This window comes from Microbacterium azadirachtae (assembly GCF_000956505.1).
GTDB lineage: Bacteria > Actinomycetota > Actinomycetes > Actinomycetales > Microbacteriaceae > Microbacterium > Microbacterium azadirachtae_A.
In genome coordinates this window covers 1-113616 of the sequence record NZ_JYIX01000032.1, presented here as the reverse complement: position 1 = coordinate 113616, position 113616 = coordinate 1, and the positions used below count along the sequence as shown (strand labels likewise).

Below are 113616 nucleotides of genomic sequence, written 5' to 3'. Positions count from 1 at the left end.
ACGAGATCACCGCCCGCTGGCTGGACTACGAGCTCGATGTCGCCAAGATGATCGCGTTCCCCGCAATGAGCGACGGGCGCCAGCCGCTGACCGCCGCCTTCCTGCGCGCGAAGAAGATCGCCGACGCGCTGCGTCCGAGCTCCTCCGACGCGAAGATCACAGAGCAGCAGGTCACCGAGTACCTCGATGCCGTCGGCAACTACGCCGTCGCGTTCGAGATCGCGGAGAAGGACGCCCGCCGCCTGCGCGACTCGACGTTCACCGACGACGAGCGCAAACGCCTCGAGCGCGCGCAGCACATGCTCAAGGTCGCCGTCGACCAGTCCGCCACGCCCGCCGAACGCCAGACCGCCTACCGCCGCGTACGCGAGGAGCTGGACGGCCTCATCGACCTCTCTGACGCCGCCGTCGAGAATCTCGAGAAGAAGGTCGCGCTGCAGCTCGAGCAGGGTCGCGCACAAGAGCCCGTGACGACGGATCCGATCGCCGCTGCGGATCCGCTCGCTTCGGTCCCCATGCCGGAGCCGGTCGCGGATCCGATCCCGGTGCGGGATCCTCTCGCGAAGGCCGATCCGCTGCGACAGACCGCGCCGTTGCGCAACCCGGAGCACTGACCGGTCGGTCTCAGACCGGCGCCCAGCCGTCCTCGGCGATGGTGCTGTCGACAAGACAGGAATAGACCGCTTCCTCGCGAAAAGGGAACTCCCGCTCGATCTCGGCCGTGAGTTCGATCCCGAGTCCGGGCTTCTCGCCGAGCGAGACCAGGCCGTCCTCCACGGTCACGACGCCGCGCAGCAGTTCCGCCCGCAGCCCGAAGCGCGGCAGCGGCCACTCGACGACCTGGCCTCCGCCGGCGGATGCCGCGTGGTAGTTGGCCAGGACCCCGACTCCCGCACCCCAGCAGTGCACATAGACCTCGGTCGCCATCTCGCGAGCAGCAGCGAAGACGTCGAGGACAGGGCCGACGCCGCCGATCACGGTGGCATCCGGCTGGACGATGTCGTACGCCCCCGCACGCACCCTGCCGCAGAGCTCGGCTTCCGTCGTGACGACCTCGCCGCCGGCGATCGGGATGTCCGTGCGCGCTCTGAGCTCTGGCAGGCGGTGGATCTGGTCGGGGCCCAGCACCTCCTCCAGGAACACGGGCGCCGCCTCGCTCTCCGTGCCCACCTGTCTCACGAAGCGGAGCACGTCCTCCACGGTCTGCGAGGGCACGACGAGATTCTGGGTCATGTCGATCGCGATGCCGACCCCCTTCTCGGCGGCGGCGACCTGCGTCCATCGCACCTTGTCCGTCTGGGTCCCGCGGGCGCGGATCTTGAACACGTCGATCCCCAGCTGCGAGACCTGCTCGATCTCCGCCAGCATGGCCTGCGGAGTCCGCGAGTCGCCGCCGCTGGCATACGCGCGGAGAGGCCGATCGTTCGCCCCGCCGAGGAACCGCCAGAGCGGCACACCCGCCGATCGGGCCGCGCAGTCCTGCAGGGCGATCTCGATCGCGCTGATGACGTGCCGCGCCGCTCCCTGAAGGCTCCAATAGCCCGTCGCGGTGACGAGATCCCGGATGCGGGATCCGAGCGGCTCGGACTCCGCGCCGACGAGGATCGGCTCGAGGAGCTCGACGATGCTGCGGAAGACCTGGGGGGCGAAGACGGCGAGGTATCCTTCGCCGATTCCGACGGTGCCGTCGCTCAGCGTGATCTCGACGAATCCCGCGGTCCGCACACCACCAGGAAGATGCAGGATGTTCTCCATGCTGCTCCCTGGTTCCCCGTACGGGGCGCTCAGCAGGATCGGTCGGACTCTTCGGATGATGGCCATCGGTCCTTCTTCGTGGTCGTAGCGGACGTTCGGATGTCTTCCGGGCGCACTCGTCAGTATCCGAGCCGCACATCGACCTGGCCGTCGAGCGGCTCGCCCGTCTTCCACCGCGCCAGGTTCGCCAAGAAATACGCAGCCTTGTCGGCGAGCTCGTCGCGATGCCCTCCCCCGGTGTGCTGGGTCAGGACGGCGCCCGGCGCGGCCCACAGTCGACTCGTCGGGGGCAGAGGCTCCTCCTGCGTCACATCGAGCACGCATCCTCCGATCTCACCGGCTTCGAGAGCGTCGGCAAGGGCCTCCTCGTCGATCAGGTCTCCGCGACCGATGTTCACGATGACCGCCGATCGGGAGAGCCTCGCGAGCCGCTCACGATCGAACAGCAGCCGCGTGCCCGGCGTGCTCGGCAGGCAGCTGATGACCAGATCGGCGCCGGGCAGCGCGGCGTCGAGCGATGTCAGATCGTGCAGCTCGGCCCGCGGTGAGCTGCGGGCGAAGCTCTGCACGCGGGCGCCGAACGCCTCGAGCAGATGCCGGACGTGCCCTCCGATCGCGCCCGCGCCGAGCACGAGTGCGTTGCTCCGTGCGAGGAGGGTCGTGCCGGGTCTCACCTCCAGGCTCTGCCAGCGTCGCTCCTGCCGGCCTCGGGAGAGGACGCTCACCCCGCGCATCAGACTCAACGCGCCGGCGAGAGCCGTCTCCGCGGCAGGCTCGGCGAACTGTCCCCGGAGGTTGGTGACGAGGATCCCGCGCCGTGAGATCTCGGCGGCGCTGTCCCGGTAGTACTCGAAGCCGGTCGATTCCAGCTGCAGCCAACGCAGAGCGTTCAGGCGCGGGATCCAGGAAGCAGGAATCGTGCCGAAGACGATCTCGCAATCCCGATAGACGTCGCGCCACTCCGGCGCCTCTGCATCGGAGACTCGCCACTGGACCACGTCGTCGATCAGCCCCTCACGGCAGAGTGAGCGCGCACGATCGTCGAGATGGGCGAGCACAGCGACATTCATGGAGCTCCTCGAGGAAAGATCAGATATCTGACAACTAAGCTAGACACAGAGGCCATTCGAGTCAAGCGTGATCCGTTCGCGCACGCTCACACATTTGACGAGTTATCAGATATCTGATCTACTGCTGCTCGCATCGAGCGAAAGGAAGGCGCATGAGCCGATTCGAATTCTGGGCGGCGGCCCTCGCGCCGTACGACGGCGCGGGGCGGGTGGACGTCTCACGAGTGCCCGACCAGGCCGAGCACCTGCGCGCGATCGGCGTCAGCGGCGTGTTCGTCAACGGCACGACGGGCGAGTTCCCGCTTCTCACGATCGAGGAGCGGGTGGAGATCCTCGAGGCCTGGACCGAAGCACGCCCGGACGGATTCTCGATCGGCGTGCAGGTGGGCGGCCTGCCGATCGAACCGACGAGGGAACTGGCAGCCCACGCCGCGGGTCTCGGCGTCGACCTGATCTCGAGCGTCGCGCCGTACTACGGGCAGGCGCCGACGGTCTCGCACACGATCCGCTGGCTTGCCGAGGTGGCGGACGCCGCAGGGGCGACACCGTTCTGCTACTACCAGATCCCTTCGATGACCGGGTCTACGCAGCGTCCGAGCGAGATCCTGGCGGCGGCGAAGGCGGAGATCCCGACGCTCGATGCCGTGAAGTACACCGATGAGGACCTCATGGAGCTGGATGCGATCCAGCGGGCTCGTCCGGATGTGCGCATCTTCTTCGGACGCGACGAGCTGCTCCCCGCGGCGCTCGCCACGGGGGCGGAGTCGGCGATCGGAAGCCTGTACAACGGGCTGGCCCCTCTCGCGCACGCGGCCGTGGACGCGTTCGACAGCGGGGACGTGCAGCGCGCGCACGCGCTGCACAAGCCCTTCCGCGACATCGCGCGCGTCGCCACCGGCCCCGGCTTCGTGAAGGAGCTCATGAACGAGCTCGGCCCGGACGTCGGCCCTGCTCGGGGAGTCTGGGGCCCGGTGAACGCCGACGATCGTGCAGTCATCGATCGACTCGTCCCCTCGCTGCGCGCCATGATCGCGGAGGCATCCGCGTCCCGGGGCACGGCGGACGCCGCGTGAGCAGTACCGTCGGAGCATGAGACCAGACGGCCCGATCTATCTCGTCGCACAGCGCAGGCTGCGCGACTACATCCGCGAGCACGATCTCGCTCCGGGAGACCGGCTTCCGAGCGAGGCCGACCTCGCCGCGGAGCTGGGCGTCAGCAGGCTCACGCTGCGGGAGGCGACTCGCAGCCTGCAGACGCTCGGCGTCATCGAAGCGCAGCACGGGAACGGCCTCTTCGTCTCCGAGTTCTCGTTCCGTCCCATCATCGAACAGCTCCCCTATGGGCTGGCGGGTCTGGGGTCGGCCATCCAAGAAGTGCTCGTCGCTCGCGAGTCGATGGAGGTCGGTCTGATGTCGGCCGTCGTGCGCGCCGGCCTCGGGGAAGAACTCGAACGCTGCGCGCTCATCGCGAAGGAGATGGTGGAGCGCGAGGAACGGGGCGAGGACTTCCGCGACCTGGACGAGGAGTTCCATCGCACGCTGTACTCAGGGCTGAAGAACTCCCTCGTGGACAATCTCATCGACATGTTCTGGCATCTCTTCGGCGAACTCCGGCGCGAGATGGGGGACCGGATGCCCGCACCGTCCCCGGGGCGAGGCGCGGTGCACGCCCGCATCGTCGAGGCGCTGATCGCAGGAGACGAGGCGCTTGCGGTTCGGCGGATGAGCGAGCATTTCGAGGACCTGCGCCGACGAGTCGGCGAGTTCGACGCCGTCTGAGGCACCGCCGAAGCTCGCGTCGCCTGCGACGTCAGTCCAGCTGCAGCACCGCAGCACCGCGTCGCCGCACACCACCGTCGCCGTCGAACTCGACATGGTTGAACACGACGGCCGTCCCGTCGGGGACGAAGGACGGATGCGGGTGGTAGGGGTGCGCGATGAATCCCGTCTCGGCCAGCAGCCGACGCTGACCCGTGAGCGCGTCGATCAGCACGATCGAGCTCGCCCTTCCCGCATCGGACCACCCGCGGCCCCGGGTGAGAGCGGACCCGGTGGTATCGACGATGATCGCGCTGCCGTCCCGCGAGATGCCGCAGTGCCAGTCCCGATCGCCGGGAGACACGAGACGAGGTGCGCGACCGTCGACGTACGTCTCGTACACCCCGCGCGGGCCGGCCGGCGACTCGCCGTAGGCGATCACGACCGCACCGACATCGTGGAACTTCCAGCGCTCGTGGCCGATCGCGACCGCGACCCCTGGAGTGTCGGAGACCTGACGCTGATCGACGACCTGGCGACCCGACGGCGCGTGCTGCGGGTGCCAGGCCCACATCCGATCGTCGACCGAGGTCGACGCGCCCTCGTGCGAGTAGCCGACCCACGACTCGTCCGCCGGCGCGACGTGGAAGTGGTTCGCATGCCAGGGGTGCCGCAGGATCTCCTTCGCGCCGCCTCCCTCGAGATCGAGCAGGAGCGCACGGTGCTCCCCTTCGCGCGACTCGCTGATCAGCGCCGTCCGCCCATCGGCGCTGACACTCGTCAAGCCGTCGAGCTTCCACCCCTCGGCGACTCGGTAGGCCACACGAGGCGTGGGGGTCGCGGCGGAGAGCTCGACCTGGAAGAGCGCACCCCCGCGCGCGCACACCATGGTCTGCGCCTGCAGGGCGATGTCGAACCAGGGGACGGAACACTGCGGCGAGCCCTCCGTCCACGGCTCCACGACCTGATCCGACTCGGACGCGAAGAACTCCGCGGAGAGCAGCACCTCGGGCCCACCCTCACCGTCCCATCGCACTCCGATGATCTCCTCGGTGCCGTCAGCCCTTCCGAGCGCGACGCGTCTTCCCTCGTCGTAATAGCCGTTGCTGTGCGGATAGGTGGCGTACGTGTCCTCGAGCAGCACTCGCGGGGTGATCATCGGTTCTCCTCGTGCGGTTGTACGGCGTTCTGCGGTTGTCCGGCGTTGTCCGGTTGTACGGCGTTCTGCGGATGCGCGCCTCGATCGTGACGTGATCGCCGATCACGACGCCGATCCCGATCGTCACGCCGTGCGGGTGCGGCAGATGCAGCGCCCCCAGGAACCGGGCCCCCGGCGACACATCGCATCCGTGCCAACCGGGCGTCGTCGTCGAGACCGCGCCGCGCATCACGCAAGCGCCGGCGGATGCCGGGAGTCGTCATCGCGCGCTCCATGATCCGCATCCCTAGTAGGGGTGCGCGCCGTCCTGCCAGTGCCGCTCGACACCGGCGGCCTCGAGCTCACGGAGGTAGTCCGCCCGCAGCGTGCCGGCCTCGTGCACGGCGTGCGCAGGCGATCCCGTCGCCAGACAGTAGGCCGCCAGATGACCGGCGGCCTCGCCGATGTTCCACTCCACGGGATGCAGCCGATAACAGCCGTTGGTCAGATGCGTCGTGCCGATGTTCTTGTTGGCTGCGAGCAGATTCGTCGTGCGCTCGGGGATCAGCGCACCCAGCGGGATCTCGAACGGAGTCGAGGCGACGTCGATGTACGTGTCGCCGCCGGTCGACGGGTGGAGGTCGATCCGGTACATGCCCACTCCGACGGACTCCTCGTAGCGCGTGGCGCCGCGGTCGCCGCGCACCGCGTAAGAGACGTCGTTCTCGGTGATGCGGGTCAGCGGACGGATGCGGCGCGATTCTCGGTGATACGGCGCCTGTGCCAGTCCGTCGGCGGATCCCATCACGTCGGGGCGAAGTCGCAGCCCTGGATAGCCGGTGCCGCCGTCGGCCCGCGGCGCCTCGGTCTGCATCCAGTACAGCATCGAGAGGCTCAACTGCCGGGCGTCCGCGTATCGCTGCAGCTCCACATCGCGCGGGACGTCGAGCACCGGCGCCAGGAAGTAGTCGATGCTCGGCCAGTTCACGAGGCAGAGGTCGCTGGAGTAGAAGCCGGGTGCGAAGAGGTCGCGCGCGGCGATGCGCCGGAAGATCCAGAGGTTGTCGTCACCGGCGTTGCGCGATTGATCGGCGTCGACGGCGAGCGCGTCGTCCGCGGGGTTGGGTCCGAAGTCGCGAGCGCCCATCTGCAGCGTCCGCGGATTGGGAGCCGACCACGACAGCATCGGCTCCCCCTGCCACGCCGGAGGAGTGAAGGACCGCCAGAAGTCGTACTGCGCGGGCCGGTCGATCGTGTGGTCCCCGTCGACGTGCTCCATCGCGAAGCACACGCTGAGCGCCTGCACGTTGTCCGGCTGCGCCTGGTCGGGAGCGCTGGGCTCTCCGGTGTCGGCCCGGGATTCGAAGCCGGTGACGTACTCGGTGCCGGTCAGCGGCAGGAGCTCTCCGGTCTCGGTGGCGTCGATCACGAATCGGGCGGTGACGACGCTCTGCGCCCCGTCGATCTCCGAGGCGACCGTCACCGAGACGATCCGATCCCCGTCGACGGATGCCGCCACCGGCCTCACCCGCTCCAGCAGCCGGATCCGTCCGGTCGATCGGTGGGGGGCGAGCATCTCCTCGAGCACACCGTGCGCGACCCGCGGCTCGGCGCAGAGCTTGGACACCCATCCGGCTCCGGGGTTCAGGGCGATGCGCTCCCGTGCCGCCCCGACCAGCGGGTAGCGCCGGCGATAGACGTCACGGATCCCATCGCGAAGCGCACGGTAGCGAGCAGTGATCCCGAACGACTCCACCCAGGGGTGCTCGTCGGGAGGGACGGCCTGCGAGGTCAGCTGACCTCCGATCCAGGGAAACTCCTCGGTGAGGATCACCATCGCTCCCCGTTCGGCCGCGGCGAGCGCTGCCGCGACCCCGCCGAGGCCTGCCCCGACGACGAGGACCTCGGTATCCAGATCTTGAACGGTCATGTCGTCCCCTTCGGTGGCGGAAAGCGCGTGAGAACCAACACTAGACTAATTCCATTAAATTGAAATAGGCTGATTCCATCACCTGTCGACCGCAGAAGGGGCGAGGACGTGGCACCCATAGCCGTCATCGATGACGGAAGGATCCGGGCATGACCGGCCGGCTGGCTCTGACCTTCGACGACCGCCATGTCGACAGCTGGGTGTCGGCGCGGCCGCTCCTCGATGGCGTCGGCGCACGAGCGACCTTCTTCCTCGTCGAGGCCGACCTGCTCGACCGTCGCGAGCAGTCCGGCATCCGCACCCTCCTCGCCGACGGGCACTCGATCGGCTCGCACGGCGCCCGGCACCGCAACGCCGACGAGACGATCGCCCGCGCCGGCGCGGCCTCCTACCTCGCCGACGAGATCGATCCGAGCGTGCAGGCGCTGCGCGCCCTTGGCGCATCCGCCCAGACGTTCGCCTACCCGAACTCCCGCCGCGACGAGGCGAGCGACGACATCCTGCTCGCACGATTCGACCATTTGCGCACCGGTGGCCCGCGTACCGACGACCCCGCCGTCGCAGCCCGCGCGATCAGCGCGCCCGGTTCTTCGGTGCGCGTGCATCCCGGCCGCGGTATCGACACCGCGCGCGGCGAACACGCGCACCCTGCCGACGCCGACGTCTTGAGCGGGATGATGCGTCATCTCGCCGACCGCGGCGGGACCCTGGTGCTCTATGCGCACGACATCGCCGCATCGTCACCGGCGAACCACATTCATCCCGATCGACTCCGCCGCATCCTGATCGAGGCCTCCGGCCTCGGCCTGGACCTCGTCGGCATGGACGCCCTCCCCGATATCGAAGGACATCGTGAACACTGACCCCCTCGCACTCGACGCTGCCCGACGCGGCGGCGACGCCGGCTACGACCCGAAGCGTGACCTGATCCTCGCCGACGCGACCCCGAATCCGATCCACACCAGGATCGTGAGCGGACGCGCACACCGCATTCGCGACAGCCTCGCCTACGTCCTCGCGCTCTGGGAGCTCCATCGCGCGGGCGACACCGTCATCGACGGCGAGGCGCGCATCGTGCGCGCGGCGCGCGTGCTCGACGAGGTGCTGGCGCTGCAGGACACCGATCCCGCCAGTGCGACGTACGGGCTCTGGTCGTACTGGGCCGAGGAGCCGCTGAGCGAGATGTCGCCGCCGGACTGGAACTGGGCGGACTTCCTCGGCGAGTTCCTCGCGCTGCTCCTCCTCCGTCACGGCGACGACCTCGATCCCGCGCTCAGCGGTCGCGCCCGTACGGCTCTGGGCCATGCCGCGGCCTCGATCGTCCGCCGCGACGTCGACCTCGACTACACGAACATCGCGGTGAAGGGCGCCTTCGTCATGCTCGCGACCGGGAGCCTCCTCGATGACGAGAGCATGACCGCGCGCGGGCGAGACCGTCTGCGTCGTCTGCATGCCTCCCTCACCGAGAGCCGGAGCTTCGCCGAGTACAACTCCCCCACGTACTGGCACGTCGTGATGGCCGCGTTCACCGGCATCCGGCAGTACATCGCCGACGCGGAGCTCGTCGGTCTCGCCGAGGACCTCGAACACGTCGCCTGGGAGCACTTCCTCGCGCGCTGGCACCCTGCGACGGGTCAGCTCACCGGCCCCATGGCACGCTGCTACGCCACCGATCTGCACCGGCGGCCAGGTCCCCTCCTCGTGGTGCAGCGCGTGGCCTCCGACACCTGGCGCTTCTTCGATGAGAGCACACTGCCCGCCGATGTCCAGGCCTCCCACGACGCCGTGCTCGACTACCGCATCCCCGACCAGCTTCGGCCGCTCCTGCACCGTCCGGCCGGGATGTCCACCGTGACGGAGACGTTCGCCGAGACGCACTACATCCCCGGACAGGTCGCCGGGATCTCCGCCGCGGCGGCGGAGGGACACCCTCCGATCGCGGTGCCGACCATCGGCACCAGCTGGCGCGAGGGTAACGTCACCCTCGGCAGCGTGAACTTCGGTGACACGTGGGTCCAGCGACGGCCCTTGCTCGGCTACTGGGCAGAGCCGGGCGACGATCCCTCCGATGTCGAGGCGGTCGCGCGGTACGTGTCGGTCGAGGTGCTGCGCGACGGGCACGGGTTCGCGGGCGGCTCCTTCAGCTCAGCGCAGGACGGCGGCGACGTCATCTGGGCCCTCAGCTGCGCAACCCCCTCGGGTGATGCCCACATCCACCTGGACACGATCCCGGCGGGCGAACCCATCCGCACCACGACTCTCACCGTGCGGTTCTCGATCAGGGGGCTCGACGGTGCCGAGGTGCTGGTCGACGATCTCCCGCTGGGCGACGCCCCTCACGACGGCGTGCGCCTCGTCCGCGTGCTGACGCGCTCCATCGGACTGGAGTGGCAGCTGGCCGCCGCACGATTCGACGGATCCGAGCGCCCCGCGCGCGTTTCGAGGGTCGGGGGAGGGATCGACATCGACATCGACTGGGTCGACGGCGACGAACCGCGCGATCTCGTCTTCTCCGAGCTCGCCGACGTCTTCGCCTCCGGGCTGCTGCGGCTCCGCGACGGCGCACTGGACGAGGCCCGTGTCAGCGTCGAGCACACCGACGGCGTCCTCCGACTCCGCAGCTCCACGGGTGGCGGAGACCTCGCGCTCCTGGCACCCGCCGTTGCGGGCTCACGCCTCGATCACGCACTCATCGCCTCACGCAACCTCCACTGACGACCCGACCAGACGCCCGAGACCAAGGACAGCACCATGGCACAGTTCGACCTCCCCCTCGATCAACTCCAGAGCTACCAGCCGCTGCGCGAGGAGCCCGCCGACTTCGACGACTTCTGGACCGAGACGCTGCGCGCATCGCGTGGCCACGGCAGCGCGCGATTCACCGCCGCACCGTCGCCCCTGCGCAGCATCCTCGTCGAGGACGTCACCTTCCCCGGCTTCGCGGGCCAGCCGATCAAGGGCTGGATGCTGCGGCCTGCGGACGGCGACATCCGCGCGACGGTGGTGCAGTACATCGGCTACTCCGGAGGACGCGGAGTGCCGGAGCAATGGACGCTGCTGCCGAGCGCCGGCTACGCGGTGCTCGTCATGGACAGCAGAGGACAGGGCAACAGCGGTGCGGTCGGCGACACCGCCGACCCGGTCGGCAGTGGCCCCCAGATCGCCGGCAGGCTCAGTGCCGGCATCGAGGATCCACAGGACTACTACTATCGGCGGATCTTCACGGATGCCGCGTGCGCCGTCGACGCCGCCCGCAGTCATGTCCTTGTCGACCCGGATCGCGTGGTCGTCGCCGGCGGGAGCCAGGGCGGCGGCATCGCTCTCGCGGCTGCCGGGCTCTGCGACGGTCTCGCCGGGGCGATGATCGACGTGCCGTTCCTCAGCCACTTCCGGCGCGCGCTGAGGATCACCGACGCGGCCCCCTACAACGAACTCACCCGCTACATGCAGACCCGACGGGGTGAAGAGGACGACGTCTTCCGCGTGCTGTCCTACTTCGACGGTGTCAATTTCGCCGCGCGCGCCACCGCGAGGGCGCTGTTCTCCGTCGCGCTGTGCGACATGGTGTGCCCGCCCTCCACCGTCTACGCCGCGTTCAACACGTACGCGACCGACGACAAGGAGATGGCCGTGTACCCGTACAACGGCCACGAGGGCGGCCAGTGGAACCAGACTCTCCGCCACCTCGCCTTCCTCGACGACGTGTTCTCCTGAGGGCACTGTGACTCTGACCTGGACTCCGGGCGGACTGGCTCTCGAGTTCTCCGGAACGTCACCGCGCGACGATGCGCCGGTCGGTCTCTCTGGACTCGCTCTCGGCGCCGGCCCCTCCGCGGTGCGCGATCACCCGCTCGTCGACCTGTTCACGGCCGGCGAGCAGCACGGGCGCACCAGCCAGGCGTTCGTCCTGTCCGCGGTCGGGCAGCGTCTGCGCTACGTCGACCACACCGCGCAGGCGGGGATCCTGCGCATCCGTCAGCGTGATGCCGCGACCGGCCTCGAGGTCGTCAGCGAATTCCGGGTGCGAGAGGGAGCGGATGCCGTGCAGTGGTCGCACACGGTGCGCAACGGCGGCGAGCGCGCGGTCACCGTCACCGCCGTCAGTTCGCTCGTGATCGAGCTCGCCGACCGCGACGAGGTCACGGCGTTGTGGGCTGAGAGCGAATGGCTCGCGGAGAACCGCTGGCATGAACAGGCTCTCGCCGAGGCCCTTCCCGAGCTCGGACTCGTCGACCACGGCCAGGACGGCCGCGGTCGCTTCGCGCGCTCCAGCCACGGCTCCTGGTCGACCGGGGAGCACCTCCCCGTCGGCGTGCTCGCACGCGAGGGAGGACCTTCGCTCGCCTGGCAGATCGAGACGAGTGCCGGGTGGAGCTGGGAACTCGGCCAGACGCAGAGCTCGGTCGTGCTCACCGCGAGCGGACCGGGGGACCTCGAGCACCAGTTCGCCGAGCGCCTGGAACCGGGGGCGGAGTTCCATTCCGTACCGGCCGGCCTGGCCATCGCGGCGGGCGGGCGCGACGACGCCTTCGCGGCCCTCACCCGGTACCGACGTGCGCTGCGCGTGCTCCGCCCGATCGACGAGGCACTCCCGGTGATCTACAACGACTACATGAACACGCTCGACGGTCAACCATCGACGCCCGCGCTGCTGCCGCTGATCGCGTCCGCCGCCGAGGCCGGGGCGGAGTACTTCTGCATCGACGCCGGCTGGTTCGCGGATGCCACCGACTACTGGTCGTCGATCGGCGTCTGGGAGGAGGCGCCGAGCCGGTTCGCGGGGGGCCTCGCCGAGGTGGTCGATGCCATCCGCGCTCACGGGATGCGCCCTGGTCTCTGGCTCGAACCCGAGATCGTCGGCGTCGACTCCCCCGCCTCGCGCAGCCTCCCGGATGACGCGTTCTTCCAGCGCTTCGGCGAGCGCGTGATCGAGGCGCAGAGGTACCACCTCGATCTGCGGCATCCAGCTGCCAGGGCGCATCTCGACGAAGCCGTCGATCGGCTCGTCCACGAGTTCGGGATCTCCTACTTCAAGCTCGACTACAACATCAACCCGGGGGTCGGCACCGACCGTGCCTCCGCAGGCGCGGGTGCCGGTCTCCTCGGCCACACCCGCGCCCTGCGGGAGTGGCTCCTCGCTGCCCAGGAGCGGCATCCCGAGGTGCTGTTCGAGAACTGCGCGTCCGGGGCGATGCGAATGGACTACGCCCTGCTGTCCGTCGCGCACCTGCAGTCCACCAGTGACCAGCAGGATTTCCGGCTCTATCCGGCGATCGCCGCGGCCGCGCCGGCCGGAGTGCTCCCGGAACAGGCCGCGAACTGGGCCTATCCCGCGTCCTCGATGACAGTCGCCGAGACCGCGTTCGCCCTGCTCGGCGGTCTGGCCGGTCGCATGATGCTGTCGGGATTCCTCTCCGACCTGCGGCCGGAGCAGCGAGAGCTGGTGCACGAAGCCGTCGCCGTCCAGAAGCGGTGGCGGCGGCGGATGGTGTCCGCCGTGCCGCTCTGGCCGCTGGGCCTTCCCGGCTGGGACGACGAGGTGATCGCGCTCGCTCTGCGCTCGGACGACGGGCACCCGGACGGGGCCGAGACGCTGCTCATCGTCTGGTCGCGCGGCCAGGCCCGCCGCATCGCCCTCCCCGGTCTGGCGGCGGCGTCCGTCACGGGCGCGTTCCCTGCGGCGTCCGACGCCTGGTCCGTCACGAGAGACGGGGACGACCTGGTGATCGACGTCCCCGCCGGTTGCACCGGCCGTGCATTCACCCTCCACTCCACCCCTGAAAGCAGAGGCTGACATGTCCCCCTCCCCCTTGCGCACCGTCCTGGTCGGAGCAGGCGGCATCGCCGATGCCGTGCACATGCCGTCGATCCATGAGATCGGCCCTGAGGAGCTGATCGTGGACTCGGTCGTCGAGATCGACGATGCTCGCCGAACTGCGTTCGCCGCACGCTGGGGGATCCCCCACCACACCGCGTCGCTCGACGAGGCGCTCGGACGGCGTCCCGACCTCGTGATCCTGTGCACCCCGCCGTCCTTGCACCGGGAACAGGTGATCGCCTGCCTGGAGGCCGGCGTGACCGTCTGGTGCGAGAAGCCGCCGGCGCTGAGCCTCGCCGACTACGACGCGATGACGGCCGGCGAACGCGACGACGGTCCATGGGCGCCGATCGTCTTCCAGCAGCGCTACGGCTCCGGCGCACGGCATGCCCGCGAGCTGCTCGTATCAGGAGCGCTCGGGCGACCTCTGCTCGCCCACTGCCAGACCACCTGGTTCCGCGGCGACGACTACTTCGCACAGCCGTGGCGTGGCAGCTTCTCCGGCGACGGCGGGCTGATCATGGCGCTCGGCATCCACCAGATCGACCTGATGCTCATGCTGCTGGGGGACTGGGAGGAGATCTCCGCGCAGGTCGCCCGGCGCCTGCGGGACATCGAGACCGACGACATCGCGACCGCATGGGTGCGATTCGCCGACGGAACCCTCGCGACGATCGCCAACAGTGCGGTGTCGCCCGCGCAGACGAGCCGCATCCGGCTCGACACCGAGAAGGCGACCGTCGAGCTCAGCCATCTCTACGGCTATGACAACGACGACTGGCGCTACACCCCCGCGCCCGACGCGAGCGCAGAGCTGGCGGCATCCTGGGCGAACCCTCTGCCGAACGAGCGCAGCACGCACACCCCGCAGCTGAGGCGCCTCGTGGCCGATCTGCATGCCGGCCGGCGCCCGGAGGCCAGCGGCGAAGACGGCCGTCGCGCTCTGGAGCTCGTCACGGCCCTGTACAAGTCGGCACTCACCGGCGAGACGGTGGCCCGCGGGAGCATTCGCCCCGGCGACCCCTTCTACTCCGCCCTGAACGGCGGCATCGGCATCCGAGCGGAGCACGCATGAACATCGTGGACCACGGAGATCTCCTCGTCGTCGAGCACGACGATGTCGAGCTGGCGCGCTACGTCGTGGTGTCCGACGCCCCGGCCTTCGAGGCGCCCAAGCCGTACCTGCATCCGCTGCGCACGCTCGCCGGCGACGTGGTCACGAACTTCCGTCCGCACGACCACCGCTGGCACAAGGGATTGCAGCTGACGTGCACCGACCTGTCGGGTCACAACCTGTGGGGCGGCCACACCTGGGTCGACGGTACCGGCTACACCGCGCTCGACAACGTCGGCCGGATGGATCCGGACGGGCCGCCCACAGTGACGAACGACGAGATCGCCCATGAACTCGTCTGGCGTTCAGCTCGCGGAGAGGACCTCATCGGCGAGCACCGATCGCTGCGATTCGAGCTCCTCGACGACAAGACCTGGGCGCTGACGTGGACGGGAGAGCTGCGCAATCTCACCGATGAGAGCCTCTCGTTCGGGAGTCCCGCCACCCGGGGACTCGCCGGTTCCGGCTACAGCGGGCTGTGGTGGCGGGGACCTCGGAGCTTCACGGGCGGCCAGGTGCTGCTGCCGACCGGCTCGGCCCCGGCGTCCGAGGCCAGGGGATCGGATGCGGAATGGCTCGCCTTCATCGGTGCACACGACGGCGTCGACCGCTCGTCGACCCTCGTGTTCGAGCAGACCATGCCGACCGAGAGATTCCGCACTCGGTGGTTCGTCCGCTCGGAGGAATTCGCGGCGGTCAATCCCTCGTGGGCCTTCGAACGCACCTTTCCGCTCGAGCCCGATGAGACGGCGCGCATCGGCTATCGGGTGACGATCGCCGATGGCGCCCTCTCGCTCGAGGACATCGAGCGCCTTCGGAGCCTCCGGTGACCGACTTGTTCCCCGGTGCGGTCGGCGTCAGCCGGCTGCGGGTGTACACGGACCGCGCGATCGACGGCCTGCGGGGCGGCAGCCCGCACCTGCACACGGTCTGCTCGGAGGGCTATCTCGTCACAAGCGGAAACGGGCGGGTGCAGACGCTCACCCTCGGCGAGGGTTTTCGGGAGACGGCGCTCGCCCCGGGCGCGCTCCTCTGGTTCGGCCCCGGCACCATCCACCGCCTCGTGAACGAGGGTGATCTCGAACTCGTCGTGATCATGCAGAACTCCGGCCTGCCGGAGGCCGGAGACGCCGTGCTCACCTTTCCCGACGCGCAGGTGTCGGCCGCCACGGCCTACTCGGCCGCCGCGCGCATCGACGGGCCGGATGCCGCTTCTCGCCTCACCGCAGCGATGATTCGCCGAGACCGCGCCGTCGAGGGCTTCTCGGCGCTGCGGGATGCCGCGGCATCCGGAGATCTCGATCCGCTGCGCCGATTCCACGCCCGCGCCGCCGCACTCGTCGCCGACCACGCCGACACCTGGCGCGAACGCTGGCGCACCGGCGCCTGGACGGCCGCCGCGGCGACCTCCCGCCAACTGGATGCGATCGAGGCCGCCGACACCGCCCACTTCGCGGATGCCGCCATGCACCGGGCCGAGCCGGTCGAGCGGTTGGGCATGTGCGGCTGGTTGCGCGCGTACTGAGCCGGGACCGCGATCCGCCTGCGTCGCTCAGCCCTTGATGGCGCCGGCCTGTCCTGCGCTCTTCAGGAACTGCTTCTGGAAGATGAGGAAGAGCACGATCGGCAGCACAACCGAGATGAACATGCCGGCCATCAGCAGGCTCATCTCCGCGCTCGCGGTCACCTTGTACAGCCCGACGGACAGCGGCTGCAGATCGGGCTTGGGGAGGACGAGCAACGGCCAGAGGAATTCCTTCCACGCGCCGATGATCGTGATCAGCGACGTGACGCCGATGATCGGCTTCGACATCGGCAGCACGATCCGCCAGAAGATCTGGAACGGGCCTGCGCCGTCGATCTTCGCCGCCTCGAAGACGTCCTTGGGCAGGCTGTCGAAGAACCGGGACACCAGCAGCACGTTGAACGCGTTCGCCGCGCCTGGCAGCCAGACCGCCCAGAACGTATTGATGAGATTCCAGTGCAGCAGGGGCATGTCCAGCACGGTCACGTACTGCGCGATCAGTGAGACGATCCCCGGGATGAACAGTGTCGCCAGCACCGCGCCGTTGATGACCTTCGCGTAACGAGGCTTGAGGATCGAAAGACCGTATGCGCCGGTGAGCGCCACCAGCATCCCGAAGAACCAGACCCCGACAGCGAGGAACACGGTGTTGACGAGGTACTTGCCGATGTCGATCTTGACCCACGCATCGGCCAGGTTGTGCCACTGGACCCCGCTCGGCCACCAGGCGAAGGGCTCACGCAGAATGTCCTGCGAGGTCGACAGCGCGGCCTTGGCGAGCCACAGCAGCGGGCCGGCGGAGATGATCACCAACAGCGCGATCAGGATGACGTTGAGGATCCCCAGGCCCACGCGCACCCGCCTGCTGCGGCGGTCGAGCTCGGAGACGTTGGTCCGGTCCTGCGGCTCCTGCGTCCTCCTGCGTCGACGACGAGGCTGCAGGATCGCTCCGGATTCGCTGGCCACGCCGGTGACGACCGCCTCGGTCGTGGGAGCACCGGATTCGATGGTGGTCATGACTTGCTCCAACTCCGAGTGAGCCGCAGATAGACCGCGGAGACGATGGTGAGGACGACGGCGAGCAGGAGACTGAGCGCCGTGGCCTTGCCGTAGTCGCCCTGGAGGAACGCATAGTTGTAGATCAGCATCAGCACGGTCGTGGTGCGGTTCACGGGCCCGCCGCCGGTCATCACGAACGGCTCTGTGAACACCTGCATGGTGCCGATGACCTGCAGCAGCAGCATGAGCAGCATGATGCTGCGCATCTGCGGGAGGGTGATGTGCCAGAACCTGCGCACGACCTTCGCGCCGTCCATCTCGGCCGCCTCGTAGAGCTCGGACTGGATCGACATGAGCGCAGCGAGGTAGATGATGGTCGACTGACCGAATCCCGCCCACGTGGCCTGGACCACGATCGCGGGCATCGCCATGTTGCCGTCCTGGAGCCACGGCAGCGGACCGACGCCGACGGCGCCGAGGAGGGTGTTGAACAGGCCGTTGGCCGACGGGTCGTAGAACTGCTTCCACAGCAGCACGGACACCACCGGGGGGATGATCACCGGCAGATACACCAGCACGCTCGCGACCTGACGGGTGCGCCGCATCTCGGCCATGAAGGTCGCGAACAGGATGGGCACAGGGAAGCCGATCAGCAGCGCCAGGCCGGCGAACAGCAGCGTGTTCGCAACGGCCGTGCCGAGCAGCGGGTCGGCGAGGACGCGCTCGAAGTTGTTCAGACCGACCCACGTCGGCTCGGTGACCAGATTCGTCTTCTGCAGCGACAACACGAGGCTGCGCAGGATCGGCCACCAGGCGAAGTAGCCGAAGGTGAACAGCAGGGGCACGAAGAACAAGAACGTGCTGATCCCGCCTCCGCGCACCCACGTGATGAAGCGTGCGCCGACGGGCTTCGCGCGTCTGCGCTGCGCGGCGGTGACCTCGGCCATCGATCGGTCCTCTCTGAAGGGGTGGACGGGTGCGGGGGCGCGTCTGCCTCCGCACCCGCGAGTGCGTCAGCCGGCGTCGATGACGCCCTGCACCGACGTCTGCGCCGCGCTCAGCAGCTTGTCGATGTCGGCGTTCTGATCGGTCAGAACCGCCTGGACGATCGGATCGAGAGCGGCGTACAGCTCCTGAGCCTTGACGGCCGGCTCGGCGTTGACCTTGAGCGTGGAGCTCAGGTATTCGGAGTAGAGCGAACGATCGACATTGACGGAATCCTTGATCCAGCCCAGGTACGTGTCGTACTGCTTGTCGCTCACCAACGGCAGTTCGGGGGCTCCCACCGGCTTCTTGTCGGTGGCCGCCGCGGAGGCGAGAGCGACGGCGTTGTCCTTGTCGAAGTACCTGTCGAGCCAGTAGAACTCCGTCCACTTCAGCGCCGCGGCCAGTTCGTTCACGTCCGCCTTCGGGTTGAACCACTGAATCGCACCGCCGCCCAGGGTGCCCAGACCGTCCTTGCCCTGCGGCATCGGAGCGATGCCGATGTCGGCGCCCTTCATGCCGCGGTTGACGACGACATCGGCGTAGATCGGCCCGTTGATGGTCTGGGCGACCGTGCCCGCCGCGTACTGATTGCGGATGTCATCGCCGTTGAGGAGGAAGTTGGCGCCTGCCGCGTTCGCGTCCCATCTCAGGTCGTGCAGGAATTGCAACGACTTCTTCATCGCAGTCGTGTCGACCGAGACCTTCGCCTTGCCGTCCTTGACCGACTCGACAAGAGAGCCGTTCGAGTACGACATCGCGGCGAGCAGCCAACCGCCCTGGTTGCTCGTGGTCGGGATGATGAATCCGGTCTTGCCGGTCTTCTCGGCGATGGTCTTCGCGTTCTTCAGCACGCCCTCCCAGTCTGTCGGCGGGGAGTTCGGGTCGAGTCCCGCCTCGGTGTAGAGGGCACGGTTGTACATCAGCGCCATCTCGTAGGCCTGCCGGACGACGCCGTACTCCTTGCCGTCCTTCGTCACCGCTTTGACCAGGTCCGGATTCAGTCCGGACAGCACGGAGCTCTCCTTCGCCAACTGCGTGATGTCTGCCGCCTGACCGCGCGCGATCAGCGCCTGCATGTCGGTGAACGGGATGGCGAGGGTGCTCGGCGCCGTACCTCCGACGAGCAGCGCGTTGAAGCTCGACGGGTCGTAGCGGGTCTCCTCGCCCTTGACGGTGATGTTCGGGTACTTCTTCTCGAACTGGGCCACCCGGTCGTTGAACGTCTTGAGGGCGGCGGGCTGGTCCGCGGTGGGCATCTCGCCCACGGTGATGGTCACCTTGGCCTTCGGGTCGGCCGTCGGGCCCTTTTCGGGTGCTGCGCTCGAGCATCCGGCGAGGGTGAGGCCGGCGATCGCGGCCACGGCCGCGATCGCGAGTGCGCGGGGGGAACGTACCTGCATTGCTGCTACTCCTTCGTAGTGGGCGCATGTTCGCCCTGGGTTGGTGCTTCCGGGTGGTCCGCCGCGACGAGCCGATCGTGCCACGACGCGGTCCTCACGTGTCCTGCGGCGCCTCCTTCGAGACGCGCGCAGCCTGCATGACACGCAGAGTGAGGAGCTGGAAAGGCCGGAGGGTGATCCGCACTCCGGCCGCGGTCATCGTGGCCCCCGCCGGCGATTCGATCTCCCGCTCCAGCAGGTCGACGAAGCCGACGGATCCGGCCTGGTCGATCTCGACGTCGGCGACGGCGCGGGCGCCCTCGGATTCGTACAGCCGCACGATCAGATCGCCGCTGCGGTCTTCCGCGAGCTTGACCGATTCGATCCGCACCGCAGGATGCGAGACGCGCACGAGCGGAGCGACATCACGGGCCCCGTCGACCGTACGCAGAGGCAGGTTCATCCGGTACCCCTCGTCGACCGCCTCACGGATGCCCGCCCCGGGTCGCACCGACACTCGCAGGTGATGGTGGCCGAGATCCGCATCAGGATCGGGGAAGACCGGAGCACGCAGCAACGAGAGCCGAACCGTGGTCGTCGTGCCCCCATCCTCGCGAGTCGCCCTGCCCACATCGTGCCCGTAGGTCGACTCATTCGCGATCGCGACGCCGTATCCGGGCTCCGCGACGTGGATCCAGCGATGTGCGCTGATCTCGAAACGTGCGGCGTCCCAGGACGTGTTGACGTGCGTGGGCCGGAACACATGACCGAACTGGGTCTCGGCGGCGGAGCGATCGGCGTGCACAGCGAACGGGAACGCGAGTTTGAGCAGATGCCGGGTCTCCTGCCAGTCGATCTCGAAGTCGAGGTCGAGAGCGGCGGATCCCGCACGCAGGCGCATCGTCTCGACGAGGCGGGATGCGCCGAAGGCCCGCACCACGATGATCGCGGCGCCTTCCTCATCGACGACGGATCGTACGGATTCCACGTCGACGAGGTCCTCGCCGACCCGGCGGTAGTGCTCGTCGATATCCCACGCGTCCCACTTGTTCGGGATGTCACGGAACAGCTGCAGCAGGTTCCCGGCCGATCCGGGTGCGATCGCCTCACGGCCGGATGCGCTGTCGATCAGGGAGGTCACCAGACCCCTGCGATCCACCACGACCCGGACGAGACCGTTGTCGAGCACGAGATCCTCACCCCGGGTGCCGACCGTGGGAGTCCCCTCGGCCGACTCCGCCGCAGCGATTCCGAGGGCGGGCACGTCGCCCGCCGCCTGCGGACGGGCGTTGACGCTCAGCACTCGATCGCCCGTACCGGCCAGCGCCGCGAGCGATCCCGCGACGATCCGCTCGGCGGTCGCCTCGATCTCGGCGTACATCCGCTGGGCGTCCTGATACACCCAGGCGATCGAACAGCCGGGGAGCACATCGTGGAACTGGTTGAGCAGCACGTCGTGCCAGCTGCGTTCGAGGTCGTCATACGGATACTGGGCGCCCTCGCGCCAGGCCGCGGTCGCGGCCCACAGCTCGGCCTCGCGCAGCAGGTGCTCGCTGCGGCGATTGCCCTGCTTGGTGTGATGCTGCGAGGTCAGCGATCCGCGGTGCAGTTCCAGGTACAGCTCGCCCGACCACACCGGCGGGTTCGGATATTCCCGCTCGACCCTCTCGAAGAAGGCCTGCGGGGTATCGATCTCCACCTTCGGCGAACCCTCCAGAGACCGCACCCTGGCGGCCGCGGCGATCATCTCGCGCGTCGGTCCGCCACCGCCGTCGCCCCAGCCGAACGGGATCAGCGAAACAGACGACCCGCCGACCTCGCGGAAGCTGCGCTCGGCGTGCGCGAGCTCAGCGCCGGACAGCTCGGAGATGTAGGTGTCGGCGGAGGGGAAATGGGTGAGGATGCGCGTGCCGTCGATGCCTTCCCAGAGGAAGGTGTGGTGCGGCATCTGATTGGTCTGATTCCAGGAGATCTTCTGCGTGACGAACCATTTCGATCCACTGGCAGCGATGATCTGCGGCAGCGCCGCCGAGTAGCCGAACGTGTCGGGCACCCACACCTCGAGCGTGTCGACGCCGAACTCCTCGAGGAAGAACCGCTTGCCGGTGACGAACTGGCGGGCCATGGCCTCACCGCCGGGCATGTTGATGTCCGGCTCTACCCACATGCCGCCGACGGGGACGAACTGTCCCGTGACGACCTTCGCCTTGATGCGGGCGAACAGGTCGGGATAGAAGTCCTTGATCCACTTCAGCTGCTGCGCCGAGGAGCAGGCGAACCGGAACTCCGGGTGCTCGTCCATCAGGGCGACGACATTGGAGAAGGTTCGCGCGCATTTGCGGATCGTCTCGCGGAACGGCCAGAGCCACGCCGAGTCGATGTGCGCGTGCCCGATCGCGACGATGTCGTGGCTCGAGGGATGGGCCGGGCTGGTCAGCACGTCGGCGATCTCCGCGCGAGCGGCCGCAGCGGTGCCGGCGATGTCGTGAGGGTCGGCGATGTCCATCATGCGCTCGAGGGCGCGCAGGATGTGGTGCCGCCGTGGGTTGTCGGCGCTGAGCTCGCGCATCAGCCCGTCGAGGGTCCAGACGTCGCGGGTCAGCTCCCACACCGTCTCGTCCAGTAGCGCGACCGAGAAGGCACGCATCGTGTAGAGCGGAGCATCCGGAGCGGTCTCGCGCGCGCCGAACGGCGTCGGCAGGAAGTCGTACTCGCCGGCGACGTCGGGGTTGGCCGCGGCTTCGACGTACACATCGATCGGGCTCCCCGCAGCCCCCTGCCAGGGCAGGTAGGAGGCCCGAGGGGAGACGGCCTTGAGAATGGTGCCATCCGGCAGATACCCCAGTCCCTCGGCCTGGAAGCCGGGCCGGTCGCCGAAGAAGCCGAGGTCGACGACGAGCTCGATGCGCGTGCCGTCGGGCAGGCTGCCCGAGGTGTCGAACCACTCGGCCGGCACGAACCCCGATCCCCGGAACCACACCGTCGACCACGGACGACCCCAAAGGTGCGGCAGAGCGATCGGGTGATAGTCGGCGCCGATCGCCGCGGCGGCGGGGATGGGCTCTCCGTCCACCTCGAAGGCGGACACGTCGAGCGCACTCACCCTGCGATACAGCGCGGGCGAGAGGAACTCCGCCACGAACCGGTCGAGACGCGCCTCGGTGATCAGCCTGTTGTCGTGCACGGATGTCCTCTTCGTCATACCTGCGTCAGCCTCCGGACCGGCTTCGACCCGTCGGCTGTTCTTGTTCCGGAGCTTAATTCAACTTGATGGACTTTGTCAATCGAAGAGTCCTCCCACCATGGATCTCGGATCGGAAGGACGCCGGCCACCAAGAACAGCTCACCCATCACTCCGGGCCGCGGCGGCGACTCGTGCGAGTCCGCCGCCGACGGCGTCGGCGTGATGGGTGAGCTGGCGAGGATGCGCCTCCTACTCGGCGCCGACCAGCTGCACCGACTTGAACAGCGCCGGGTTCTTCGGCGCCGCGCCCACGCCGGATCCCCACTCCAGGTACCCGGAGCGCGAGTCCGCGCCTGCGACGTCGCCGTCGGCGTCGTTCACCAGGAACGACAGCCCCCACACGCCGGTCGGCGCGGCGGCATAGCCCAGCGATGACCAGGGGACGGAGACCTCGTAGGTGGTCGTCCCCGCGGCATCGTCACGCACGATCGTCGCATCCGCGCCCGGCGTCAGGCCGGGCGCTTGTCCGGCGGGCGGTGCGAACGTGTAGACGACAGGCCCGGTGTTCAGCAGCGCGGCCGCGATCTCCACCCGCTCGCCGCCGAGCACGGTCGGGAACTGGTTGTAGGTATTGAACTGGATGGAGTCCGCCTGCCAGCTCAGTGCCGGATCCGTGCGATCCGCGAGGTGGACGTCATCGGTGATGACGGCCTTGAGCTTCAACGCGTCCGCGGTGGCGGTGTACTGCAGCGTGCCTCCGAGATCGGCCGGACCGGTGCGTGTTCCACCACGGATCGGAACCCACTTGCCGAGAGCATTGAGATCGATCGGCGCGAGTGCCGCCTGGCCGTCCGGCTCGATCGGTGAGAAGCTCAACGGGCCGCTCGAGGATCGGGACAGGTCCCCGGACCGCGCCGTCACCGTGTAGTTCTGCGTCGCGTAGGCCTTCGGATCGGCGATCGGCACCGAGACCGTCGCCGTGCCGCCCGCGGCGACGGTGAACGCGTCCGTCAGCGCCCCCGAGGCGGTGCCGAGCTTCCAATCCACTCGGTCGATGTCGACCGCGAGATCCGGCGCGTTGTTCTGCACCGTCACGTCGACGGAGTAGGCGTAGTCGCCCGCCGCTCCGGTGATGTGGGGCCGCGCGGAGACGACGTAAGGGTCGACGACGCTGCTCGCTCCGCGCACCTGCCCGAGCAGGTTCCCCTTCTTGTCATCGACGCTGACCGTGACCTGGCGCTGACCCAGCCGGGTGACGCCGGGAAGGTCCAGCGCGACCGAGCCGTCCTTCTTGAGTGCGACCTTCTTGGTGACGCCGTCCGCCGAGACGGTGAGCTCGGTGCCGTTCAGCTTCGCCCCGGGCGCCGTCTTCAGGGTCACGGGCAGGGAGTGCGTGAGCACGGAGGACGCCGGCACGTCGAGGACGAAGAGCGGATCCGTTGCCTGCACATCGACCTCACCGCGGACGAAGACCGGCGATCCTGTCAGCTCGAGCATGGTGGTGCCCTTGGCGATCTGACGCTCGCGGCCGAACTCGTCCGTCAGGGTGAAGCCCTTCTTCGAGGTCACGGAAACGGTGTCGGTGCTCGTGCTCCACATCGCGCGGGTGGTCTGATCCGCAGCGGATCCCGTGTACTTCAGGCTGTACAGCGAGTCGCCGCCGATGCTCTCCCGCCCGGCGAGCGCGAGCCCGGTCGTCTTGCGGATCGCGACGGCCTGGGTCACGAAGCCGGGCTTCGGCGAGATGCCGTGCACGGCCCCGTAGGCGTAGTTGTCGCCGGGGCACTTCCAGAGGAAGCACGCGGTGTCGTCGGCCCGATTGATCAGGCCGAACCTGTCCTCCCGCTCGCCGCCGTTGAATCCGTCGTCGTACAGGTCGTACCAGAGGTACTCGTCTGCTCCGGCGAGCTGGGCGAGAAGGGGTCCGCGGATCGCGTAGTCGGCCTGCTGCGCCTGCGTGGATCCTGCGAGGTGCGTCGGCCAGCCGTTCTCGGTGATGCGGACGGGGATGTCCCGGCTCCCATCGGCCTGATCGATCAGGGTGGTGAGCTGCTTCAGGTTCGCGAGTTCCGTCGTCGCCTCGGGAGGAGTGCCCGCCCCGTTCTGCGCGTAGCCGTAGAAGTTGGTCGCGTAGGTGTCGAGGTGGTCGAGCCCGCCCTGGGCGATGAAGTCCTTCGCCCAGTCGAGCTGCACGCCCGCGGTGATCGGTCCGATCACGTTGGCATGGGCATCCGCACCGTGCGCCGCCTGATAGGTCGGACGCAGGATGTCCAGGTAGCACGCTGCGGTCAGGCCGCAGCTGCCGTTGTTGAAGCCTGTGGAGTTGTACTCGTTGAGGACGCCGATGTCGTGGGACGCACCCTGAGCGCTGTAGTGCGCCGCGGTGGCGCCGACGTACGCCGCGAACCCGGCGATCGCCTCCGGACTCGCCGGCGTGTGATTGTTGTCGTAGAGCGGGCTCGTGAGGCCCGCGTTCCACATCACCTTCTGTCCGCGGCTTGCGAGCTCCTTCACGACACGCACGCCTTCGCCGGTGAAGTCGTAGGAGCCCTTCTCCTTCTCGACCTCTCCCCAGGTCGTCTCGATGCGGCTCTTGCCGTAGCCGGCGAGCGTCATCGCGTCGATCAGCGCTTCGGTGCTCTGTGCCGGCTGATGTCCTCGATGGATCTGCGTCCCCCAGAACGCGTTCGCGTCATTCCAGCCCGCGGGCGGCGGATCCAGCACGGCGAGCGATGTCGTACGCGTGACGGGGGCGCCCACATCGGCGGTGACGTTCAGCGTGTAGTAGCCGAACGGTAGATCCTTGAGGTCGATCGCGGCCTCCCCGCCGCTCACGGTGGTCGTGCCGGTGCGCAGTTGCACGTCGTCGGCGTCGCCGAGCCGCCAGGTGACCTCGTCGGCCGGAGTCGCGACCTTCACCGAGGTCTCGCCCTGCGCGAAGATCAACGAGGGGCTCATGATCGCCAGGGAATCGAGTGCAGCGACCGGCTGATCGGTGAACGTCACCGCGATCTTCGAGAAGCAGACGGGCGGCATCTCCCCCTGCGCCGCCTTGACGTTGAGCCGGAAGTCGTAGCCGTTCTCGCGGTTCGCGAAGTTGATGTCGGTCAGCTCGAAAGTCGTGTGCTTCCAGTTGTCACCGGCCGTCAGCTGCTGATTGCGCGATCCGCTCCAGGGGCTGCTCTTGGAGTCGTAGTGGATGTCGAAACCCTTGTCGCCCGCGTCGTAGTAGTCCACGGTGACCAGAGCGCGCTTGGCGCCCTGAGGGATGCGGCTCTGATCGACGTCGACGTAGAGGTAGCGCACATAGGGATCGTTCTTCATCTGCCAGCACTCGACGCCATCCACGGTGGTGGACACGGCGGCGGGATCCTTGCCCGCATCGCCGGGTCGCACCTTCACGATGCCGTCGAGTTGAGGGGTGGCCGTGAGGACGGCCGTAGCGGCGGGGGTGTCGGCCGTGGCGGTCGCCGCGGCCCCTCCCGAGACGAGGGCGGTGGCGATCAGGCCGACCGCGGCGACAGCGCCGAGCGATCGTGATCTGTAGGGGGATGTTGAGGGCATAACTCCTGCTCCGGTTCAGCGGACATCATCGTCATGACTTACTAACTCAAATGTATGGAGTAACTTGAAGAGGCCGCAAGCCCAAACGGGAGATCGATTCCCGCCCGGTTCTTCAAGACGCGGGATAAAGTATCCAGTCAGGGTCGAACAATATGAACGAGGAGGATGCGTGGCACAGGCGCCGCCGGAACATCCGAGCCAGCATCGCGGCACCAACATGCCGCGAGTCGCCGACTTCAACGAAGGCGTGGTGCTCAACTCGATCCGCCGCTCAGCAGGTGGCCGCAGCCGCGTCGAGCTGACGACCGAGACCGGGCTCTCGGCGCAGACCGTCTCCAACATCTGCCGCCGCCTGCTCGATCAGGGACTGATCCTCGAGACGGGCAAGCAGGCCGTCGCCTTCGGCAAGCCGCGGACCATGCTGGAGCTCAATCCGGCCGGCAGCTATGCGGTCGGCGTGCACATCGACCCCGCGGCGATCACCTACGTGCTCCTGGACTTCACCGGAGCCGTCGTCGTCGACGCCTCCCACCCGACGCCCGCGGCGCAGGATCCCGACTCGGTGCTCGCTCTGATGAGCGAGCAGATCGAGGCGCTGATCGGCCGGGCGCCCATCGACCGCAACCGGATCCTCGGCGTCGGCATCGCCTCGCCCGGTCCGGTCGATGTCGAACGAGGTCTGGTCCTCGATCCGCCTCACCTGCCGAACTGGCATCGTGTCCCGCTGTGCGATCATCTCCGCGCCGCGACCGGGCTGCCCGTACTCCTCGACAAGGACGTCATCGCGGGCGCCGTCGCCGAGCTGTGGGCCGGCGGCGGCGAGGGCCCGAGCGACTTCCTGTTCCTCTACTTCGGCACCGGAGTGGGTGCGGGAATCGTGATGGACGACGTCGTGGTGCGCGGAATCTCCAGCAACGCGGGAGATGTCGGTCTCCTCCCGGTGACGGCTGTGGAGTTCGGGGACCACTACCGGCATCCGTTCCGCGCATTCTGGGAGACCGGGTCCCCGCACATGCTCGCCACCGAGGCCGTGTCCGCCGGCGTGCTCCCTCCCGATACGGATCTGGAGACACCGGCGGCCGTCGTCACGGCCTTCGAACGTCTGAGCAGCCTCGCCGATGACGGCGACGAGGGCGCAGTGGCCATCGTCGAGCGGGCGGCCCGTTTCACGGCATCCGCCATCCTCACCGTGACGAATCTGCTCGATGTCGGCAACGTCGTCATCGGCGGCGCGACATGGGAGGCGATCGCACCCCATTTCCTGAGAGTGATACCCCCGATCGTCTCCGGCGGTTCGATCTCGCACCAGCTTCACGGGATCACGATCACCGGGACGACGCTGGGCTCCGACGTGGCTGCGATCGGTGCGGCCTGCCTCGTGCTCGACGACCGGTTCTCTCCTCGCCCCTCCACACTGCAAGTGGGGCGCTGACCAGCGCCCCTGAGGACGGAGGTCATCAACCCATGAATCCGGGCAGACCGGCACGACCTCGGCAGACCCTGCGCGTCGGGCTGATCGGCGCGGGCGCCATCGCCGCCGCGCACCTCGACGCCTGGCAGGCGCTCGGCGCGGAATGCGTGATCTCCTCGCGCACCCGGCCGACCGCGCTCGCGGAGCGCTTCGGCGTGGAGATCGCGGACGACGCGGACGCGCTCATCGACCGGGTCGACATCGTGGGCATCCTCGCCCCCACCCCGACGCACCTCGACCTCGCCCTGCGCGCGATGGCCCGCGGACGGCACGTCGTGTGCGAGAAGCCGCTCGCCCTGACCTCGGCCGAGGCGCAGCACCTGGCCGATACCGCGGACGCGGCGGGCGTGCGGCTGCTCCCCGCGCACGTGGTGCGGTACTTCGCGGCCTACCGGCGGATCCAGCAGTCCGTCGCCTCAGGAGAGATCGGGGCGCTGCAGACGCTGCGGCTGAGTCGTGCGGGCGCGGGTCCGACGACCGCGTGGTTCTACGACGAGGGCGCGGGCGGTGGACTCATCCGCGACCTGCTCATCCATGACATCGACCAGGCGCTGTGGCTCGCCGGACCTGTGACGTCGGTCAGCGCGAGGCAGGATCCGCCCAGCGTCGACGGACGCCTGTCCGCCCCCGTGACGGCGACGGTCGACTTGACGCACGCGAACGGCGTCACCTCCCGGATCGACGGCGGCTGGCTGGGCGAGGGCGTGCCGTTCCGCACGACGATCGAGGCCGTCGGCGCCACCGGCGTGCTCGCGCACGACAGCGCCGCGCACGACAGTGCAGACGCGGCCGGCGCGTCCGGCGTCTCGGCGCCCGGCGCCCCTCCCGCCGACTCCGGCTACCTCCCGCCGCAGACCGAGGACCACCCCTATCGCGCCCAGATCGCCGACTTCGCGGACGCGATCCGCACCGGTCGCGACGCCAGGGTGACGCCTTCCGACGGCGTCGCCGCGGTCGCCGTCGTGGACGCCGCGTACGCCTCGCTCGCGGCGGGCGGGTCCCCGGTCTCCGTCTAGGGCACGGCGATCACGCCGTCGGGACCGACGCGCACCGCGGCGCCTCGGAAGTCGCGGTGCCCGCGCTGATCCATGAGGCGTGCGGCCCCGCCCTCGGGATCCGGCACGGGGATCCCGTCGGGATAGTCGAATCGGACGGACTGCACGCGGCCCGCGATCACGGTCCCGTCGGCACGCAGGCGGACGGAGAGGTAGGCCCCGTAGCGCGTGGCCGGATCCTTGCCGAAGACACCCCCGCCGCCGAAGTTGCCGAGGCTGTAGGCGATGAGCCGGCCGTGGTACCACTCCATCCCGCGCAGCACGTGCGGCCCATGGCCCAGCACCAGGTCCGCCCCCGCGTCGATCGCCGCGTGGGAGAACGCGACAGGATCCCCGCGGTCCTCCCCGTACATGGTCTCGGTCCCCGGCGTGACCGCATCCGCGTTCGCCCCTTCTGCACCCATGTGCGCCTGCACGATCACGACATCCGCGTGCGCGGCGGCGGTGCGGACGATGGCGCGCACGCGCCGCAGGTCGGTGACCCGGTTGAACTCGCCGTAGGGCGCGAAACCGATCATCGCCACGGTGACCGCGCCGATCCGCGTGTAGACGATCTCGTCCCGCCCGCCCACCGCGCGGAGGCCCGCACCGGCGAGAGCCGCTCTCGTGTCGTCGTAGCCGGCCTGCCCGAAGTCGCGGCTGTGGTTGTTCGCGAGGTTGAGGATGCCGAAGCCGGCGAGGCCCGCGACGGAGTCGGGATCGCTGCGGAACGCGAGGCACTCGGCGTCCGTGCCGCACTTGTCCTCCCCCGTGTCACGGGAGATCGCCTGCTCGAGGTTGCCGGTGACGAGATCCTGCGTGAACCAGGGGCGCACCCGGTCGAAGTGGCCGACGCCGTGATCCGCCGGCACCGTCCCGCTCGCGTCGTAGAGCAGGATGTCACCGGTCGCACCGATGCTGACCTCCCCGACGTGCTGTGCGGACTGCTGCGGGATCCGCGCCGGCGTCGCGGGGAGCGCCGCCGCCCCCGTGGCGGCGAGGCCGATGGCCGCCAGCGCGACCACGGCGACGGGCGTGCGCCACGGGAGACGGCGGCGATGCCCGATCTCGGCGCGGGCGCGCCGGTGCGGCAGGTCGAACAGCCAGGACAGCCGGTCGCGGGTGACGAGGTTGCCGATCACCAGGCTGACCGCGATCACGACGGCGGTGAGGACGACGGGGAGCACGACGGCCGCGACCAGCTGCACCGCCTTCCCGGCGTCCGACACCCACCCCGCCACGAGGGCGTCGGCGAGCGCGAGCACCGGCATGTGGATCACGTAGATCTGCAGCGTGCGCGCCCCGAGCCGGCTCAGGCCGGTACCGAGCCGCCGCGTCCTCGCCAGGAGCGGCGCCACGGCCATCCCCGCGCCGAGTCCGATGAGGGCGACGGCGGGCCACACCCCAGGGATCTCCTCCGCCCCGGTGACCCTCACGGCGGCGAACGCAGCCAGATAGAGCACGATGCCCGCGGCCGCGAGCACAGGGCGCGGCCGGGCGGCGAATCCGATGATCTGCCGGGAGAAGGAGGTGCCGATGAGGAAGTAGAGCAGGTTCGCGAGCAGCGATCCGCGGTTGCTGACGACATCGATGAGCCCCGCTCCCACGGCGGTCGTCAGCACCGCGGCCGCGGCCAAGGGGATCCAGACGGGCAGCCGGCGCAGTCCCTTGGCCACGAGGAAGTAGAGCGCGAGGGCATAGAGGTACCAGGCGTTCGGCGGGCTGATCGTGATCACTTCGATGAACTCCGCGACGGATCTCGGGACCAGCGTCGGGAAGTCGGGGAACGCCCACATCGTGGCCATGTGGATGAGCGTCCAGAGCAGATACAGGTAGAGGAAGCGCAGGACGCGGCTCCGGAGCACGGCGGCCCACGGCCGGGCGACCGCGTTGGCCGCGAAGCAGCCGGAGATGAGGAAGAACAGGGGCATCCGCACCGGGTAGGCGATGTCGGAGATCAGGCCCCAGGCGCCGGGGATCGGCAGGCCGATGCGCCAGTCGATCGTGAGATAGCTCTTCATCACGACGTGCCAGAACACGACGAGCACGATCAGCAGCCCCTTGGCGGTGTCCGCCCAGGCCAGTCGGGGCTTCGGAGCGGGTTCGGCGGTCGTCACGCGGTCGCCCCGGCCCGCTGCGGCGCCTCCCCCTGGTTCGGCGACGGCACGGCGTCGAGGAACACCGCGTCGAGGAGCTCGGCGATCAATCCGGTGTAGTCGAGGCCGGTCGCCGCGTACATCAGCGGAACCTGCGAGCGCTCGGTCATGCCCGGCGCCGTGTTCACCTCGTTGAGCACGGGGCCGTCGGCGGTCACGAAGAAGTCGAAGCGCGCGACCCCGGCGCACCCCAGCGCCTCGTAGAGCCGCGCCGCCGCCGACCGGACGGCCGCCTCCTCGGCGTCGCCGATCGGGGCGGGCACCGTGAACCGGGCGCTGCCGTCGTACTTCTCGACCGCGCCGAAGACGCCGCCGGACGACACTCCGATCTCGAGTGCGGCGCCGAGCCGCAGCGCTCCGCGCCGATCCCGGAAGACCGCGACATCCACCTCCCGCCCTGCGACGTACTCCTCGATCAGGACCGGATCCCCGAACGTCCTCGCCCGGTCGACGGCGTCGGCGACGTCGCCGAGGTCTGCGACGACGAAAACTCCGTTGCTGGATCCGCCGCTCGCGGGCTTCACGACGAAGGGCGGTGTCAGGCCGGTGGTCACCGCCGCGGTTCCCGCCCCGACGAGACGCCCGTTCGCCGTCGCGATGCCCAAGGATGCCGCGATCAGCTTCGTGGCCTGCTTGTCCATCCCCAGTGCGCCCGCGCGGACGGGCGAGCCCGCGGAGGGCACTCCGCAGAGCTCCAGCAGACCCGCGATCGCGCCGTCCTCGCCCCGGACGCCGTGCAGCATCGGGATCGCCGCATCGCACCCGGTGAGCAGCTCGATCGCGCGATGGGCGGGCAGCACCGTGTCCTGCTCGTCTCGCCAGGCGCCGTCCTCGCCGATCGTGAGCGGGACCGCGGTGTGCCTCAGCGCGCGGACAGCGCGCGCGACGGCGGCCGCAGAGGCGAGGGAGACCGTGTGCTCGTCGTTCGCGCCGCCTCCGATGACGGCGATCCGGCGGGTGTGCTGAGGCATGCGGTCTCTCCAGGGAGCGAGGTCGTGGGGTGGTTCGATGTGTCGAGGGTGCGGCGGATCCGGGAGGTCCGAGAACCCACCGCGGTCACGATCTCGTGCTCGATCGTGTGCGACCAGGCGGCCCATTCGGCGACCGTCGGTTCGCCGTCCCGGCCGGGGCCGAAGACCGTGACGCGCTCCCCCGGTCGCAGGAGCATGTCACCGGTGTCGACGACGACCATGTCCATCGAGAACCTGCCCACGAGCGGCCGGCGCTCTCCGCGTACGAGCACCTCCGCCTGCCCGGACGCCGCTCGAGGGAGCCCGTCGGCGTAGCCGAGCGGCAGCAGCGCGAGGTGAGTGCACTCCGGGGTGACGAAGTCGTGCCCGTATCCGACGCCGGTGCCCGCCGGTGCCTCGCGGGACGACACGACGGTCGAGGTCAGGGTCAGCGCGGGCCGCAGGACATCGGTCGTGCGCGACGGGTCGATGCCGAACAGTCCTGCGCCGATGCGGTGCGGGCCGTATCCCGCTCCCGCGCCCGTGATCGTCGCGGCCGTGGCGGCGAGGTGCAGGAGGTGCGGGCGCAGAGCGCGACGACGCGCGGTGCGGATCGCGTTCTCGAACATCAGGCGCTCGCGCACGTTCTGCCCGCTCAGGGGGTCGTCGGCGCAGGACATGTGCCCCATCACCCCGACCACGCGGATCGCGCCCGCCGCCTCCTGCTCGCGGGCGAGGGCGCACAGCGTCGCCCAGTCGCGCGGCGGGCAGCCGTCCCGGCCGGTGCCGACGTCGATGTGCAGGTGCACGCGGGCCGCCGTGCCCGCAGCCCGCGCGGCCCGTGCGATCTCGAAGAGCAGCTCGAGGCCGGGCACGGCGAGGTCGATGCGCTCGCGCACCGCCGTCTCGAAGTCGGCGCCCGGCGGGTTGAGCCAGCTCAGGATCGGCACGCCGACATCCGCCTGCCGGAAGGAGAGCGCCTCCTCGATGCTGGTGACGCCGATCGAATCCGCACCGGCCTCGAGCACCGCGGAGGCGACGTCCCCATGACCGAACGCGTCCGCCTTGAGGACGGCCATGAGCCTTCCTCCGGACAGCGCCCGCAGGCGAGCGGTGTTCTCGCGGAGCGCATCCTCATGGACGACGAGTTCCGAGGCGGATGTTCGCATGGATCGAGTCAAGCGAGCGGTCGGTTGCCGGAGCGTATCCGGATTTCGATACAGGCACGATATGGCGGCGGTGCCGCGTTGCGGGGCTGCGTTGCGGGCTGCGCTCCCGGGCCGTGCGGCGGGTCCGAGCGGCTGTGGTCCGCGCCGACCGCGCTAGCCGTCGCCCAGCGACAGCGGGCGCACCACCACCCGGCGGCGATCGCGGATCCACACGCGCCCGCTCTCTCGATGCTGGGCGCGTGTCGTGAACCGATAGCGGTAGGCGACGGCCCGCACCTGGTGCGGCCGCTCCCCCGCGAAGGGGTCGTGTCGCAGCAGCCGCAGCGTGGGCGCATCCGCCTCGAGCAGTCGCACGAGGAGCATCGCGAACCAGTCCTCGTGCATCCGGCCCAGCGGCAGGAACCACATCAGCCAGTCCAGGCGCAGGTGGTACGGCGCGAACAGCCCTGGAATGCGGTGCAGCTCGCCCGGTTTGCCGCGGAAGCCGTACTCGCGCCACTCGCCCGCGTGCGGATCCGGGTCCGCCTCCTGCTGCATCGTGCCCTCCACGACGATCTCGATCCGCTCCTTCGTGACGGTTCCGAAGGCGCCGTACGCGTTCGCGAGCTGCCAGCGGTTGAACGAAGCGTTCATCGCCTGGCTGCGCGAGAACAGGTTCCGCACCGCCGGCACCGAGAGCCACGCGTAGAGCACGGCCACCGCCGAGGTCACGACGAACCAGGGCAGCGACAGGCCGTCGATCGTCCAGGGCGGGATCGTGGCCGCAGGGCGCGGCGCGCCCGTCGGGATCCCGACCGCGGAGAACGCGATCACGATCGTCGCCCAGTTCAGCCACGCGAAGTTGCCGGTGAGGACGAGCCAGAGCTGCGTCGCGATCACCACGGCGGCGCCCGCCGCCCCCACGATCGCCGGCCAGTTCGCTGAGCCCGTCGACGCGCCGGGGATCCACAGGCCCAGGATCGGCGCGAGCAGGAGCCAGGGCGCTCCGAGCTGCGCGACGTGGTTGCCGATCACCTCGAGGCGGTGGAACCACCGCGGCAGCAGGTGCGCCTGCCGGCTGAGCGGTCCCGGCATGGGCTGCGTCTCGTGGTGGTACATGAGCGCGGTGAGGTCGCGCCACTCGCGACCGCCGCGGATCTTGATCATCCCCGCGCCGAACTCGAGCCGGATCACGAGCCACCAGAACAGCACGATGATCACGGTCGGCGGCGGCTGCGACGCGGATCCCAGGAACGCGGCGAGGAACCCGGCCTCGAGCAGCAGCATCTCCCAGCCGAAGCCGTAGAACGTCTGCCCGATCGAGGAGATCGACATGTATCCGAGCCACAGCAGCAGGAAGCACGCCATCGGCACCCACGGCGGCGCGAGCTGCGGCAGGCCTGCCGCGAGCGCCGCAGACACGACGATCCCCGCGATGCACAGGGCCGCGAGCCGTCGGTCCGTGTACCGGACCCGAAGGAACAGCGTCGGCCGCAGGAGCCGGCGGGCGCGCGGGGAGGATCCGGCCCAGGCGAGGAGCTCCGGCGCCGGCAGCAGTCCGTGCTCGCCCAGCAGCGCGCGGAACTGGTTCAGCGTGCTGACGAAGGCGATCAGATACAGCGCCGCGATGCCCCGCTGGAGCACCTCACGCGCGAAGCCGAAGTCGACCGCCGCGAAGCCGTCCATACCGGAAGGCTACGCGCGGACCCCGGATCCGACTAGCTGGTCTCCCCCCTGTCCTTCGGGCCTCCGCCACCCACTTTCGAGTCGTCCCCGTGAGCGCACCCCAGGGGCTCCGCTGGCGGGGACGACCCGAAGGTGGGAACGCGGGGCCGGAACTACGCCGCCCGGCATTTCGAGTCGTCCCCGTGAGCGCGCCCCAGGGGCTCCGCTGATGGGGACGACCCGAAGGTGGGTGGCCTTTCGCTGCGCTCCGCACGCGACACCTGCACGACGTCGCGACGCGTGCACGATCCGATCGCGGATCCGGTCGTGCATCCGTGGCAAGGTCATGCAGGCGTCGCGCGTCTCGAACCGGGGCGAACCGGGCCGGGCCGGGCCGCGAACCGGTCGCGAACCGGACCGCGCGCGTCTCGAACCGGGCCCAGCCGAGGAAGGGCCGGGGCCCGGGTCAGAGCGCGGCGAGCAGGCTCTTCATCTCGGCGATCTCGGCGGTCTGGGCGTCGATGATCGTGCTCGCGAGGGCCACGGCGAGGGGATCCGCGCCGTCCGCCTTCTCGGTGCGGGCCATGTCGACCGCGCCCTCGTGGTGCACGATCATCTGCTGCAGGAACAGCTTCCCCGCCTCGGCACCAGGGGCCGCCTCGAGCGCCGCCATGTCGGCCTCGCTCATCATGCCGTCGCCATGGCTCATGGATCCGGCCGACGCGGACGGCACGCCCCAGTCGGCGAGCCAGCCGCGCATCTTCGTGATCTCGGGCGTCTGCGCGTCCTTGATCCTGGTCGCGAGGTCGACGACGCGCGCATCGACGCCGGTCTTGGCGAGGAGCGTGTCGCTCATGTCGATCGCCTGCTGGTGGTGATCGATCATCATGGTCGCGAACATCGCGTCGGCGTCGTTCGCGGAGCCCTGGGCGGATCCGGTCGCCGGGGCAGTCGCGCCGTGCGACATCCCTGGCATCCCGGAGTTGTCGGTCGTGGGCGCGCAGGCGGTGAGGACGACCCCGGCGAGGGCGATGGTCCCGATCGCGAGGGCGCGGTGGAGGGTGCGGATGGTCATGTCGTTCTCTGCTTTCGTCGTCGATGACGCGCGCCGCCGGACGGCGGGCGCGAAGCCGCTCCGGTGCGTCGGCCCGCGGAAACCGGGGACTGCGAGACGCACCGGGCATCGGCTCATCTGCGACTGATGCAGAGCTCCGCGATGCTCGGAGGGCGCGGATCCGCGGGATCGTTCGCCGGGGAGGCGGCGACCCCTGCGGCGAGCACGGGACGGAGGTCCTCGGCGGGCGGCCCCGGCAGTGCGACGGGTACGACAGGGGCGAGCACGCAGGCCTCGGCCATCGCGGCGTGCTCGGCGCAGTCCGCGCACCCGTGACCGGGACCGGCCGCCGCGTCGTGGTCCGCCGCGGTCGCGAGCACGCCCGTTTCGGCCGCCATCGCAGGCACCGCCGCCCCGGCCATCGCCGACACCGGCTCCACTGCGATCGCCGACACCGCCGCCCCGGCCATCGCCGCGTGCGACCCCGGCTCCGCGCCCGCCGACGGGGACCCGTGCCCGGCGAGCACGTGCATCCCGAGGAGTCCGGCGATCAGCGCCGCGACGAGGAGCAGGATCGCCGACGACCACGTCGACGACGTGCTCCCGGCCCGGATTCGATACCCCATGGGGGTACAGCATACCGGCCCCGATCCGGGAAGGACCGAGGCCGGTATCAGCGGGCGACTGCCCCGCTGGGTGCTACTTCTGCACCCAGTCGAAGTCGCCGCCGTGCTCCTGGATCCACTTGTCGATCGCCTGGGGCTCCTTGCCCTCGCCGAACTGGTTCACGACCACGTCCTCGAGCGAGCCGTACTGCGCGTCGTCGAGCTTGATCTTCCCGATCATCTCCGCCACCTCGGGATGCTTCTCGGCGAAGCCCTTCGCGCCGAGGAAGTGCAGCCCCTCCGGCTTGCCCATCGCGCCCTTCGGATCCTTGAGGTCCTTCACCGGGAAGGCGCTGTTGGCCCAGAACGGACGCCACAGGGTGACCGCGATGTCCTGCTTCTTCTCGGTCGCCGACTTCAGCTCGGTGAGCATCGCGGCGGTCGACGAGGTGACCAGCTGGTACTCGCCGTCCAGGCCGTACTCTGGCATCATCTTCTGGGTCTGGGCGGTGAGGCCGGCGCCGGGCTCGATGCCGATGATCTTGCCGCCGAAGGTCGAAGCGTTGCCCTTGAGCTGGTCGATCGAGTCGATGTCGGAGTAGGTCGGCACCGCGATGGTGAGGCGGGCGTTCCCGTAGTACGTGCCGAGGTCCTCGATCACCCCCTTGTACTGATCCATGTACGCCTTCTGGGTCACCTCGGGCCATGCCGACGGGAAGATGTCCACATCGCCCTGCGAGAGCCCCGCGTACAGCGGGCCCGCGTCGGACAGCGTCTGCATCTTCACGTCGTAGCCCATCTTGCCGAGCTGGTCCTGCAGCAGGTACGCGGTGCTCAGCCCGTCCGTCCAGCTGGGCAGGAAGCCGATCGTGATCGTGCCCTTGTCGCCGGAGCCCGCATCGTGCGACGGAGCCTTGCCCGCCATCTCGAGCGTGCCTCCTGCGCCATCGCTCGCGCATCCGGCCAGGGTGAGGGCGGCCGCGACGCCGAGGGCGGCGAGGGCGGTGATCCTGCTCTTACGCATTCTGCAGCTCCTTCTCTTCGGCGGGCTGTTCCGGGGTGGTGACGGCGACGGCCGGAGCGGCCGCGAGGCGCCGCGCGGTGCGGCGGCGCGCCATCATCCCCAGCAGCGAGGCCGGGTGCTCGCCGAGCGACCCGAGTGAGGCGGTGACCCGGTCGAGGAAGACCGCGATCAGCACGACGCCGAGACCCGCCTCGACGCCCTTGGCGATGTTGACGGTCGAGATCGCCTCGACCACGAGCTTGCCGAGCCCGTCGGCACCGGCCATTCCGGCGATGACGGCCATCGACAGCGAGAGCATGATGACCTGGTTGACGCCGGCGAGGATCGTCGGCATCGCGAGCGGCAGCTGGATCCCGCGCAGGATCTGGCCCGGCGTCGCACCGAACGACTGTCCGGCCTCGACCGTCTCGGAGTCCACACCGCGGATGCCGAGCTCGGTGAAGCGCACCCCCGGGGGCAGGGCGAAGATGACCGTGGCCACGAGGCCCGGCACGACGCCGATGCTGAAGAAGACGATCGCGGGGATGAGGTAGACGAAGGCGGGCATCGTCTGCATGAAGTCGAGTGCGGGCTTGAGCACCGCGCGCACGGTCGCGTTGCGCGCGGACCAGATGCCGAGCGGGATCGCGATCAGCACCGCGACCGCGCCGGCGACGAGCACCAGCGCGAGCGTCTGCATCGCGGGGACCCACAGGCCCATCGCGACGATGAGCCCGAACGAGATCACGGTGCCGATGGCCAGGCGCCAGGAGCGGACGAGCCAGGCGATGAGCGCGGCGATGATGATGACGACGTAGAACCACGGCATCAGGAGCACGAAGCTCAGGCCGTCGACGAGGAAGGACACCACGGTCGAGACGACGTGCAGCAGCCCGTCGAGGTTGGCCTTGATCCAGTCGACCGCGACAGCGACCCAGGATCCGATCGGAAGGACGTTCATCGGGTGACCTCCTCGGTCGGCGCGTCCGGCGTGTGCGGTGTGTTCGGCGAGGTCTCGGCGGTCCAGCCGTCGTCGAGGACGGCGTCGACCTCCGCCTGCGGCAGCGGCAGCACCGGCAGGTTGATCTCGCCCGTGGCGCCCGAACCCGGGCCGAGCGCCGCGAGCAGGGTGACGCGCGGGATGACGCCGACGAGGCGGCCCTCCGCGTCGGCCACGGCGAGCGGCAGCGGCGACTCGACCGCGGGGATGAACAGGTTCATCAGGATCTCGTCCTCGTCGACCACCTGCGCCGCGGGCTTGAGCACCGAGGTGAGGGTGCTCTCGCCGCGGCGGATCAGCTTGACGACGTCACGGTCGGTGACGATGCCGATGAGCTTGCGGTCGCGGCCGACGACGTACGTCGCCGACATGAACGCGTCGCGCATCTGCTTGAGCGCGGTGCGAGGGCCGGCGTTCTCCGAGACGACGGGGCGCGGGCGCTCCATGACGTTCGCGGCGGTGAGCACGCGGGCGCGATCGACGTCCTGCACGAACTGCTCGACGTAGCTGTTGGCCGGATCCGTGAGGATGTCCTCCGGCGTGCCGATCTGCACGATGCGGCCGTCGCGCATCACGGCGATGCGATCGCCGAGGAACATGGCCTCGTTCAGATCGTGCGTGATGAACACGATGGTCTTCTGCAGCTTCTGCTGCAGTTCGAGCAGCTGCTCCTGCATCTCCCGGCGGATGAGCGGATCCAGCGCGCTGAACGCTTCGTCCATCAGCAGGATGTCGGTGTCGGCGGCGAGCGCACGGGCGATGCCGACGCGCTGCTGCATGCCTCCGGAGAGCTCGGAGGGAAGCTTCTCGCCTTGCCCCGTAAGTCCCACGAGGCCCAGGATCTCCTCGGCCTTGGCCAGGCGCTCGGCTTTGCCGATGCCCTTCAGCTCGAGCGGGTACGCGACGTTCGCGGCGACGGTGCGGTGCGGTAGCAGGGCGAAGTGCTGGAACACCATCGAGACGCGGTCGCGGCGGATCTCGCGCAGGCGCGAGGCCGGAATACCGGTGATCGGATCCCCCGCGACGAGGACGGATCCGTCCGTCGCGTCGTGCAGTCCGTTGAGCATGCGGATGATCGTGGACTTGCCGGATCCGGACAGTCCCATGATGACGAAGATTTCGCCGCGGTTGACGGTGAAGCTCGCGTCGATGACGGCGGCGGTGCCGGCGTCGGCGACCTCGGATCGGCTCTCGCCGGCCTTCAGCCGGCGGATGGCCTGGTTCGGATTCTTCCCGAACACCTTGAACAGATGACGCGCTTCCAGAGCGGTTTCGGACACGTTTCCCCCGCGGCCTCACCCATCGGGGAGGCCTGCATCGGTCTCGCCCGGGTGATGATCACAGGGCCGTTTCGAAGGAAGCCATGCTGGCGGCGCAGGAGGAGGATTTCGGATCCTCAGCAGAGATCATCGACCGTACGCCCACGCCTCTTCGTGCACAGCAGAATCGAAAGAAGGACGCGGCCGCGGACTGGTCTTGGGCCGTCAGGCCCGCATTCCAACGTAACGAGAACCTGATCCCGTGGCAAATCCGAGGTCGATGACGTAGGGTGTGCGCGCTCGTTCGGGAGCTGGATCTGGGCTGGATCTGGGCTGGATCCGGGCTGATTCGGGGGCCTGTTCCCGGGCTGGTTCGAGGCTCGCGGCGTCGGGTTCGTTCAGCGGTGCACGGACCGCGTCACGGTGAACTTCGGCGTGCGCGCGAGCTGTTCCGTGTCACCGACGGCGGCGGCGAGCGCACGACGGTGGTCGAGGTGCGAGTTGAACACGGTCCAGACCTCTCCGCCGGGGCGGAGCATGCGCGCGGCCGCGTCGATGAGGCGGCGCCCGGCGCCCTCGTGCACGGTCGCGCCGAGGTGGAACGGCGGATTCAGCAGCACGAGGTCGACGGATCCGTCGGGGATCTCGGATCCGGAATCGTCGAGCGTCACGGTCACCCGATCGGCGACCCCGTTCGCGACCATCGTGGCGCGGGCCGAGCGCACGGCAGCAGCGGAACGGTCGGTCGCGATGATGCGGGCGTCGGGAACCGCGAGCGCGAGGGACGCCGCGAGTGCGCCCGTTCCGCAGCCCAGATCGACGGCGGTGAATCCCTCGCGCCCGGAGGGTGCGGTGAGTTCGGCGGCGCGGTCGTGCATCACGTCGAGCAGCACGCGGGTGCCGATGTCGATGCGGTCTCCGGCGAACGCCCCGCCGTGCGCGCACAGTGTGAGGCCGTATTCGGGATGCGTCGTCGACAACGGGAACGGCGGTTCCTGTGGCACGGGCAGCGGATCCGTCGCGACGATGAGGCGCGACTTCCGCTCCGCACGCTGCGGCTGCACCTGGCCGAAGTAGCGGGCGAGCAGGTCGTTCTGCGCCAGGGTCATGTGCTTCACGCGTCCGCCGGCGAGCAGCACGGCATCGGGCGCCGCGGCGCGCGCGACCGCGTCCGCGATCTCCTCGAGCTCGGCGAGACCCTTCGGAAGCTGCAGCAGCACGAGCCGCGCTCCGCGCAGCAGCTCGGCATCGAGCTCGTGCGGGACGAAGCGCGTGGCTCCGAGCTCGGCCGCGTTGCGAGCGAGCGCCCGGCGCCCGGTCACCAGATCCTGGTGCACGCGCACGCCGTCGAGGCCGGCCGCGGTCAGCGCCAGCGTGAGCGCGCCGTACCCGTCGCCGATGACCGCGATCGCGGATCCGTCGATCCCGCGCTCGGCCGCCAAGGTCAGCGCCCGTGCGACGAGCAGTTCGTCCGTCGCGTCCCACGCCTGAAGGTTCGGCGCCTCCACGTCGGGGAACCGACGCAGCCGCGCATACGGGAACTCGGGCACCCGCCCAGCGTACGCGCCCCCACGACCCCACCACCTTCGGGTCGTCCCCATGAGCGCACGCCAGGGGCTCCTCTGGCGGGGACGACCTGGAGGTGGGGTGTGGGCGGATCCGGGTCGTCCCTGTGAGCGCACGCCAGAGGCTCCGCTGGCGGGGACGACTCGGAGAGGCGCGGGCAGGCCGAGCCAGCGCCCCGACCTCCGGGGGCGGCGGGCCCACCTCTGGGTCGTCCCCATGAGCGCACGCTCTGGGCTCCGCTGACAGGGACGACTCGGAGGTGAGGGTGAGGGCGGATCCGGGTCGTCCCCGTGAGCGCACGCCAGGGGCTCCGCTGACAGGGACGACTCGGAGGTGGGGGTGAGACAAGGAAGGGCGGATCGGGGGGTGAGGGCTTCCGGGGGCATAGGCCGAGCGGGGATACTGGTCCACGATGAGCGCAACGTTGACCGTCACCCAGGTCGTCCTCCCCACCGCCCCTGTCGGATCCTCGAACCCCCTCCCCGCGATCGCGGCGATGCCGGTGGCGCCCTACCAGGCCACGACGGAGGGCCTTCCCGCCGAGATGGCGGCGAACATCCGGTACGGGCAGGTCACGTCGATCCATCCGTACCTGCTCCAGGACGGCTACGACCGCGAGCGCACACCCGCGCCGATGCGCGTCGCGGTGCTGGAGAACGAGCTGCTGCGGGCGGAGTTCGCCCTCGACCTCGGCGGGCGCCTCGTGCGCCTCTTCGACAAGACCACAGGGCGCGATCTCGTGTACCGCAACGCGATCCAGCAGCCGGCGAACCTGGCCCTCCGCGATGCCTGGTTCTCCGGCGGCGCGGAGTGGAACATCGGCATGCGCGGGCACTGGCCGCTGACCTGCTCCCCGCTGTACGCCGCCGAGATCACCGGCGCCGACGGAGAGCCGATCCTGCGGATGTGGGAGTACGAGCGCGTGCGCGGGCTGATCGTGCAGCTCGACGCGACGCTCGACGGCGCAGCGCTGCACGTGCGGGTTCGGGTGCGCAACCCCCGCGAGCGCGAGACCGGGATGTACTGGTGGACCAACATCGCCGTCGCGCAGAGCGAGGGCAGCCGGGTGTTCGCCCCGGCGACCCATGCGTACATGACCGGCTACGACGGCAGGCTCGGCCGGGTGGACCTGACGGAGACGGATCCGCGCCTCCCCGCATCCGCGCCCGCCGCCGCGGACTACTTCTTCGACCTCGCCCCTGGCCTCGCGGCGGACGCCGCCGGTGACGACGCCGCGCCGTCGCCCCGCCCCTGGATCGCCGCGGTCGACGCGGACGGATCCGGCCTCGCGCACGTCTCGACCGCGCGCCTGCTCGGCCGCAAGCTCTTCGTCTGGGGCGACACCCCTGGCGGACGGAACTGGTGCGACTGGCTCGGCGGCGAGACCGGCGCCTACTTCGAGATCCAGGCCGGGCTCGCCACCACGCAGTACGAGCACCTGCGCATGCCCGGGGGCGCGACGTGGGAGTGGACCGAGACGTTCCTGCCGCTGCAGCTCGTGGATCCGCGCCTCGACGGCGCCTGGACCGAGGACGTCGCGGCGGTCGGCGCCCAGGTGCTGCAGACGGCTGACGCGGCCGGATCCGCCGGCATCGCGCGGCTCGAAGCCGCCGCCGACACCGCTCCGGACGCGCTGCTCTCCGCCGGTTCGCCCTGGGGCGCGCTCGAGCAGCAGCTCGCCGCGCGGACGGGCTCGGCGTTCGAGCCTCTCGCCGGCGTGCGATTCGTCCGCGATGGCGAGGAGGGCGCCTACTGGGCAGGGCTCCTCGACGACGCTCTCAACGCGCCCGCAGGCACCATGGAGCCGGATCCGTCCGAGGCTCCCGCCTCCTACGTCACAGGCGACGAGTGGGATCACCTGCTCGCCGAGGCCCCCGCCACCTGGCTGACGCACTACCACCGCGCCGTCTCGGCCCACGCGCGGGGCGAGCACGGCACCGCGATCTCGCACTACGAGGCGTCGCTCCGCCATCGGCGCAACGCCTGGGCCCTGCGCGGACTCGCACTGGCACTGCGCGAGTCCGACGGCGGCGGCACCGCGGCGCAGGAGCAGGGCGTCGGCCGGCTCGCCGAGGCGCGCGAGCTGGCCCCCGACCTCGTCCCGCTCACCCTCGAACTCGCCGAGGCGCTGCTCGCCGACGGGCGCGCGGACGAGGTGCGCACCCTGCTCGGGACCCTGCCCGCGGAGACGCGCGAGCTCGGCCGGTTCCGCGTGGTGGAGATCCGCGCCGCCCTCGCCGCCGGAGACCGGGAGACGGCGGGCCGGATCCTCGAGGGCCGCTTCGAGGTGCCCAACCTCCGCGAGGGCGAGCTGAGCATGTCCGCGCTGTGGCACGAGGCCTTCCCCGACCGCCCCGTGCCGGCCTGGTACGACTTCGAGATGGCCCCGGAGAGCTGAGGATCCGACCTAGGGGACAGACGTTCGGGGTGCGCGCCCGGCCAGAATCCCGACCCCGGCGTCAGCCCCGGTCGAGATCCCGGTCGAGGTCGTCCAGCAGCTGGACGGCAGCCGCGGCGTAGGCCCCGATCCAGCGATCGTGGATCCGCTTGATGGGCAGCGGAGCGAGAGTGAGGTGCCGCTCCCTGCCCTCGCGGCGCCCGATCACGAGTTCGGCGCGCTCGAGCACTTTCAGATGCTGCAGCACCGTGGTGCGGTCGAGCTCGGGGAAGCACGCGCAGAGCTCGCCCGTGGTTCGCGGCGCCTCGCGCAGGGCATCGAGCATCCTCCGCCGGACGGGGGCGGCGAGTGCCTTGAAGACGAGATCGTCGTCGCCGGCTCCCCTCTCCGCATTCATGTTGTAACCTTACAACATGTCTCAGATCGAAGTCACTGCGGACATGGCTCCGCTCAGCGAATTGTCCTTCTCCGTCTCGGGCCGCGTCTCCCGACCGCCTGCGGAGGTCTACGAGGCCGTGGCCGATCCGGCGCAACTCTCGCGCTACTTCACCACCGGCGGCGCTCAGGGCCGTCTCGAGCCCGACGCCGATGTCAGCTGGGACTTCGCCGACTTCCCCGGCCGCTTCCCGGTCGTCGTGATCGAGGCCAAGGCGCCGGAGCGCATCGTGATCGAGTGGGCGGCGGCTCCCGGCAGCAACGACACCGGCACCACGCGCACGGTGTTCGAGTTCGCCCCGATCGACGACGGCGCGCGCACGCTCGTCACGATCACCGAGTCGACCTGGCGGGCGACCGCGGGCGGCGCGAAGAGCGCCTTCGGCAACTGCGAAGGGTGGACCGGCATGCTCGCGGCTCTCAAAGCCTGGATCGAGCACGGCATCAACCTGCGCGACGGCTTCTACAAATAGAGCGCCTGGTCAGGCCGCACCGCCGCTCACCCGCGCATGCGGGGATCCTCGGTCGGATCGCGGAACATCGGCGGGCAGCCCTGGTCGATCGCGGAGGGGCTCAGTTCGAAGTGCCAGGCCTCGTTGTCGTACGTGCGGCAGAGCCCGAACTGCGCACCGTGACGGTTCAGCCAGTCCGCGGAGTCGTACGGACCGATGTCGACCGCCTGGCCCTTGACGTGCAGCGACGTCTCCGGCGTGCCCACCCAGCGCGCCGCCTCCGCCTCGGATCCGTAGGTGCGCACGGCGTCGCGCAGGAGCCACGCCTGATACGCCTTCGAGCGCCAGCCGCTCGCCACGCGCAGCTCGAGTCCGTCCCCCTCGGCCGCGGCGAGCGCCTGCCTGAGAGCCTCGCGCAGTCCGGGATCCAGGTTCGCCACGGCCGGCACCGAGTCCGACAGCGACACGGAGTCGCCGTCGGCGAGGTAGCCGTCCTCGGCGGTCGGCGTCCCGCCGCTGCGTGCCGAGGCGGATCCATCGCCCCCTCCCGCCGTGACCGCACCCGTACTCGGATAGTCCGGCCGCGACGCGACGACGGCCGTGATCACCGCGGCCGCGGTGCCGGCTCCCAGCGTGGCGAGCACCGTCAGCGTCACGACGATCCGGAACAGTCGCGGGCGTCGCAGGGACTTCCGCGGCTGCACCTGCTGCGGGCCGGGAGTCAGCGCCGCGGTGGGTGCGCCGTCGTCGTGCGGATCCCGATGCAGGATCCGGTCCGGCGCGGATCCTGGTCGGAGCGGAGCAGAGGTGTTCGTGTCCATGCCTCCACCCCATCGAGTCGGACGTTGCCCGGCCGTACGCGATTTCGCATACGCCAGCGATATGCCGGTGTGCTTAGGCTTCTGGCATGCGAGTGCTGATCGTGGAGGACGAACCCGCCCTGGCCGGAGCGGTCCGTGATGGGCTGCGTCTCGCGGCGATCGCCGCGGACACCGCCGGAGACGGGCACGTCGCCCTGGAGATGCTGGACATCAACGCCTATGACGTGGCGGTGCTCGACCGGGACATCCCCGGTCCCAGCGGCGATGCCATCGCGCAGGCGATCGTCGCCTCCGGATCCGGACTGCCCATCCTCATGCTCACGGCCGCCGATCGCCTGGACGACAAGGCGAGCGGCTTCGAGCTCGGCGCCGACGACTACCTGACCAAGCCGTTCGAGATGCGCGAGCTGATCCTGCGGATCAGGGCCCTGGCGCGACGCGCCCCACGGTCGACGCCGCCCGTGCACGAGCTGGCGGGGATCCGGCTCGACCCGTTCCGCCGCGAGGTCTACCGCGATGGGCGCTACGTCGCCCTGACCCGCAAGCAGTTCGCCGTGCTGCAGGTGCTCGTCGAGGCCGGCGGCGGAGTGATCAGCGCGGAGGAGCTGCTCGAACGCGCCTGGGACGAGAACGCGGATCCGTTCACGAACGCGGTGCGCATCACGGTGTCGTCGCTGCGCAAGAGGCTCGGCGAGCCCTGGGTGATCCTCACGGTGCCGGGCGTCGGCTACCGGATCGGTACCGAGGGAATCGACGCCGAAGGGATCAGCGGCGAGAGCGACGAGACCGCAGACGAGACCACGGACGCGACGACGCCGGGACGGACGGGGAATGCCTGACGCGCCGCCGAGCCCCGCGGTTCCGCCGGCCCCAACGGTTCCGCCGAGTCCCGCGCTCCCCCTGCGTCCCGCCAGGGCCGTCGGGCTGTCCGTGCGCTGGCGTCTCACGCTCAGCTATGTGGCGCTCGTCGCCGTGGCCGGCGCCGTGCTGCTCGGCGTCGTCGCGCTGTGGTTGCTGCGCTACGTGCCCGACGGGACGGTCTACAACACCGATCCGATCGACGGCACGAGTTGGGCGCCGAACCGCACGGACATCATCCGCGCGTTCGTGCCGCCGGCCACCTGGGCGCTCCTCGGGCTCATCGCGCTCGGCGTGCTCGGCGGCTGGCTCCTCGCCGGCCGGGTGCTTCGCCCCCTCACGGTGATCGGCACGACCGCGCAGGCGGTGCGCGACGGCGACCTCGACGCGCGGATCGCGCTGCCGGGCCGCGATGACGAGTTCCGCCGCCTGGCCGACGTGTTCGACGGCATGCTCGACCGGATCCAGCACGACATGGAGCGCGAGCGCCGGTTCGCGGCGAGCGCGTCGCATGAGCTGCGCACGCCGCTCGCGATCACCCGCGCCCTGCTCGACGTCGCCGAGGCGGATCCGGATCCGGACGTCCCGCAGCTGCTCGTGCGCCTCCGCGCGGCGAACGAGCGTGCGATCGCGCTCACCGAGGCGCTCCTGCTGCTCACCCGGCTGGACGCGCGCCCGCCGGCACGCACCCCGGTCGACCTCTCGCTCGCCGCGGAGGGTGCCGTCGAACTGCTGCACGACGTCGCGGCCTCCCACGATGTACGTCTCGACGTGGTCGGCGATCCGGTCATCGTGCACGGGGACGCGGCGCTGCTCGACCAGCTCGCCCTGAACCTCGTGCAGAACGCGCTCGTGCACAACCTGCACTCCGGCGGATCCGCGTCCGTGCGCACGGTCAGCCTCGGCGGCCAGGGCGCGCTCGTCGTGGAGAACACCGGAGAGCGGCTCGACCCCGCGGTGGTCGCGACCCTCGTCGAGCCGTTCCAGCGCGGCGCCGGCCGCACGCGTGATGGTGGGCACGGCGGATCCGGCCTTGGTCTGGCGATCGCGGGCTCGATCGTCGAGGTGCTGGGCGGATCCCTCGTCCTGACCGCACGGCCGGAGGGCGGCCTGCGCGTCGAGGCGACCTTCCCGCTCTCCTGAGACAGCGGGTCAGCGCTGTTCGGCCGCCGCCTCGAACCGCTGCGCGCCGATCACGGACAGCAGCTGGAGCTTGTGCCAGCCGTCCGTGCGCGGCGGCGCCGTGAGCACGAGCAGGGCCTGCGACTGGTCCTCGGTGAAGAGCGCCTGGCAGTCGAGCTCGATCGGTCCGAGTTCGGGGTGCACCAGGGTCTTGTGATCCTCGAAGCGGACGGCGACCTCGTGCCGTTCCCAGAGCTCGGCGAACTCGGGGCTCTCCGCCTGCAGCGCGCGCACGAGTTCGCCCGCCCGTGATCCGGCCCCCATCGCGCCGTACGCGGCGCGCAGCCCCGCGACCTGCGCACGGGCGTGCCGCACGTGGTCCTCCTCCGGATACACCGACCGGGCGGCGGGATCCGTGAACCAGCGATAGACGTCGCTGCGGGCGAGCCCTGTGCGCTCGGACGGATCGCCGAGCAGGGCCTGCGCCATCCGGTTGGCCACGAGCGTCTCGCCGAGGTTCGACAGGACGAGCGCCGGGGTGTCGTCGAGGCGATCGAGCACTCTGAGCAGGGCCGGCGCGACGTGCGGCAGCGCGCTGTGCCGATCGGGCGCCGAGTGCCCCGCGGTGCGGAACAGGTAGTCGCGTTCGTCGGCGGTGAGCCGCAGCGCACGGGCGAGGGCGGCGAGCATCTGCTCGCTCGGCTGCGGTCCGCGCCGCTGCTCCAGGCGCGTGTAGTAGTCGACGGACATGCCGGTGAGCTGGGCGACCTCCTCGCGGCGGAGCCCCTGCGCCCGACGGCGCGCACCCTCATGCATGCCTACGTCGCCGGGACGCAGCGCCTCCCTGCGACGGCGCAGGAAGTCGGCCAGGGCGATGCGGTCCATGGATCCATTGTCCGGCGTCGGGGGATCCGCAACCAGGGATCGCGGATCCCCCGATCACCCGGTCTCTTATCGTCGGATCGGATCCCGCCGAGCCTGGAGTCATGAACATCTCCGGAAACACCGTCTTCATCCCCGGCGCGACGAGCGGGATCGGCCTCGCCCTCGCGCTGCGCCTGCAGTCCGCGGGCAACACCGTGATCATCGGCGGTCGACGCGCCGAGCTCCTCGCGCGGCTCGCGTCCGAGCACGGCTTCGGCACCGTGCGCATCGACACCGCCGATCCCGAGAGCATCCGCACGGCCGCCGCCGAGGTCGTCTCGTCGTACCCCGAGCTCGACGTGCTCATCGCGATGGCGGGCATCATGCGGGTCGAGGACTGGCGTGGCGACGGCTTCCTCGCCGACGCCGAGGAGATCGTGACGACCAACCTGCTCGGCCCGATCCGGCTCATCGCGGCGCTCATCGAGCATCTGCAGAGCCGCCCCTCCGCGACGATCGTCACGGTCTCGAGCGGGCTCGCGCACACCCCGCTGCGCGTCACGCCGACCTACAACGCGACCAAGGCCGCGATCCACATGCTGTCGGAGTCGATCCGGCTGCAGCTCGACGGCACGAGCGTCTCGGTGCTCGAGCTCGTTCCGCCCGCCGTCGCAACCGAGCTCATGCCCGGCCAGAGCGAGAGCCCGTTCGCGATGCCGCTCGACGACTTCGTGGACGAGACGATGGCCCTCATCGCGGCGCAGCCCGACGCGCACGAGATCCTCGTGGAGAACGTGAAGCTGCTCCGTTTCGGCGAGGTGCGCGGCGACTACGCGCAGACCGTCGCGACCCTGAACCGGCTGGACCCGCACGGCGACGCCTGAGATCACCCCAATCCGAGGGAACGCCCGAGCGCTGCGACCGACGGCCCGAAGGTGTTCGCGATGAGAGACCCGGCCCCGGCGATGCCGATCACCACGATGACGGCACCGATCAGCTGAACGCCGATCATCGCGGCGACCGACGCGATCGACGCGCCGAGCGTTCCCCCATCCCATTCATCGTCGTGTTCGAGCTCGAGAAGATCAGTGCCTTCGTGCCTGATTCGCGCCGCGCTACCCAAGTCGCGCCACCGCGAGCACGAGAATCCCCAGTCCGATGAGGATCAGGGCGAAGAGGAACATGCTCCAGATCGGTGCTCCGGCGGATTCATCGAGGAGCCAATGGCGATGGAAAGGAGCGCTCCCTCTGCTCCCTCCGCGACTGTCGCTGCGCTTCCCGCTCACGAGTGGTTCTCCTTCATCTTGATACCGCGCGTATCGCCTCATCAGACGACTCCGAAGCTCCGCGTCTGCGGGATTCAGTGCGGCCGGAACCCTGTCCGGCCGCACCTCGCCCGCTCCACGAACAATGGAGACGACCGCTGGGTGACGACCCCGCCCCACAGCCGGCGGGCGAACACGACGATGGGAATCGACAGGCCGAGATCAGGGGTCTCGACCCGCGAACGCCGTGCACCTGAGAGACGACAGAGCCCTCATCCGATGACGCCACTCGCGCTCCAGATGACCGATCGGTCGTGAATCGCTAGTCGCGATGTCGCAACACAGCGGTTCCGGGATCCCGCGGGACCCTGCTCATCCGCCCGGCCGAGCAGGTGCATCTCGCCGGCGACGCGAGCAGCACTTGACACTTCGCAGGTTCAATGGTTAGTTAGTCGAGTAACTAACCGACTCACCGCTGCGAGGACATCCGTGATCGACGAAGGCCGTCCGCTCTTCCTCCAGATCGCCGAGGCGATCGAGGACTCCATCGTCGACGGCTCGCTCTCCGAAGACACGCAGGCTCCGTCCACGAACGAGCTCGCCGCCTTCTACCGGATCAACCCCGCGACCGCCGCAAAGGGAGTGGCCATGCTCACCGACAAGGGAGTGCTCATCAAGCGCCGCGGCATCGGCATGTTCGTCGCCGTCGGCGCCCGCGACATCCTGCTCCGCGAACGCCGCACCGTGTTCGCGGACCGTTTCATCGATCCGCTCCTCGCCGAGGCCCGCACGCTCGGGCTCGACGCCGAGGACCTCGCCGCACTCCTGCGCGAACGCGCCGACGGGGCCGCATCGACCGCACTCACCGAAGGGAACCGCGCATGACCGCCGTCATCGAGGTGTCGAACCTCGCCAAGCGCTACCGCGACAAGCTCGCACTCGACCACGTCTCGTTCGAGATCGAGGCCGACACCATCTACGGTCTGCTCGGCCGCAACGGCGCCGGCAAGACCACCCTCATGTCGATCCTCACCGCACAGAACTTCGCCACCTCGGGCGAGGTGCGCCTGTTCGGCGAGGACCCGTACGAGAACGCGCACGTGCTGAGTCGCGTGTGCTTCGTGCGGGAGAGCCAGAAGTACCCCGACGATGCGGCGCCGATCCACGCGCTCGGCGCGGCCCGGCTGTTCTTCCCGAACTGGAACCAGGAACTCGCCGACCGGCTGGTCGCCGAGTTCCAGCTGCCGATGAAGCGCCGGATCAAGAAGCTGTCCCGCGGGCAGCTCTCCGCCGTCGGCGTGATCATCGGCCTCGCCTCACGGGCGGAGATCACCTTCTTCGACGAGCCCTACCTCGGGCTCGACGCGGTCGCCCGGCAGATCTTCTACGACCGGCTCCTCGAGGACTATGTCGAGCACCCGCGCACGATCATCCTGTCCTCGCACCTGATCGACGAGGTCGCGAACCTCATCGAGCGCGTGCTCGTGATCGACGACGGGCGCATCCTCCTCGACGAGGAGACCGACGCTGTGCGCGAGCGCGCCTCGACCGTGGTCGGCGATGCCGCCGCCGTGGACGACTGGACCGCGGGCAGGGAGATCCTGCATCGCGAGTCGCTCGGCAGGGTCGCCTCCGTCACCGTGCTCGGCCGTCTCACCGCGGCCGATCGCGCGGCCGTGCTCGACGCCGGCCTCGATCTCGCCCCGGTGTCGCTGCAGCAGCTCATCGTGCGGCTCACCCAGCGCGAGCAGGGCGGATCCGCGACCGCGGACGCCGCAGGATCCCTCACGAAGGAGGTGCGCTGATGTCCCGGATCCTCAACGTGGTCAGGCTTCAGCTGGTCAACAAGATGACCTGGGTGTGGATCCCGCTGATCATCCTCGTCGCGGCGAGCGCCCTGTCGATCGTGATCTTCGCGATGATCCCGGTCGACGGACCGAAGTACAGCGGCGCCGGCCAGGCTCCCCTCTGGTACTTCTTCGCTCTCGGCCTGCAGGCGCTCACCCTGACCTTCCCGTTCTCGCAGGCGCTGAGCGTGACCCGGCGCGATTTCTTCCTCGGGACCCTCTCGACGGCGGTCCTCGGATCCGCGGCGTTGTCCGCCGTGTTCCTGCTGGGCGGGTGGATCGAGGATGCGACGAACGGCTGGGGCGCGAACGGCTTCCTGTTCCGCGTGCCGTGGATGTGGCAGGCGGGCCCGCTGACCGTCTGGCTGTCGTACTTCGCGCTCGGGCTGCTGCTGTTCCTGCTCGGCTTCACGGGCGCGACGATCTACAAGCGCGCCGGCACTCTGGCCATCACACTCGTCGGAGTCGGAGCCGGGCTCGTCCTGGTCGGTCTCGCGTTTCTCGTCACCCGGTTCGGGCTGTGGCGGCAGGTCGGCGAGGGATTCGCCACGATGGGCGTGCTCGGGCTGGCGCTGTGGGGCCTGGTCGCGGTCGCCCTGCTCGCGGGGATCTCGTATCTGGTGCTGCGTCGCGCGACGCCGTGAGCGCAGGGGCGTGGAGCGGATCGCGCATCGCCGCCTTCGCTCCACGCCCCTCGTCGTGAACTGGTTGTCGTGAACTGGCTCTGCCATCCGCCCTCCGCCGTGGCTACGCTCCAGGCATGACGACTCAGGATCCGTCAGCGAAGCGGATGCGGCTGCGCTATGCAGGCCATTGCCGGGTCTGCGGAACGGCCCTGCCCGCCGGCACCGAAGCGGTGTACGAGCCGGACGCCAAGACCGTGTGCTGCCTCGCTTGTCAGGAAGCGTCGAAGGCGCCGGACGGACCTGCCGTCGTCGGCCAGGAACGCGCGGGTGAAGAGCCGCTGCCTGCGGTCCCCGAAGTTCCCCCAGATCCGCCGATCGGCGCGAGCGCGGTCCTCCCCGATGCGCTGCGATTCCGCGCCCCTGGCTCCGCCGTGATCGCGGAGACGTTGCGCGTGCAGTCGGCGACGCCTCCGAGGACCAGGGTGCAGCGGCTGTTCGGAAGGACGCCGCTCTCGCCAGATGCCCAGAGCTGGTACCTCGGCGCGATCGGAGAACTCGAGGTCGGCAGGATCCTCGACCGACTCGGCCCCGAATGGCACGTGCTGCATGCCGTGCCGGTCGGGAAGCGGGGCAGCGACATCGACCATGTGGTGATCGGTCCCGGCGGCGTCTTCACGATCAACACCAAGCACCACGACGGCGCGAAGATCTGGGTCGGCGGGCATCGCGTCCTCGTGAACGGACAGCGCACCGACCACCTGCGCAATGCGGACTTCGAGGCGACGCGCGCCGCGAAGATTCTCGGCGAGGCGACACATCAGACAGTCGAGGGGACGCCGATCCTCGCGATCGTCGGCGCGAAGAGCATCCAGATCAAGGAGAAGCCGCCGCGCGTCGAGGTGCTGCGCGCAGACTCACTGGTGCGGCGGCTGGAGCGAGCCCCGCGGATCTTGACGCCGGAGGCCGTCACGGCGCTGGTCCGGGTGGCCGTCCTCCCCGCGACTTGGGGCTCGTCGCCACCCCCAGAAGCCGACCTCACGGCGTTCGCGACGCTGCGCGCCGAAGTCGTGTCGGCGTTGCGGCACCGGCAGGCGTGGGCCGCGGGCGGGATCCTCGCTGTCATGGCTGCGCTCATCACGCCGGGAGCGATGATGCTGCTGCCCCGCTGACCGTCTGGCGAGAGCACACCCCTGTCAGGAGCGCCAGAACCGCTCGGCGAGCGTCGCGACTTCCCTGTCGAGCGTCGAGAACTTCACGTCCATCGTGTCGAACCGCGCGTTCATCTCCACGCGAAGGCTTTCGATCCGGCTGTCGGCGGCGTCGGACTTCGCGGAGATCGTGCGCGTGAGCAGCGTCGTCATGAGCGTCATGCCTCCGAGCATGACCGCCGCGAACACCCCGATCAGCGTCCACACCTGCGGCTCCGTCATGATCATGCCCCCATTCTGGCTCGCAGCATCCACGTTGTCACGACCATGCCTCAGGTGGTGAGCGCCTTCTGCAATCTGTGCAGAACTCCGGTTTCCGGCGGGCGGTGAGGGACGAGCCACGGATCGGGTCGGACGGGAGTTCCGGCACTCGTGACAGACTGGGTGCGTGTTCGCGTCCCGGAAGCCTGCGGTCATCCGCGGCTTTGCGGCCGCGACGCTCTCGATCTTCATCGCCCTGGCCGGTCACATCACGGGCGGCGGCGAGATGCCCGGCCCGCTCGGGCTGCTCGTGCCCTGGCTGCTGTCGCTCATGGTGTGCGTCCTGCTCGCCGGGCGGAAGCTCTCGCTGATCCGCCTCGGGCTGTCGGTGGGAGCGAGCCAGCTTCTGTTCCACACGCTCTTCGTGCTCGGCACGATCACGCCGTCCAAGACGCCGAGGCCGCATGTGCACGGGATGCCGCAGGCGCTGCCCGAGGCATCGGGAGTCCTCCCGGAAGTGGTGGCCGCGGACGGGAGCATGTGGGTCGGTCACGCGGTCGCCGCAGCGGTGACGATCGCCGCACTGCACTGGGGCGAGCGGCTCGTCCTCGCGATCCGCGATCTGGCCGCACAGGCCGTGCGCTGGCTGCACCGGCGCGCCGTCGCGGTCGTCGTCGCCCCGTCGCCCGAGACGAAGCCCGCCCTGTGGGGTGCGTTCGACATCGTGCGCCCTGCGGATGCCCCTCACCTGGCGACGCTGCGCGGGCGCGCGCCGCCTGTTCTCTCCGCGATCTGATCCGAACCGCGCTGGCGCGACGTCTTCGTCGTGCAGTGCGTCCTGCCCGCGCGCGGTCTCGCGCGCGGCGATCTGAACGTAGGAACGACGCCGTATCGGCGTCCATCGAGAGGTCCTTGACTCATGTCCCCTTTCCGCAGGTATGCGGCGGGGCTGGCGTTGGCGTCCGTCGTCGTGCTCACGACGGCGTCACCCGCGTCCGCCCATGACCAGCTGGTCTCGAGTACTCCTGGCGCCGGCGAGCAGCTCACCGTCGCGCCGACGAGCATCTCGATGACCTTCTCCGGCGATCTCCTCGCGCTCGATGACACGGGGCTCGGCGCCGTGGTGCTCGTGGTCGACGACTCCGACACGAACTGGGCGACCGGAAAGGCCGAAGTCGTCGGGAACATCGTGACCGCCGAGCTGAAGCCGGGTATGCCTGTCGCCGGATATCAGGTGCGGTGGCAGGTCGTGTCCGCGGATGGGCACCCGATCGCGGGAGTCGTCCCGTTCACGGTCGGCGACGCCGATCCCCTGACCGCGGGAACCACCGCCGGCAAGGGAAGCGCGTCGGCACGTCCGGAGATCAGGACCAATACGTCAGATCAGATCGCAGACGAATCCGGCGGCGCCCTGCGGGTGCTGCTCATCGGCGGAGCCGGGGCAGCGATCGCTGCACTCGGTTTCGTCCTGTTCCGTTTCCTTCGCCGTCCTCGGACGGCAGCCGCGACGCCGGACACCGGCGAGCCCGCGGCAGATGATCTGTAAAGGCACGACAACCATGAACACCACTGCCAACACCGCCACCAGGCTTGCCCGCCTCACCGTGCTCGCCGCTGTCTCGCTGCTCGCGCTGACGGGGTGCGCCGCACCCGCACCGGCCACGTCCGCACCCGCGGGCGATGTCGTCACCATCGAGAACGCCTGGGTGAAGTCGGCCGAGGACGGCATGTCCGCAACATTTGGAACTCTCGCGAACAGCAGCGGCGACGATGTCACGGTCGTCTCCGTCGCCTCGGATGCGTCGAACATGCTCCAGCTGCATGAGACGGTCGCGAACGATTCGGGCGAGATGGTCATGCGGGAGATCGAGGGCGGCTTCGTCATCCCTGCGCACGGCGAGCTCGCTCTCGAGCCGGGCGCGAACCACATCATGCTGATGGATCTCACCGCACCGCTGAAAGCCGGGGCTGAGGCCAGCTTCACGCTCACGTTCTCCGATCGCTCGACGTACACCTTCACGGCACCCGTGAAGGACTACTCGGGGGCGAACGAGAACTACGACGACGGCCACAAGGGCGCGGGTCACTGATGCCCGCGCCCGCTGAGGGCGCCCGCACCCGTCGCACCGGGTCGACCCGGCGGCAGTTCCTCCTCGGAGGGGCTGTCGCCGGGGCCGGCGCGGTCGCCGCGGTCGGCGTGGACCTCGCCCTCAACCGCCGGCAGGAGACGCCCGTCACCCCGGCAGCGCCCATGAACGGCGAGAACACCGTGCCGTTCTTCGGCGTGCATCAGGCCGGCGTCGACACCGACGCCCAGGCGCACGGGGTGTTCGTCGCGCTCGACCTCCACGGCGATGTCGACCGGGTGGCGCTCACCCGTCTGCTGCGGATCCTGACCGACGATGCGGCCCGGCTCACCCAGGGGAAGCCCGCCTTGGCGGATTCCGAACCGGAGCTGTCGCACGCGCCCGCGCGTCTGACGGTCACCTTCGGGTTCGGGCCCGGCCTGGTGGCGCGAGCGAGCGGATCCGGTCCGGCATGGCTGAGCCCGCTGCCCGCCTTCCGCGTGGATCAGCTGCGTCCGGAATTCTCCGACGGCGACCTGCTGCTGCAGATCGCCGGAGACGATCCCCTCACGGTCGCCCATGCCACCCGGATGCTGCTGAAAGACGCCCGCGGTTTCGCGGACGTGCGCTGGACCCAGCAGGGGTTCCGGCGCGCGTACGGCACCGAGCGACCCGGCACCACGATGCGCAACCTGTTCGGTCAGGTCGATGGGACCACGAATCCCCGGCCGGGGACAGACGACTTCGACGAGGTCGTCTGGACCACGGACGGCTGGCTCGCGGGTGGCACCGGAATGGTCGTGCGCCGCATCCGGATGGATCTCGACAAGTGGGATCGCCTGGACCGCTCCGGCCGCGACGCGAGCGTCGGGCGCACTCTCGCGAACGGGGCGCCGCTCACCGGAACCGACGAGTTCGACGAGCCGGACTTCGAGGCGAAGACATCCATCGGATTCCCCGTCATCCCGCAGTTCGCGCACATGCGGCGGGCTCGCGGCGACGGATCCGAACGCATCTTCCGCCGCGCCTACAACTACGACGAACGGCCGACCGGGACTCAGGTCTCCGATTCGGGCCTCATCTTCGTCTCGTTCCAGGCCGACATCGAGCGGCAGTTCACGCCCATGCAGCGTCGCCTCGACGAGCTCGACCTCCTCAACGAATGGACGACGCCCATCGGATCCGCCGTCTTCGCCGTTCCGCCAGGGTGCGCCGAAGACGGATTCATCGGCGACACCCTTCTCACGTGAGAGCGCCTGGATCCCGGGTCGGATCCAGGTCCGGGATCCAGGTCAGTCCGCCAGGACCACGTCGAAGCCGGCTTCGGTGAGCGAGCGGCGGTCCGCAGGTGCGAGGCCGTCGTCGGTCAGGAGAGTGGGGAAGAGATCCGCGCCGCCGACCGCGGCGAACGCCGAGGCGCCGATCTTCGACGAGTCGGCGACGATCACCGCACGTCGCGCGCGGCTCGCCATCAGGCGGTTCACGGCCGCTTCGCGCTCGTCGTGCGTGCTCGCCATGCCCTCCGCGGACACGGCGTTCACGCCGATGAACGCGATGTCGAGCGCGATGCCCGCGAGCAGCTGCTCGACGAACGGGCCCACGAGCTCGTAGCTGCGGGAGTGGATCACCCCGCCGGTCACCACGACCTTGATGTCGGGGCGCGTGGCGAGCTGGGCGGCGATGTTCACGGCGTTCGTCACCACGGTGAGCCCCTGGTCGGCGAGGTCCTCCCTGGCCGCGAGGGCCGCCGCGATCGCCGTCGTGGTGGTGCCGCCGGAGAGGCCCACCACCGACCCGGGCGCGACCAGCGCCGACGCCGCCTGCGCGATGCGCTCCTTCTGCGAGGTGCGCTGATGGCTCTTGTACCGGATCGGCAGCTCGTACGCGACCGACTGCGCCACCGCCCCGCCGTGGGTGCGCGTGAGCAGCCGCCGTTCGGACAGGCTGTCCAGGTCGCGGCGGATCGTGGCGGCAGATGCGTCGAAACGCTCCGCGAGCTCCTCGACCGACACGTCCCCCCGCACGGCGAGCAGGTCGAGGATGGCCGTCAGCCGGTTCGCCCTGTTCACCCGGCGACTCCGAATCTCTCGTTCGAAGCGCGCGAATCGCTGTATTCCGGGCGAAGATCGGGCAAAGTGCGCGCTTCGAAACCGAACCCCGTCACGACTGGTCCGATCCGGCGAACAGGCGCAGCAGGCGCGCGGCCTCGCCGGCCACGGCATCGCGGGCGGGGGCGAGGTACTTCCGGGAGTCGACGAGGCGCGGATCCGCTTCCAACTTCTCCCGGATCGCGCGGGTGAAGAAGCCGTTCAGGTGCGTGGAGACGTTGATCTTCGTCATGCCCGCGCGCACCGCCGCCGCGATCGCATCATCCGGCACCCCGCTGGATCCGTGCAGCACGAGCGGCACGTCGACGCCGTCCTCGCCCGCGCCGCGCAGGGCCTCGCGGAGGCGCGCGATGAGATCGAGGTCGAGTGCCGCGGTGCGGTCGGTCATCGCGTGCGAGGATCCGACGGCCACGGCGAGGGCGTCGACGCCGGTCTCCGCGACGAAGGCCCGAGCCTCCTGCGGATCCGTGCGGACGCCCGGCGCGTGCGCGCCGTCCTTGCCGCCGACCTCGCCGAGCTCGCCCTCCACGTACACCTCGGCGGCGTGGGCCCGCTCGACGACCTGCGCGGTGAGCGCGACGTTCTCGGCGTAGTCGAGCGCGCCGCCGTCGAACATCACGGAGCCGAAGCCCAGCGCGATGGCCTCGTCCACGAGCTCGGGACGCTCGGCGTGGTCGAGGTGCACGGCGACCGGGGTCTCGGCGCGCCGGGCGACCGCGAGGGTGGCGAGCGCGATCGGCTCGAGGCCGCCGTGGTAGTCGGCGCAGTTCTGCGAGATCTGCAGGATCACAGGCAGCTCGGCCTGCGCGGACGCGGCGACCAGCGCCTCGGCCGTCTCCAGGTGGATCACGTTGAAGGCGCCGACGCCGGTGCCGTGGCGGGCCGCGTCGTGCACGAGGTCGCGGGCGGAGACGAGGGTCATCGGGGTGTCCTTTCGGTGGACGGTCGGCTCAGCGCCATCAGAGACGGGCTGTCGATGAGCAGGGCGGATTCGAGGTCGGGCCACGACGGGTGGATCTCGCCCGCGAGGGGCATCAGCACCGCGGCGGCCGACCACGCCGTCGCACGGCGCAGCAGCACGGTCGGATCCTTCTCGCCCTGCGCCATCAGCACGGCGCAGGCGGCGACCGCGGCATCGCCCGCGCCGGTCGGGTTGCCGGCGAGGGGGTGGGGCAGTCGGGCGCGGACGACCTCGTCCGCGGTGACCGCGAGCATCCCGTCCGCCCCGCGGGAGAGCAGGACCAGCGATGCTCCGCGGTGCAGCAGTTCGCACGCCCCTGCGATGGGATCCGCGATACCGGTGGCCTCCGCGAGCTCGGCCGCATTGGGTTTGAGCACGGTCGCCCCGGCGTCGGCGGCGGCCAGCAGTGCCGGCCCCGACGTGTCGGCGATCACGATCGCGCCGGCGTCCCGGCCGATGCGGATGAGCGTCGGCAGCAGGTCGTCGGGAGCGCCCGGCGGGAGGGATCCGGAGAGGACGAGGACGGGCTTCGTCGCCTTCGTGGCCGGAGCATCCAGCGCACGCACCACGGCGGCCTTCAGCGCCTCCCACTCCTGCGTCGTCGGGTTGATGCCGCGCTCGTTGACGATCGTGGTGTCGCCGAGGTGCTCGTCGACCAGGGCCACGCTGCGACGGGTCGCCCCCTGTACCGGGACGAGCTCGTGCGGAACAGGCGAGGAGGCCAGTTCGGCGGCGAACTCGACGCCCGTCGCCCCGCCCGAAGTCGCGAGCGCGAGGACGGAGGCGCCCTGCGCGTGCGCCACCCGGGCGACGTTCAGGCCCTTGCCGCCCGCGCGGGCGATGCCGGCGTCGGCGCGATGAGTCTCGCCCTGCACGATCCGATCGACGTGCCAGGTGAGATCCAGGGCGGGATTCGGCGTGACGGTGACGATCATCCGAGACTCCTCGCGCGCAGCGCCGCACCCAGGATCCCGGCGTTGCCCAGCAGCTGCGCGGGCACAAGCTCCGGGATGCGGTGGAAGCTGAGGCGCGCCCTCAGGCGCGCGCGGAGCTCGTCGAACAGTACGCCGCCCGCGCGCGACAGCCCGCCACCGATCACGATGGCCTGCGGCGCGACGACCGCGGTGAGCTGCGCGAGCGACAGGGCGAGCGCGTCGAGCGCCTCGTTCCAGACCTCGACGGCGGCCTCATCGCCCTCGGCGGCGAGCGCGATGACCTCCTTCGCGCCCTCGACGGCGATCCCGCTGCGCGCGATGTAGCGGCGGGCGATCGCGCCTGCGGACGCGATGGCCTCGAGGCAGCCGCGCGCACCGCACGGGCACAGCGGCTCGTCCGCGACCGGGGAATGGCCGACCTCGCCGGCGTAGCCGCCCGACGTGAAGGGCTCGCCGCCCAGCAGCAGCGCCCCGGCGATCCCGGTGCCGATGATCAGCACGATCGAGTTCGGGTACGGGCGCGCGCCGCCGAGCACGTGCTCGGCCCAGCCGCCCGTGCGGACATCGTGGTCGAACGCGACAGGAAGCCCGAACGCCTCCTCCGCGAGTGCGCGGATCGGCGCGTCCCGCCAGCCCATGTTGCTGGCGAAGACGCCGACACCGGCGACCTCGTCCACGATGCCGGGGACGACCAGTCCAACCGCGACCGGATCCACGCCTGGATGCTCCTCGCGCAGCTGCGCGCCGAGCTCGACCAGCCGGGCGATCAGCCGCTCTGGAAGGTCCGCCCCCGGATCCGGCGTCGGGGTGCGGCGCAGCCCGAGCATGACGCCCTCGGCGTCGAACAGGGCCGACTTGATGTCGGTGCCACCCACGTCGAACGCGAGCACGGGCGCACCCGCGCCGAGCTCGGCCGCCGATCCCGGATCCTGACGCGGGACGAGGGGGTCCCCCGAGGCATCGGTGATCACGTCGGGCACGGCACGGGCGGCCTCTGCCGCCTCGTGCGTGCGGGCGTCGTCCACGGTGGCGTCGCCGGAGGGGATCGTCATCGCCGGCTCTCAGTCCTCGAGGATGACCGAACGGGTGAGGTTGCGCGGCTCATCGGGGTTGAGACCCTTCGCCAGCGCGCGGTCGAGCGCCACACGGTGCAGGCGGACGAGATCGGCCATCGGGTCGATCGCGTGCTGCACCCAGCGCCCGCCGGTCGCGGCGACCTGGGCGTCCAGGCCCTCGGGCGCGGCGCCGAACTGCCAGGTGATGCGGCCGGGGGCGGCGATGGCGATCGGGCCGTGTCGGTAGTCCATGGAGGGGTACGACTCGGTCCACGACTGCGACGACTCGCGCATCTTCAGAGCCGCCTCGTGCGCGAGACCGATCGTCCAGCCGCGGCCGAGGAATGTGTACTGCTCGGCGCCCGCGAGGGTCGGATCCACGTCGGCGAGCGCGGTGCGGGCGTCGGCGATGGCGGCGGTGAGGTCTTCGCCGAGCGAGGCGCGGAACAGCGCGAGCGCGGTGGTCGCGAAGCGGGTCTGCACGACGGACTGCTCGTCGGCGAACGGCAGCAGGATCGCGTCGTCGACCATGCCCACGAGCGGGGAGGTCACGTCGCCGATGACGCCGATGACGCGCGCCGAGGATCCGGATCCCTTGAGCTCGTCGACGAGCTCGAGCACCTCGGTGGTCGTTCCGGAGCGGGTCAGGGCGACGACGGCGTCGTAGCCGCGATCCATGAACGCCTCGCTCGCGGCGTAGGCGTCGGTGATGCCGAAGCCCGCGCGTTCGCGCAGCGCGGCGTAGGACTGGGCCATGAACCACGAAGTGCCGCAGCCGATCACGGCGACGCGCTGGCCCTTCGCCGGGAGCAGCGCCTGCTCCGCCGTCATGCCGGCTGCGCGCTCCCACATCTCGGGCTGCGAGTCGAGCTCGGCGCGCATGTGGGCGCCGGGGGCGAGATTCTCGTTCGGGTCGGTCATGCGTCCTCCTCGGCGGGCTCCGGTCGACGTCGATTGCGTGACCATGCTCGATCTTACGGTAAAACACGCACTTTCTGTCACTTGATCTGGAAACAGCTCCGCGCGCGAAACATGAACAGCACTAGGCTTTCGCCAGCTCGAAACCTTAACGACATATGGGTTTCGGAGACCATCCATCGAAGGAGATGACATGCCCGATCTGTCCCGCCGCACCGCCCTGCTCTCGCTCGGCGGCGCCGCCCTCACCGGAACGCTCGCTCTGGCCGGAGCCGCTCCCGCGGTCGCCGCGCCGACCGCGCAGCCCAACCGCACGATCACCGTGTACCTCGTCCGCCACGGCAAGACCTGGCTGAATCAGGCCGGCCGGATCCAGGGCTGGTCGGATTCGCCGCTCGCCGAGGCGGGGGTTGCGATCGCCGAGACCGTCGGCCGCAACCTCGCCGCGAAGATCGGCGGATTCGATGCCGCCTACTCCGCCGACATGATGCGCCACTTCCAGACCGCGAGCGGCATCCTCTCGGCCGCGGGCTCTTCGCTCGCCCCGACGCGGATCGCCGGCCTCCGCGAGGTCGCCTACGGCGGCTGGGAGGGCGAGAAGCAGTCGACCGCGTTCCCGCAGCTCGCTGCCGCCGGGCCTCTCGACACCCTCGCGCACATCATCGACGCCTTCGTCGCGAGCAACCCCGACAAGACCCTGCCCACCGAGACCTGGGCACAGGTCTCCGCGCGGATGAATGCCGCACTCACCACCGCGGCAACCGACCGCCGTCTGCCTATGCGGTACGGCGGCAGCATCCTCGCGGTCTCGAGCGGCATGTCGATCACGTGCCTGCTGGAGTCCCTCGGCGCGACCGTCGACGGCGCCATCGAGAACGGAGCGGTCAGCACGCTCCGCTACGCGCGCGGATCCTGGACCGTGCAGTCCGTGAACGACACGAGCTACGCGGGCTGATCCCGCCTGTCGGGCCGCCGGGTCAGCGGGACTCGGCGGCCTCGGTGTGGTGCCGGATGACCTCCGCGACGACGAAGTTGAACCACTTCTCCGCGAACTCCGGATCCAGGTGCGCCTCCTCCGCGAGGGCGCGCAGACGCGCGACCTGCTGCTCCTCGCGACCGGGATCCGAGGCGGGCATGTCGTGCTCGGCCTTGAGCACGCCGACCTGCTGCGTACAGCGAAACCGCTCGGCGAGCATGAAGATGAGGGCGGCGTCGATGTTGTCGATGCTGGCGCGCAGTCGCAGCAGTTCGGTGCGGGGATCGGGGGCGGACATCGGGGCTCCTCACCGGGCGGCGGACGTGCGATCCCTCCGACGATAACCCGTTCCGCCCCGACTCGGATCCGCCGTGACGGGTCCAGGAACCTCGGAAGCGCGGGACCGGCACCCCCGGGCGCGCGCACCCCTCCCCTAAAGTGAAGCCATGACCAGCGACGACTCCGGGCTCGACAACAGCGCAGTCGCAGAGGCCGAGGACGGCGAACGCGCCGTCACGACGGCCCAGGCCGACACCATCGTGGCCGACGACGCCGAGGGCGACTACACGCCCCGCCCTGTCGTCGAGCCTGGCACGCCGCGCGGCTCGTTCTGGACCCGGATCGACCGCCCGTTCGCGTTCGGTTTCCTCGTCACCCTGGGTGGTCTCGCGGCGATCCTCCTCGGGCTCGCCCTGACGAGCCTGTCGACGGTGCTCATCTACATCGCGTTCGCACTGTTCGCCGCACTCGGCCTCGATCCGGCCGTCCGGTGGCTGGAGCGGCGCGGAGCTTCGCGGGCGTGGTCGGTCGTGATCGTGATCGTCGGGTTCGCGCTCGCGCTCGTGCTCGTCATCCTCGCGATCGTCCCGGTCGTGGTCACGCAGATCGCGGAGTTCGTCAAGTCGATCCCGGCGACGATCCAGGAGTTCCTGCACAGCGATCTGTACCGCTGGATCCAGGGGCAGTTCGGCGGCGGCGTGAGCGACCTCATGAGCGAGGTGCAGAAGTTCCTCAGCGACCCGAACAAGCTCATGCAGCTCGGCGGCGGCGCGCTGCAGGTCGGCAACGCGGCGCTGCAGGTCGGCGCGGCGATCGCGACCGGCATCTCCGGCGCCCTCATCGTCATCGTCCTCACGCTGTACTTCCTCGCCACGCTGCCCTCGATGAAGAGCGGCCTGCTGCAGCTCGCGCCCGCGCGCGACCGCAAGAACGTCTCGCGGATCACCACCCAGATCACCGATTCGGTCGGCGGGTACGTGATGGGCATGGTGGTGCTCGCACTCATCAACGCGGCCCTCGTCTTCGTGCTCTACCTCGTGCTCGGACTGCCTTTCCCGCCCCTGATGGCGACCGTGGCCTTCCTCATCACGATGATCCCGCTGGTCGGCCCGATCCTGTTCTGGATCATCGGCACCGGCATCGCGCTGTTCAGCTCCCCGCTGATGGCTCTGATCTTCGCGCTCATCTACCTCGTCTACATGCAGGTGGAGGCGTACGTCATCACCCCGCGCGTGATGAACAGGGCGATCTCGATCCCCGGATCCCTCGTCGTGATCGGTGCCCTCGTCGGCGGCACGCTGCTCGGTCTGCTCGGCGCGCTCATCGCCGTCCCGGTGACCGCGTCGATCCTGATCATCGTCAAGCAGGTCTGGATTCCCCGGCAGAACGCCCGCGTCTGATCGACTCGCGCGTCCGGTCGACTCGCGCCCCTCGCCCCTTTCTGATCGGCGCCCCTCCGCACGACGCCCTCCCCTGATCGGCGCCCCTCCCCACGATCACGATGTGATCTATCTGTGATGTTTTCCCTGTTGAGGGGCCGCTTTTGGGGGTGGGAATGTCGGTGGTCCGGTGTTGACTTGATCCATGACGAACTCAGCAGACGCGGTGGCGGATCCCGGGGTCGACCCGGTGGATCCGGTCACGGTGCTGCGCCTGCTGAGGGAGGGCCTGGCCGCGGCCGAGGCGACGATCATCCGGTTCCAGGCGTTGCGGGACGCGCAGCTCGGGGCCGCGCAGCGCGTCGCCGAGGAGATCGCCGCCCGAGACGCCGGTGGTGGCTCACCGCGGGGTGAGGCGGTGGATCTCGCGGAGCGGTCGGTCGCGGCGGAGATCGCCGGGGTGTTGCGCATGTCGGATCGGGTCGTGCAGGCCCGGATGGCACGGGCGGCGGACCTGGGGACCCGGTTCCCGGAGGTCACACGCGCGTTCGGGGAAGCGCGGATCAACGCCGCCCACGTCCGGGTGATCCAGGACGCCGGCGCCCGGCTCGATGAGACGGTGCGGGCCGAGTTCGAACAGATCGCCGTGGAGGCGTGTGCCGGGGAGACCCCGCACCGGGCGAAGCGGATCGTCGAGCGGGTCGCCGAACGGTTGGCGCCGCGGAGCCTGACTGATCGGCACCGGGAGGTGCAGGAGCACCGTCGGGTATGGCGGGAGGACCTCGGCGACGGGCAGAAGGCGCTCGGGGTGATCCACTCCGCCGCCGTGATCGACGGGATCTATGACCGGTTGACGCAGCAGGCGCGGGCGGTGAGCGTCGCGAATGCGCTGGCCGCGAAAGACGCGGCCGGCGGGGTCGGCCGTGATCCGGTCGGGCTCGGCGACCCCGGCGATGCGCGGACGATGGACCAGCTGCGCGCGGACCTGTGCGCGGACACGCTGCTCACCGGGGCCGCGTCCGGGCACGACACGAACGCCGGGCTCCTGTCCGCGATTCAGGCACGGGTCGAAGTCACCGTCCCGGTACTCACCCTCGTGGCGGCGGAGACCGCCAGCACCAGCGGATGCGGATCACCGGCGGGATCCGGGACCTCGACGCGATCCGGGACCGCGTTCGGTGTCCGTATCGAACAGCCCGCCGAACTAGCCGGCGGGCAGCCCATCGACACGCACACCGCCCGGATCCTCGCCGGCGGGGTCACCGCGTGGGAACGGGTGCTCACCCACCCGGTGACCGGGGCGATCCTCGCTGTCGACCACTATCGCCCCAACGCCGACCTCCGCCGCCTCCTGCACGCCCGCGATTCCCGGTGCCGATTCCCGACCTGCGGGCTCCCACCGGCCGCGCAGGACCTCGACCACACCATCGACGCCGCCCACGGCGGGCCCACGGAGGAAGGCAACCTCGGCGGACTCTGCCGACGCCACCACGTCCTCAAACACCAGACCGCCTGGACAGTCAAACAGCGCGGCGCCGGAGTCCTCGAATGGACCAGCCCCACCGGGTCCACCTACATCGACAAACCACCCTCACCCGTCACCTTCACCATCGAAGCCCCGAACCCACCCCCGGAACCCGACCCAGATACCCCCGGATTCTGACCAGCACGGCGGTCACCCTCGACCGTCACCCGCGAGCGCGGTCAGCGCTGCGCGCCCGGATCCTCGAGGGCACGCGTCCTGAGCGGAGCTCAGATCAGCCGGAGCACGGCAAGAGCGTCCGGAGCACAGGCCAAGTCATGCCGAGCGCAGCCAGACCATCCGGAGCACACTCAGAGCATCCGGAGCGAGGCCGCTGCGGCGTCCAGCGCACCCTCGGCGATCGCGAAGTACGCCCACTTGCCGCGCTGCTCGCGCGTCACGAGCCCGGCCTCGGCGAGCAGCTTCATGTGGTGCGAAACCGTGCCCTGGGAGAGCCCGACCGGCTCGGTGAGATCGCAGATGCACGCCTCGCCGCCCTCGCCGGCGCCGATGAGCGAGAGCAGCTTCACGCGCGTCGGATCGCCCAGCGCCTTGAACACGTGAGCGATCCGCTCGGCCTCCTCGACGCCGACCCGGGGCTCACGCACTGTGGCGCAGCAGGCGGCGTCGGCGACGATGGTCACGGGGAGCGTCATGTGCCCATCCTTCCACGTATTGACATTCATCGATAGATGATGGACGGTAGTCGCATTGAAGTCTTTCAATCTGAGACTGCTGCCGATCCGAGGAGTGCCGATGTCCGACCTGCCCGTCGTCGTCGTGGGCGCAGGCCCCCAGGGCCTCGCCGCCGCCGCCCATCTCGTCGAGCACGGACAGGACGTGCTCGTCCTGGAACGCGGGGATAGCGCAGCCGCCGCTGTCTCGGAATGGGGGCACGTGCGACTCTTCTCCGGATGGCCGGAGCTGGTCGATGCCGCAGCACAACGCCTCCTCAAGCGCGCCGGCTGGATCGCCCCCGCCGAGGGGTACCCGACCGGCCGCGAATGGGTCGACCTCTACCTCGCTCCCCTCGCCAAGGCTCTGGGGGAACGCGTCCGCACGAGCACCACGGTGACCGGCATCACCCGAGCCGGGCGCGATCGGGTCGTCGACTCGGGTCGCCGCGACGCGATGTTCACCGTGCACACCGTCGGCGCGGACGGACGGGAGGGACGCATCGCCGCACGGGCCGTCCTCGACGCATCCGGCACCTGGGCGACACCGGGTCCGGCCGGTGCCGACGGCCTTCCGGCGCTCGGCGAGCGCGCGGCCGGCGACCGGATCTCCTACCGGATCCCGGACGACGTGTCAGCGCTCGCGGGGAAGCACGTGCTCGTCGTGGGTGCAGGCAACTCCGCCGCGCACGCCGTGCTGCGACTCACCGAACTGGCCCGCACGGAACCGGAGACGAGGGTCACCTGGGTGCTCCGGCGTGGAGGCATGGGGTCGGTGTTCGGCGGCGGCGACGCCGACGGCCTGCCCCAGCGCGCTGCTCTCGGCGTCCGCGCGCGACGCGCGATGGAGAGGGGTCTCGTCGACGTGGTCACCGCGTTCCGCGTGGCGGAACTCCGCGCGGACGCGGACGGCGTCACGGCCGTGGCAGGCGACGGGCGCGAGATCCCCGGCATCGCCCACGTCTTCGCCCTGACCGGCTTCCGCCCCGACACGTCCTTCCTGTCCGAGCTGCGGATCGACCTCGACCCCGCCCTGGAGGCGGTGGCCGGCATCGCTGCCGAGATCGACCCGAACATCCACTCGTGCGGATCCGTCGGTGCGACCGGCGCACGCGAGCTGGTCCAGCCGGAACCCGGGTTCTTCATCGTCGGAGCGAAGAGCTACGGCCGCGCGCCGACCTTCCTCGCCCTCACCGGCTTCGAGCAGGTGCGCAGCGTCGCCGCGCACCTCGCCGGCGATCACGAGGCCGCGGCCCGCAACGAACTGGCCCTCCCGAGCACCGGCGTATGCGGAGGATCCGGCGACTTCGACGCGGCCGGCGAAAGCTGCTGCGCCGCCCCCGTCCTGCAGATCGGCGCGCGCCCGGTCGTCGTAGGCTGAACCCGGAAACGAGGAGACGCATGACCGCCGAAGCCGCCCCCGCCGTGCTGTTCGTCTGCGTGCACAACGCGGGCCGTTCCCAGATGGCCGCGGGCTTCCTGCGCGAGATCGCGGGCGACCGCATCGAGGTCCGCTCCGCCGGATCGCTGCCCGCCGAGCAGATCAACCCGGTCGCCGTCGCCGCGATGGCGGAGCTGGGCATCGACATCGCCGCAGAGCAGCCGAAAGTTCTCACCACGGAGGCGGTGCAGGACTCCGACGTCGTCATCACGATGGGCTGCGGCGACGCGTGCCCGTTCTTCCCCGGCAAGCGATACGAGGACTGGACGCTCGACGACCCGGCGGGCCAGGGAATCGAGGCCGTGCGGCCGATCCGCGACGAGATCCGCCGGCGGATCCAGCAGCTCGTCGGCGAGCTCCTGCCCGCCTGAGGCCGTCTCCCGACGCCGCGATCGGCGCCTCAGACGATCCGGTGCACCCGGTAGCGCACCTCTGATCCTTCCCGCCGGCACACGGCGACGAACAGGGTGCGTTGCAGGTCGGCGAATTCGGGAGCCGCCGCCTCGACCTCGAAGGTCGTCCGGAAGTAGTACGCGCCCGGATCCACCGGCTCGCCGCGCCCCAGCCGTGCGATGACGTCGGCCGACCCGCGGCGCACCCCGCGCGTGCGGATGAGCAGAGGCCCCGCGGCGGCCACCGCCGAGTACTCCGCGTCGATGCCGATCGTGCCGTCGGGGGCGATGAGCTGGCGGTCGGATCCGCCGGCCACGATCTCGGCCTCCGGAGAGCCGGTGATCCGGCCGCCCAGGATCGGCACCACGCGTCGGTGACCGGCGGAAGTGATGCCGTGATCCCGTGGGGGACCGACCTGCACCGTGACGTCGAACGCCGGCTCGAGCCGCGGCTCGGGGAGCGCCGCGAACAGGTCGCTCATCGCGATCCCCCTCGCAGCGCGGCGGCGAGCTTCTCGAGAGCCGGGACCGCGGCCGTCACGGCCTCACGATCGGCGGGATCCAGGGTCTCCAGCGCGTCCCGCAGGAGCTCGCCCGCGGCCTGATCGAAGCGGTCGAAGAGGTCGAGCGCGCGCGGCGACAGGACGACGACGACACGGCGTCCGTCGCCGTCGGCCCTGCGCCGTTCGACCAGGCCGTCCGCCTCCATCGCGCCGAGCAGGTTGCTGACCGTGGAGCGGTTCAGGTGCAGCGCCTCCGCGAGCTCGGCGGGACCGCGCTCCGCGCTGCCCGAGGACGGCAGCAGCGCACGCACGACCTCGATCTGCGCGTCGGGGATGTCGGGCAGCTCGCCGCGCTCGCGCGCCGCGGCCAGCAGGGTGCGCCGCAATGGGGAGATGACCGCGGCGAGGCGGCTCTCGGCGTCGCCCGCGGGGTCAGCAGCCGGCGCGGAACCGGCCGAGGAAAGGCCGCTCACGCCGGATCCCCGACACCGAGCGAGGCGCGCTCATTGAGGATCGACGGCGCGAAGCCCGCGGCGCGCTTGTAGGCGTTCGCGATCTCCTCGCGCTCGCTCCGAGGGATCACGTCGTCGATGCGCGCGAAGCCCTGCGGGGCGCGCTCGGCCGCGAGCAGCATGACCCGCTCCGGACCGGTCGCCCTGGTGCCCGCCAGCAGCGCGGTCATCGCGGGGCGGCGCGCGTCCTCGTAGCCGGCGAGCGCCGCGTCGATCGCCGCGCCCTCCGCGCTGCGGTCCGCCGCAGCCCCCGCATCGACGGCAGCTCCGGCCCGCGCCGCCGTGCCGAGGTGGAACGCGAGGGTGCGCGCATCGAGGATGGCCTGGGATCCGCCGTTCGAGCCGTTCGGGTACATGGCGTGGGCGGCGTCGCCGACGAGCGTGGTGCGCCCGAACGTCCACTGCGCCAGCGCATCGCGATCGACCATCGGATACTCCAGGATCTCCTCCGCGTTCGCGATGATCGCGGGCACGTCCAAGCCCTCGAACCTCCAGTCCGCGAAGAGCTTCGCGATCGGACCCGGATCCACGGCGCGGTTCCAGTCCGCACGATCCTTGAGGCTCTCGAAGGGGCCGGTCCCGCGCTGCTCGGCGATGAAGTTCAGCCGCTGACGCCCGTCCTCAGGAGCGCCCAGCGGGTATGCGACGAACTTCTGGTCGCCGTCGCCCGCCATGATCATGGTGCGCCCGTCGACGAGCACGGGCGCCTCGGCCACCCCGCGCCACAGTGTCAGCCCGCTCCATGGCGGAGCGCCCTCGGCGGGATAGCGGAGCGCGCGCAGCGCGGAGTGGATCCCATCCGCCCCGATCACGAGGTCGTAGGTCGCGGTGATCTCGCCGTCTGCCGTCGCGAACCGGACCGTCTCGGATCCGTCGTCCTCGCCCTGCACGTCCACGAGGCGATGGCCGAGCCGGATCACGTCGCCGAGGCACTCCACGACCGCGTCGCGCAGGGCGAGCTGCAGCTGGCCGCGGTGCACGGAGAGCTGCGGCCAGCGGTAGCCGGCGGCGAGTCCGCGAGGCTCGCTCCAGATGTGCTGGCCGAAGCGGTTCATGTAGACGAGGGTCTCCGGAGCGACGCCGAGCGCCTCCACACGGTCGCGCAGTCCGAGCTCGGTGAGCTCCCGGATCGCGTGCGGGAGCAGGTTGAGGCCGACCCCCAGGCCGCGGATCCGGTCCGCCCTCTCGTGCACCGTGATGTCGCGGAAGCCCGCGGCCTCCAGGCTGAGCGCGGTGGCGAGTCCGCCGATCCCCGCGCCGATGATTCCGATCCGCATCGATCTGCTCCTGTCCTCGGCGCCCTCGCCGTCCGGAATTAGTTTTGTCACAAAACTAGACCGGATGCAAGCCCGAGCCGCAACCCTGCGGAAGCAGAACAGGCGATCAGCGGGCGGCGCGCTCCGCGGATTCCAGGACGAGCTCGACCCCGAGGAAGAACAGATCGCGGTCGCGCAACGAGGCGAGCGCGACCGTGTGCGCGGCGATGCGGGGGTGACTGCGCGGATCCGCGAGCGGCGGCTCGTCGAACCACGGGCCGTCGAGGTCGCCGTCGCCGCGGTCGGCTCTGGCGCGCGCGATGCCCGCCGCGGTCGACAGCACGTGCGAGGCCATCAGCGCATAGTGGCGCACGACGCCGGCCTCATCCAGGCCCGCCGTGGTGAACGCCTCCAGCATGAGTTCGATCGCGCCGAGCTCGCCGGGGCCGTGCGTGGTGAGCGTGGTCGCCTCCGCACCGACCGCGGGGTACTGCGAATACAGATCCAGCGTGGCGCGCGCCAGCGCGCGCAGGCGCCCCTGCCAGTCCTCGACCGGCAGGTCGACGCTCCGGACGGCGCGCTGCGTGATGTCGTCCAGCAGCGCCCGCATCAGGTCGTCCTTGCTGCGGAAGTGCCGGTAGATCGCGGTCGGATCCGCGCCGAGCCGCGTGCCGAGCTCGCGCACCGAGATCGTCGTCGCGCCCGAGGCCGCCAGCTCCAGTCCCGCGGATACGATCACGCCCGCGTCCAGACGCGGGCGCATCGGCACCGCGTCGTCGACATCCCCGCCGCGGCGGACCCTCTTCGATGGCATATCCCCTCCTGCCTCTATCGTGCCACGCCCGCAACGTGCTGTCATCGCTTTAGTCAACGCTGTTGACATCGCCTTTGACTCTGGCTAGCTTTGTCGCATCCCACGGCCGTACGGCCCTGCTTCAACGACGAAAGGCGGATGATGACGACGCGCGTCTTCCACGGCGGATCGGTGTTCACCGGATCCGGATCCCCCCTGCTCGGCCAGGCCGTCATCGTGCGCGACGAGCGCATCGACCGGATCGTGCCGGAGTCCGAGCTGGCAGCGTTCCTCGGCGCAGAACCCGGCGGATCCGTCGAACTCATCGACCTGCGCGGCGCCCTGCTGAGCCCCGGCTTCCAGGATGCCCACATCCACGCGGTCGGCGGCGGCGTCGAGCTGCTGCAGTGCGACCTCAGCGGCACCGGGACCGCCGAGGAGGCGGTCGACGCCGTGCGCGCCTACGCCGAAGCGAACCCCGACGAGGAGTGGATCCTCGGGGGCGGCTGGTCGATGGACTGCTTCCCCGGCGGCAACCCGACCCGCGACCTGCTCGATGCCGCAGCCCCCGGACGTCCCGTGCTGCTGGCCAGCCGCGACCACCACAGCATCTGGGCCTCGACCGGGGCGATCGAGCGCGCCGGGGTCACGAGCGAGACCGCGGATCCGGCCGACGGCGTGATCATCCGCGAGGCCGACGGCCACCCCGCGGGCACATTCCACGAGGGCGCCGGCGAACTCTTCAACACGGCGCGACCTGTGACCGGCGAAGACCTGCGCTACCGCGGCCTGCTCCGCGCCCAGGAGGAGCTCATCGCCCTCGGCATCACCGGCTGGCAGGACGCGATGGTCGGATCGAGCGCGGTCGGGGTGCCGGATCCGCTCACGGCCTACGAGCAGGCCCTCGCCGAGGGAACACTCGCGGTGCACGTCACGGGCGCGCAGTGGTGGGAGCGCGACGGCGGCATCGAGCAGGTCGAGCGCATGGTCGCGCAGCGCCACCGCATCGCCGCCCTCGGATCCCCCGAGCGCCTCGAGCTCGGCACCACCAAGATCATGGTCGACGGCGTGGCGGAGAACCACACGGCGGCGATGCTCACGCCCTACCGCGACGCGCATGGCCACGACACGCACAACCACGGCCTGAGCTTCATCGATCCGGAACGCCTGCGCGAGTACGTCACGGCGCTCGACGCGGCGGGCCAGCAGGTGCACATGCACGCGCTCGGCGACCGCGCGGTGCGCGAGGCCCTCGATGCGCTGCAGGACGCCCGCGACGCGAACGGCCCCACCGACGGCCGCCACCACCTCGCGCACCTGCAGATCGTGGCGGAGGAGGACGTGCCGCGGTTCGCGGAGCTCGGTGCGATCGCGAACCTCCAGGCGCTCTGGGCCACGCACGAGGATCAGCTCGACGAGCTCACCCTGCCGTTCCTGCAGGAAGGTCAGGAGGCGCGGCAGTATCCGTTCGGCGACTTCGTGCGGGCGGACGTTCGCCTCGCGGCCGGCAGCGACTGGCCGGTCTCCAGCGCCTCCCCGGTCGACGCGCTCCACATCGCCGTCAACCGCACGACCCCGGGATCCGACCGGGAGCCCCTGGCGGGCGCGCACCAGCGCCTCGACCTCGCGACCGCGATGGCCGCCTACACCTCCGGCTCCGCCTACGTGAACCACCGCGACCACGACACCGGCACCATCGCCCCCGGCTTCCGCGCCGACCTCGTCGTGCTGGATCCGTCGCCCTTCGACCTGCCGGTCGAGGAGATCTTCCGCAGCCGCGTCGTGCAGACCTGGATCGACGGGCGCCGGGTGTACGCCGCCGAGAGCGCCCTCGCCACCGCGGAGGCCGCACCCACGACCGAGAGCACCGCCCGCACCGAGCTCGAAGGAGAGCTGTCATGACCCGAACCCGCCTCCCCCGTGTCCCCCGCCTCCCCCGCGTCGTCGCCGTCGGCGCCGCGGTGCTGATCGCCGCGACATCCCTGACGGCCTGCTCCGGCAGCGCGAGCGGCACCTCCACCGGATCCGCCGGGTCCGACTGGAAGCTGACCACGAAGACCGCCGCGGCCACCGGCGACATCGACTCCTACTCCTTCGCGCTCTACGCGGAGCCGGCGACGCTCGACTACGCGTACGCGTTCGACTACCCCGACAACCAGGTGCTCGCCAACGTGTGCGAGTCGCTGCTGCGGCTGAACCCCGACTACTCGCTGAGCCCTGGGCTCGCGAGCTCGTTCTCGAATCCCGACCCGCTCACCTGGGTGTACGAGCTGCGCGACGGCGTGACGTTCCACGACGGCACCCCGCTGACTGCCGCCGACGCGGTCGCCTCGATGCAGCGGATCATGGACCCCTCGGTCGGATCCGCCTGGTTCTCCGTCTATCAGAACGTCGAATCGATCACGCAGACCGGGCCGATGGAGGTCACGGTCAAGACGAAGATCCCCGACTCGCAGTTCAACCTGGGGATGGGCGGATCCGCCGGCGTCATCGAATCGGCCGCCACGCTGGCAGCGTCGGGCAAGGACTACGGCAACTCGACCGGCGGGGTGAACTGCACCGGCCCGTTCCAGCTCCAGCAGTGGAAGTCGGGCGAATCGCTCACCCTCACCCGCTACGACGGCTATTGGGACAAGGACCTGCGCGCCAAGTCCGCGAAGATGACGTTCGCGATCATTCCCGACGCCACCGCGCGCGTGAACGCGCTGAAGTCAGGAAACGTCGACGGATCCTGGATGATCCCTCTCGAGGCCGCCTCGCAGCTGCAGGCCTCGGGCAAGGGCGACGTCCTGTACGCGCCGTCGAGCGCGACGAGCAACCTCGTCGTGAGCAACACGAAGGGCACGCTGGGCGACAAGCGCGTGCGCCAGGCGCTCATGCTGGCCCTCGACCGCAAGGGCATCCTCAAGGCCGCCTCGCAGAACATCGGCGAGGTCAGCGACGTGCTGACGACGAAGCTGGTGTGGGGATCCGCCTCCGATACGGCGACCAAGACGGCGTTCGACGACGTCACGCACTACCAGCAGGACCTCGCGAAGGCGAAGAAGCTCGTCGAGGAGGCCGGCGCGACGGGCAAGGAGCTCGTCTACGTGACCGCCCCGATCGGCAACGACTTCTCCGTCGTCTCGCAGGCCACCCTGGCCGCCGCGCAGTCGATCGGCCTGAAGCTCACCATCAAGACGGTGACCCCCGCGCAGTACACGGCGCTGTTCAGCGACCCGAGCGCCAGGGAGGGCGTGGATCTGTTCTACACGGTCTGGTACCTCTCCAGCCCCGATGCCCTCGAGATGTACGGCGTGCTGCGCACCGGCGACTTCAGCAACTACGGCGGCTGGAGCGACAAGGAGTTCGACGACACCGTCAACAAGGCCGTCGGCACATTCGATCCGGCCGAGCGCAGCGCCCTCACCGCGAAGGCGCAGCAGATCGCGAACGAGGAGCTGCCCTGGCTGCCGCTCGCCGCGGGTCCCCTGCCGCTGTTCCTGGGCAAGCGCATCACGGGACTGCAGCCGTCGATGGCGTTCCTCTACTACCCGTGGGCCGCCCAGATCGGCAAGCGATGAGTCCGGCGCACGCTGAGCGCAGCGCCGAGATCAGGACAGCACGGATCCGATGAGCACCGTTCGTCGCGTCGCGGGGAAGCTGGGCGGGCTCCTGCTCACCCTCTTCCTCGCCTCGCTCCTCGTCTTCTTCTCCCGCTTCCTCGTGCCGGGCGACCCGATCCGGTTCCTCCTGCGCGGGCGCAAGCCCTCGCCCGAGGCGATCGTCGAGGTCACCGCCCAGTACGGCCTGGACCTGCCGCCGTGGCAGCAGTACCTGCGCTGGATCGGGGGCGTTCTGCACGGCGACTTCGGCCGCTCGCTGCAGTTCCGGCAGGACGTCACGACCGTGCTCGGCGACCGCCTGCCGGTCACCCTCATGCTGGTCGTGATGGCCGGGGCGATCATCGCCGTCGTCGGCCTCGTCGGCGGCGCGGTCGCAGCCCTGAACAAGGGACGCGCGGCGGACCGCGGCATCCTCATCGGCCTCACCGTGCTCGGTGCGATCCCGTCGTTCGTCGGATCCATCGTGCTCATCTCGGTCTTCTCCGTGCAGCTGGGCTGGTTCCCCTCCTTCGGATCCGGATCCGGATTCTGGGACACGGCGTTCCACCTGGTGCTGCCGTCGATCGCGCTCGCGATCGTGTTCATCGTGCTGGTCGGCAAAGTCACCAGATCCGCGATGGTCGAGCAGCTGAACCGGGAGCACGTCGAGGTCGCCATCTCGCGCGGCGTCCCGCGGATCGCCGTGGTGCGCCGGCATGTGCTGCGCAATGCGCTCGGCCCGATCCTCACGGTGTCCGGCCCGCTCGTGGCCGGCCTCATCGTCGCGAGCTCGATCGTGGAGCAGGCCTTCGGGCTCTCCGGGATCGGATCCCTGCTGGTCGGCTCGGTCGACCGGCTCGACTTCCCCGTCGTGCAGGCGATCGTCCTGCTCGTGGTCACCGCGTTCGTCCTGGTGAACGCGATCATCGACATCCTCGAACCCTGGATCGACCCCCGATCCGCTGCCGGAGCAGGAGCACGATGACCTCCTCAGCCCCCACCCTCGCCGTGCGCGTGCTGCGCATGCCGAAGAAGATGCGCGGACGCGGCATCGTGATCACGAGCATCGTGGTGCTCGCGATCGTGACGCTCGCCGCGATCCTCGCCCCCTGGGTCTCGCCGTACGACCCCGACGCGGTGGACTTCACCGCGTTCTACGCCCCGCCGTCGGCCGCGCACCTGCTCGGCACCGACTCGCTGGGCCGGGATCTGCTCAGCCGGATCATCTGGGGCGGGCGCACGGCCCTGCTCGGCCCGCTGCTCGTCGTCGTGTTCTCCACGGTCCTCGGCATCCTGCTGGGCCTGGTCGCCGGCTGGCGCGGCGGCTGGGTCGACGCCGTACTGGGCCGCATCTTCGACGTGCTGTTCGCCTTCCCGTCGCTGCTCATCGCGATGATGGCCGTCGCCCTGTTCGGCAAGGGCCTGATCGCGCCGGTGATCGCGATGAGCATCTCGTACGCGCCGTTCGTGGCACGACTCACCCGCTCGCTCGTGGCGGCGGAGCGCACCCGCCCGTACGTCGCCGCGTACCGCGTGCAGGGCTTCGGCGGCGCGTGGATCGCGCAGCGCAGGGTGCTGCCGAACGTCGCGCCGATCGTGGGCGCGCAGTCGACGCTGAACTTCGGCTACGTGCTCGCCGAGCTCGCGGGACTGTCGTTCCTGGGGCTCGGGGTGCAGGCGCCCACGGCGGACTGGGGCGCGATGATCAACGAAGCCCAGGCCGGCATCGCCGCCGGGCAGTTCCTCCCGGCGATCGCGCCCGCCATCGTGGTGGTGCTCGTGGTCGTCGCCGTCAACATCGTCGGCGAGGACCTCTCCGACCGCATCGGAGGGGAGATCCCCGCATGACCGGATCCGCAGTTCTCGACACGTCAGCACCGTCGTCCGCGACCGCCCTGCTCGACATCCGCGAGCTCACGCTCGACCTCGCCGACGGCACCCGCCTGCTGCACGGGATCTCGCTGTCCGTCGCGCCCGGCGAGACCGTGGGCCTCGTCGGCGAATCCGGATCCGGCAAATCGCTCACCGCGCGCACCGTGCTCGGCCTCACTCCGGACAGGGCGGAGATCGGCGGATCCGTCTCAGTGGACGGCCGCTCACCGCTCGCCCCCGCGACGCTGCGGAGCATCCGCCGTGCCGACGCCGCGATGGTGTTCCAGGACCCGAGGGCCGGCATCAACCCGATGCGCACGATCGGCGATCACCTCACCGAGGCGCTGCGGCTGAACGAGGGCTGGTCCCGGTCGCGGGCCAGGGCTCGCGCCGCGGAGCTGTTGGCCGACGTGCGGCTCCCCTCCCCCGCCGAGCACCTCGACCAGCACCCGCACGAGCTGAGCGGCGGGATGCTGCAGCGCGTCATGATCGCGGGCGCGCTGACGACCTCGCCCCGCCTGCTCGTCTGCGACGAGCCGACCACGGCCCTCGACGTGACCACGCAGGCCGAGATCGTGCAGGTGCTGCGCGAGCTCTGCGCCGAACGCGGCATGGGCATGCTGTTCATCACGCACGACCTCAACCTCGCCGGATCCCTGTGCGACCGGCTGGTCGTGATGAAAGACGGCGCCGTGGTCGAGGAGGGCCCCGCCCTCGAGGTCCTGCGCGCCCCGCAGGCCGAGTACACCCGCCGCCTCGTCGCCGCGACCCCCCGCCTGACCGGCGACATCGGAGTGATCTCGTTCGGGACTGCTTCTGACCGCGAGACTGCAACTGGGCGACGAGACAGCGCTCAGGAGCCGCAGTCTCGTCGCGGAGATGGAGTCTCGCGGGAAGGGCGGACCGTCGAGGTCAGCGGAGTCTCGAAGACGTACCGGGTGCGCGGGCGCGGCGAGGTGCACGCGGTGGCCGATGCCACGCTGCGGATCCCGGCGGGCGGGGCGCTCGCGGTCGTGGGCGAGTCCGGATCCGGCAAGTCCACGCTCGCCCGCATGATCGTCGGACTGGAGCAGGTCGACACCGGCACGATCCGGATCGGCGGACGCGATGCCGGAAGCGTGCCGAAGGGTCGCGAGGAGCGCCTCGCCCGCGCGAAGAGCGTGCAGATGGTGTTCCAGGATCCGTACCTCTCCCTGGATCCGCGGATCCCCGCCGGGCGGGCCGTCGCCGACGTACTGCGACTGCACGCGGGACTCGACAAGGCCGCGGCGAACTCCCGCGCGCTCGAGCTGCTGACGGCCGTCGGACTCGGCGAGGAGCACGCGGTGGCGCGCCCGAAGACGCTCTCCGGCGGGCAGCGGCAGCGCGTCGCGATCGCCCGTGCGCTCGCGATCGAGCCCGACCTGCTCGTGATGGACGAGGCGACCAGCGCCCTCGACGTCTCCGTGCAGGCGCAGGTGCTGGACCTGGTCGCCGACATCCGCCGCCGCCAGGGCCTCACCCTGCTGTTCATCAGCCACGACCTGGCTGTGGTGCGCAGGGTCTGCGAGCAGACCCTCGTGATGCGTCGCGGAGAGATCGTGGAGCGTGGCGCGACGGCCGAGCTCCTCACGAACCCGCAGCACGAGTACACCCGCCTGCTGCTCGACTCCGTGCCGGTACCGGCCTGACCGGGGTCGGGGCTGGCCCGGTCGGGCTGGCCCGGTCGGGCTGGCCCGCACCGACCGTGTCCCACTTCTAGCCCCACCGTGTCCCACTTCTGGCTCTCCGGAAGCGCATTCCAGGACCAGAAGTGGGACACGCCCCGGCACCCCGCGCCCGGCATCCAGCCCTCCCCACACGAAGGAGCCCCATGGAACTGCACCACCTCACAGCCACCGACGCCGCCGCGCGCTTCCGGCGGCGCGACCTGTCCCCCGTCGAGCTGCTGGACGCCGTCGTGGCGCGCACCGCAGCGACCGAGCCCCTGATCAACGCCGTCACGGAGCAGTGGCTCGATGAGGCGCTGATCGCCGCGCGGGCCTCCGAAGGACGCTTCGCCCGCGGCGAGGCCACAGGCGCACTCGAAGGCATCCCGCTCATGCTCAAGGAAGAGCAGCCGATCGCCGGCCGCACCGCCGAAGAGGGCAGCCTGCTCGAGCGCGGGCACATCGCGGACCAGACGCACCCGATCGTGGACCGGATCCAGGCCGCGGGCGCGGTGGTGCACGGCCGCACGACGACGCCGGAGTACTGCTGCGCGCCGGTCACCCACACCGCGCTCTGGGGCGTGACCCGCAACCCCTGGAACACCGCCTGCACGCCCGGCGGATCCTCGGGCGGCTCTGGCGCCGTGCTCGCCGCCGGATCCACGATCCTCGCGACCGGTTCCGACATCGGCGGATCCATCCGGATCCCGTCGTCGTTCTGCGGGGTCGTCGGGTTCAAGCCGCCGTTCGCGCGCGTCCCGGGCCTCGCCCCGTTCAACTCCGACACGTACTGCGCCGACGGCCCGATGGGCCGCAGCGTCGCCGACGTGGCGCTGCTGCAGAACGTCATCTCGGGACCCTGGGCGGGCGATGCCGCCTCGCTGCGTGAGGTCGCGACCGTGTCGGGCGCCGTGTCCTCCCTCGTCGGGATGCGGATCGCGGTGTGCCTCGACCTGGGCGGATACGACGTGGATCCGGTCGTCATGGCGAACACCCTCGGCGTCGCGGCCGCACTGCGTGCCGCCGGCGCGGTGGTGGAGCAGGTCGAACTGCCCTGGGGCCCGCAGCGCGTTCTGGAGACGAGCTGGCCGCACTTCGGCGCCGTCATGGGACCGTTCATCGAGAGCTTCACCGCCGGCGACCCCGAGCGGACGGCGCAGCTCATGCCGTACACCCGCGCGTTCGCAGCCGCCGCGGCCGCCGGCGGAGATTTCGTGGCCGGCCTCGAGGCGGAGTCGGAGTTCTACCGGCCGTTCGGCGAGCTCATGGAGCGCTTCGACGCCCTCGTCTGCCCCACGATCGCCACCACGGGCCTCGACGCCGAAGAGCCGTGCACCGACAGCGACGCGGTGTTCGCGCAGCTCATGACGCTGCCGTTCAACGTGATCGGCCGGGTGCCCGTACTCGCCGTGCCGTCCGGCATCGCGCCGAACGGAGTGCCTACGGGCGTGCAGATCGTCGGGCGCACCTTCGACGACGCCACGGTGTTCCGAGTGGGCGCCGCGCTCGAGCAGGAGCTCGGCCTGTGGACGGATCCGGCCTGGTGGCCGGCGCTCTGACCGCGCCCAGGGCCAGTGCTCCTCGGGATCGGTCCTCTTCGGGGGCGGTCACCCTCGGAGTCGGTCACGTCGGCCGGTCGCTGGCGTGCGCCGCCCGCCCGCGCCCGCGCCGGCGCCCAACGCAGGACGCCTTGCAGCACCTCGGTTTGGGGCGTACTTCACGGTTTTGGGGCGCGTCCCACCGCTCAAACACGGCAGGATCCGCCCCAAAACGGCTGGATCCGCCCCAAAGCCGGGCGACCTAGGCTGAAACCATGACGCGGATCTGGGTGGTGCGGCACGGGCAGAGCATGCTGAACGAGGCGGAGCGGATGCAGGGCTGGTCCGATGCGCCGCTCACCGCGCTCGGCCGCGAGCAGGCGACGACTCGAGGGCTCGACCTCGCCGCCGCCGGGATCCGATTCGACGCCGCGTTCTCGGGCGACGGCATCCGGCACCGCGAGACTGCGGCGCGACTGCTCGACGCGTCGGGATCCGAGCTGCAGGCGGAGTCGGATCCGCGCTGGCGAGAGCTGTGCTTCGGGCGGCTCGAGGCGGTGCGCGCCCGCAAGTTCTTCCGGCTCATGCAGGCGCACGCTGCGGCCGACAATCCGTTCATCGCGACGCTGGACGCCCTCGCCGCGAAGGATCCGCTCGCCGAGGCCCCCGCGGACGTCGCCCGGCGCGCGACCGCAGCGCTGCACGACGTCGCCGGCGCCGGATCCGAGGTGCTCGTGGTGACCAGCGGCATCACGATCCTGACCCTGCTGCACGGCCTCGGCGCCGACCTCGAACACCTCGCCACCGGTCCCGCGAACCTGTCGGTCTCCACGGTGCACCGCATCGACGATGGCTGGCGCGTCGACCGTGTCGCGGATCCGGATCCCGTCGCGGTCTGACGACGAGGTTCCGGCTCACTCGAGGCCGGTTCGGGGCGCACTCCCACGTTTTGGGGCGCGTCCCGCCCGCAGGACGTGACGTCACGCGCCCCAAAACGTCGATTCACGCCCCAAAACGGGACCCGGCCCCACAACGGGACCAGCCCCAAAACGGGAGATCGCCCTCCACACACCGAACGGATCCCGCCCCAAGACGGGACGGGATCCGGAGCAGCTCCGCGCGGCTCAGTCGGTGTAGGAGTCCGCGACATCGAGGGCCTCGTCGAGCACGGCGAGACCGCGGACCAGCTCATCCTCGGTGATCACGAGGGGCGGCGCGACGTGCATGCGGTTGAAGTGCGTGAACGGCCACACCCCGCCCTTCTTCGCCGCCGCGGCGAACGCGCCCATCGGCGCCGCATCGGCGCCTGCCGCATTGAACGGCACGAGCGGTTCGCGGGTCTCCTTAGAGCGCACGAGCTCGACGGCCCAGAACAGGCCCTGTCCGCGCACCTCGCCGATGCTCGGGTGCTTCTCGGACCAGGCGCGGAGCGTCGGCTCCACGATCCTGGCGCCGAGGTCGCGCACGCGCTCCAGGATCCCGTCGCGGCGGAACACCTCGAACGTGGCGACTCCGGCCGCGCAGGCCAGCGGGTGACCGGAGTACGTGAGCCCGCCCGCGAAGGAGACCTTGTCGAACGCCGCGGCGATCCGGTCGGAGATCACGACGCCGCCGAGCGGCACGTAGCCCGAGTTCACACCCTTCGCGAAGGTGATGAGATCCGGCTTGGCATCGAACGCGTCGATGCCGAACCACTCGCCGAGTCGGCCGAAGCCGACCATGACCTCGTCCGCGATGTACACGATGCCGTACCGGTCGCACAGGTCGCGCACGCCCTGCAGGTAGCCCGGCGGCGGTACGAGCACGCCGTTCGTGCCGACGACCGTCTCGATGATGATCGCGGCGATCGTGTTCGGGCCCTCAAGCTGGATCGTCTGCTCGAGGTGCTCGAGCGCGCGCTGCGACTCCTCGGCCAGCGTCGTCGAGTGGAACGCGGTGCGGTACAGGTACGGGCCGAAGAACCGCACCGTGCCGTTGTCGACCGAGTCGTTCGCCCAGCGCCGCGGGTCGCCGGTCAGCGAGATCGCCGTCGCCGTGGAGCCGTGATAGCTGCGGTACATCGACAGCACCTTGCGGCGCCCGGTCGCGGTGCGGGCCATGCGCACCGCGTACTCGTTCGCGTCGGCGCCGCCGTTCGTGAAGAACACCTTCTCCATGCCCTCGGGGGCGACCTCGGCGATGAGTCGGGCGAGCTCGCCGCGCACGTCGTTCGCGATCGACGGCTGGATCGTCGCCAGACGACCCGCCTGCTGCTGGATCGCGGCGACGAGATCGGGCTGCTGGTGGCCCAGGTTGAGGTTCACGAGCTGGCTCGAGAAGTCGAGGTAGGCGTTGCCCTGGTAGTCCCAGAACGTGGATCCCTCGCCCGCGGCGACGGGTACAGGGTCGATGAGCGCCTGCGCGCTCCAAGAGTGGAACACGTGCGCGCGGTCGTCAGCGCGCACCTGCACCTCGGCCTCGGAAGCCGGCAGCGCATGCACGGCGCCGTGCCGGTCGGTGAGGCGAGCGGTGTCGGTAAGGGTGCTCATGGTCTCGGATCCTTTCCGCGTCAGTGGTTGCTCGGGAAGCCCAGGTCGACCTGCGCCGGCGTGTTGTCGGGCCAGCGAGTTGTGACGACCTTGGAGCGCGTGTAGAAGTGGACCGACTCGGGGCCGTAGATGTGCGAGTCGCCGAAGAGCGACGCCTTCCAGCCGCCGAAGGAGAACGCCCCCACCGGGACCGGGATCGGCACGTTGACGCCGACCATGCCGACCTCGATGTCGAACTCGAACTGGCGGGCAGTGCCCCCGTCGCGGGTGAAGATCGCGACGCCGTTGCCGAACTGGTGGGCGTTCACGAGCTCCACGGCCTCCGCGTAGCTGTCGACCCGGACGACGCCGAGCACCGGGCCGAAGATCTCGTCCTCGTAGAGCTTCATGCCGGGCTTCACGCCGTCGATGAGGCTGATGCCGGTGAAGAAGCCGTTCTCGTCGAGACGCTCGCCTGCCGCGATGCGCTTCGTGCCGTCGATGAGCACCGTGGCGCCCTCGCCTGCGGCTCCCGTGACGTAGGACTCGACGCGGTCGCGGTGCTCGCGGGTGATCAGCGGGCCCATCTCGCTCGCGGCGTCGGTGCCGTCGCCGATGCGCAGGTTCTGCACCTTCTCGGTGATCGACGCGATCAGCGGATCCGCGATCTCGCCCACGGCGACCAGCACCGAGACGGCCATGCAGCGCTCGCCGGCCGAGCCGTAGGCGGCGGAGACCGCGGCGGCCGCGGCGCCGTCGACGTCGGCGTCGGGCATGACCACCATGTGGTTCTTCGCGCCGCCGAGGGCCTGCACGCGCTTGCCGTTCGCCGAGGCGCGCTCGTAGATCGACTTCGCGATCGGGGTGGATCCGACGAAGCTGACCGCCTTGACGTCCGGCGAGTCGAGCAGAGTGTCGACCGCGACCTTGTCACCGTTGACGACGTTGAGCACGCCATCGGGCAACCCTGCCTCCTGGAAGGCCTTCGCGAGCCAGATCGCCGCGGACGGGTCCTTCTCACTCGGCTTCAGCACGACCGTGTTGCCGCAGGCGATCGCCGAGGCGACCATCCACAGCGGGACCATGACGGGGAAGTTGAAGGGCGTGATGCAGGCGACGACGCCGACCGGCTGCTTGACCGAGTGCACGTCGACGCCGCGTGCGACCTGCTCGGCGCGCTCGCCTTTGAGCAGGTGCACGAGACCGGCCGCGAACTCGACGTTCTCGATGCCGCGGGAGACCTCGCCGGCCGCATCGGAGAGCACCTTCCCGTGCTCGCTCGTGACGATCGCGGCGAGCTCCGGCGTCCGCTCGGCGAGGATCTGACGGAGGCGGAAGAACACGTCGGCGCGCTTGATGAGGCTCGTCGCGCGCCAGGCCGGCAGCGCGGCCTTGGCCGCTGCGATGGCCTGCTCGACCTCGGAGGCGCTCGCGAAGGCGACGGTGCGGTGGGCCTCCCCCGTCGCGGGGTTGTACACCGGGCCGGTGCGCTCGGTCTCGCCGGTGTCGGCGCCGTCGATGAAGTGGCGGATCACAGTCACGTGATGCTCCTCGGGTCAGGGATTCGGGGACTCAGGACGCGGATCCGGACACTCTGATCGGACGCGTCCGCGGGCTTGCTCTCCCATGCTGGCAAAGGGGAGGATGGATCCATGCCCGCAGATCGTCTGGACTTCCGCGCCGATCGGACAGATCGTCCGAACGCGTCTTCCCCGGGGCGCGCGCCGGAGCAGGCCAAGGGGGATCCCGGGCTTCCGACCGTCGCAGACGCGCTCGAGGTCGCCTCGCTGCAGGCCGGGATCCCCGAGGTGCTGGCCGGATCCGTCGAGGTGCCGGTGCGCTGGGTGCACGTGTCGGACAGCGAACGGGTCGCCGCCCTGCTCGATGGCGGTGAGCTGCTGCTCACGACGGGCGCCGGCTGGCCCGGTGCCGCCGACGCGCTCGCCCGGCTCGTCGACGAGCTGGCCGACGCGGGCCTCGCCGGCATCGTGCTGGAGCTCGGCACGCGATTCGCCGTGGTGCCGCCGCCGCTGGTCGCCGCGTGCCGCGCGCGGGACCTCGCGCTCGTGACCCTCGACCGCGAGGTGAAGTTCGTCGCGGTCACCGAGGAGGTGCACCGCCGCATCATCGCGGGGCAGGTCGAGGCGCTGCAGGAGCGGCAGCGGCTGCACGAGCTGTTCACCGGGCTGAGCCTGCGCGGAGCGCCGGTCGAGGTGGTCGTGCGGGAGACCGCGCGAGCGCTGCGGGCGCCGGTCGTACTGGAGGATCTCGCGCACGAGGTCGTGGTCGCCGACCCGTTCGACCTCGCCGAGGCGGAGGTGCTCGACGGCTGGTCCGGACGGTCGCGTCGGCTGCCGCCCGAGTGGACGCGCGTGCCGGTCGCGGCCCGCGGCACGCGCTGGGGCGAGCTGATCGCGCTGCCAGGACCACCGCACCCCGCGGGGCCGGCGACCGTGCTCGAGCAGGCCGCCACGGCGCTCGCGCTCTCGCGGCTCGCGGACGGCGAGGAGGCCTGGGCGCGATTGCGCGCGGAGGGACTGATCGCCGCGCTGCTCGGCGAGCGGTACGTGACGGTCGCCGACGTCGAAGCGCGCCTGGAGTCGTCGGGGTTCCCCGTGCGCGGGCGCGCGCTGTACGTGGCCGTGTCGACGGCGGGTGCGTCGGGACGACGGGCCGCAGACGCGGACACGGACGGACGGACTGTCGCCGACGTCCGCACGCTGACCGCCGACGTCGGAGCCGAGCGGATCCTGCTCGTGTCGCTGCCCGCGGGGGCGCGGCTGCCGGATCCGCTCGTCGCAGAGCTGGATCCGGGCGCCGTCAGCGATCCCGCCGCGACGACGGCCGAGCTGCTCGCCGCGATCCCCGTCGTGCGGCGCCTCGCCCGCCAGGCCGCGCCCGGATCCGTGCTGCGCGTCGCCGACCGCCCCCTCGCGCGTCTCGCCGCCGAGCTCAGCGGCGACCACCGGCTCCAGGAGCACAGCGCACGGCTGCTCGCGCCGCTCATCCGCCACGACGACGCCACGGACGGCGACCTGCTCAGGGTGCTGCGCGCCGTGGTCGCGCACCCGGGGAACCGCACCGCCGCGGCGACCGCCTCGCACCTGTCCCGCTCGGTCTTCTACCAGCGCCTCGCCCTCATCGCGGATCTGCTCGGCGCCGATCTCGACGACGGCGAGACGCTGTCGGCCCTGCACCTGGCACTGCTCGCCCACGGGCGGTGACGGACCGAGGTCACCGCCCGCGCCGCGACTCAGCCGGCCGCGCGCGCCCCGCCCATCACACGCTCCATCATCTCGGGCGACGGTTCGCCGATCGCGATGATGTTGTCCTCGGTGTCGCTGAACCACGCACCGCGCTCGCCTCCGAGATCCGCGATCCCGTCGACGGTCTTCAAACCAGGGAAGTCGTACTCGTGGAACTCGACCCCTCGCGAGCGCAGCTCTGCCACATCGCGGTCGATGTCATCGGTCACGAGGTTGAGAGCGGTGTTCTTGGCCGTGCCCGCGAAGTCGGTGCGGTACACCAGCACGACGGCGCCCCCGACGTCGTAGAACAGGTTCTCCGATTCGGCGTCCGTGTAGATCGGATCGCGATCGAGCACGTCGTGCCACCAGCGCTTGGCGCGATCGAGGTCCGTGACCGGAAGGACGGCCGTCGCCATGAGTTTCTCGAACATGATGAGCCCCAGCCCAGGGGGTTGTCATCCCCGCGTCGGTAGCGCAACGCCGCACCACCTGGGCGCGCGGATGAGGTCCCCGCGCTGAGTCTAATCCTGCGCCCGCCGTCGGAGAAGGCCTCCCGGAGGACTCAGGCGATGTACACCTTGCGCAGGGTCTCCGTCACGGTCCAAGTGGTCCGCATGCCCTCGGCGAGACGCACGACGGATCCGGGACCGACCTCGAGATCCGGCAGCCACGGATCCTCGAAGACGACGATCGCCCGTCCCGAGAGCACGATGAAGAGCTCGTCGACCTCGGTGTCCCGCGCGGTGCCCGGCGTCATCTCCCAGATGCCGATCTCACGATCGCCGGTGTCGTCGAGCACCGCGATCGCCGTGGTCGGAGCGCCGGACATGACCTCGTCCGCGGGCAGCGGCTCGTGCGCGAGAACGAGGTCGACCACCGCGGTGCCGGCGGCGGGCAGGGCGGTCACGAGTCGAACCCCATGCCGACGGCGTCGAGCGTCTTCAGGAACAGGTTGCGCCTGCCCTGGTTGTGGTCCGCCTGGTTCATCGCCGCGCGCACGAGGTTGACCCCGATCGAGGCGGCCGGCTCGGGCGGGAACGGGATGGGCTTCGTGCGCACCATCTCCAGCTGCGTGCGCTCCGTCGTGAGCCCCGCGAGCTCGTCGAGCATGACGTCGGCCGCGAACCGGGTCGCGCCCACGCCGAGGCCGGTGAATCCGGTCGCGTACGCGACTCGGCCTCCGCGCGCGGTGCCGAAGAACGCGCAGAACCGGCTGCACGAGTCGATCGCGCCGGCCCAGCGGTGCGTGAAGCGCAGGCCCTCGAGCTGCGGGAACGTGGTGAAGAAGTGCGACGCGAGCCGCCGGAAGCTCTCCGGCCGCTCCTCGTACTCCTCGCGCACCTTGCCGCCGAAGTGGTAGACCGCGTCGTAGCCGCCGAACAGGATCCGGTTGTCCGCGCTCAGCCGGTAGTAGTGGAACTGGTTCGCGCTGTCGGCGAGCCCCTGACGGTTCTTCCAGCCGATCGCGTCGTACTGCTCGGCCGTGAGCGGCTCGGTCATGAGCGCGTAATCGTACACGGGCACGGTCATGAGCCGGTTGCGCTTGAGCAGGGAGGGGAACACGTTCGTGGCGAGCGCGACCTGGTCGGCGACGACGGAGCCGTTCTCCGCTGTCAGGGTCTGCACGCCCTTGCCGTTCAGGCCTGTGACGCGGGTGCGCTCGAAGATCCGCACGCCGAGCTCGGTGGCGACCCGCGCGAGCTCGAACACGAGCTTGGCCGGGTGCACCATCGCGCATCCGGTGCGATCCCAGGATCCCGCGAGGTAGGTGGGCGAGGCGACCTCGGCTCGGACGGCGGACTCGTCGAGGAAGTCGTCGCCCTCCATCCATTCGATCTGATGCGGCTCGACGGCCACGGCCATCTGGCCCGTGCGCTCCCAGTCCACATCCATGCCGTAGCGCTCGACCGTGTCCTGGATGCCGTCGAGGTTCTCGAGCCCGAGACGCTCGAGCCGCTCCATCTCGTCGGGCCAGCGGTTCGTGCCGTTCTCTTCGCCGTGCGTGAGGCTCGCCTCGCAGAACCCGCCGTTGCGGCCGGATGCCGCCCAGCCCACCCGGTTGGCCTCGAGCAGCACGACGGTGCGCTGCGGGTCGCGCTCCTTCGCGCGGATCGCGGTCCACAGCCCCGCGTATCCGCCGCCGACGATCGCGAGATCGGCGCGCACCTCACCCGACAGCGTCGGGTAGGAGGGGCGCTCGACGTCGTCGAGCCAGAACGCGGCGTGCGCGGTGTTCTCGAGAGAGCGCTCGATGACCGAGGCGCTCGGCTGCCGTCGTTCGAAGACGGTCGTTCCCATGATGATTCCTTGTCCGGGATGGTGGGTGGTCTTTCACAGGCGCGACGCAACGCCCCTGGCGCCGCCGTGCGGCCGGGTTCTGGCGGGCGGAAGGCTCAGCGGATCAGCGCGTGCCCCAGTTGTAGAGGTCCTTGTGGAGCCCTGCGTAGAGGAAGCACTCGGTGTGCGAGACGCCCTCGATGGTGCGGATCCGCGTCGCGATCAGCTCGAGCAGGTCCTCGTCGCTCTCGCAGATGGCCTCCGCGAGGATGTCGAAGGATCCGAGCGTCACGTTGACATATGCGATCTCGGGAATATTCGCGATCGCCTCCGCGGCGACTCGCGGATCCCCGTCGACGCGGATGCCCAGCATCGCCATGCGGGAGAATCCGAGTTGGCGAGGATCTGTGACCGCGACGATCTGCACCACACCGCTGTCGGTAAGACGCTGCACGCGCTGACGCACGGCCGCCTCGCTGAGTCCCACGGCGCGGCCGATCTCGGCGTAGGGCCGGCGGCCGTCCTCCTGCAGCAGTTCGATGATCCGCTTCGAGACGTCGTCCAGCACCGGCACCTTCGGCTTGTCGCTCATGTGACGATCTTGACATTCCCGACGGCGCTCTGCAACTGATTTCGCAGAATCTGATCCAGATTTCTTCCGATTCCGTCGATTCTCGCCTATTCTTTTCACCATGCAGAGCACACTGTCTGAAACTGCACTGTTGCAGAACTTCATCGGCGGGCGCGCCGTCGCCGCCCACGGCGAGGGCCGCATGGACCTCATCGACCCCGTCACAGAGCAGGTGTACGGCCAGGCCCCGATCTCGGACCAGAGCGACGTCGACGCCGCCTACGCCGCGGCCGCCGCTGCCTTCCCGCTCTGGCGCGACACCACCCCGGCGGCGCGCCAGCTCGCGCTGTTCCGGATCGCCGACGCGATGGCCTCGCGTGCGGAGGAGTTCGCCGACCTGGAGTCGCAGGACACCGGCAAGCCCCGCGCGAACCTCGTGGCCGACGAGATCGACCAGTCCGTCGACCAGTTGCGCTTCTTCGCGGGAGCGGCGCGGAGCCTCGAGGGCCGCGCCGCTGCGGAGTACATGGCGGGGCACACCTCGTACGTGCGGCGCGAGCCGGTCGGCGTGATCGGTCAGGTCACGCCCTGGAACTACCCGCTGAACATGGCCGTGTGGAAGATCGCGCCCGCGCTGGCCGCCGGCAACACCGTGGTGCTGAAGCCTGCCGAGGCCACCCCGCTCACGACCCTCCTGCTCGCGGAGATCGTCGCCGAGCACACTCCCGCGGGAACGCTGAACGTCGTGCTCGGCGACCGCAGCACCGGCGCCGCCCTCGTCGCGCACAAGACGCCGCAGATGGTCGCGATCACCGGATCCGTCCGGGCCGGCATGGCCGTCGCCGAGTCGGCCGCGGCCGACGTGAAGCGCGTGCACCTCGAGCTCGGCGGCAAGGCCCCCGCGATCGTGTTCCCCGACGCGTCGATCGAGAAGGCCGCGGAGGGCATCGTGACCGGCGCGTTCTTCAACGCCGGGCAGGACTGCACGGCCGCGACCCGCGTGATCGTGCACGCCTCGGTGCACGACGCTCTCGTGAAGGCCCTCGTCGAGCGCGTGCGCACGCACGCCCGCACCGGCGCACCGCACGAGGAGGGCGTGTTCTTCGGCCCGCTCTCGAGCGCCGCGCAGCTCGCCCAGGTGCAGGGCTTCGTGGACCGCCTGCCCGCGCACGCGACGATCGAGACCGGCGGCACGCGGCAGGGCGACGTCGGCTACTTCTTCGAGCCGACGATCGTCTCGGGCATGCGCCAGGACGACGAGGCCGTGCAGAGCGAGATCTTCGGGCCGGTGCTGACCGTGCAGTCCTTCGAGGACGACGACGAGGCCCTCGGCTACGCGAACGACGTGCCCTTTGCGCTGGCCGCTTCCGTGTGGACGAAGGACCACACGCGGTCGCTGCGCTTCTCCCGGGATCTGGACTTCGGCTGCGTGTGGATCAACACGCACATCCCGTTCGTCTCGGACATGCCGCACGGTGGATTCAAGCACTCGGGCTACGGCAAGGACCTGTCGCAGTACGGGTTCGACGACTACACGCGCATCAAGCACGTGATGAGCGCCCTCGACTGACACGGGCAAGGGTGCTACTGTCGCCTACGCCGTGCCGGCGAGAGATGAGGAGGTGATACCCATGAACGATTCGACGTGGGTGCTCCTCCTCGGGGTCACGGTCGGGCGATAGGTCGTCCGGGAGCGCCGTACCAGCGCACTCCCGAAAGGCACGACCATGAACATCACCCCCGAACTGATCTTCACCACAGATAAGCGCACAGCTTCTGAGCAGGCTTCTTCCGCGCCGCATCTCGACGACATCGCCGAGCGCGACTTCACGCTGGGCGGCATCGACGGCATCCTCTGGATGCCGGGATCCGCCTCCGCCGACCATCCCGTCCCGCTGATCCTGCTCGGGCATCCGAGCGGGCCCGGTGTGGCCCGGATGCGTCCGCGGCTGGAGGGGCGAGCCCGTGCCGCCGCCGAGCTCGGCTTCGCCTCCGTGGCGATCGAGATGCCCGGCAACGGCGCACGACCTCGGCTTGCCGGGCTGGAGAGCGCTCGCGCCGACCTGATGCGGGCGCTCGACGCCGGCGCGCGCCCGAGCGAGGACGTGATCGACCGCCTGGTGCTCCCGCTCGTCGACGAGACGGTGCCCGAATGGCAGACGGTACTCGATGCGATGCTCGCCCTCCCGGAGATCGGCGGCCCCGTCGCCTACTCGGGCGGCGTGCTCGCGATCGGCATCCGACTCGCCCTGGTCGAGCCGCGGATCGTGGCCGCCGGCCTGTTCGCCGGCAGCTACGTGCCGCTGAGCATCCTGGACGAGGCCCGGCGGGTCACGATCCCCCTGCACGTGCTGCTGCAGTGGGACGACGAGGGCAACGACCGGCAGCGTTCGCTCGACGTGTTCGACGCGTTCGGATCCGCCGAGAAGACCCTGCAGGCCAACCTCGGCGGGCACACCGGCGTTCCGGCGCACGCCGGGGAGGACGCCGGCAGGTTCTTCGCGCGGCATCTCGGGTAGCCCCCCGCGCCTCCGGGGTCGTTGAGCGAGGACGGCCGAAGGCCGAGCGAGACGAAACGCGGCGCTCTTCCCAGAACACCGCGTTTCGTCTCCGCCCAGGGCTCAGTCGCCGAGGACCTCGATCAGCGCCCGGGTCACCGCCTCGCTGGACTGCGGGTTCTGACCGGAGATGAGGTTGCCGTCTCGGACGACATGCGAGGTCCACGGTGCGGAGTTCTCGACGACGGCGCCGCGCTCTCGCAGCGTGGCCGCGACGAGCCACGGCGTGTTCTCGCCGAGACCCCCGGTCGCCTCCTCCTCGTCGCTGAACGCCGTGAGCGTGCGGCCGGCGAAGACGAATCCGCCATCGAGTGCTTTCGCGCTCAACAGCCCCGCAGGTCCATGGCAGAACGGGGCGATCAGCGCGGCGTTCGCGTCCGCTTCGACGAGGATGCGGCCCAGGTCCTCGTCGAAGGCGAGGTCGGCCATCGGGCCGTGTCCGCCCGGCAGCACGACAGCGGCGAAGTCCGCCGCCGAGAGGTCACCCAGCGTCGCCGGGTGATCGAGTTCGGCGCGGATCGCGTCGAGGTAGGCGCGGAACTCCTCCGCCCGGTCTGCGTCACCGACGACCTCGGCGTTCAGGGATCCTGGATCGACAGGCGGGACGCGACCGGCAGGGGTCGCGATCACGACGTCGTGGCCGGCGGCGGTGAGCTCGCGATGGGCGACGACGAGCTCTTCCGCCCAGAAGCCCGTGGGGTGCGCCGACCCGTCGGCGAGAGTGAGGGAATCGGCCGCGGTCACGACCATGAGGATCTTCGACATGTGGGTCCTTTCGACCCGTCCATGCTCCTCGACGCCGGCGCCCCGGTGGCATCGGGGAATCGAAGGCAGCCATCGAGAATCCCCGGTGTTCGGAGAGGAGATCAGGAGATGAGCCGCCGCAAGGACTCGGCGACGGCGGCGATCGCCGGATACCGCTCCGCGTCTCCGCTGCGCGTCGCGAGGTAGAGGGTGTTCAACGGGGCGACCTCGGGGTCGTCGAGAGCGATCAGAGCGCCGGCTCGCAGGTCGTCCTCGACCATGTATGCGGGTAGCACCGACATCCCGATCCCTCCGAGCACGGCCTCCCGGATCCCGCGGAGGTCGGGAATCACCCCCGCGATCCTCAACGCGGAGGGTGCGCGGCCGAAGACGCTGCGCCAGTACCGTCGCACGATGGGCAGGTTCTCGGCATAGGCGACGACGGGGACCTCCTCGGGATCGCGGCCCTCCCAGCTCGCCGCGGCGACGAGCACGAACTCCTCGTCGTAGAACGGCACCGCGGTGACGCCCTCGCGCTGCGGCGGCACGGCGCTCACCACCACGTCGAGCGCACCGCTGGTGAGCGCGTCGAGCAGTTCCTGCGCGAGCCCGAAAGTCATCCGGATCGGTGCGTTCGCCGCCGCGATCAGCTCGGCGATCCGCGGGACGACCATCAGCGACAGGATCTCCGCGGGGCCGCCCACGTGCACGGCTCGCTCGGTGTCGCCGACGAGGCCCGGTGGAGACACGGCGTCCTCGATGGCATCGAGGTGCGCGGCCACCTGGCGCGCCAGTTCGAGCCCCTTCGGGGTCGTGGTCACCCCGTCGCGCCCGCGCTCGAACATCGGGGACCCGACGACCGCCTCGACCGCCTGCACGTGCGCGGAGACGGTCGCCTGCGAGAGCCCGAGCAACTGTGCCGCGCGAGTGATCGATCCGGTCCGATGCACCGTGACGAAGGTGCGCAGGTGGTCGAGACTGGGAGCGCTCACGTCCGCCACTGTACGCGGCGCCGGAGGGGACGGAGCCCTGTGCCCTGGTGCCCTGTGAACCGAGGACGGCCCCGGGATCGGATCCCGGGGCCGTCCTGATCAGAGACTGCGCGTCAGCTCAGGCCCTGCGCCTTGAGCCAGGCCTTGGCGATGTCGGGAGCCTGCTTCTTGTCGACCGTGCTCTGCACGTTGAGCTTGACGAGCTCCTCCGTGGTCAGCTTGGCGCTGACGGCGTTGATCGCCTTCGAGATCTTGTCGGAGACGGTCGCGCTCGCGATCGGTACGACGTTCGACGACAGGATCATGTTCTTCGGATCCTTGAGGGCGACGAGGTCGCCCTTCTCGAACGCGGGGTCTGCCGAGTAGATGTCCGCCACCTGCACGGTGCCGGCGCGCAGCGCCTCGAGCGTGGTCTGGCCGGTCGCCGAGAACGCCAGGTCGACGCCGTAATCGGTCTTCGCCGCGGCGGGGCCATAGGGGCGCTTCTCGAACTCGGGCGCACCGCCCACGGTGACCGTGCCGGTCATCTTGGAAAGGTCGGCGATGGAGTCGAGACCGAACTTGTCGGCGTTGGACTTGAGCACCGTGTAGGTGTCCTGATCCGCGGCCTTGGCGTAGTCGAGCGCGACGAGGCCCTTCGGCAGGGTCTTCTTGAGCGCCGCGTAGACGTCGTCCGGGCTGTTCGTGTCGGCCTTGCCGCCCAGGTACTCGAGCAGGTTGCCGGTGTACTCGGGGAACAGGCTGATCGCGCCCGACTTCACATCGGGCATATACGCATCGCGCTGCCCGATGTTGAACTGACGCTTGACCGTCATGCCGTCCTTCTCGAGCGCCTGCGCGTAGATCTCGGCGATGATCTCGTTCGAGTAATAGGCCTGGGATCCGATCACGATCGTGTCGGAGGATCCGGATCCGCTGCTCTCGCTCGGCTTGTCGAGCGGGTTGCTGGATCCGCACGCGCTGAGTGTGAGCGCGACGGCGACCGCGGCCGTTGCTGCGGCGGCGATCCGGGTGATGCGAGCGGTGAACATGGTGTTCCTCTCTTGGGCGATCTGTGTTCTTGGGCGATCTGTGTGTTCTGCGGATGCGGGACGGCGGAGGTGATCAGCTGCGGGCGACGCGGAGCGCGCGGGCGCGGCGTCGAGGTTCGTCCTCGGTGCGCCCGCCGCCCGAGGCCCGCACCCCGGCGGGCACGGCGGCGCGCTGCGCGAGCGCGAACAGGAGATCGGCGAGCAGGGCGAGGGCGGCCACGAGGAGTGCGCCGGCGAGCACCTGATCGAACTGGTTCAGCTGGATGCCCTGGATGATCGGATAGCCCAGCCCGCCCAGGTTCACCCACCCGGCGATCGTGACGGTGGCGATCACCTGCAGGGTCGCGGCGCGGAGGCCGCCGATGAGCAGGGGCAACCCGAGCCGGAACTCGACCTTCCAGAACACCTGCCACGGTGTCATGCCCATCGCCTTGGCCGCGTCGAGGACCCGGGGGTCGATCGCCTCGATGCCGGTGTAGGCGCCCGCGAGCAGGGAGGGGATCGCGAGGAGCACGAACGTGACCAGTCCCGCGGTGGGGATCTGCAGCACGCCGAACAGCAGCACGAGCAGGATCAGCAGGCCGAACGAGGGGATCGCACGAGCGGCACCCGATACCGCCACGGCGACCTCCCTGCCGCGACCGGTGTGGCCGATGATCCACCCGGCGGGGACGGCGATGACCGCCGCGACGAGCACCGACAGCACGGTGTACAGGAGGTGCTGGCCGAGCAGGTTGGGCAGCGCATAGGTGCCGGTCCACTGCGCGGGATCGAGCAGCCACCGGATCGCATCGGCGAAGAGGTTCATGCGGCGCCTCCCGCCACGACGGCGGGCCTGGGGCCGAGCGAGGAGCGCTTCGGCGCGCGCTGCCACGGCATGAGCACGCGGCCCAGCAGCACCAGCAGCACGTCGACGATGAGCGCGAGCACGACCACCGCGAGCACGCCCGCGAAGACCTCCTCGATGAGCCGGCGATCCAGCCCGTTGGTGAAGAGATAGCCGAGGTTGGTGACGCCGATCAGCGTTCCGACCGTCGCGAGAGCGATCGTGCTGACCGCGGCCACGCGGATGCCGGCGAGGATCACAGGCCCGGCGAGGGGCAGCTCGACGGTCCAGAATCGGCGGCCGGATCCGTAGCCCATCGCGGTCGCCGCCCGGCGGACGTCGGCATCGACCGAGTCGAGCCCGTCGGCGACCGAGCGCACCAGGATCGCGATGTTGTAGATCGTGAGCGCTGCGACGAGGTTCGGCTCGAGCGTCGCCCGGTAGCCGAACAGCGCAGGCATCAGCATCAGCAGCGCGAGCGAAGGGATCGTGTAGAGCAGGCCGGTGAGCACGATGATCGGTCCGCGCACCAGCCGGAACCGCCAGGCGATCCAGCCGAGCGGAACCGAGACGACGACCCCGAGCACGAGCGCGATCAAGCTCTGCCGCAGATGGGTTGCGGTCAGATCGAGGATGAGCCCGAGATTGTCGATGATCCAGGTCATGTCAGTCGGCGGTCCTTGCGTCGACGGAGACCTCATCCGCCGCCCTCGGCGGATGCGCGTCCAGCAGCGAGGCCGGGGACTGCACCAGCGTGCCCTGGGCGCGGCCGTCGGCGTCGACGATCAGCGTGCCGTGCGGGGTCTGCTTCAGGTGCAGCGCGCGCTTTCCGCGGTCGGCGCCGACGAACGCCGCGACGAAGTCGTCGGCCGGGGCGGAGAGGATGTCCTCGGGGGATCCCTTCTGCACGACGCGGGCGGACTTGTCCAGGATCACGATCTGGTCGCCGAGGAGGAAGGCCTCCTCGATGTCGTGCGTGACGAACACCACCGTCTTGTCGAGTTCGCGCTGCAGGCGCAGCAGCTCCTGCTGCAGCTCCGTGCGCACGATGGGATCCACCGCCCCGAAGGGCTCGTCCATGAGCAGGATGTTCGGATCCGCGGCGAGCCCGCGCGCGACGCCGACGCGCTGCTGCTGCCCGCCGGAGAGCTGACTGGGATAGCGGTCGGCGAGCGCCTGGTCCAGCCCGACGGTGTCGAGCAGCTCCCGCGCGCGGACGTGCGCGTCGCGGCGCGGGGTCCCGTTGAGGCGCAGCACCGTGGCGACGTTGTCGATCACGGTGAAGTGCGGCATCAGGCCCGAGTTCTGCATCACGTAGCCGATGCTGCGGCGCAGCGCCACGGGATCCTTGTCGAGCACGCTCTCGCCGTCGATCTCGACGGCGCCGGAGGTGGGCTCGACCATGCGGTTGATCATGCGCAGCAGCGTGGTCTTGCCGGAACCGGACGAGCCGACCAGGACGGTGGTCTTCCGGGCGGGGATGACCAGGCTGAAGTCGTCGACGGCGCAGGTGCCGTCGGGGAAGGTCTTGGTGACGGAGCGGAATTCGATCATCGGCAGTCCGCTCCTCAGGGGAGCGCCCCCTCCTGCGGAACGACGCCCTCGCGCACCGTCACGGCCGGGGCGAACGCGACGTACCCGGAGAAGTCGACGCCGGCGCGCTCGACGGCCTCGGCGGACGGATGGAGGTGCGCCCAGGCCAGATCCTCGTGGTCCTGCTCGCCCACCCGGATCGCGTAGGACTGGCGCTCGCCCTGCCCCGAGGGCGAGTCGGACGTGGAGCCGGCCTGCAGCACGCCCTCCGTGATCGAGGTCGGCGGGAAGTACCGGTCGCCCTCGACGACCACCACGTCGGCGTCATCGGCGTTCGCGATGACGGTTCCTTCGAATACTGCTTGCATGCTCGTCCCTCCGGGGAATCGATGCGACTCGCTTCTTCTCGGCCTGCGGCGTGGCGACACGGCGCGTTACCGACAGTACGCGGGGCCTCCGACATCGGGAACAGCCATCCCGTTCTCCGGATTCCCCCTTCCCCGGTTCGAAGCGCGCGATTGGCTGAATCCGGGGCCCGGATGGAACCATTTGCGCACTATGAAACCGGGGAGAGAGTCCGTCAGGCCGACTCGCGGCCGTAGGCCTCGAGGAGGCGCAGCCAGACCTCGCTCATGGTCGGATACGACGGCACCGCGTGCCAGAGCCGGGCGAGCGGGACCTCGCCCGCGACCGCGATCGAGGCGGCGTGGATGAGCTCGGCGACGTCGGATCCGACCATGGTCACTCCGAGCAGCACCTGCCGGTCCTCGTCGACGACCATGTGGGCGCGGCCCTTGTAGCCGTCGGCGTGCAGCGATGCTCCCGAGACCGAGGAGAACTCGACCTCGACCTCCCGGATGCGATGGCCGGCCTCGCGTGCGGCGGCCGCGGTGACGCCCACGGCCGCGACCTCGGGCTCGCCGAAGACGACCTGCGGCACCGCGGCATGGTCGGCCGTCGCGACGTGCCGGCCCCAACGGTCGTCGTCGACGGGCTCGCCCTTCGCCCGTGCGGCGATCACGTCGCCCGCGGCGCGGGCCTGGTACTTGCCCTGGTGCGTGAGCAGCACCCGGCCGTTCACGTCGCCGACCGCGTAGAGCCAGTCCACGCCGGGCACGCGCAGGGTGTCGTCGGTGCGGATCGAGCGGCCGGCCGGGAGCCCCACGGTCTCCAGGCCGATGTCGCCGCTGCGGGGCGTTCGTCCGGTCGCGACGAGGATCTCGGCGGCGTGCACATCACCGCCGTCGGTCGTCACGGTCACCCCGTCGGCATCGCGCGAGACGCTCTTGGTCGCGACGCCCAGGCGCACGTCGACGCCGAGCGCGCGCAGCCCCTCGGCGACGAACTCGCCCGCGAACGGCTCGACGGATCCGAGCAGACCAGTGCGGGCGAGCACCGTGACCTCCGCACCGAGCGAGGCGTACGCGCTGGCCATCTCGACCGCGACCACCCCGCCGCCGATCACGACGAGCGAGGCCGGGATCTCCTCGGCGCTCGTGGCCTCGCGACTCGTCCAGGGGTTCGCCTCGTGAAGGCCGGGAATCGGCGGGATCGCGGCATCGGATCCGGTGCTGACCGCGACGGCGTGCCGAGCGGTGAGGGTGCGCACACTGCCGTCGGGCGTGGTGACGGCGACCTTCCGCTCGCCGCTCAGGCGCCCGTGCCCTCGCACGAGATCGATCCCGGCGGAGTCGAGCCAAGCCACCTGGCCGTCGTCCTGCCAGTGGCTCGTGAACGCGTCGCGCCGGTCGAGCACCGCGCGCACGTCGAGCTCACCGGTGATCGCCTCGGCCGCACCGCCGACATGCTGCGCCGCGCGCAGGGCCTGCGGCGAGCGCAGCAGCGCTTTCGACGGCATGCACGCCCAGTACGAGCACTCGCCGCCGACGAGCTCGCTCTCCACGATCACGACGCTGAGCCCGGCCTGCACCGCGCGGTCGGCCACATTCTCTCCCACGGGGCCGCCGCCCAGCACGATCAGGTCGTATTCGTCGGTCATGCGATCCGCCTCTCGGTCACGGGTGGTCGCAGAGCACAGCGCCCCCCGACCTCATCCACCCTCCCAGAACAGCCGGAGTCCGGCGCGGATTCCTGAGAAATCGTCAGACGGGGTCCGCAGCGGGCGTCACGACCGACGGATCCCGGACTTCGATCACGAGCGGAGCGTCGGCATCCGCATCCCTGATGCGCCAGATCCGCGCCCGCGCGCCGACGCCCGGCACCTGCGTCTGGAGGAGCATCGGCGCCCCTGCCGCCGCGCGTTCCCACGTCCCGGAGAGCGCGCCTCCGGTGACGTCGACCACGAGTTCGAAGCGGTCGACGCCGCCGTCCTCGATCGTCGACACCGTGCGCGCCCGGACCGCGCCGTCGAGGCGCTCGATGCGGCCGGCCGCATCGAGCCAGCGCGCGTGGGCACGGACGCGCTCCGCGCTGTGCACCAGGGAGCCGATGTAGACCGCCCAGAGCACGACGACGAGGACCGAGATGAACACGGTGAAGAGGAGCGAGAACCAGACGCCGGGGGTCGTCATCGTCCAGAGCGGGACGATCGACCCCGCACCCACGACAGTGGCGAGCGCGAGGAGCACCACGAAGACCGCCCTGGCGCCGGGGCGCATCGCACCTCGCAGCGGAAGCTCGGTCGGCGGAACCGGATCCGGCCAGTGCTCGACGAGCACCACGACCTGGCCGACGGACGCCGAGGGCGGAGGGGTCATAGCCGGGAGTCTAGGGCGTGGAGGGAAACGGTCTGGGCGTCCGTTCCGCAGGAGATCTGCAACTCCGCAGGAGGATCCGCGCGGGAATCACCTGCGGAGTTGCAAGGATCCTGCAGAGTGGAGGTTCAGGGGACGGGACGGCGGCCCCGGTCCCTCAGCGGCAGGCCATCGCCTGCTGCACGACCGCGTCCGGCGGGGAGCCGTAGGCCTGCGTGCCGTTGCCCGGATCCGTGAATCCCATGCCGATGGCCCAGGCCGTCGCCCACGCCTCCGCAGAGGCCGAGTCGGTGTTGTCCACCATCGACCGGCACTTCGTCGCGATCGCGTGCCCGGCCTCGTGCGCCACCAGCGCTCTGCTGGAATCGCCGGGCCATTCCTCGGCGACGGAGTTGGACAGCAGGATCGTCGCGTACTGGCCCGACTCGATCGGCGTGCGCGTCTCACCGGACAGGTAGCCGTTGTCGCCGCCGAGGTCGTTCACCCGATCCGCCCACTGGAAATCGAGCAGCACCCCGGGGACGAGGGATCGCGCGAAGTCCTCGATCTGCTGTCGCGCCCCCTGCAGCGGACCCGCCTCGGCCGCGAGAGTCGCGACGTGCCCGTCGCGCACCTGCTGCACGGTCGTGGCGTAGTCGCGGAACTCCTGCGCGACCTGCTCGTCGAAGGAGGTGGTGGCGACCAGCCGGGCAGACAGCTCGCGCAGCGTCAGGACGCCCTCGTTCGGCGAAGGCGTGTTGTCGCTCTCGATGTGCGCGGCGAGCCCGCCCGCGGCCTTTAGCACGGCGAGACCCGTCTCACCGATCGCACTGGTCGCGGATCCGAGTTCCTCGGACGAGTGGCCGAGGTCCGAGGTCAGGGTGCTGACCGCGCGCGAATCCGCTTCCAGCCGCGCCGTACGGGCGTACAGCTCCCAGAACCAGGACGGCTTCGCGCCGGGCTCGGGGACCCGGGTGCTCGTCAGCGACATGGCCGCAGCGGACGCCTTCTGCGCGTGGTCTCGCGCCGTGGTGAGCCCGGCCCTGTGCGCGTCGGTGACGAGGGCGGGATCGGTCACGCCCAGCAGCACGTCGGCGGCGCGCGCGGATTCGTCGTCGACGGCGCGGACGCGCTCGTTGTGCGAGGCCTCATCGGCCTGCTTCGTCAAGGCCGTCGCCAGCTGCGTGTGCGCCTGGTCGTAGCCGAGGTTCGCCGTGAGCTGCAGCACCGCGCCGACACCGGCGAGCAGCAGCACCCCGGCGATCGACAGCGACCAGGCCAGCACGGCCCGACGTCGACGACGGGGAGCCGGTGGCGAGACCTGGCCGGCCGGTGCAGAAGCAGGACCGGGCGAGACCCCGCCGACGGGACCGGCGGAACCGAAGCCGGCAGCGAGCTCGTGACCACCCTCCCGCGCAACTCCGAGCGGATCCGGTGCGCCGGGCGCGGGCATCGACTGGTCTTCGGCCACGTTCGTCCCCCTGCGTTCGCGTCGCTGCGTCGTGCGCGGTGGCCGTCGGCCCCGCTGCGATCAGACTAGAGCCTGGCGCGCGCTGATCGTCCTCTATGCTGAGCCCGACGACGGTTCGGGGGGACATCGCCGGTGGCACACGACTTCTACGCAGCAGCGGACGCGCTTTCGAATCAATCCGGACAGATGTCCGTCGCCCTCGTCGTGCTCCAGCAGAAGCTCGACGACGCGCAGAACACCAAGAACGGGATCGAGACGCCGATCGGTCGATCCTCTCTGATCCGACAGGCAGGATCCGATCGAGCCCGGGTTCGGCGCGGATACCTGGAGAAGCGCTCTGAATCGCTGTACGACAGCAGCCACAGATGAGAACCAGACCATTCCTCGCCGTACTGACGGTCGCATTCACGACAGCCGTCCTCACGTCGTGCACGAGTGCACCCGTTCCGGAGGCGAACATGAAGACCCCCGCCGAGGCCCAGCAGATCACCCAGGCCATGCTCGACGACACCATCTCCTTCTTCGGCGGCCCCGAAGGATGGACCACACGCAGCCCCGAACCTGCAGACTCCTGCACCGTCCAGGGCCACGAAGGCGTCTCCTACTACTGGATCCAGCAAGGCCCCGGGACAGGTAGCGACGCAGCCCGCGACGACAGCGCCAAACGTCTCGTCGAACGCCTCAAAGCACAGGGCTACACGGCATATATCGCCAAGGGGAAACCGAACGATCCGCTCGCGCGTGTCTATGCCGACGGCGGAGCTGTTGCGGACTTCTCGGCATACATCTCCGCGGAGTACATCAATATCCGTGCCGAGTCCTGGTGCGTCACCGGCACGGACACCCCGGCGCCGACCCCGTGACGAACAGCATCCAAGGCCCTTCGGGATCCAGGGGATCGACCGCTGTTTTTGGCCGGCTCAGCGCACCGACAGCAGGTGCGTCGGCGCGGGGGCGGGAGTGCGGTGCCGGACACGACCAGGGGCGCCGGTGCGGTCGTCGAGGTCGAGCACGCTGATCTCGTCCGAGCGCTGGCCCGCGACGAGCAGCGAGCCGTCGTGCACGAGGTGGTGGCGCGGCCAGTCCACGCCCGCATCGGCGAGCGCGAGGGGCTCGACCCGCTCGCCGGATCCGCGCACGCGGAGCGCGGCGATCGTGTTGCTGCCGCGCACCCCGGCGTAGAGCGTCTCGCCGTCGCGTGAGCGGCTGAGCTCGGCCGGATAGTCGTGGCCCGGCGTCACGATCGCCGAGACCGGAACGCCGGAGACCAGGCCCCAACGGCCCTCGCGGTCGGCGGCCAGGGTGAACAGCTCGCACGAGTACTCGGTCACCACGTGCAAGTGCCCGCTGGGGTGCACGACCATGTGCCGGGGACCGGATCCGCGCGGCAGCACCACCTCGTGATCGAGCGTCAGCCCCGACGCCGAAGCGCGCCAGATCCGCACGAGGTCGTAGCCGAGGTCGGTCGTCGCGATCCGGCCATCGGGCAGGAAGGCCGCCGCGTGCGCGTGCGAGACGCGGGGGTCTCCATTCGGATCCAGACGGTTCGGATCCGCGGCGTAGGGATCCTCGGCCGCCATCGGGTCTGCGCGGTCCTGGGACTCGTCGCCCCCCTCGCGCTCCTCGGCGTCGCGGTCGCCGAACAGCGCCGCCCGCAGCTCCGCCGCCTTGTCGCGCGCGCCGGGCACGAGGCCGCCGTCCGCGCCCAGCCCGATCCGCACCACCCGCCCGTCGCCGTAGCAGCTCGCCACGAGGAAGCGGCCGTCGGGCGCGACAGCGAGGTGGCACACGGACTGCCCCGCCGCGACGGGCCGCCCGAGCGGGCGCAGGGCGGTCTCGCCCGTGCGCGCGAACGCGGCGACCTCCCCTGATCCCTCGAGCGCCGCGTAGACGACGTCGAGCGTCGGATGCTGCGCGAGCCAGGACGGCGATGGAGCCGGCGCGACCGCGCCGCGGTACGCGAGCGTCGTCGGCCCGTGTCCCTCGTCGACCGCCAGCACGCCGATGCCGTCGGCATGCCCGTCCATGTCGACGCCGTAGCCGCCGACCCAGAATCGCGTCATCGCATCCTCACTCTCTCGTCGAGTGCACGCCCTGCTGTCGAGTGCACGGGTCGTTCACGCCGATAGCCCGTGCATTCGGCAGTACCCCGTGCGCTCGGCACGCGGCCGCCCCGCAGAGGTCAGTCGACGAGGTCGTGGCGCACGACGACCTGGTCGCGCTCCGGGCCGACGCCGATCACCGAGATGCGCGTGCCGCTCATCTTCTCCAGCGCGAGCACGTAGTCCTGCGCGTTCTTCGGCAGATCCTCGAACGTGCGCGCGGAGGAGATGTCCTCCTGCCAGCCCGGGAAGTACTCCAGGATCGGCTTCGCGTGGTGGAAGTCGCTCTGGTTCACCGGCACGTCGTCGAAGCGCACGCCGTCGACGTCGTAGGCGACGCAGACCGGGATCTGGTCGAGCCCGTCGAGGATGTCGAGCTTGGTGAGCACGAGGTCGGTGATGCCGTTCACGCGGGTCGCGTAGCGGGTGATCGGCGCGTCGTACCAGCCCACCCGGCGCGGACGCCCGGTGGTGGTGCCGAACTCGAAGCCGCGCGCGCGCAGCCAGTCGCCCTGCTCGTCGAAGAGCTCGGTGGGGAACGGGCCGGATCCGACCCGCGTCGTGTACGCCTTCACGATGCCGACGATGCGGTCCAGACGGCCGGGGCCGACGCCGGATCCGGTCGCCGCGCCTCCGGCGGTCGCCGAGGACGACGTCACGAACGGGTAAGTGCCGTGGTCGACGTCGAGCATCGTGGCCTGGCCGCCCTCGAACACGACGACCTCGCCGCGCTGCAGCGCGTCGTCGAGCAGGTGACCGGTGTCGGCGACCATCGGACGCAGCCGCTCGGCGTAGGAGAGCAGGTCTTCCACGATCTCGTCGCACGTGATGGCGCGACGGTTGAAGACCTTCACCAGCAGGTGGTTCTTCTGGTCGAGGGCGCCCTCGACCTTCTGGCGCAGGATGTTCTCGTCGAAGAGGTCCTGCACGCGGATCCCCACGCGGTTGATCTTGTCGGCGTAGGCCGGGCCGATGCCGCGGCCCGTGGTGCCGATCATGCGCTTGCCGAGGAAGCGCTCCGTGACCTTGTCGAGCGTGCGGTGGTACTGGGTGATGATGTGCGCGTTGGCGCTCACCTTGAGGCGCGAGGTGTCGATGCCGCGGGATCCGAGGGCCTCGAGCTCGTGGAAGAGCACCTCGAGGTCGATCACGACGCCGTTGCCGATCACGGGGGTGACGCCGGCCGAGAGGATGCCGGAAGGCAGCAGGTGCAGAGCGTACTTCTCGTCGCCGACGACGACCGTGTGCCCCGCGTTGTTGCCGCCGTTGAACTTGACGACCCAGTCGGTGCGCTCGCCGAGCAGATCCGTGGCCTTGCCCTTGCCCTCGTCGCCCCACTGGACGCCGACGATCACGATTCCTGGCATGGGAGTTCCCCCTTTTCAGCGGCCTGCGGGCCCCTGGGGGCGGCCGCATCCGCTGCCGTGCTTTCGCCGGGTTTGCACCGGCTGATGAGCTGGCCCGATCGGGCGGAGCCAGTCTATCGGAGGGTGCGGACGGGCCGTGGGGACTCCTAGTGCGGACGGGCGTTCGGATATCGTGAGGCGCACGCCCCTGCCGGGGCGCACCGCCGAATCGGATCAGGACATGACGCAGGAGACGGATCTCGGATCCGCGACCCCGGGCGCACCGCCCGCTGGGTCCCCGCGTCGCGCCGCCCGACTCGAGCCGCAGACCACGTCGATCCTGCCCACCGCCGCTCCGGTCGCACGCGCCGGAGAGGGGCCCCGGGGCCTCGGCCGGCGCAGGGCGCTCCTGCTCGTCGGCGGAGCGGCCGCGGCGCTGCTCTGCGCAGCCGGGGGCGCGCTCGTGCTCGGCCTTCACCCCGCCACGACCGACCGCCCGGCGACCGCGGCCTCGGACATCTCCGTCGACGCCGGCACCCGGAATCCGGCGAACGCCCTGCTCGGAGAGGGCGGCGGCTCACCCGACCTCCTCCCACGAACCGAGCCGGCCGCAACGCCGGCTCCTGCAACGCCCGCTCCCGCGACACCGACCGAGCCGTCGCTCGCGGATCCCCCGGCCGACGGCGGCACCTCGTCCGGGCCGGCCCCCGGTGACGGCACGACGCCAGGCGGCACGGCTCCAGAGCCCGGCACGCCCTCGACCCCCTCCACGCCATCCGGCCCTGGCGCGCCGTCGCAGCCGACGCCGGTCCCCGCCGCGCCGAAGCCGCTCGCCTTCGCCGGTCTGACGCGGAATGCGACGATCGGCCTGCTCGGCATCCGGATCCTCTCCAGCGACACCCTGTCGCTCTCGGGACAGCCTGGCGCAACGGCGTCCGTGAGCTACGGATCCTCGCCCGCCGGATCCGTGACCTTCGACGGGTCGGGCCACGCGACGCTCACGGTCGGCGGATCGCTGATCGACCTGGGCGACCCCGTGATCGCGGTCGCCTACTCGGACGGCACGGCGGGCACCGCGATCCGCGCCCGCCGCAGCGCGCTCTAGCGCCGGCGCCGGTGCGGGCGTCCGCCACGCCGGTCCCGATGAGCCTGGCGGGATATCGGTGAGGGATGGCGGTCGCCGTGCTCGACCGATGTCCGCGGCCCCTGCGACGATCGAAGGATGACGGAGACCACACAGGGACGCCCGCGACGAGCCGCGGAGGGCGGCGGCATGACCGCACCGGCCCCGCGGCGCCACGGAGCGCTCGTCCTGATCGCGGCTGTGGTCACGGTCGTCCTGTGGGCCTCGGCGTTCATCGGCATCCGCGGTGCGGGCCCCCACTTCGACCCCGGCGCGCTGGCGCTGCTGCGCATGGCGGTCGGAACGGTCGCGCTCACCGCCATCGCGCTCAAGCGCGGCATCCGCCTGCCGGCGCGGCGGCACTGGCTGCTGGTCGTGGTGTGGGGCGTCGGCTGGTTCTGCATCTACAACCTGGCGCTCAACGCGGCTGAGCACACCCTCGACGCCGGCACCGCCGCGATGGTGGTCAACCTCGCGCCGCTCATGGTCGTCGTCTTCAGCGGGCTGTTCCTGCGCGAGGGCTTCCCGAAGCCGCTGCTGATCGGAGCCCCGATCGCATTCGGAGGCGTCGTGCTGATCGGCCTGAACTCCTCGACCAAGAGCGGGGCCATCGACATCGCAGGCCTCCTGCTCGCGCTTCTCGCCGCGGTCATGTACGCCGGATGCACCCTGCTGCAGAAGCACCTGCTGAGCGCCGGCACCGATTCGACCACGCTCACCTGGCTGGGCGCGGGCATCGGAACAGTCGCCCTGCTGCCCTGGACGGGCAGCCTCGTGGGAGCGCTGCAGACCGCGCCGCTCGATGCGACCCTGTGGGTGGTCTACCTCGGCATCTTCCCGACCGCGATCGCCTTCACCACCTGGGCCTACGTGCTGCAGCGCAGCACCGCGGGGCAGACCTCGGCGACCACCTACGTGGTGCCGGCGATCGCGATCCTGCTGTCGTGGCTGATCCTCGGCGAGGTGCCGACGCCGCTCATGTTCCTCGGCGGCGCACTCTGCCTGCTCGGGGTGCTCGTCACGCGGCTGCGGTGGCGACGGCGCGACCGCGCAGCCTGACCCCGACGCGACCCCGCGGCCTGACGCGGGGCATCAGCGCGGCCGGATCTCCCCCCGGGGAAGGCCGAGGGCGGCGATCGCCTCGGCGGCCGCCGCGCGCTTGAGCTCGAGCGACTCGCCGATCTCGGCCGCGAGTCTCGGGTGCACCCGGATCAGCTCGTCGATGACGGCGAGCGGGATCCGCAGCACGGTCAGCACCTCCACCGCGGCGATCGTCACCGTGGTGCGCTCGCGGGTGAGCGCGGTCTGGCCGATCAGCTCGCGCGGGCCGGCCTCGCCCACCGGGATCCGTGCGTCCCCGGTCTCGAACTGCATCACGACGCGGCCGGACAGGATCAGGCGCACCTCGTTCGGCACGATCCCGGCGGACAGCACGACTTCGCCGATGCCGTACCGCTGCAGCTTCGCGCCGTTGCGTACGAGGTCTCTGCCCGCCTCGTCGAGGTGCAGCACGGGCGCAGCCTCCTCGATCGCGGCGTCGAGCATCGCGGGCTCGGCGATCGGATCGGTCGCATCGCCGTCGAGGGCGAAGCCGCGCCGCCGTGCGGCGTACCAGAGCCAGGAGAGATAGAGGGAGAGCGCGGCCGAGGCCTCGGCCGGCGCCGCGATCGGGATCGAGACGGTGTACTTCGCGGAGCCGGCGTATTCGGCGCTCGCCCGCTCCTCGCGCCACCGCATCGGCAGCCCGTCGGCGAGCTGCACGAGCAGAGCCATGACCTCCTGCGGCGGGTCGTCGGTGCTGAAGGACATCGACGCCGTCGCGTAGTACGGGCCGGCCGGCTCGCTCATGTTCGTGAACGAGGCGCCGGAGAGCGTCGAGTTCGGGACGATCTGGATCCCGGATCCGGTGTCGATGTGCACCGCACGCCAGTTGACTCCGACGACCCGTCCCTTCACCCCGCCGGTGTCGAGCCAGTCGCCGATCTTGAACGGCTGCTCGAACAGCAGCAGCAGACCCGAGACGACGCCGCCCGCGGCATTCTGCAGTGCCAGGCCGATGACGATCGAGGTCACGCCCAGGGCGGTGAAGAGGCCGCCCACGTCGGCGTCCCACACCCAGGAGAACAGCATCGCGAGACCCACGACGACCAGCACGAGCCGCGCGATCTCGACGAAGATCGACGGCACGCGACGCCGCCAGGATCCCTCCTCCGCGTTCGCGAAGAGGACGACGTTGAACGCGGAGAGGACGAGCAGGATCAGCAGGAATCCGAAGACCGTGGCGACGACCCGCACCCAGACGTAGCCGTCATCCTTCTGCCCGATCGCGAAGACGAGCAGGGCGAACAGCGCCCCGGCCGGGACGACCGCGTTGCGCAGCAGGGCCACCGGCTTGGCCATCGGATTGCCGCGGCGGCGGAGCGCTCCGAGCAGCTCGGTCAGCCCCACGAGGAGCACGGGCACTCCGACGGCGAGCCCGATCAGCCACCAGGTCCAGCCCTGCTGGAACAGGCCGCCCATGTCAGGCCACCTTCCACACGGTCTCGGCCTTGCCGCGCACCTCGACGGTCCCCGCCTCGACGTACTCCACGAGCTCGGCGGTGCGGTCGCGCACCTCCTGGCTGACGTAGATGCCGGGGTCACCGCTCACCGAGCGCACCCGGTAGGCGAGGTTCACCGCGTCGCCCCACAGGTCGTAGGCGAGGCTCGTGCGCGCGACCAGGCCGCTCGTCACGGCGCCGGTGTCGACGCCGGCGCGCAGCCCGATCGCCGTACCGTTCTGCGCGTTGAACCTCTCCAGCACCTCGCGCAGGCTGCGGGCGAACTCGACCGCCCTGCGCACGTTGTCGACGCGCGGGACGATCAGCCCCGAGGACGCCAGGTAGCCGCCGTGCAGCGTCCGCACCTTCTCGACCCCGGCGCGCTCCGCGGCTTCGTCGAAGCCGCGCATGAGCGTGTTGAGCTGGGCGATCTCCTCCTCGGCCGTGAGGCTCCTGCTGTGGTCATCGAAGCCGATGAGTTCGGCGAAGACCACCGACACGTTGTCGTGCGCCTCGGTGATCGCCTCCTCGCCCTGCTTGTACTTCTCGGCCACGCTCTGCGGCATGAGCGTGTGCATGAGGCGCTCGTTCTCCTCGCGCTGGTCGTCGATCAGCTGCTGCTTGATCCGCAGGCTCGACGCCATGTCGTTGAACGCGCTGCCGAGATCACCGAACTCGTCGCGGGATCCCGCCGGGACCTGCACGTCGAGATCACCCTCGGCGACCTGGTGCACCGCGGTGACGAGGCGGTTGATCGGGCGGGTGAAGACCTGGGCCAGCAGGAGGGAGAGGAGGGCGACCGCGAGCATGATCCCGAGCAACGAGATCAGCACGATCCGCGTGAAGTCGTCCACCGGCGCGAACGCCTCGCTCGAGTCGATGCGCGCGATGACGACCCAGTCCAGACCGTCCACGTCGAGCGGTCCGTAGCTGACGACGCTCGACCCGCTGATGTAGTCGGATCCCTCGAGCGTGCCGCTCTTCCCGCTCTGCGCGCGGGTCACCGCGTCGCCCGTGATCGGCTGGATCAGGACGGTGCCGCCGACCTCAGCGGCGCGTTTCGCCGCCGCCGGGGGCGTGCCGTGGTCGACGGCGGTCTGCACGTACTGCTTCGGGTGCTCGACCACCTCGCGCGAGATGCTGCGCATGAGACCGTCCCGCCCGACGAGGTAGACCTCGCCCGTGGTGCCGAGTCCCTGGCCCTTCCAGCCGTTGCTCCCCGTCATCACGTTGTTGACGAATGACAGCGGGAGCTGGATCGCGAGCGCGCCGGTGATGCCGTCGTCGTTGCCGATCGGCGACACGATCCACATGCTCGGGGTTCCCATGGACGGCACCCAGCGCTCGAAGTCGGTCATCACCACGGTGTCGACCGAGTTCGTCGCGATCGCCTTGCGGTATGCGTCGGCGAGCTTGGAGTCGCGGAGCGGACCGATATCGAGGTTGCTGCCCAGCTCTGGCCCCTTGTACGCCGAGTAGACGACGTCCCCCGTGAGGTTGAGCAGCAACACGTCCTCATAGCCGGCCTGGGTCACGAGCCGGGAGAAGTAGTCGCCGTAGCGCGCTGCCGCCGCGGAGTACGTCGTGCCGTCTCCGCCGTCGTCGGTCTTCAGCATCTTCTCGTAGCCGGCGTCGTCGAGCGTCGTGTTCCGGGCCGTGTAGTGGGCCTGGATCCATCGGCCCGCGGCGGATTCGGGCACGAACGCACCGGATCCGTACTGGTCGCCCGTCCTCTTCTCGAGCGCGGGGACGAAGCGGTCCGCGTAGAAGCCGTCGAGCGCCGCCTCCTGGTCGGCGGGCAGCGTCTGGCCCTGCAGCTCGTCGAAGCCGGCGTTGAGCGCCTTCGACATGTTCTGCGCGCTGAGGTTCCGGGAGTTCAGCGACGCCGTGCGCTGAACGTCTTCGAGCGCGACCTTCATCTCGTGCGTGCGCATCTCGCGGATCGTGGTGAGCTGGTCGATCGAGCTCGCGTGCAGGGAGTTGCGCCCGTTCACGAACCCGACCGCACCGATGATCAGCGCGGAGACCAGGCTCACACCGAGCAGCATGATCAGCAGCTTCGACTGGATGCTGAGCCCTGCGCGGCCCCTCCCTCTGCCCTTTCGTCCGGCTCTGGCTGCCGGTGACATGCTCTCCACGCGAAACCCCCTCGATCCGGACACGACACTGCGAACGTAGCGGTATACCGGTATCCACGGGAAGAACGGGAACTGTCATTTCGTCATCCGGAGCGTCGGCGCCGTGCGGCCCCCGCCGGATCAGCCGGCGCGCAGGCTCCCGCCGGCCAGACGCACGCTCGCGAGGACCAGAGCCGCGCCGAGCACCCAGGCGGAGGGGGCGGATCCCGCGACGAGGATCGTGACCACCCCGGCCACGCCGACGAGCGCGGACACCGTCGCGCGCCCGGTGCCGACCGGGATCGCCCTGGGCTCGCGGGCGGCCTCGCGCCGGCCCACGCGGGCGACGACCAGCGCCACCGCGATCAGCACGGCCGCGAACCAGAGCGGGCGGCCCGCCCACCAGGCGGCGCTGAGCGGCACCGGCAGGGACAGCGGGGAGAGCAGCAGCGCTCCGGCGAGCCCGACCACCACGAGCATGTGCCACGAGTAGATCGTCATCGCCCTGGCGTTGATCCATCCCACCGCGGCCGCTGTCCGCGGGCCCGCGGCCCAGGTGCGCAGTCGCGGGCGCAGGACGAGGAACAGCGCGGTCTGCGCGATGCCGGCCACCACGAGGATCGCCATCGGCGGGTTGAGTGCCGTGATGAGGTCGGCCGGCGCGGCGCCGGTGAGGATCAGCACGCCTGCCACCGTGACGGCGGTGCCGGCGATCGCGAGCAGCGGTCCGCGGCGCATACGGTCCAGGGATCCGTCCGCGACCGCGAAGCCGATCTGCTGCAGCAGCAGCCACACGAAGGCCATGTTGACCAGTCCGATCGCGGTGAGGCCGGTCGCGCCGCGCACGATGTCGACCGCGACGACCCCTGCGGCGAGCGCGGCGACGGTGAGGATCCGGTCCCGCTCGTGCAGGCGCACCATGAACGGCACGAGCGCCGAGCAGCCGAGGTACACGCCCAGGAACCACAGCGGCTGGCTGATCCGGAATCCGGCGGTGGCGACGACGTCCGCCGGAACCCCGGCGATCACGAGGGCGGCCAGCGCCACCGCGGTCGCCAGGATCGCGCCGGACGCGGGGATCAGCAGCCGGCGCATCCGCGCGGCCACGTAGTCGCCGGTCGTCGCGCCCCGCGCCCGCTGCCGCGTCCACTGCGTGTACGACGCGAAACCGCCGAGCACGAAGAACAGCGGCATGATCTGCAGGACCCAGGTGAGCGGGGCGAAACCGTCCCAGCCCTCCATCGCGTTGCGCAGGATCGGGGATCCGTCGGCGGCGACGCTCACCCCGACCATCAGCGAGTGCAGCAGCACCACGACGCCCAGCAGGATCGCCCGCACGCCATCGACGGCCGTGTCGCGGGTGGTCTTCGCCGGGGCGGAACCGGGGGCGACGGGGCGCGCAGGATGCGCCGGCGCGGGAGCGAGGACGGGGGTGAGGAGTGCCATGTCCCTACGGTCGCGGTCAGGTCTCGCCCTCCGCGTCCCGCTGCGGTGCTGAGTACACCCCCTACCGCGGTATCACCCGGCTCAGCCCGCGGGAGCGACCAGACCGGCGTCGTAGGCGAGGATCACGGCCTGCACTCTGTCGCGCAGATCGAGCTTGGAGAAGATCCGGCTGACGTGCGTCTTGACGGTCTGCTCCGCGAGGAACAGCTCGGATGCGATCTCGCGGTTCGAGAGCCCCCGCCCGATCAGCACGAGGATCTCGTGCTCCCGCTCGGTCAGGCCCTTCAAGCGCAGCTCCGCGCTGTTCGAGCGCGGACGGCTCTCCGCGAAGCGCTCGAGCAGGCGCCGGGTGATGCGCGGCGCGAGCAGGGCATCGCCGGTGGCCACCACGCGCACCGCCTGCACGAGCTCCTCAGGCAGGGCGTCCTTGAGCAGGAATCCGCTGGCCCCCGCCTGCAGCGCCTCGTGCACGTACTCGTCGGCGTCGAACGTGGTCAGCACCAGGACGGCGGGCGGGGTGCGGCCGTCGCGCTCGGCGGCGGCGATGATGCGGCGGGTCGCCTCGATCCCGTCGAGGTTCGGCATCCGCACATCCATGAGCACCACGTCCGGACGCAGCCGGCGCGCCTCATCGACGCCCTCGCTCCCGTCCGACGCCTGCCCGATCACGTCGAGCCCGTCCTGCGCCTGCAGGATCGCGGCGAAACCGGCCCGCAGCATCGCCTGGTCATCCACGATCAGCACCGTCGTCATGCCTGCTCCTCCCTCGGGATCCGCACCTGCAGCACGTACCCGCCGTCTCCCGTCACTGCCGCGGCGACCGTGCCGCCCATCGCCTCGACCCGCTCGCGCATGCCGCGCAGCCCGTGTCCTCCGCCGTCCGCACGCGGAGCGATCGCCCTGGTCGGGGCGGCATTGCGGATCCGGATCCCCCGCTCCGCGGGCGTCTCGGTCCAGGCGATCTCCGTCTCCGCGCCGGGAGCGTGCCGGGCGACGTTGCTCAGCCCCTCCTGCACGACGCGGTAGGCGGTGAGCCCCAGGAGCGGGTTGCTCTGCTCCGCGGCGGTGAGCTGCCAGGATCCGGACTCGGTGACGGGCGCGAGGTCGTTCGCCCTGGCGAGAAGCGCGGGAAGGTCGTCGAGCCCGGGTTGCGGGGCGTGGTCGGCCTCGCCCTCCTCGTCGCGGAGCAGCCCGAGGATCACCCGCATCTCCTTCATCGCCGAGCGCGCGGTGGCGGCGACCTCGTCGAACTCCGCCGCCGCATCCGCGGGCAGATCCGGCATCCGGTAGCGCGCACTCGCCGCGCGGACCTGGATCGCGGACATGCCGTGCGCGACGACGTCGTGCAGCTCGCGGGCGATGCGCGCCTTGTCCTGCACCGCCTCGCGGCGAGCGAGCTCGGCCGCGGTCGCCGCACGCTCGGCGCGCAACTGGACCCGCAGCAGCGACCAGTTGCGGATTCCGGCCCCGATGGCCGCGGCGACGAGCGTGACCGCGGCGAACACGATCAGGTCCGCGACCACAGGGCCGCTGCCCACGTCGCCCTGCGCTTCGGTGGCGATCATGATCGCCAGCAGCACGCTGAACGCCCAGCCGGTGACCGGGAGCCACCAGCGCGCCCGCAGTGCGACGCCGATCCAGACGAGCGCATACGCGACGATCGTCGAGGCGGCGACCGGCCACGGCTGGTCCGGGCCCGCCACGGCGAGTCCGGAGAGCGCACTGCCCGAGATCAGCGCGAGCACGGTCGCCCAGACCGGAGCGAACAGCGCGAGCACGATCGCGGCCGCCTGCAGGAGCGAGAGGATGAGCGCCGCGGCGAGCGGTACGCGATAGGCGGTGGCGCTCAGAGATGCCGCGACCGCGAGCTGGGTGAGCGCGCAGGCGACGGCGAACGCCCAGATCGCGAGGTTGCCGCGCCCCGGAACGACGCGCAGCGGCAGGATCCCGAGGCGACGCAGCCCCGGATGTTCTGCTGCAGCCTGCAGGCCCGGATCGGCCATGCGGGCTCCTCTCCACGATCGGCGGGTGATCTGTCCACCGTACGGGGTCGGGGTCTGTGGATGGAGTTCCGAACGCGTCCGCCTGCGGGCGGGCCTAGAGCCCTCTCATCCGGAGCAGCCGGCTCACGAGTCCCGGCCGCCTGTCGCCTCTGCCCATCAGCCGGTCGACAATCGCGGGGGTCTCGGGCGGAAACGCTTCTCGCACATTCTCGGCGCCGATCCTCACCGTCCGTCCCCTCTTCGCGGCGCGTGCGGCGGGCGCCCACCCCGTGACATGGAGATAGCATCCGGCTTCCACACCCGCGAGGCCGTCGGGCAGGCGCACCTCGAACTCGACATCCTCATGCTCGAGCCACGCGACCCCCGAGGTCAGCCGGGCGACGCGGACCACCCTGGCCGTGCGATCGGCGTTCCAGGTCGTGGCCTTGCTCCAGCGTCGCGCGAGCGCTGCTTCTCGGCGTTCGCGCACATCCTGGCGCCACCAGAAGATGATCAGGGCGAGCAGCAGCAGCGCTGTGGTGCCCCACAGGACGATCTGAAACACGTCCACGCTCATCGATGGCTTCCTTCCCCCGGCAGAACTTCGCCTCAGCATACGGAGGGGCGCTCCGACTGCGCAGATGGGCAGTCCTCCCCATCCGATCCGGGTCGCGCGATCAGCCTCGGCGGTTACGCTGGCAGGGTCGCGCGGCACGATCGCGCCACGCCAGAGCTGCAGGGGGATCCGCACGTGAGCCAGAACAACGACGCCACCGCCTTCGCCGCGCAGACTCCGCCCCCGCCGGCGGGCATCGTCACTCCCCCGCC

At 70.4% G+C, this 113616-nt stretch carries 103 protein-coding genes (1 of these 103 only partly in view); 44 read left to right on the top strand and 59 right to left on the bottom strand.

Annotated features, from left to right (window positions below; genetic code table 11):
- On the top strand, positions 1-614 hold the 3' portion of the coding sequence (locus tag RS86_RS07680) for a phage tail tape measure protein (protein WP_045271629.1). 277 nt of this gene lie to the left of the window's left edge; only the last 614 of its 891 coding nucleotides appear in the window; its start codon lies off the left edge, out of view; it ends in the stop codon at positions 612-614.
- A 10-nt stretch (positions 615-624) separates the two neighbouring features.
- On the opposite strand, the gene RS86_RS07675 is transcribed toward RS86_RS07680, so the two are convergent.
- Positions 625-1821 carry a mandelate racemase/muconate lactonizing enzyme family protein gene (locus tag RS86_RS07675; RefSeq protein WP_160299678.1) on the bottom strand — a complete coding sequence of 399 codons (1197 nt, stop codon included), beginning with the start codon at positions 1819-1821 and terminating at the stop codon, positions 625-627.
- Between the two features lie 53 nt (positions 1822-1874).
- On the bottom strand, positions 1875-2825 hold the full coding sequence (locus tag RS86_RS07670) for a D-2-hydroxyacid dehydrogenase (protein WP_052680145.1): 951 nt from the start codon (positions 2823-2825) through the stop codon (positions 1875-1877).
- A 152-nt stretch (positions 2826-2977) separates the two neighbouring features.
- Between RS86_RS07670 and RS86_RS07665 the strand changes: the two genes are divergently transcribed.
- Entirely contained in the window at positions 2978-3898 is a 921-nt protein-coding gene (locus tag RS86_RS07665; RefSeq protein ID WP_052680144.1) for a dihydrodipicolinate synthase family protein, read from the top strand.
- 16 nt (positions 3899-3914) lie between these two features.
- On the top strand, positions 3915-4604 hold the full coding sequence (locus tag RS86_RS07660) for a FadR/GntR family transcriptional regulator (protein WP_045271627.1): 690 nt from the start codon (positions 3915-3917) through the stop codon (positions 4602-4604).
- A 31-nt stretch (positions 4605-4635) separates the two neighbouring features.
- Here the strand turns inward: RS86_RS07660 and RS86_RS07655 are convergent, their stop codons facing one another.
- The gene (locus tag RS86_RS07655) at positions 4636-5742 is read right to left on the bottom strand and encodes a hypothetical protein (RefSeq protein WP_045271626.1); all 1107 of its coding nucleotides are present in this window, start codon (positions 5740-5742) and stop codon (positions 4636-4638) included.
- A 286-nt stretch (positions 5743-6028) separates the two neighbouring features.
- Positions 6029-7651: an FAD-dependent oxidoreductase gene (locus RS86_RS07650; RefSeq protein WP_045271625.1), complete on the bottom strand. Its 1623-nt coding sequence runs from the start codon at positions 7649-7651 to the stop codon at positions 6029-6031.
- Positions 7652-7800: 149 nt separating this feature from the next.
- Here RS86_RS07650 and RS86_RS07645 point away from each other — a divergent pair, with 149 nt between their 5' ends.
- Genes RS86_RS07645 through RS86_RS07615 form a run of 7 tightly spaced genes read left to right on the top strand, consistent with a single transcriptional unit; the run spans position 7801 to position 16108 of the window.
- The gene (locus RS86_RS07645; RefSeq protein ID WP_045271624.1) at positions 7801-8514 is read left to right on the top strand and encodes a polysaccharide deacetylase family protein; all 714 of its coding nucleotides are present in this window, start codon (positions 7801-7803) and stop codon (positions 8512-8514) included.
- A complete protein-coding gene (locus RS86_RS07640) occupies positions 8504-10366 on the top strand; it encodes a hypothetical protein (RefSeq protein ID WP_045271623.1) in 1863 nt (620 codons plus the stop codon). The genes RS86_RS07645 and RS86_RS07640 overlap by 11 nt, the downstream gene beginning before the upstream one ends.
- Positions 10367-10402: 36 nt before the next feature.
- Positions 10403-11365, top strand: a complete 963-nt coding sequence (locus RS86_RS07635; protein ID WP_045271622.1) for an acetylxylan esterase — start codon at positions 10403-10405, stop codon at positions 11363-11365.
- A gap of 7 nt (positions 11366-11372) precedes the next feature.
- Entirely contained in the window at positions 11373-13445 is a 2073-nt protein-coding gene (locus RS86_RS07630) for an alpha-galactosidase (protein WP_200892766.1), read from the top strand.
- A 1-nt stretch (position 13446) separates the two neighbouring features.
- The gene (locus tag RS86_RS07625; protein WP_045271621.1) at positions 13447-14544 is read left to right on the top strand and encodes a Gfo/Idh/MocA family protein; all 1098 of its coding nucleotides are present in this window, start codon (positions 13447-13449) and stop codon (positions 14542-14544) included.
- Positions 14541-15413, top strand: a complete 873-nt coding sequence (locus RS86_RS07620) for a PmoA family protein (protein WP_045271620.1) — start codon at positions 14541-14543, stop codon at positions 15411-15413. The genes RS86_RS07625 and RS86_RS07620 overlap by 4 nt, the downstream gene beginning before the upstream one ends.
- Positions 15410-16108, top strand: a complete 699-nt coding sequence (locus RS86_RS07615; RefSeq protein ID WP_045271619.1) for a cupin domain-containing protein — start codon at positions 15410-15412, stop codon at positions 16106-16108. The genes RS86_RS07620 and RS86_RS07615 overlap by 4 nt, the downstream gene beginning before the upstream one ends.
- Before the next feature lie 27 nt (positions 16109-16135).
- Here the strand turns inward: RS86_RS07615 and RS86_RS07610 are convergent, their stop codons facing one another.
- The 5 genes from RS86_RS07610 to RS86_RS07590 all read right to left on the bottom strand — a co-directional run bounded on the left by RS86_RS07610 (position 16136) and on the right by RS86_RS07590 (position 26221).
- Positions 16136-17125: a carbohydrate ABC transporter permease gene (locus RS86_RS07610; RefSeq protein ID WP_052680143.1), complete on the bottom strand. Its 990-nt coding sequence runs from the start codon at positions 17123-17125 to the stop codon at positions 16136-16138.
- Positions 17122-18054 (bottom strand): carbohydrate ABC transporter permease, encoded by a 933-nt coding sequence (locus RS86_RS07605; protein WP_045271618.1) that lies wholly within the window; start codon positions 18052-18054, stop codon positions 17122-17124. Before RS86_RS07605 ends, RS86_RS07610 begins: the two co-directional genes overlap by 4 nt.
- 66 nt (positions 18055-18120) lie before the next feature.
- Entirely contained in the window at positions 18121-19494 is a 1374-nt protein-coding gene (locus RS86_RS07600) for an ABC transporter substrate-binding protein (protein ID WP_045271617.1), read from the bottom strand.
- A 94-nt stretch (positions 19495-19588) separates the two neighbouring features.
- Positions 19589-22657, bottom strand: coding sequence for an alpha-mannosidase (locus tag RS86_RS07595; RefSeq protein WP_045271701.1), 3069 nt, complete (start codon positions 22655-22657; stop codon positions 19589-19591).
- A 249-nt stretch (positions 22658-22906) separates the two neighbouring features.
- Positions 22907-26221, bottom strand: a complete 3315-nt coding sequence (locus tag RS86_RS07590; protein ID WP_045271616.1) for a sugar-binding protein — start codon at positions 26219-26221, stop codon at positions 22907-22909.
- Positions 26222-26390: 169 nt separating this feature from the next.
- Here RS86_RS07590 and RS86_RS07585 point away from each other — a divergent pair, with 169 nt between their 5' ends.
- Complete coding sequence (locus RS86_RS07585; RefSeq protein ID WP_082076658.1) at positions 26391-27653, top strand: ROK family transcriptional regulator; 1263 nt, start codon at positions 26391-26393, stop codon at positions 27651-27653.
- A gap of 32 nt (positions 27654-27685) precedes the next feature.
- Complete coding sequence (locus RS86_RS07580; protein WP_045271615.1) at positions 27686-28708, top strand: Gfo/Idh/MocA family protein; 1023 nt, start codon at positions 27686-27688, stop codon at positions 28706-28708.
- Here the strand turns inward: RS86_RS07580 and RS86_RS19850 are convergent.
- The 10 genes from RS86_RS19850 to RS86_RS07525 all read right to left on the bottom strand — a co-directional run bounded on the left by RS86_RS19850 (position 28705) and on the right by RS86_RS07525 (position 41116).
- The gene (locus tag RS86_RS19850; protein WP_052680142.1) at positions 28705-30843 is read right to left on the bottom strand and encodes a CapA family protein; all 2139 of its coding nucleotides are present in this window, start codon (positions 30841-30843) and stop codon (positions 28705-28707) included. The two genes, RS86_RS07580 and RS86_RS19850, sit on opposite strands and share 4 nt — an antisense overlap.
- Positions 30840-31853 carry a D-alanine--D-alanine ligase family protein gene (locus RS86_RS07565; RefSeq protein ID WP_045271614.1) on the bottom strand — a complete coding sequence of 338 codons (1014 nt, stop codon included), beginning with the start codon at positions 31851-31853 and terminating at the stop codon, positions 30840-30842. Before RS86_RS07565 ends, RS86_RS19850 begins: the two co-directional genes overlap by 4 nt.
- Positions 31745-33001: an alanine racemase gene (alr, locus tag RS86_RS07560; RefSeq protein ID WP_082076656.1), complete on the bottom strand. Its 1257-nt coding sequence runs from the start codon at positions 32999-33001 to the stop codon at positions 31745-31747. The genes RS86_RS07565 and alr overlap by 109 nt, the downstream gene beginning before the upstream one ends.
- A 153-nt stretch (positions 33002-33154) precedes the next feature.
- Positions 33155-34666, bottom strand: coding sequence for a lipase maturation factor family protein (locus RS86_RS07555; protein WP_045271613.1), 1512 nt, complete (start codon positions 34664-34666; stop codon positions 33155-33157).
- 445 nt (positions 34667-35111) lie between these two features.
- Positions 35112-35720, bottom strand: a complete 609-nt coding sequence (locus RS86_RS07550; protein WP_045271612.1) for a DUF305 domain-containing protein — start codon at positions 35718-35720, stop codon at positions 35112-35114.
- A gap of 113 nt (positions 35721-35833) precedes the next feature.
- Positions 35834-36325, bottom strand: a complete 492-nt coding sequence (locus RS86_RS07545) for a hypothetical protein (RefSeq protein WP_052680141.1) — start codon at positions 36323-36325, stop codon at positions 35834-35836.
- Between the two features lie 73 nt (positions 36326-36398).
- On the bottom strand, positions 36399-37328 hold the full coding sequence (locus tag RS86_RS07540; protein WP_045271611.1) for a glycine betaine ABC transporter substrate-binding protein: 930 nt from the start codon (positions 37326-37328) through the stop codon (positions 36399-36401).
- Positions 37321-38268, bottom strand: a complete 948-nt coding sequence (locus RS86_RS07535) for an ABC transporter permease (RefSeq protein ID WP_045271610.1) — start codon at positions 38266-38268, stop codon at positions 37321-37323. Before RS86_RS07535 ends, RS86_RS07540 begins: the two co-directional genes overlap by 8 nt.
- Positions 38265-39587 (bottom strand): quaternary amine ABC transporter ATP-binding protein, encoded by a 1323-nt coding sequence (locus RS86_RS07530; RefSeq protein ID WP_045271609.1) that lies wholly within the window; start codon positions 39585-39587, stop codon positions 38265-38267. Before RS86_RS07530 ends, RS86_RS07535 begins: the two co-directional genes overlap by 4 nt.
- A 377-nt stretch (positions 39588-39964) precedes the next feature.
- Complete coding sequence (locus RS86_RS07525; protein WP_045271608.1) at positions 39965-41116, bottom strand: class I SAM-dependent methyltransferase; 1152 nt, start codon at positions 41114-41116, stop codon at positions 39965-39967.
- A 428-nt stretch (positions 41117-41544) separates the two neighbouring features.
- Between RS86_RS07525 and RS86_RS07520 the strand changes: the two genes are divergently transcribed.
- Complete coding sequence (locus RS86_RS07520; RefSeq protein ID WP_045271607.1) at positions 41545-43530, top strand: DUF5107 domain-containing protein; 1986 nt, start codon at positions 41545-41547, stop codon at positions 43528-43530.
- A gap of 61 nt (positions 43531-43591) precedes the next feature.
- Here the strand turns inward: RS86_RS07520 and RS86_RS07515 are convergent, their stop codons facing one another.
- A complete protein-coding gene (locus RS86_RS07515; protein WP_045271606.1) occupies positions 43592-43927 on the bottom strand; it encodes an ArsR/SmtB family transcription factor in 336 nt (111 codons plus the stop codon).
- Between the two features lie 16 nt (positions 43928-43943).
- On the opposite strand from RS86_RS07515, the gene RS86_RS07510 reads away from it, so the two are divergent.
- A complete protein-coding gene (locus RS86_RS07510; protein WP_235281682.1) occupies positions 43944-44438 on the top strand; it encodes an SRPBCC domain-containing protein in 495 nt (164 codons plus the stop codon).
- 26 nt (positions 44439-44464) lie between these two features.
- Here the strand turns inward: RS86_RS07510 and RS86_RS20130 are convergent, their stop codons facing one another.
- Positions 44465-45238 (bottom strand): M15 family metallopeptidase, encoded by a 774-nt coding sequence (locus RS86_RS20130; RefSeq protein ID WP_082076654.1) that lies wholly within the window; start codon positions 45236-45238, stop codon positions 44465-44467.
- An 86-nt stretch (positions 45239-45324) separates the two neighbouring features.
- Here RS86_RS20130 and RS86_RS07500 point away from each other — a divergent pair, with 86 nt between their 5' ends.
- A complete protein-coding gene (locus tag RS86_RS07500; RefSeq protein WP_082076653.1) occupies positions 45325-46077 on the top strand; it encodes a response regulator transcription factor in 753 nt (250 codons plus the stop codon).
- Positions 46070-47239, top strand: coding sequence for a sensor histidine kinase (locus tag RS86_RS07495; protein ID WP_082076652.1), 1170 nt, complete (start codon positions 46070-46072; stop codon positions 47237-47239). Before RS86_RS07500 ends, RS86_RS07495 begins: the two co-directional genes overlap by 8 nt.
- 9 nt (positions 47240-47248) lie before the next feature.
- Here the strand turns inward: RS86_RS07495 and RS86_RS07490 are convergent, their stop codons facing one another.
- Positions 47249-48103: a helix-turn-helix transcriptional regulator gene (locus tag RS86_RS07490; RefSeq protein ID WP_045271604.1), complete on the bottom strand. Its 855-nt coding sequence runs from the start codon at positions 48101-48103 to the stop codon at positions 47249-47251.
- Positions 48104-48204: 101 nt separating this feature from the next.
- Between RS86_RS07490 and RS86_RS07485 the strand changes: the two genes are divergently transcribed.
- Positions 48205-48966: an SDR family oxidoreductase gene (locus RS86_RS07485; protein ID WP_045271603.1), complete on the top strand. Its 762-nt coding sequence runs from the start codon at positions 48205-48207 to the stop codon at positions 48964-48966.
- A gap of 2 nt (positions 48967-48968) precedes the next feature.
- On the opposite strand, the gene RS86_RS07480 is transcribed toward RS86_RS07485, so the two are convergent.
- Positions 48969-49205 carry a hypothetical protein gene (locus RS86_RS07480; protein ID WP_045271602.1) on the bottom strand — a complete coding sequence of 79 codons (237 nt, stop codon included), beginning with the start codon at positions 49203-49205 and terminating at the stop codon, positions 48969-48971.
- A gap of 631 nt (positions 49206-49836) precedes the next feature.
- On the opposite strand from RS86_RS07480, the gene RS86_RS07475 reads away from it, so the two are divergent.
- From RS86_RS07475 to RS86_RS07460, 4 genes are all read left to right on the top strand, one after another.
- The gene (locus RS86_RS07475) at positions 49837-50232 is read left to right on the top strand and encodes a GntR family transcriptional regulator (RefSeq protein ID WP_045271601.1); all 396 of its coding nucleotides are present in this window, start codon (positions 49837-49839) and stop codon (positions 50230-50232) included.
- Complete coding sequence (locus tag RS86_RS07470) at positions 50229-51152, top strand: ABC transporter ATP-binding protein (protein WP_045271600.1); 924 nt, start codon at positions 50229-50231, stop codon at positions 51150-51152. Before RS86_RS07475 ends, RS86_RS07470 begins: the two co-directional genes overlap by 4 nt.
- Entirely contained in the window at positions 51152-51838 is a 687-nt protein-coding gene (locus RS86_RS07465; RefSeq protein WP_045271599.1) for a hypothetical protein, read from the top strand. Before RS86_RS07470 ends, RS86_RS07465 begins: the two co-directional genes overlap by 1 nt.
- 116 nt (positions 51839-51954) lie before the next feature.
- Entirely contained in the window at positions 51955-52989 is a 1035-nt protein-coding gene (locus RS86_RS07460) for a nuclease-related domain-containing protein (RefSeq protein ID WP_200892765.1), read from the top strand.
- A 24-nt stretch (positions 52990-53013) separates the two neighbouring features.
- On the opposite strand, the gene RS86_RS07455 is transcribed toward RS86_RS07460, so the two are convergent.
- Positions 53014-53256, bottom strand: coding sequence for a hypothetical protein (locus tag RS86_RS07455; RefSeq protein WP_045271598.1), 243 nt, complete (start codon positions 53254-53256; stop codon positions 53014-53016).
- Between the two features lie 160 nt (positions 53257-53416).
- Between RS86_RS07455 and RS86_RS07450 the strand changes: the two genes are divergently transcribed.
- The 4 genes from RS86_RS07450 (at position 53417) to RS86_RS07435 (ending at position 56545) form a co-directional block, all read left to right on the top strand.
- Entirely contained in the window at positions 53417-54025 is a 609-nt protein-coding gene (locus RS86_RS07450; protein WP_052680138.1) for a hypothetical protein, read from the top strand.
- 123 nt (positions 54026-54148) lie between these two features.
- The gene (locus RS86_RS07445) at positions 54149-54775 is read left to right on the top strand and encodes a copper resistance CopC family protein (protein WP_045271597.1); all 627 of its coding nucleotides are present in this window, start codon (positions 54149-54151) and stop codon (positions 54773-54775) included.
- Between the two features lie 13 nt (positions 54776-54788).
- Positions 54789-55319 (top strand): copper chaperone PCu(A)C, encoded by a 531-nt coding sequence (locus RS86_RS07440; protein WP_045271596.1) that lies wholly within the window; start codon positions 54789-54791, stop codon positions 55317-55319.
- Entirely contained in the window at positions 55319-56545 is a 1227-nt protein-coding gene (locus RS86_RS07435; protein ID WP_045271595.1) for a Dyp-type peroxidase, read from the top strand. Before RS86_RS07440 ends, RS86_RS07435 begins: the two co-directional genes overlap by 1 nt.
- Positions 56546-56587: 42 nt before the next feature.
- On the opposite strand, the gene RS86_RS07430 is transcribed toward RS86_RS07435, so the two are convergent.
- From RS86_RS07430 to RS86_RS07410, 5 genes are all read right to left on the bottom strand, one after another.
- Positions 56588-57364: a DeoR/GlpR family DNA-binding transcription regulator gene (locus RS86_RS07430; RefSeq protein WP_045271594.1), complete on the bottom strand. Its 777-nt coding sequence runs from the start codon at positions 57362-57364 to the stop codon at positions 56588-56590.
- Positions 57365-57455: 91 nt separating this feature from the next.
- The gene (locus RS86_RS07425) at positions 57456-58325 is read right to left on the bottom strand and encodes a class II fructose-bisphosphate aldolase (RefSeq protein ID WP_045271593.1); all 870 of its coding nucleotides are present in this window, start codon (positions 58323-58325) and stop codon (positions 57456-57458) included.
- A complete protein-coding gene (locus tag RS86_RS07420; protein ID WP_045271592.1) occupies positions 58322-59299 on the bottom strand; it encodes a 1-phosphofructokinase family hexose kinase in 978 nt (325 codons plus the stop codon). Before RS86_RS07420 ends, RS86_RS07425 begins: the two co-directional genes overlap by 4 nt.
- Positions 59296-60351 (bottom strand): ROK family protein, encoded by a 1056-nt coding sequence (locus RS86_RS07415; RefSeq protein ID WP_082076651.1) that lies wholly within the window; start codon positions 60349-60351, stop codon positions 59296-59298. Before RS86_RS07415 ends, RS86_RS07420 begins: the two co-directional genes overlap by 4 nt.
- Positions 60352-60360: 9 nt before the next feature.
- Complete coding sequence (locus RS86_RS07410) at positions 60361-61275, bottom strand: SIS domain-containing protein (RefSeq protein WP_045271591.1); 915 nt, start codon at positions 61273-61275, stop codon at positions 60361-60363.
- 190 nt (positions 61276-61465) lie between these two features.
- On the opposite strand from RS86_RS07410, the gene RS86_RS07405 reads away from it, so the two are divergent.
- Positions 61466-62227: a histidine phosphatase family protein gene (locus RS86_RS07405; protein ID WP_045271590.1), complete on the top strand. Its 762-nt coding sequence runs from the start codon at positions 61466-61468 to the stop codon at positions 62225-62227.
- Between the two features lie 22 nt (positions 62228-62249).
- On the opposite strand, the gene RS86_RS07400 is transcribed toward RS86_RS07405, so the two are convergent.
- A complete protein-coding gene (locus RS86_RS07400; protein WP_045271589.1) occupies positions 62250-62546 on the bottom strand; it encodes a chorismate mutase in 297 nt (98 codons plus the stop codon).
- A 148-nt stretch (positions 62547-62694) separates the two neighbouring features.
- On the opposite strand from RS86_RS07400, the gene RS86_RS07395 reads away from it, so the two are divergent.
- Both RS86_RS07395 and RS86_RS07390 read left to right on the top strand, forming a co-directional pair.
- Positions 62695-63927: an AI-2E family transporter gene (locus RS86_RS07395; RefSeq protein WP_052680137.1), complete on the top strand. Its 1233-nt coding sequence runs from the start codon at positions 62695-62697 to the stop codon at positions 63925-63927.
- 184 nt (positions 63928-64111) lie between these two features.
- The gene (locus RS86_RS07390; protein ID WP_052680136.1) at positions 64112-65569 is read left to right on the top strand and encodes an HNH endonuclease signature motif containing protein; all 1458 of its coding nucleotides are present in this window, start codon (positions 64112-64114) and stop codon (positions 65567-65569) included.
- Between the two features lie 170 nt (positions 65570-65739).
- Here RS86_RS07390 and RS86_RS07385 read toward each other — a convergent pair whose 3' ends face one another.
- The gene (locus tag RS86_RS07385; RefSeq protein ID WP_082076650.1) at positions 65740-66084 is read right to left on the bottom strand and encodes an ArsR/SmtB family transcription factor; all 345 of its coding nucleotides are present in this window, start codon (positions 66082-66084) and stop codon (positions 65740-65742) included.
- A gap of 100 nt (positions 66085-66184) precedes the next feature.
- Here RS86_RS07385 and RS86_RS07380 point away from each other — a divergent pair, with 100 nt between their 5' ends.
- Both RS86_RS07380 and RS86_RS07375 read left to right on the top strand, forming a co-directional pair.
- A complete protein-coding gene (locus RS86_RS07380) occupies positions 66185-67483 on the top strand; it encodes an FAD-dependent oxidoreductase (protein ID WP_045271588.1) in 1299 nt (432 codons plus the stop codon).
- A 20-nt stretch (positions 67484-67503) separates the two neighbouring features.
- The gene (locus RS86_RS07375) at positions 67504-67914 is read left to right on the top strand and encodes an arsenate reductase ArsC (RefSeq protein WP_045271587.1); all 411 of its coding nucleotides are present in this window, start codon (positions 67504-67506) and stop codon (positions 67912-67914) included.
- A 29-nt stretch (positions 67915-67943) separates the two neighbouring features.
- Here RS86_RS07375 and RS86_RS07370 read toward each other — a convergent pair whose 3' ends face one another.
- The 4 genes from RS86_RS07370 to RS86_RS07355 form a co-directional block, all read right to left on the bottom strand.
- A complete protein-coding gene (locus RS86_RS07370; RefSeq protein ID WP_045271586.1) occupies positions 67944-68417 on the bottom strand; it encodes a DUF3237 domain-containing protein in 474 nt (157 codons plus the stop codon).
- Positions 68414-68911 carry a MarR family winged helix-turn-helix transcriptional regulator gene (locus RS86_RS07365; RefSeq protein WP_082076649.1) on the bottom strand — a complete coding sequence of 166 codons (498 nt, stop codon included), beginning with the start codon at positions 68909-68911 and terminating at the stop codon, positions 68414-68416. Before RS86_RS07365 ends, RS86_RS07370 begins: the two co-directional genes overlap by 4 nt.
- The gene (locus tag RS86_RS07360) at positions 68908-70227 is read right to left on the bottom strand and encodes an FAD-dependent monooxygenase (RefSeq protein ID WP_045271585.1); all 1320 of its coding nucleotides are present in this window, start codon (positions 70225-70227) and stop codon (positions 68908-68910) included. Before RS86_RS07360 ends, RS86_RS07365 begins: the two co-directional genes overlap by 4 nt.
- A 106-nt stretch (positions 70228-70333) precedes the next feature.
- Positions 70334-71020: a TetR/AcrR family transcriptional regulator gene (locus tag RS86_RS07355; protein ID WP_045271584.1), complete on the bottom strand. Its 687-nt coding sequence runs from the start codon at positions 71018-71020 to the stop codon at positions 70334-70336.
- 138 nt (positions 71021-71158) lie between these two features.
- On the opposite strand from RS86_RS07355, the gene RS86_RS07350 reads away from it, so the two are divergent.
- The 7 genes from RS86_RS07350 (at position 71159) to RS86_RS19845 (ending at position 80580) form a co-directional block, all read left to right on the top strand.
- Positions 71159-72901, top strand: a complete 1743-nt coding sequence (locus RS86_RS07350; protein WP_045271583.1) for an amidohydrolase — start codon at positions 71159-71161, stop codon at positions 72899-72901.
- Positions 72898-74562 (top strand): ABC transporter substrate-binding protein, encoded by a 1665-nt coding sequence (locus tag RS86_RS07345; RefSeq protein ID WP_045271582.1) that lies wholly within the window; start codon positions 72898-72900, stop codon positions 74560-74562. Before RS86_RS07350 ends, RS86_RS07345 begins: the two co-directional genes overlap by 4 nt.
- A 49-nt stretch (positions 74563-74611) precedes the next feature.
- Positions 74612-75568, top strand: a complete 957-nt coding sequence (locus RS86_RS07340) for an ABC transporter permease (protein ID WP_045271581.1) — start codon at positions 74612-74614, stop codon at positions 75566-75568.
- Positions 75565-76431: an ABC transporter permease gene (locus RS86_RS07335; protein ID WP_045271580.1), complete on the top strand. Its 867-nt coding sequence runs from the start codon at positions 75565-75567 to the stop codon at positions 76429-76431. Before RS86_RS07340 ends, RS86_RS07335 begins: the two co-directional genes overlap by 4 nt.
- A complete protein-coding gene (locus RS86_RS07330) occupies positions 76428-78125 on the top strand; it encodes an ABC transporter ATP-binding protein (protein ID WP_045271579.1) in 1698 nt (565 codons plus the stop codon). The genes RS86_RS07335 and RS86_RS07330 overlap by 4 nt, the downstream gene beginning before the upstream one ends.
- A 182-nt stretch (positions 78126-78307) precedes the next feature.
- A complete protein-coding gene (locus tag RS86_RS07325) occupies positions 78308-79702 on the top strand; it encodes an amidase (RefSeq protein WP_045271578.1) in 1395 nt (464 codons plus the stop codon).
- 254 nt (positions 79703-79956) lie between these two features.
- Entirely contained in the window at positions 79957-80580 is a 624-nt protein-coding gene (locus tag RS86_RS19845; protein WP_052680135.1) for a histidine phosphatase family protein, read from the top strand.
- 225 nt (positions 80581-80805) lie between these two features.
- On the opposite strand, the gene RS86_RS07315 is transcribed toward RS86_RS19845, so the two are convergent.
- Both RS86_RS07315 and RS86_RS07310 read right to left on the bottom strand, forming a co-directional pair.
- Complete coding sequence (locus tag RS86_RS07315) at positions 80806-82209, bottom strand: aspartate aminotransferase family protein (RefSeq protein ID WP_045271577.1); 1404 nt, start codon at positions 82207-82209, stop codon at positions 80806-80808.
- Positions 82210-82229: 20 nt separating this feature from the next.
- The gene (locus RS86_RS07310; protein WP_045271576.1) at positions 82230-83729 is read right to left on the bottom strand and encodes a CoA-acylating methylmalonate-semialdehyde dehydrogenase; all 1500 of its coding nucleotides are present in this window, start codon (positions 83727-83729) and stop codon (positions 82230-82232) included.
- A gap of 111 nt (positions 83730-83840) precedes the next feature.
- Here RS86_RS07310 and RS86_RS07305 point away from each other — a divergent pair, with 111 nt between their 5' ends.
- Positions 83841-85412 carry a PucR family transcriptional regulator gene (locus RS86_RS07305; protein ID WP_045271575.1) on the top strand — a complete coding sequence of 524 codons (1572 nt, stop codon included), beginning with the start codon at positions 83841-83843 and terminating at the stop codon, positions 85410-85412.
- 29 nt (positions 85413-85441) lie between these two features.
- On the opposite strand, the gene RS86_RS07300 is transcribed toward RS86_RS07305, so the two are convergent.
- The 4 genes from RS86_RS07300 to RS86_RS07285 form a co-directional block, all read right to left on the bottom strand.
- Positions 85442-85867: a VOC family protein gene (locus RS86_RS07300; RefSeq protein WP_045271574.1), complete on the bottom strand. Its 426-nt coding sequence runs from the start codon at positions 85865-85867 to the stop codon at positions 85442-85444.
- Between the two features lie 131 nt (positions 85868-85998).
- The gene (locus tag RS86_RS07295; RefSeq protein WP_045271573.1) at positions 85999-86343 is read right to left on the bottom strand and encodes a cupin domain-containing protein; all 345 of its coding nucleotides are present in this window, start codon (positions 86341-86343) and stop codon (positions 85999-86001) included.
- Positions 86340-87734, bottom strand: coding sequence for an NAD(P)/FAD-dependent oxidoreductase (locus RS86_RS07290; protein ID WP_045271572.1), 1395 nt, complete (start codon positions 87732-87734; stop codon positions 86340-86342). The genes RS86_RS07295 and RS86_RS07290 overlap by 4 nt, the downstream gene beginning before the upstream one ends.
- Positions 87735-87837: 103 nt before the next feature.
- A complete protein-coding gene (locus RS86_RS07285) occupies positions 87838-88305 on the bottom strand; it encodes an Lrp/AsnC family transcriptional regulator (RefSeq protein ID WP_045271571.1) in 468 nt (155 codons plus the stop codon).
- A 100-nt stretch (positions 88306-88405) separates the two neighbouring features.
- Here RS86_RS07285 and RS86_RS07280 point away from each other — a divergent pair, with 100 nt between their 5' ends.
- Entirely contained in the window at positions 88406-89854 is a 1449-nt protein-coding gene (locus RS86_RS07280; RefSeq protein ID WP_045271570.1) for an aminobutyraldehyde dehydrogenase, read from the top strand.
- Positions 89855-90011: 157 nt separating this feature from the next.
- Positions 90012-90803, top strand: a complete 792-nt coding sequence (locus RS86_RS07275; protein ID WP_045271569.1) for a hypothetical protein — start codon at positions 90012-90014, stop codon at positions 90801-90803.
- A gap of 102 nt (positions 90804-90905) precedes the next feature.
- Here the strand turns inward: RS86_RS07275 and RS86_RS07270 are convergent, their stop codons facing one another.
- The 10 genes from RS86_RS07270 to RS86_RS07225 form a co-directional block, all read right to left on the bottom strand.
- A complete protein-coding gene (locus RS86_RS07270; protein ID WP_045271568.1) occupies positions 90906-91607 on the bottom strand; it encodes a type 1 glutamine amidotransferase domain-containing protein in 702 nt (233 codons plus the stop codon).
- 101 nt (positions 91608-91708) lie between these two features.
- Entirely contained in the window at positions 91709-92578 is an 870-nt protein-coding gene (locus RS86_RS07265; RefSeq protein WP_045271684.1) for a LysR family transcriptional regulator, read from the bottom strand.
- Positions 92579-92691: 113 nt separating this feature from the next.
- Entirely contained in the window at positions 92692-93609 is a 918-nt protein-coding gene (locus tag RS86_RS07260) for an ABC transporter substrate-binding protein (protein ID WP_045271567.1), read from the bottom strand.
- Positions 93610-93682: 73 nt separating this feature from the next.
- Complete coding sequence (locus RS86_RS07255; protein WP_045271566.1) at positions 93683-94417, bottom strand: ABC transporter permease; 735 nt, start codon at positions 94415-94417, stop codon at positions 93683-93685.
- A complete protein-coding gene (locus RS86_RS07250; RefSeq protein ID WP_045271565.1) occupies positions 94414-95100 on the bottom strand; it encodes an ABC transporter permease in 687 nt (228 codons plus the stop codon). Before RS86_RS07250 ends, RS86_RS07255 begins: the two co-directional genes overlap by 4 nt.
- Before the next feature lies 1 nt (position 95101).
- On the bottom strand, positions 95102-95989 hold the full coding sequence (locus tag RS86_RS07245; protein ID WP_045271564.1) for an ABC transporter ATP-binding protein: 888 nt from the start codon (positions 95987-95989) through the stop codon (positions 95102-95104).
- A gap of 14 nt (positions 95990-96003) precedes the next feature.
- Positions 96004-96336: a DUF427 domain-containing protein gene (locus RS86_RS07240; protein WP_045271563.1), complete on the bottom strand. Its 333-nt coding sequence runs from the start codon at positions 96334-96336 to the stop codon at positions 96004-96006.
- Between the two features lie 212 nt (positions 96337-96548).
- Positions 96549-97967 carry a dihydrolipoyl dehydrogenase family protein gene (locus RS86_RS07235; RefSeq protein WP_045271562.1) on the bottom strand — a complete coding sequence of 473 codons (1419 nt, stop codon included), beginning with the start codon at positions 97965-97967 and terminating at the stop codon, positions 96549-96551.
- A gap of 103 nt (positions 97968-98070) precedes the next feature.
- Positions 98071-98685, bottom strand: coding sequence for a hypothetical protein (locus RS86_RS07230; RefSeq protein ID WP_052680134.1), 615 nt, complete (start codon positions 98683-98685; stop codon positions 98071-98073).
- Between the two features lie 154 nt (positions 98686-98839).
- Positions 98840-100132 (bottom strand): hypothetical protein, encoded by a 1293-nt coding sequence (locus tag RS86_RS07225; protein WP_152642111.1) that lies wholly within the window; start codon positions 100130-100132, stop codon positions 98840-98842.
- Positions 100133-100318: 186 nt separating this feature from the next.
- On the opposite strand from RS86_RS07225, the gene RS86_RS07220 reads away from it, so the two are divergent.
- A complete protein-coding gene (locus RS86_RS07220) occupies positions 100319-100501 on the top strand; it encodes a hypothetical protein (protein WP_045271560.1) in 183 nt (60 codons plus the stop codon).
- Between the two features lie 89 nt (positions 100502-100590).
- Positions 100591-100995 (top strand): SPOR domain-containing protein, encoded by a 405-nt coding sequence (locus RS86_RS07215; RefSeq protein ID WP_045271559.1) that lies wholly within the window; start codon positions 100591-100593, stop codon positions 100993-100995.
- Between the two features lie 57 nt (positions 100996-101052).
- On the opposite strand, the gene RS86_RS07210 is transcribed toward RS86_RS07215, so the two are convergent.
- Together RS86_RS07210 and RS86_RS07205 are read right to left on the bottom strand one after the other, a co-directional pair.
- Positions 101053-102195, bottom strand: coding sequence for a lactonase family protein (locus RS86_RS07210; protein WP_045271558.1), 1143 nt, complete (start codon positions 102193-102195; stop codon positions 101053-101055).
- A gap of 119 nt (positions 102196-102314) precedes the next feature.
- Positions 102315-103601 (bottom strand): adenylosuccinate synthase, encoded by a 1287-nt coding sequence (locus tag RS86_RS07205; protein WP_045271557.1) that lies wholly within the window; start codon positions 103599-103601, stop codon positions 102315-102317.
- Positions 103602-103821: 220 nt separating this feature from the next.
- Between RS86_RS07205 and RS86_RS07200 the strand changes: the two genes are divergently transcribed.
- Positions 103822-104685 carry a hypothetical protein gene (locus RS86_RS07200; protein ID WP_045271556.1) on the top strand — a complete coding sequence of 288 codons (864 nt, stop codon included), beginning with the start codon at positions 103822-103824 and terminating at the stop codon, positions 104683-104685.
- A 117-nt stretch (positions 104686-104802) separates the two neighbouring features.
- Positions 104803-105762 carry a DMT family transporter gene (locus RS86_RS07195; RefSeq protein ID WP_045271555.1) on the top strand — a complete coding sequence of 320 codons (960 nt, stop codon included), beginning with the start codon at positions 104803-104805 and terminating at the stop codon, positions 105760-105762.
- 33 nt (positions 105763-105795) lie between these two features.
- On the opposite strand, the gene RS86_RS07190 is transcribed toward RS86_RS07195, so the two are convergent.
- The 6 genes from RS86_RS07190 to RS86_RS07165 form a co-directional block, all read right to left on the bottom strand.
- Positions 105796-107223, bottom strand: a complete 1428-nt coding sequence (locus RS86_RS07190; protein ID WP_045271554.1) for a mechanosensitive ion channel domain-containing protein — start codon at positions 107221-107223, stop codon at positions 105796-105798.
- 1 nt (position 107224) lies between these two features.
- Positions 107225-109291, bottom strand: a complete 2067-nt coding sequence (locus RS86_RS07185) for an adenylate/guanylate cyclase domain-containing protein (RefSeq protein ID WP_160299677.1) — start codon at positions 109289-109291, stop codon at positions 107225-107227.
- A 210-nt stretch (positions 109292-109501) separates the two neighbouring features.
- Positions 109502-110806, bottom strand: a complete 1305-nt coding sequence (locus tag RS86_RS07180; protein WP_052680133.1) for an acyltransferase family protein — start codon at positions 110804-110806, stop codon at positions 109502-109504.
- An 81-nt stretch (positions 110807-110887) separates the two neighbouring features.
- Entirely contained in the window at positions 110888-111559 is a 672-nt protein-coding gene (locus RS86_RS07175; protein WP_045271552.1) for a response regulator, read from the bottom strand.
- Positions 111556-112809 carry a sensor histidine kinase gene (locus RS86_RS07170; RefSeq protein WP_052680132.1) on the bottom strand — a complete coding sequence of 418 codons (1254 nt, stop codon included), beginning with the start codon at positions 112807-112809 and terminating at the stop codon, positions 111556-111558. Before RS86_RS07170 ends, RS86_RS07175 begins: the two co-directional genes overlap by 4 nt.
- A 94-nt stretch (positions 112810-112903) precedes the next feature.
- Positions 112904-113365, bottom strand: a complete 462-nt coding sequence (locus RS86_RS07165) for a hypothetical protein (protein WP_045271551.1) — start codon at positions 113363-113365, stop codon at positions 112904-112906.
- Positions 113366-113616 lie beyond the last annotated feature (251 nt).

Excerpts from the sequence above, each read along its gene's own strand:
- RS86_RS07175 (WP_045271552.1), bottom strand. The coding sequence starts at position 111,559 with ATGACGACGGTGCTGATCGTGGATGACCAGGCGATGCTGCGGGCCGGT.
- RS86_RS07360 (WP_045271585.1), bottom strand. The coding sequence starts at position 70,227 with ATGCGGATCGGAATCATCGGCGCGGGGATCGGCGGACTCGCCACCGCG.
- RS86_RS07235 (WP_045271562.1), bottom strand. The coding sequence starts at position 97,967 with ATGACCGACGAATACGACCTGATCGTGCTGGGCGGCGGCCCCGTGGGA.
- RS86_RS07210 (WP_045271558.1), bottom strand. The coding sequence starts at position 102,195 with ATGACGCGATTCTGGGTCGGCGGCTACGGCGTCGACATGGACGGGCAT.
- RS86_RS07670 (WP_052680145.1), bottom strand. The coding sequence starts at position 2,825 with ATGAATGTCGCTGTGCTCGCCCATCTCGACGATCGTGCGCGCTCACTC.
- RS86_RS07345 (WP_045271582.1), top strand. The coding sequence starts at position 72,898 with ATGACCCGAACCCGCCTCCCCCGTGTCCCCCGCCTCCCCCGCGTCGTC.
- RS86_RS07625 (WP_045271621.1), top strand. The coding sequence starts at position 13,447 with ATGTCCCCCTCCCCCTTGCGCACCGTCCTGGTCGGAGCAGGCGGCATC.
- RS86_RS07205 (WP_045271557.1), bottom strand. The coding sequence starts at position 103,601 with ATGCCAGGAATCGTGATCGTCGGCGTCCAGTGGGGCGACGAGGGCAAG.
- RS86_RS07350 (WP_045271583.1), top strand. The coding sequence starts at position 71,159 with ATGATGACGACGCGCGTCTTCCACGGCGGATCGGTGTTCACCGGATCC.
- RS86_RS07465 (WP_045271599.1), top strand. The coding sequence starts at position 51,152 with ATGTCCCGGATCCTCAACGTGGTCAGGCTTCAGCTGGTCAACAAGATG.
- RS86_RS07180 (WP_052680133.1), bottom strand. The coding sequence starts at position 110,806 with ATGGCACTCCTCACCCCCGTCCTCGCTCCCGCGCCGGCGCATCCTGCG.
- RS86_RS07565 (WP_045271614.1), bottom strand. The coding sequence starts at position 31,853 with ATGCCTCAGCACACCCGCCGGATCGCCGTCATCGGAGGCGGCGCGAAC.
- RS86_RS07355 (WP_045271584.1), bottom strand. The coding sequence starts at position 71,020 with ATGCCATCGAAGAGGGTCCGCCGCGGCGGGGATGTCGACGACGCGGTG.
- RS86_RS07410 (WP_045271591.1), bottom strand. The coding sequence starts at position 61,275 with ATGACCGACCCGAACGAGAATCTCGCCCCCGGCGCCCACATGCGCGCC.
- RS86_RS07280 (WP_045271570.1), top strand. The coding sequence starts at position 88,406 with ATGCAGAGCACACTGTCTGAAACTGCACTGTTGCAGAACTTCATCGGC.
- RS86_RS07185 (WP_160299677.1), bottom strand. The coding sequence starts at position 109,291 with ATGCTGCTCGGTGTGAGCCTGGTCTCCGCGCTGATCATCGGTGCGGTC.
- RS86_RS07590 (WP_045271616.1), bottom strand. The coding sequence starts at position 26,221 with ATGCCCTCAACATCCCCCTACAGATCACGATCGCTCGGCGCTGTCGCC.
- RS86_RS07270 (WP_045271568.1), bottom strand. The coding sequence starts at position 91,607 with ATGTCGAAGATCCTCATGGTCGTGACCGCGGCCGATTCCCTCACTCTC.
- RS86_RS07445 (WP_045271597.1), top strand. The coding sequence starts at position 54,149 with ATGTCCCCTTTCCGCAGGTATGCGGCGGGGCTGGCGTTGGCGTCCGTC.
- RS86_RS07535 (WP_045271610.1), bottom strand. The coding sequence starts at position 38,268 with ATGAACGTCCTTCCGATCGGATCCTGGGTCGCTGTCGCGGTCGACTGG.
- RS86_RS07290 (WP_045271572.1), bottom strand. The coding sequence starts at position 87,734 with ATGGGAACGACCGTCTTCGAACGACGGCAGCCGAGCGCCTCGGTCATC.
- RS86_RS07315 (WP_045271577.1), bottom strand. The coding sequence starts at position 82,209 with ATGAGCACCCTTACCGACACCGCTCGCCTCACCGACCGGCACGGCGCC.
- RS86_RS07390 (WP_052680136.1), top strand. The coding sequence starts at position 64,112 with ATGACGAACTCAGCAGACGCGGTGGCGGATCCCGGGGTCGACCCGGTG.
- RS86_RS07520 (WP_045271607.1), top strand. The coding sequence starts at position 41,545 with ATGAGCGCAACGTTGACCGTCACCCAGGTCGTCCTCCCCACCGCCCCT.
- RS86_RS07250 (WP_045271565.1), bottom strand. The coding sequence starts at position 95,100 with ATGACCTGGATCATCGACAATCTCGGGCTCATCCTCGATCTGACCGCA.
- RS86_RS07550 (WP_045271612.1), bottom strand. The coding sequence starts at position 35,720 with ATGACCATCCGCACCCTCCACCGCGCCCTCGCGATCGGGACCATCGCC.
- RS86_RS07405 (WP_045271590.1), top strand. The coding sequence starts at position 61,466 with ATGCCCGATCTGTCCCGCCGCACCGCCCTGCTCTCGCTCGGCGGCGCC.
- RS86_RS07275 (WP_045271569.1), top strand. The coding sequence starts at position 90,012 with ATGAACATCACCCCCGAACTGATCTTCACCACAGATAAGCGCACAGCT.
- RS86_RS07255 (WP_045271566.1), bottom strand. The coding sequence starts at position 94,417 with ATGAACCTCTTCGCCGATGCGATCCGGTGGCTGCTCGATCCCGCGCAG.
- RS86_RS07165 (WP_045271551.1), bottom strand. The coding sequence starts at position 113,365 with ATGAGCGTGGACGTGTTTCAGATCGTCCTGTGGGGCACCACAGCGCTG.
- RS86_RS07645 (WP_045271624.1), top strand. The coding sequence starts at position 7,801 with ATGACCGGCCGGCTGGCTCTGACCTTCGACGACCGCCATGTCGACAGC.
- RS86_RS07665 (WP_052680144.1), top strand. The coding sequence starts at position 2,978 with ATGAGCCGATTCGAATTCTGGGCGGCGGCCCTCGCGCCGTACGACGGC.
- RS86_RS07375 (WP_045271587.1), top strand. The coding sequence starts at position 67,504 with ATGACCGCCGAAGCCGCCCCCGCCGTGCTGTTCGTCTGCGTGCACAAC.
- RS86_RS07400 (WP_045271589.1), bottom strand. The coding sequence starts at position 62,546 with ATGTCCGCCCCCGATCCCCGCACCGAACTGCTGCGACTGCGCGCCAGC.
- RS86_RS07455 (WP_045271598.1), bottom strand. The coding sequence starts at position 53,256 with ATGATCATGACGGAGCCGCAGGTGTGGACGCTGATCGGGGTGTTCGCG.
- RS86_RS07600 (WP_045271617.1), bottom strand. The coding sequence starts at position 19,494 with ATGCAGGTACGTTCCCCCCGCGCACTCGCGATCGCGGCCGTGGCCGCG.
- RS86_RS07370 (WP_045271586.1), bottom strand. The coding sequence starts at position 68,417 with ATGAGCGACCTGTTCGCGGCGCTCCCCGAGCCGCGGCTCGAGCCGGCG.
- RS86_RS07490 (WP_045271604.1), bottom strand. The coding sequence starts at position 48,103 with ATGGACCGCATCGCCCTGGCCGACTTCCTGCGCCGTCGCAGGGAGGCG.
- RS86_RS07240 (WP_045271563.1), bottom strand. The coding sequence starts at position 96,336 with ATGCAAGCAGTATTCGAAGGAACCGTCATCGCGAACGCCGATGACGCC.
- RS86_RS07655 (WP_045271626.1), bottom strand. The coding sequence starts at position 5,742 with ATGATCACCCCGCGAGTGCTGCTCGAGGACACGTACGCCACCTATCCG.
- RS86_RS20130 (WP_082076654.1), bottom strand. The coding sequence starts at position 45,238 with ATGGACACGAACACCTCTGCTCCGCTCCGACCAGGATCCGCGCCGGAC.
- RS86_RS07325 (WP_045271578.1), top strand. The coding sequence starts at position 78,308 with ATGGAACTGCACCACCTCACAGCCACCGACGCCGCCGCGCGCTTCCGG.
- RS86_RS07200 (WP_045271556.1), top strand. The coding sequence starts at position 103,822 with ATGACGCAGGAGACGGATCTCGGATCCGCGACCCCGGGCGCACCGCCC.
- alr (WP_082076656.1), bottom strand. The coding sequence starts at position 33,001 with ATGCGAACATCCGCCTCGGAACTCGTCGTCCATGAGGATGCGCTCCGC.
- RS86_RS07435 (WP_045271595.1), top strand. The coding sequence starts at position 55,319 with ATGCCCGCGCCCGCTGAGGGCGCCCGCACCCGTCGCACCGGGTCGACC.
- RS86_RS07260 (WP_045271567.1), bottom strand. The coding sequence starts at position 93,609 with ATGTTCACCGCTCGCATCACCCGGATCGCCGCCGCAGCAACGGCCGCG.
- RS86_RS07190 (WP_045271554.1), bottom strand. The coding sequence starts at position 107,223 with ATGGGCGGCCTGTTCCAGCAGGGCTGGACCTGGTGGCTGATCGGGCTC.
- RS86_RS07195 (WP_045271555.1), top strand. The coding sequence starts at position 104,803 with ATGACGGAGACCACACAGGGACGCCCGCGACGAGCCGCGGAGGGCGGC.
- RS86_RS07545 (WP_052680141.1), bottom strand. The coding sequence starts at position 36,325 with ATGGGGTATCGAATCCGGGCCGGGAGCACGTCGTCGACGTGGTCGTCG.
- RS86_RS07230 (WP_052680134.1), bottom strand. The coding sequence starts at position 98,685 with ATGACCCCTCCGCCCTCGGCGTCCGTCGGCCAGGTCGTGGTGCTCGTC.
- RS86_RS07220 (WP_045271560.1), top strand. The coding sequence starts at position 100,319 with ATGTCCGTCGCCCTCGTCGTGCTCCAGCAGAAGCTCGACGACGCGCAG.
- RS86_RS07385 (WP_082076650.1), bottom strand. The coding sequence starts at position 66,084 with ATGACGCTCCCCGTGACCATCGTCGCCGACGCCGCCTGCTGCGCCACA.
- RS86_RS07660 (WP_045271627.1), top strand. The coding sequence starts at position 3,915 with ATGAGACCAGACGGCCCGATCTATCTCGTCGCACAGCGCAGGCTGCGC.
- RS86_RS07395 (WP_052680137.1), top strand. The coding sequence starts at position 62,695 with ATGACCAGCGACGACTCCGGGCTCGACAACAGCGCAGTCGCAGAGGCC.
- RS86_RS07540 (WP_045271611.1), bottom strand. The coding sequence starts at position 37,328 with ATGCGTAAGAGCAGGATCACCGCCCTCGCCGCCCTCGGCGTCGCGGCC.
- RS86_RS07440 (WP_045271596.1), top strand. The coding sequence starts at position 54,789 with ATGAACACCACTGCCAACACCGCCACCAGGCTTGCCCGCCTCACCGTG.
- RS86_RS19845 (WP_052680135.1), top strand. The coding sequence starts at position 79,957 with ATGACGCGGATCTGGGTGGTGCGGCACGGGCAGAGCATGCTGAACGAG.
- RS86_RS07170 (WP_052680132.1), bottom strand. The coding sequence starts at position 112,809 with ATGGCCGATCCGGGCCTGCAGGCTGCAGCAGAACATCCGGGGCTGCGT.
- RS86_RS07330 (WP_045271579.1), top strand. The coding sequence starts at position 76,428 with ATGACCGGATCCGCAGTTCTCGACACGTCAGCACCGTCGTCCGCGACC.
- RS86_RS07485 (WP_045271603.1), top strand. The coding sequence starts at position 48,205 with ATGAACATCTCCGGAAACACCGTCTTCATCCCCGGCGCGACGAGCGGG.
- RS86_RS07515 (WP_045271606.1), bottom strand. The coding sequence starts at position 43,927 with ATGAATGCGGAGAGGGGAGCCGGCGACGACGATCTCGTCTTCAAGGCA.
- RS86_RS07340 (WP_045271581.1), top strand. The coding sequence starts at position 74,612 with ATGAGCACCGTTCGTCGCGTCGCGGGGAAGCTGGGCGGGCTCCTGCTC.
- RS86_RS07580 (WP_045271615.1), top strand. The coding sequence starts at position 27,686 with ATGAATCCGGGCAGACCGGCACGACCTCGGCAGACCCTGCGCGTCGGG.
- RS86_RS07215 (WP_045271559.1), top strand. The coding sequence starts at position 100,591 with ATGAAGACCCCCGCCGAGGCCCAGCAGATCACCCAGGCCATGCTCGAC.
- RS86_RS07500 (WP_082076653.1), top strand. The coding sequence starts at position 45,325 with ATGCGAGTGCTGATCGTGGAGGACGAACCCGCCCTGGCCGGAGCGGTC.
- RS86_RS07460 (WP_200892765.1), top strand. The coding sequence starts at position 51,955 with ATGACGACTCAGGATCCGTCAGCGAAGCGGATGCGGCTGCGCTATGCA.
- RS86_RS07605 (WP_045271618.1), bottom strand. The coding sequence starts at position 18,054 with ATGGCCGAGGTCACCGCCGCGCAGCGCAGACGCGCGAAGCCCGTCGGC.
- RS86_RS07635 (WP_045271622.1), top strand. The coding sequence starts at position 10,403 with ATGGCACAGTTCGACCTCCCCCTCGATCAACTCCAGAGCTACCAGCCG.
- RS86_RS07510 (WP_235281682.1), top strand. The coding sequence starts at position 43,944 with ATGTCTCAGATCGAAGTCACTGCGGACATGGCTCCGCTCAGCGAATTG.
- RS86_RS07305 (WP_045271575.1), top strand. The coding sequence starts at position 83,841 with ATGCCCGCAGATCGTCTGGACTTCCGCGCCGATCGGACAGATCGTCCG.
- RS86_RS07650 (WP_045271625.1), bottom strand. The coding sequence starts at position 7,651 with ATGACCGTTCAAGATCTGGATACCGAGGTCCTCGTCGTCGGGGCAGGC.
- RS86_RS07675 (WP_160299678.1), bottom strand. The coding sequence starts at position 1,821 with ATGGCCATCATCCGAAGAGTCCGACCGATCCTGCTGAGCGCCCCGTAC.
- RS86_RS07620 (WP_045271620.1), top strand. The coding sequence starts at position 14,541 with ATGAACATCGTGGACCACGGAGATCTCCTCGTCGTCGAGCACGACGAT.
- RS86_RS07555 (WP_045271613.1), bottom strand. The coding sequence starts at position 34,666 with ATGGACGGCTTCGCGGCGGTCGACTTCGGCTTCGCGCGTGAGGTGCTC.
- RS86_RS07495 (WP_082076652.1), top strand. The coding sequence starts at position 46,070 with ATGCCTGACGCGCCGCCGAGCCCCGCGGTTCCGCCGGCCCCAACGGTT.
- RS86_RS07420 (WP_045271592.1), bottom strand. The coding sequence starts at position 59,299 with ATGATCGTCACCGTCACGCCGAATCCCGCCCTGGATCTCACCTGGCAC.
- RS86_RS07610 (WP_052680143.1), bottom strand. The coding sequence starts at position 17,125 with ATGACCACCATCGAATCCGGTGCTCCCACGACCGAGGCGGTCGTCACC.
- RS86_RS07425 (WP_045271593.1), bottom strand. The coding sequence starts at position 58,325 with ATGACCCTCGTCTCCGCCCGCGACCTCGTGCACGACGCGGCCCGCCAC.
- RS86_RS07285 (WP_045271571.1), bottom strand. The coding sequence starts at position 88,305 with ATGAGCGACAAGCCGAAGGTGCCGGTGCTGGACGACGTCTCGAAGCGG.
- RS86_RS07415 (WP_082076651.1), bottom strand. The coding sequence starts at position 60,351 with ATGACGATCCCCTCCGGCGACGCCACCGTGGACGACGCCCGCACGCAC.
- RS86_RS07245 (WP_045271564.1), bottom strand. The coding sequence starts at position 95,989 with ATGATCGAATTCCGCTCCGTCACCAAGACCTTCCCCGACGGCACCTGC.
- RS86_RS07300 (WP_045271574.1), bottom strand. The coding sequence starts at position 85,867 with ATGTTCGAGAAACTCATGGCGACGGCCGTCCTTCCGGTCACGGACCTC.
- RS86_RS07335 (WP_045271580.1), top strand. The coding sequence starts at position 75,565 with ATGACCTCCTCAGCCCCCACCCTCGCCGTGCGCGTGCTGCGCATGCCG.
- RS86_RS07470 (WP_045271600.1), top strand. The coding sequence starts at position 50,229 with ATGACCGCCGTCATCGAGGTGTCGAACCTCGCCAAGCGCTACCGCGAC.
- RS86_RS07380 (WP_045271588.1), top strand. The coding sequence starts at position 66,185 with ATGTCCGACCTGCCCGTCGTCGTCGTGGGCGCAGGCCCCCAGGGCCTC.